General features: G+C 45.6%; 105 protein-coding genes and 5 pseudogenes (1 of these 110 running past the window's edge). 41 read left to right on the forward strand and 69 right to left on the reverse strand.

All coding sequences use genetic code 11. From position 1 onward, the window contains the following. The coding region (locus AC2204_RS11700; RefSeq protein ID WP_318925888.1) for a cold-shock protein at nt 1–131 on the reverse strand (131 nt) is incomplete at its 3' end. A gap of 473 nt (nt 132–604) precedes the next feature. On the opposite strand from AC2204_RS11700, the gene AC2204_RS11705 reads away from it, so the two are divergent. From AC2204_RS11705 to AC2204_RS11725, 5 genes are all read left to right on the forward strand, one after another. After that, nucleotides 605–1132 (forward strand): sigma-70 family RNA polymerase sigma factor, encoded by a 528-nt coding sequence (locus tag AC2204_RS11705; RefSeq protein ID WP_318925680.1) that lies wholly within the window; start codon nt 605–607, stop codon nt 1130–1132. 77 nt (nt 1133–1209) lie between these two features. Then, nucleotides 1210–2193 carry a permease gene (locus AC2204_RS11710; RefSeq protein WP_318925681.1) on the forward strand — a complete coding sequence of 328 codons (984 nt, stop codon included), beginning with the start codon at nt 1210–1212 and terminating at the stop codon, nt 2191–2193. Between the two features lie 10 nt (nt 2194–2203). Then, complete coding sequence (locus AC2204_RS11715) at nt 2204–2452, forward strand: thioredoxin family protein (protein ID WP_318925682.1); 249 nt, start codon at nt 2204–2206, stop codon at nt 2450–2452. A 253-nt stretch (nt 2453–2705) separates the two neighbouring features. Further along, a complete protein-coding gene (locus tag AC2204_RS11720; protein WP_318925684.1) occupies nt 2706–3191 on the forward strand; it encodes an acyl-CoA thioesterase in 486 nt (161 codons plus the stop codon). Nucleotides 3192–3421: 230 nt separating this feature from the next. Further along, the gene (locus AC2204_RS11725) at nt 3422–4825 is read left to right on the forward strand and encodes a methyl-accepting chemotaxis protein (RefSeq protein ID WP_318925686.1); all 1404 of its coding nucleotides are present in this window, start codon (nt 3422–3424) and stop codon (nt 4823–4825) included. Nucleotides 4826–5009: 184 nt separating this feature from the next. Here AC2204_RS11725 and AC2204_RS11730 read toward each other — a convergent pair whose 3' ends face one another. Then, entirely contained in the window at nt 5010–6257 is a 1248-nt protein-coding gene (locus AC2204_RS11730; RefSeq protein ID WP_318925687.1) for an SGNH/GDSL hydrolase family protein, read from the reverse strand. Nucleotides 6258–6572: 315 nt separating this feature from the next. On the opposite strand from AC2204_RS11730, the gene AC2204_RS11735 reads away from it, so the two are divergent. Next, the gene (locus tag AC2204_RS11735; RefSeq protein WP_318925688.1) at nt 6573–8372 is read left to right on the forward strand and encodes an RICIN domain-containing protein; all 1800 of its coding nucleotides are present in this window, start codon (nt 6573–6575) and stop codon (nt 8370–8372) included. A 164-nt stretch (nt 8373–8536) separates the two neighbouring features. Here the strand turns inward: AC2204_RS11735 and AC2204_RS11740 are convergent, their stop codons facing one another. The 4 genes from AC2204_RS11740 to AC2204_RS11755 all read right to left on the reverse strand — a co-directional run bounded on the left by AC2204_RS11740 (nt 8537) and on the right by AC2204_RS11755 (nt 12114). Next, nucleotides 8537–9412 (reverse strand): 6-carboxytetrahydropterin synthase, encoded by an 876-nt coding sequence (locus tag AC2204_RS11740; RefSeq protein ID WP_318925690.1) that lies wholly within the window; start codon nt 9410–9412, stop codon nt 8537–8539. 97 nt (nt 9413–9509) lie between these two features. Next, nucleotides 9510–9887: a SpoIIAA family protein gene (locus tag AC2204_RS11745; protein WP_318925691.1), complete on the reverse strand. Its 378-nt coding sequence runs from the start codon at nt 9885–9887 to the stop codon at nt 9510–9512. 138 nt (nt 9888–10025) lie between these two features. Beyond that, nucleotides 10026–11459 (reverse strand): sensor histidine kinase, encoded by a 1434-nt coding sequence (locus AC2204_RS11750; RefSeq protein WP_318925693.1) that lies wholly within the window; start codon nt 11457–11459, stop codon nt 10026–10028. Then, nucleotides 11437–12114: a response regulator transcription factor gene (locus tag AC2204_RS11755; RefSeq protein ID WP_318925695.1), complete on the reverse strand. Its 678-nt coding sequence runs from the start codon at nt 12112–12114 to the stop codon at nt 11437–11439. Before AC2204_RS11755 ends, AC2204_RS11750 begins: the two co-directional genes overlap by 23 nt. A 168-nt stretch (nt 12115–12282) precedes the next feature. Between AC2204_RS11755 and AC2204_RS11760 the strand changes: the two genes are divergently transcribed. Continuing rightward, nucleotides 12283–12771, forward strand: a complete 489-nt coding sequence (locus AC2204_RS11760) for a GlcG/HbpS family heme-binding protein (protein WP_318925696.1) — start codon at nt 12283–12285, stop codon at nt 12769–12771. Nucleotides 12772–12953: 182 nt separating this feature from the next. On the opposite strand, the gene AC2204_RS11765 is transcribed toward AC2204_RS11760, so the two are convergent. Further along, entirely contained in the window at nt 12954–14267 is a 1314-nt protein-coding gene (locus AC2204_RS11765; RefSeq protein WP_318925698.1) for an anaerobic C4-dicarboxylate transporter, read from the reverse strand. Nucleotides 14268–14679: 412 nt separating this feature from the next. Between AC2204_RS11765 and AC2204_RS11770 the strand changes: the two genes are divergently transcribed. The 4 genes from AC2204_RS11770 (at nt 14680) to AC2204_RS11785 (ending at nt 19713) form a co-directional block, all read left to right on the forward strand. Further along, complete coding sequence (locus AC2204_RS11770) at nt 14680–15627, forward strand: LysR family transcriptional regulator (RefSeq protein WP_318925699.1); 948 nt, start codon at nt 14680–14682, stop codon at nt 15625–15627. Between the two features lie 176 nt (nt 15628–15803). Next, nucleotides 15804–16913, forward strand: a complete 1110-nt coding sequence (locus AC2204_RS11775) for an NAD/NADP octopine/nopaline dehydrogenase family protein (RefSeq protein WP_318925700.1) — start codon at nt 15804–15806, stop codon at nt 16911–16913. 63 nt (nt 16914–16976) lie between these two features. After that, nucleotides 16977–18383 (forward strand): YfcC family protein, encoded by a 1407-nt coding sequence (locus tag AC2204_RS11780; RefSeq protein ID WP_318925701.1) that lies wholly within the window; start codon nt 16977–16979, stop codon nt 18381–18383. A 355-nt stretch (nt 18384–18738) separates the two neighbouring features. Beyond that, on the forward strand, nt 18739–19713 hold the full coding sequence (locus AC2204_RS11785) for a LysR substrate-binding domain-containing protein (RefSeq protein ID WP_318925702.1): 975 nt from the start codon (nt 18739–18741) through the stop codon (nt 19711–19713). 205 nt (nt 19714–19918) lie between these two features. Here AC2204_RS11785 and AC2204_RS11790 read toward each other — a convergent pair whose 3' ends face one another. The 10 genes from AC2204_RS11790 to AC2204_RS11835 form a co-directional block, all read right to left on the reverse strand. Next, nucleotides 19919–20584 (reverse strand): alpha/beta hydrolase, encoded by a 666-nt coding sequence (locus AC2204_RS11790; protein WP_318925703.1) that lies wholly within the window; start codon nt 20582–20584, stop codon nt 19919–19921. A 71-nt stretch (nt 20585–20655) separates the two neighbouring features. Beyond that, nucleotides 20656–21138 (reverse strand): GreA/GreB family elongation factor, encoded by a 483-nt coding sequence (locus tag AC2204_RS11795; RefSeq protein WP_318925704.1) that lies wholly within the window; start codon nt 21136–21138, stop codon nt 20656–20658. Nucleotides 21139–21267: 129 nt separating this feature from the next. Next, nucleotides 21268–22098 (reverse strand): SDR family oxidoreductase, encoded by an 831-nt coding sequence (locus AC2204_RS11800; RefSeq protein WP_318925705.1) that lies wholly within the window; start codon nt 22096–22098, stop codon nt 21268–21270. A gap of 143 nt (nt 22099–22241) precedes the next feature. Continuing rightward, complete coding sequence (locus AC2204_RS11805) at nt 22242–22532, reverse strand: hypothetical protein (protein ID WP_318925706.1); 291 nt, start codon at nt 22530–22532, stop codon at nt 22242–22244. Nucleotides 22533–22656: 124 nt separating this feature from the next. Next, nucleotides 22657–23919 carry an ABC transporter substrate-binding protein gene (locus AC2204_RS11810; protein WP_318925890.1) on the reverse strand — a complete coding sequence of 421 codons (1263 nt, stop codon included), beginning with the start codon at nt 23917–23919 and terminating at the stop codon, nt 22657–22659. 30 nt (nt 23920–23949) lie between these two features. Beyond that, entirely contained in the window at nt 23950–25395 is a 1446-nt protein-coding gene (locus AC2204_RS11815) for an ATP-binding protein (RefSeq protein ID WP_318925707.1), read from the reverse strand. Between the two features lie 21 nt (nt 25396–25416). Further along, nucleotides 25417–26142, reverse strand: a complete 726-nt coding sequence (locus tag AC2204_RS11820; RefSeq protein WP_318925708.1) for a response regulator — start codon at nt 26140–26142, stop codon at nt 25417–25419. 517 nt (nt 26143–26659) lie between these two features. Then, nucleotides 26660–27295: a DUF3157 family protein gene (locus tag AC2204_RS11825; RefSeq protein ID WP_318925710.1), complete on the reverse strand. Its 636-nt coding sequence runs from the start codon at nt 27293–27295 to the stop codon at nt 26660–26662. A gap of 101 nt (nt 27296–27396) precedes the next feature. Continuing rightward, the gene (locus AC2204_RS11830; protein ID WP_318925711.1) at nt 27397–27744 is read right to left on the reverse strand and encodes a RidA family protein; all 348 of its coding nucleotides are present in this window, start codon (nt 27742–27744) and stop codon (nt 27397–27399) included. Nucleotides 27745–27926: 182 nt separating this feature from the next. Next, nucleotides 27927–28550, reverse strand: a complete 624-nt coding sequence (locus AC2204_RS11835; RefSeq protein ID WP_318925712.1) for a DUF502 domain-containing protein — start codon at nt 28548–28550, stop codon at nt 27927–27929. Between the two features lie 398 nt (nt 28551–28948). Here AC2204_RS11835 and AC2204_RS11840 point away from each other — a divergent pair, with 398 nt between their 5' ends. After that, entirely contained in the window at nt 28949–30529 is a 1581-nt protein-coding gene (locus AC2204_RS11840; protein WP_318925713.1) for a BCCT family transporter, read from the forward strand. A 112-nt stretch (nt 30530–30641) separates the two neighbouring features. On the opposite strand, the gene AC2204_RS11845 is transcribed toward AC2204_RS11840, so the two are convergent. The 9 genes and pseudogenes from AC2204_RS11845 to AC2204_RS11885 form a co-directional block, all read right to left on the reverse strand. Then, nucleotides 30642–31112 (reverse strand): GNAT family N-acetyltransferase, encoded by a 471-nt coding sequence (locus tag AC2204_RS11845; RefSeq protein ID WP_318925714.1) that lies wholly within the window; start codon nt 31110–31112, stop codon nt 30642–30644. Between the two features lie 174 nt (nt 31113–31286). Beyond that, complete coding sequence (locus tag AC2204_RS11850) at nt 31287–31769, reverse strand: hydrogenase maturation protease (RefSeq protein WP_318925715.1); 483 nt, start codon at nt 31767–31769, stop codon at nt 31287–31289. Between the two features lie 65 nt (nt 31770–31834). Continuing rightward, the gene (locus AC2204_RS11855; RefSeq protein WP_318925716.1) at nt 31835–33130 is read right to left on the reverse strand and encodes a Ni/Fe hydrogenase subunit alpha; all 1296 of its coding nucleotides are present in this window, start codon (nt 33128–33130) and stop codon (nt 31835–31837) included. Between the two features lie 12 nt (nt 33131–33142). After that, the gene (locus tag AC2204_RS11860; RefSeq protein WP_318925717.1) at nt 33143–33937 is read right to left on the reverse strand and encodes an NADH-quinone oxidoreductase subunit B family protein; all 795 of its coding nucleotides are present in this window, start codon (nt 33935–33937) and stop codon (nt 33143–33145) included. Between the two features lies 1 nt (nt 33938). Then, a complete protein-coding gene (locus AC2204_RS11865; protein ID WP_318925719.1) occupies nt 33939–34757 on the reverse strand; it encodes an FAD/NAD(P)-binding protein in 819 nt (272 codons plus the stop codon). After that, on the reverse strand, nt 34754–35905 hold the full coding sequence (locus AC2204_RS11870) for a 4Fe-4S dicluster domain-containing protein (RefSeq protein WP_318925721.1): 1152 nt from the start codon (nt 35903–35905) through the stop codon (nt 34754–34756). The genes AC2204_RS11865 and AC2204_RS11870 overlap by 4 nt, the downstream gene beginning before the upstream one ends. A gap of 421 nt (nt 35906–36326) precedes the next feature. Then, the gene (hpf, locus tag AC2204_RS11875; RefSeq protein WP_318925722.1) at nt 36327–36683 is read right to left on the reverse strand and encodes a ribosome hibernation-promoting factor, HPF/YfiA family; all 357 of its coding nucleotides are present in this window, start codon (nt 36681–36683) and stop codon (nt 36327–36329) included. Between the two features lie 127 nt (nt 36684–36810). Then, nucleotides 36811–37260: pseudogene (locus AC2204_RS11880) on the reverse strand (DDE-type integrase/transposase/recombinase); the annotation flags it as partial. Nucleotides 37261–37268: 8 nt separating this feature from the next. Then, a complete protein-coding gene (locus tag AC2204_RS11885) occupies nt 37269–38312 on the reverse strand; it encodes a helix-turn-helix domain-containing protein (protein WP_318925724.1) in 1044 nt (347 codons plus the stop codon). Nucleotides 38313–38497: 185 nt separating this feature from the next. Between AC2204_RS11885 and AC2204_RS11890 the strand changes: the two genes are divergently transcribed. The 4 genes and pseudogenes from AC2204_RS11890 to rarD all read left to right on the forward strand — a co-directional run bounded on the left by AC2204_RS11890 (nt 38498) and on the right by rarD (nt 40912). Continuing rightward, the gene (locus tag AC2204_RS11890) at nt 38498–38827 is read left to right on the forward strand and encodes a DUF805 domain-containing protein (RefSeq protein ID WP_318925726.1); all 330 of its coding nucleotides are present in this window, start codon (nt 38498–38500) and stop codon (nt 38825–38827) included. Nucleotide 38828: 1 nt separating this feature from the next. Continuing rightward, the gene (locus AC2204_RS11895; RefSeq protein WP_318925728.1) at nt 38829–39311 is read left to right on the forward strand and encodes a hypothetical protein; all 483 of its coding nucleotides are present in this window, start codon (nt 38829–38831) and stop codon (nt 39309–39311) included. A gap of 167 nt (nt 39312–39478) precedes the next feature. Beyond that, a pseudogene (locus AC2204_RS11900) lies at nt 39479–39618 on the forward strand (transposase); the annotation flags it as partial. Nucleotides 39619–39964: 346 nt separating this feature from the next. Then, nucleotides 39965–40912, forward strand: coding sequence for an EamA family transporter RarD (rarD, locus tag AC2204_RS11905; RefSeq protein WP_318925730.1), 948 nt, complete (start codon nt 39965–39967; stop codon nt 40910–40912). 103 nt (nt 40913–41015) lie between these two features. Here rarD and AC2204_RS11910 read toward each other — a convergent pair whose 3' ends face one another. From AC2204_RS11910 to AC2204_RS11940, 7 genes are all read right to left on the reverse strand, one after another. Then, on the reverse strand, nt 41016–41516 hold the full coding sequence (locus AC2204_RS11910) for a nitrous oxide reductase accessory protein NosL (RefSeq protein ID WP_318925732.1): 501 nt from the start codon (nt 41514–41516) through the stop codon (nt 41016–41018). A 65-nt stretch (nt 41517–41581) separates the two neighbouring features. After that, nucleotides 41582–42400 (reverse strand): ABC transporter permease, encoded by an 819-nt coding sequence (locus AC2204_RS11915; protein ID WP_318925733.1) that lies wholly within the window; start codon nt 42398–42400, stop codon nt 41582–41584. After that, a complete protein-coding gene (locus AC2204_RS11920; protein WP_318925734.1) occupies nt 42397–43404 on the reverse strand; it encodes an ABC transporter ATP-binding protein in 1008 nt (335 codons plus the stop codon). Before AC2204_RS11920 ends, AC2204_RS11915 begins: the two co-directional genes overlap by 4 nt. A gap of 4 nt (nt 43405–43408) precedes the next feature. Continuing rightward, complete coding sequence (locus AC2204_RS11925; RefSeq protein WP_318925736.1) at nt 43409–44725, reverse strand: nitrous oxide reductase family maturation protein NosD; 1317 nt, start codon at nt 44723–44725, stop codon at nt 43409–43411. A 200-nt stretch (nt 44726–44925) separates the two neighbouring features. After that, on the reverse strand, nt 44926–46830 hold the full coding sequence (gene nosZ, locus AC2204_RS11930; RefSeq protein WP_318925737.1) for a TAT-dependent nitrous-oxide reductase: 1905 nt from the start codon (nt 46828–46830) through the stop codon (nt 44926–44928). A 120-nt stretch (nt 46831–46950) separates the two neighbouring features. Further along, complete coding sequence (gene nosR, locus AC2204_RS11935) at nt 46951–49083, reverse strand: transcriptional regulator NosR (protein WP_318925738.1); 2133 nt, start codon at nt 49081–49083, stop codon at nt 46951–46953. 272 nt (nt 49084–49355) lie between these two features. Further along, nucleotides 49356–49781, reverse strand: coding sequence for a potassium channel family protein (locus AC2204_RS11940; protein ID WP_318925739.1), 426 nt, complete (start codon nt 49779–49781; stop codon nt 49356–49358). A gap of 223 nt (nt 49782–50004) precedes the next feature. Between AC2204_RS11940 and AC2204_RS11945 the strand changes: the two genes are divergently transcribed. Next, on the forward strand, nt 50005–50886 hold the full coding sequence (locus AC2204_RS11945) for an AEC family transporter (RefSeq protein WP_318925740.1): 882 nt from the start codon (nt 50005–50007) through the stop codon (nt 50884–50886). Nucleotides 50887–50895: 9 nt separating this feature from the next. Here the strand turns inward: AC2204_RS11945 and AC2204_RS11950 are convergent, their stop codons facing one another. Together AC2204_RS11950 and AC2204_RS11955 are read right to left on the reverse strand one after the other, a co-directional pair. Continuing rightward, nucleotides 50896–51561, reverse strand: a complete 666-nt coding sequence (locus tag AC2204_RS11950) for an SDR family NAD(P)-dependent oxidoreductase (protein WP_318925742.1) — start codon at nt 51559–51561, stop codon at nt 50896–50898. 123 nt (nt 51562–51684) lie between these two features. Continuing rightward, the gene (locus tag AC2204_RS11955) at nt 51685–52539 is read right to left on the reverse strand and encodes a Mut7-C RNAse domain-containing protein (protein WP_318925744.1); all 855 of its coding nucleotides are present in this window, start codon (nt 52537–52539) and stop codon (nt 51685–51687) included. A 137-nt stretch (nt 52540–52676) separates the two neighbouring features. On the opposite strand from AC2204_RS11955, the gene AC2204_RS11960 reads away from it, so the two are divergent. Next, nucleotides 52677–53243 carry a hypothetical protein gene (locus tag AC2204_RS11960; protein ID WP_318925746.1) on the forward strand — a complete coding sequence of 189 codons (567 nt, stop codon included), beginning with the start codon at nt 52677–52679 and terminating at the stop codon, nt 53241–53243. A gap of 93 nt (nt 53244–53336) precedes the next feature. On the opposite strand, the gene AC2204_RS11965 is transcribed toward AC2204_RS11960, so the two are convergent. Continuing rightward, on the reverse strand, nt 53337–53627 hold the full coding sequence (locus AC2204_RS11965) for a YkgJ family cysteine cluster protein (protein WP_318925747.1): 291 nt from the start codon (nt 53625–53627) through the stop codon (nt 53337–53339). A 202-nt stretch (nt 53628–53829) separates the two neighbouring features. Here AC2204_RS11965 and AC2204_RS11970 point away from each other — a divergent pair, with 202 nt between their 5' ends. After that, a complete protein-coding gene (locus tag AC2204_RS11970; protein WP_318925749.1) occupies nt 53830–55098 on the forward strand; it encodes an O-acetylhomoserine aminocarboxypropyltransferase/cysteine synthase family protein in 1269 nt (422 codons plus the stop codon). Nucleotides 55099–55771: 673 nt separating this feature from the next. Here AC2204_RS11970 and AC2204_RS11975 read toward each other — a convergent pair. Both AC2204_RS11975 and AC2204_RS11980 read right to left on the reverse strand, forming a co-directional pair. Continuing rightward, nucleotides 55772–55960 (reverse strand): hypothetical protein, encoded by a 189-nt coding sequence (locus AC2204_RS11975; RefSeq protein WP_318925751.1) that lies wholly within the window; start codon nt 55958–55960, stop codon nt 55772–55774. 232 nt (nt 55961–56192) lie between these two features. Next, nucleotides 56193–56504: a hypothetical protein gene (locus AC2204_RS11980; RefSeq protein ID WP_318925752.1), complete on the reverse strand. Its 312-nt coding sequence runs from the start codon at nt 56502–56504 to the stop codon at nt 56193–56195. A 204-nt stretch (nt 56505–56708) separates the two neighbouring features. Here AC2204_RS11980 and AC2204_RS11985 point away from each other — a divergent pair. Beyond that, nucleotides 56709–57692, forward strand: a pseudogene (locus AC2204_RS11985) (IS30 family transposase). Here AC2204_RS11985 and AC2204_RS11990 read toward each other — a convergent pair. The 10 genes and pseudogenes from AC2204_RS11990 to AC2204_RS12035 all read right to left on the reverse strand — a co-directional run bounded on the left by AC2204_RS11990 (nt 57685) and on the right by AC2204_RS12035 (nt 71013). Next, on the reverse strand, nt 57685–58014 hold the full coding sequence (locus AC2204_RS11990) for a DUF5992 family protein (protein ID WP_318925754.1): 330 nt from the start codon (nt 58012–58014) through the stop codon (nt 57685–57687). The pseudogene AC2204_RS11985 and the gene AC2204_RS11990 sit on opposite strands and share 8 nt — an antisense overlap. 573 nt (nt 58015–58587) lie before the next feature. Continuing rightward, nucleotides 58588–58920, reverse strand: coding sequence for a hypothetical protein (locus AC2204_RS11995; protein WP_318925755.1), 333 nt, complete (start codon nt 58918–58920; stop codon nt 58588–58590). Between the two features lie 199 nt (nt 58921–59119). Next, complete coding sequence (locus tag AC2204_RS12000) at nt 59120–59362, reverse strand: S8 family serine peptidase (RefSeq protein ID WP_318925756.1); 243 nt, start codon at nt 59360–59362, stop codon at nt 59120–59122. An 89-nt stretch (nt 59363–59451) separates the two neighbouring features. Next, a pseudogene (locus AC2204_RS12005) lies at nt 59452–60321 on the reverse strand (IS5 family transposase). Nucleotides 60322–60779: 458 nt separating this feature from the next. Continuing rightward, nucleotides 60780–61574, reverse strand: a complete 795-nt coding sequence (locus AC2204_RS12010) for an ankyrin repeat domain-containing protein (RefSeq protein WP_318925758.1) — start codon at nt 61572–61574, stop codon at nt 60780–60782. 10 nt (nt 61575–61584) lie between these two features. Continuing rightward, complete coding sequence (locus tag AC2204_RS12015; RefSeq protein WP_318925760.1) at nt 61585–68829, reverse strand: Tle-like phospholipase domain-containing protein; 7245 nt, start codon at nt 68827–68829, stop codon at nt 61585–61587. A 3-nt stretch (nt 68830–68832) separates the two neighbouring features. Continuing rightward, nucleotides 68833–69201, reverse strand: a complete 369-nt coding sequence (locus tag AC2204_RS12020) for a hypothetical protein (protein WP_318925761.1) — start codon at nt 69199–69201, stop codon at nt 68833–68835. A 295-nt stretch (nt 69202–69496) separates the two neighbouring features. After that, nucleotides 69497–69826: a hypothetical protein gene (locus tag AC2204_RS12025; RefSeq protein WP_318925763.1), complete on the reverse strand. Its 330-nt coding sequence runs from the start codon at nt 69824–69826 to the stop codon at nt 69497–69499. A 213-nt stretch (nt 69827–70039) separates the two neighbouring features. After that, nucleotides 70040–70375, reverse strand: a complete 336-nt coding sequence (locus tag AC2204_RS12030) for a hypothetical protein (RefSeq protein WP_318925764.1) — start codon at nt 70373–70375, stop codon at nt 70040–70042. Between the two features lie 302 nt (nt 70376–70677). Then, a complete protein-coding gene (locus AC2204_RS12035) occupies nt 70678–71013 on the reverse strand; it encodes a hypothetical protein (protein ID WP_318925765.1) in 336 nt (111 codons plus the stop codon). A 936-nt stretch (nt 71014–71949) separates the two neighbouring features. Between AC2204_RS12035 and AC2204_RS12040 the strand changes: the two are divergent. After that, a pseudogene (locus AC2204_RS12040) lies at nt 71950–72227 on the forward strand (transposase); the annotation flags it as partial. A 52-nt stretch (nt 72228–72279) separates the two neighbouring features. On the opposite strand, the gene lpxL reads toward AC2204_RS12040, so the two are convergent. From lpxL to AC2204_RS12055, 3 genes are all read right to left on the reverse strand, one after another. Beyond that, the gene (lpxL, locus tag AC2204_RS12045) at nt 72280–73212 is read right to left on the reverse strand and encodes an LpxL/LpxP family Kdo(2)-lipid IV(A) lauroyl/palmitoleoyl acyltransferase (RefSeq protein WP_318925767.1); all 933 of its coding nucleotides are present in this window, start codon (nt 73210–73212) and stop codon (nt 72280–72282) included. A 503-nt stretch (nt 73213–73715) separates the two neighbouring features. Beyond that, complete coding sequence (locus tag AC2204_RS12050; protein ID WP_318925768.1) at nt 73716–73922, reverse strand: DUF3283 family protein; 207 nt, start codon at nt 73920–73922, stop codon at nt 73716–73718. Nucleotides 73923–74117: 195 nt separating this feature from the next. Then, on the reverse strand, nt 74118–74900 hold the full coding sequence (locus AC2204_RS12055) for a hypothetical protein (RefSeq protein ID WP_318925771.1): 783 nt from the start codon (nt 74898–74900) through the stop codon (nt 74118–74120). A gap of 662 nt (nt 74901–75562) precedes the next feature. Between AC2204_RS12055 and AC2204_RS12060 the strand changes: the two genes are divergently transcribed. The 12 genes from AC2204_RS12060 to AC2204_RS12115 all read left to right on the forward strand — a co-directional run bounded on the left by AC2204_RS12060 (nt 75563) and on the right by AC2204_RS12115 (nt 89180). Continuing rightward, complete coding sequence (locus AC2204_RS12060) at nt 75563–75733, forward strand: XapX domain-containing protein (RefSeq protein WP_318925772.1); 171 nt, start codon at nt 75563–75565, stop codon at nt 75731–75733. Between the two features lie 41 nt (nt 75734–75774). Beyond that, complete coding sequence (gene deoD / locus AC2204_RS12065; protein WP_318925774.1) at nt 75775–76485, forward strand: purine-nucleoside phosphorylase; 711 nt, start codon at nt 75775–75777, stop codon at nt 76483–76485. Nucleotides 76486–76919: 434 nt separating this feature from the next. Further along, complete coding sequence (locus AC2204_RS12070) at nt 76920–78410, forward strand: transposase (RefSeq protein ID WP_413466695.1); 1491 nt, start codon at nt 76920–76922, stop codon at nt 78408–78410. Between the two features lie 242 nt (nt 78411–78652). Next, nucleotides 78653–81532 carry an ATP-binding protein gene (locus AC2204_RS12075; protein ID WP_318925775.1) on the forward strand — a complete coding sequence of 960 codons (2880 nt, stop codon included), beginning with the start codon at nt 78653–78655 and terminating at the stop codon, nt 81530–81532. Between the two features lie 333 nt (nt 81533–81865). Beyond that, nucleotides 81866–82816: a transaldolase gene (gene tal, locus AC2204_RS12080; RefSeq protein WP_318925777.1), complete on the forward strand. Its 951-nt coding sequence runs from the start codon at nt 81866–81868 to the stop codon at nt 82814–82816. A gap of 79 nt (nt 82817–82895) precedes the next feature. Further along, a complete protein-coding gene (gene tkt / locus AC2204_RS12085; RefSeq protein ID WP_318925778.1) occupies nt 82896–84890 on the forward strand; it encodes a transketolase in 1995 nt (664 codons plus the stop codon). Between the two features lie 388 nt (nt 84891–85278). Beyond that, the gene (locus AC2204_RS12090) at nt 85279–85677 is read left to right on the forward strand and encodes a DUF2170 family protein (protein WP_318925779.1); all 399 of its coding nucleotides are present in this window, start codon (nt 85279–85281) and stop codon (nt 85675–85677) included. Continuing rightward, a complete protein-coding gene (locus AC2204_RS12095; RefSeq protein WP_318925780.1) occupies nt 85677–86363 on the forward strand; it encodes a PspA/IM30 family protein in 687 nt (228 codons plus the stop codon). The genes AC2204_RS12090 and AC2204_RS12095 overlap by 1 nt, the downstream gene beginning before the upstream one ends. Before the next feature lie 26 nt (nt 86364–86389). Next, complete coding sequence (locus AC2204_RS12100; RefSeq protein ID WP_318925782.1) at nt 86390–87412, forward strand: potassium channel family protein; 1023 nt, start codon at nt 86390–86392, stop codon at nt 87410–87412. A gap of 52 nt (nt 87413–87464) precedes the next feature. Next, entirely contained in the window at nt 87465–88100 is a 636-nt protein-coding gene (locus AC2204_RS12105; protein WP_318925784.1) for a YjfK family protein, read from the forward strand. Nucleotides 88101–88134: 34 nt separating this feature from the next. Next, nucleotides 88135–88551 (forward strand): DUF350 domain-containing protein, encoded by a 417-nt coding sequence (locus AC2204_RS12110; RefSeq protein WP_318925785.1) that lies wholly within the window; start codon nt 88135–88137, stop codon nt 88549–88551. Nucleotides 88552–88562: 11 nt separating this feature from the next. After that, nucleotides 88563–89180 (forward strand): DUF1190 family protein, encoded by a 618-nt coding sequence (locus AC2204_RS12115; RefSeq protein ID WP_318925786.1) that lies wholly within the window; start codon nt 88563–88565, stop codon nt 89178–89180. Between the two features lie 138 nt (nt 89181–89318). Here the strand turns inward: AC2204_RS12115 and AC2204_RS12120 are convergent, their stop codons facing one another. From AC2204_RS12120 to yhfZ (AC2204_RS12145), 6 genes are all read right to left on the reverse strand, one after another. Beyond that, entirely contained in the window at nt 89319–90092 is a 774-nt protein-coding gene (locus AC2204_RS12120; RefSeq protein ID WP_318925788.1) for a TIGR01458 family HAD-type hydrolase, read from the reverse strand. Between the two features lie 204 nt (nt 90093–90296). Next, nucleotides 90297–90854: an NnrU family protein gene (locus tag AC2204_RS12125; protein WP_318925789.1), complete on the reverse strand. Its 558-nt coding sequence runs from the start codon at nt 90852–90854 to the stop codon at nt 90297–90299. Nucleotides 90855–91012: 158 nt separating this feature from the next. Continuing rightward, nucleotides 91013–92314 (reverse strand): YhfT family protein, encoded by a 1302-nt coding sequence (locus AC2204_RS12130; RefSeq protein ID WP_318925790.1) that lies wholly within the window; start codon nt 92312–92314, stop codon nt 91013–91015. A 9-nt stretch (nt 92315–92323) separates the two neighbouring features. Further along, nucleotides 92324–92683 (reverse strand): DUF2620 domain-containing protein, encoded by a 360-nt coding sequence (locus AC2204_RS12135; protein ID WP_318925791.1) that lies wholly within the window; start codon nt 92681–92683, stop codon nt 92324–92326. Between the two features lie 16 nt (nt 92684–92699). After that, on the reverse strand, nt 92700–93575 hold the full coding sequence (locus AC2204_RS12140) for a phosphotriesterase family protein (protein ID WP_318925792.1): 876 nt from the start codon (nt 93573–93575) through the stop codon (nt 92700–92702). Between the two features lie 32 nt (nt 93576–93607). Beyond that, nucleotides 93608–94504 (reverse strand): GntR family transcriptional regulator YhfZ, encoded by an 897-nt coding sequence (yhfZ, locus tag AC2204_RS12145; RefSeq protein ID WP_318925793.1) that lies wholly within the window; start codon nt 94502–94504, stop codon nt 93608–93610. Between the two features lie 528 nt (nt 94505–95032). Here yhfZ (AC2204_RS12145) and AC2204_RS12150 point away from each other — a divergent pair. Genes AC2204_RS12150 through AC2204_RS12165 form a run of 4 tightly spaced genes read left to right on the forward strand, consistent with a single transcriptional unit; the run spans nt 95033 to nt 97938 of the window. Continuing rightward, a complete protein-coding gene (locus AC2204_RS12150) occupies nt 95033–95350 on the forward strand; it encodes a PTS sugar transporter subunit IIB (protein ID WP_318925794.1) in 318 nt (105 codons plus the stop codon). Nucleotides 95351–95364: 14 nt separating this feature from the next. Beyond that, on the forward strand, nt 95365–96696 hold the full coding sequence (locus AC2204_RS12155) for a PTS sugar transporter subunit IIC (protein ID WP_318925795.1): 1332 nt from the start codon (nt 95365–95367) through the stop codon (nt 96694–96696). Nucleotides 96697–96698: 2 nt separating this feature from the next. After that, nucleotides 96699–97037, forward strand: a complete 339-nt coding sequence (locus AC2204_RS12160; RefSeq protein WP_318925796.1) for a PTS lactose/cellobiose transporter subunit IIA — start codon at nt 96699–96701, stop codon at nt 97035–97037. A 10-nt stretch (nt 97038–97047) separates the two neighbouring features. Further along, nucleotides 97048–97938: a DUF7916 family protein gene (locus tag AC2204_RS12165; RefSeq protein ID WP_318925798.1), complete on the forward strand. Its 891-nt coding sequence runs from the start codon at nt 97048–97050 to the stop codon at nt 97936–97938. Nucleotides 97939–98110: 172 nt separating this feature from the next. Here AC2204_RS12165 and AC2204_RS12170 read toward each other — a convergent pair whose 3' ends face one another. The 11 genes from AC2204_RS12170 to AC2204_RS12220 form a co-directional block, all read right to left on the reverse strand. Further along, nucleotides 98111–98305, reverse strand: a complete 195-nt coding sequence (locus AC2204_RS12170; protein ID WP_318925800.1) for a YwbE family protein — start codon at nt 98303–98305, stop codon at nt 98111–98113. 337 nt (nt 98306–98642) lie between these two features. Then, nucleotides 98643–100838, reverse strand: coding sequence for a carbohydrate-binding protein (locus tag AC2204_RS12175; protein ID WP_413466696.1), 2196 nt, complete (start codon nt 100836–100838; stop codon nt 98643–98645). 167 nt (nt 100839–101005) lie between these two features. Beyond that, nucleotides 101006–102232, reverse strand: coding sequence for a phosphopentomutase (locus AC2204_RS12180; RefSeq protein ID WP_318925802.1), 1227 nt, complete (start codon nt 102230–102232; stop codon nt 101006–101008). After that, nucleotides 102225–103406 (reverse strand): YhfX family PLP-dependent enzyme, encoded by a 1182-nt coding sequence (locus AC2204_RS12185; protein ID WP_318925804.1) that lies wholly within the window; start codon nt 103404–103406, stop codon nt 102225–102227. The genes AC2204_RS12180 and AC2204_RS12185 overlap by 8 nt, the downstream gene beginning before the upstream one ends. Nucleotides 103407–103482: 76 nt before the next feature. Continuing rightward, complete coding sequence (locus tag AC2204_RS12190) at nt 103483–104784, reverse strand: YhfT family protein (RefSeq protein ID WP_318925806.1); 1302 nt, start codon at nt 104782–104784, stop codon at nt 103483–103485. Between the two features lie 9 nt (nt 104785–104793). Beyond that, entirely contained in the window at nt 104794–105153 is a 360-nt protein-coding gene (locus tag AC2204_RS12195; RefSeq protein WP_318925808.1) for a DUF2620 domain-containing protein, read from the reverse strand. A gap of 16 nt (nt 105154–105169) precedes the next feature. Further along, nucleotides 105170–106045, reverse strand: coding sequence for a phosphotriesterase family protein (locus AC2204_RS12200; protein WP_318925809.1), 876 nt, complete (start codon nt 106043–106045; stop codon nt 105170–105172). A 24-nt stretch (nt 106046–106069) separates the two neighbouring features. Further along, nucleotides 106070–106426: a hypothetical protein gene (locus AC2204_RS12205; protein ID WP_318925810.1), complete on the reverse strand. Its 357-nt coding sequence runs from the start codon at nt 106424–106426 to the stop codon at nt 106070–106072. A gap of 18 nt (nt 106427–106444) precedes the next feature. Further along, a complete protein-coding gene (yhfZ, locus tag AC2204_RS12210; RefSeq protein ID WP_318925811.1) occupies nt 106445–107341 on the reverse strand; it encodes a GntR family transcriptional regulator YhfZ in 897 nt (298 codons plus the stop codon). A 288-nt stretch (nt 107342–107629) separates the two neighbouring features. Further along, complete coding sequence (locus AC2204_RS12215; RefSeq protein ID WP_318925812.1) at nt 107630–108250, reverse strand: LysE family translocator; 621 nt, start codon at nt 108248–108250, stop codon at nt 107630–107632. 124 nt (nt 108251–108374) lie between these two features. Continuing rightward, entirely contained in the window at nt 108375–108956 is a 582-nt protein-coding gene (locus tag AC2204_RS12220) for a TetR/AcrR family transcriptional regulator (RefSeq protein WP_318925813.1), read from the reverse strand. A 129-nt stretch (nt 108957–109085) separates the two neighbouring features. Here AC2204_RS12220 and AC2204_RS12225 point away from each other — a divergent pair, with 129 nt between their 5' ends. Further along, nucleotides 109086–110129, forward strand: coding sequence for an alkene reductase (locus AC2204_RS12225; protein WP_318925815.1), 1044 nt, complete (start codon nt 109086–109088; stop codon nt 110127–110129). A 100-nt stretch (nt 110130–110229) separates the two neighbouring features. Here the strand turns inward: AC2204_RS12225 and AC2204_RS12230 are convergent, their stop codons facing one another. Beyond that, the gene (locus AC2204_RS12230) at nt 110230–110886 is read right to left on the reverse strand and encodes a cupin domain-containing protein (protein WP_318925816.1); all 657 of its coding nucleotides are present in this window, start codon (nt 110884–110886) and stop codon (nt 110230–110232) included. Nucleotides 110887–111170: 284 nt separating this feature from the next. Here AC2204_RS12230 and AC2204_RS12235 point away from each other — a divergent pair, with 284 nt between their 5' ends. The 3 genes from AC2204_RS12235 to AC2204_RS12245 form a co-directional block, all read left to right on the forward strand. Further along, complete coding sequence (locus AC2204_RS12235) at nt 111171–112334, forward strand: glutathionylspermidine synthase family protein (protein ID WP_318925817.1); 1164 nt, start codon at nt 111171–111173, stop codon at nt 112332–112334. A 486-nt stretch (nt 112335–112820) separates the two neighbouring features. After that, complete coding sequence (locus AC2204_RS12240; protein WP_318925819.1) at nt 112821–114362, forward strand: glycoside hydrolase family 25 domain-containing protein; 1542 nt, start codon at nt 112821–112823, stop codon at nt 114360–114362. 305 nt (nt 114363–114667) lie between these two features. Beyond that, nucleotides 114668–115343, forward strand: the 5' portion of a protein-coding gene (locus AC2204_RS12245) for a DUF3187 family protein (protein WP_318925821.1). The gene runs 305 nt beyond the window's last position; 676 of the gene's 981 nt are visible here — the first part of the coding sequence; its start codon is at nt 114668–114670; its stop codon lies off the right edge, out of view.

A 115343-nucleotide genomic window follows, 5' to 3' on the forward strand; every position in this document is an offset into this window, starting at 1 on the left:
AGAGTTTTGAAGCCTTCAGAAGCGATTGCACGGAAGTGTACGAATACGTCTGCGCCGCCGTTGTCTTGAGTGATGAAACCGAAACCTTTCTCTTCGTTAAACCACTTAACGATACCAGTTGTCTTAGACATGATGTCTCCAAAAATTTTTCAATAAAATAATTCGCAATAATGCGGTTATAGCCAGAACAAGAATTATTTACGTGAACGAAACTTATGAGTGGAAATCTTCATAACAACATACTCGGTAAAGCGGTGCAGCGAAGGTTTTCTAAAACATAATTTTGCATATTATAAATAGGTCTGAATTACAGCCGACACGGATAATATCATGTGTCAGTGATTTGTGTATGTTTATTTCCAGTTTTTTGAGCAAAAGTGGGCTTTACCAGCAGACTGCTGATTTCCTATACAATTATTCCCCTCTGGTATTCATTAGACCGAGTCAACGCCCTCTGTCTGATATAGCCGTGGCTTAAGAAAACATGACAGTACCTTGAAAAGGTTCTCAGCCATCACATTAATGGACTCTATGTGAAGCACTAACGTTGGCCATTATTTACAGTGAGAGCTTGTTAAAGCATTTATCTATATGGGGTTCACAAATGAAATGCCTGATGCAAGCCTGGCAGCATAATGAAAGCGATATTAAAGCCTGGCTGATATGCCAAACCCACGATGTTGAGCAAGCAGAAGATCTTATGCAAGAGACCTTCCTTAAAGCGATGAAGCATCAGGAAAGATTCTGCTCTTTAGACAATGCTCGATCCTGGTTATTTAAAATGGTCCGCAACACACTGATAGACCATATAAGAACTTACCATCCGGTTGATGAACTCACTGCTGATGTCAACATTAACGAACAAGAAGAAGCCCCAATCACCGGTCTTTTGTCGTGTTTACCTCGGGTGCTCTCAGAGCTAGATGATGAAGACAGGGATGTCATTGAGTGTTGTGATTTAAACGGAATGACTCAGGCTGATTATGCCCAGTTGAAAGACATCTCAACAGCAGGTGCAAAATCTCGTATTCAGCGCGCACGACAAAAACTCAAACAACATCTGACCTGTGCCTGCCAGGTAAAACTCACGGGGCAAAAAGTATATAGCTATGTTCCACGCCGAAAATCATGAAAAACACCTGAAGATAATTGCATCCTTTTCAGCCTTGCTTCGTGTTAGTTACCATAATACATAGCGAGAAAAGCTTCATGTTATCAATATTTACGCAGCTCGCCTCTTGGCTCAGCTACTCAGTTTTGCAGCTTGAACCGGGGTCCAGGCTGGCAGAAGGGGTTCATTTCTTCATTGAAGACACGTCTAAAATTTATGCGCTATTGTTCGGGCTGATCTATTTCATAGCCCTGGCCCGCGCCTCTCTCAACGTCGAGCGTGTTCGCGATTACCTGCAAGGTAAGAACCGTTTTCTGGGTTATATTCTTGGCGCCGTTTTTGGCTCCGTCACCCCTTTTTGTTCGTGCAGTTCCATCCCGCTGTTTATGGGGTTTGTGTCTGCTCGTATCCCATTGGGGGTAACAATGGCCTTCTTACTGACCTCTCCGCTCATCAATGAAGTTGCTATTGTTTTGTTGGGTAGCCTGCTTGGTTTCAAGTTCATGCTTGCTTACATCTCTGTTGGCCTGCTGCTTGGCGTTACCGGGGGGATCCTCATCGACGCCTTGAAAGCCGAACGCTGGCTGCAGCCCTTTCTTGCCAATCAATATTCCGCTGGAGCCGAGACAGTGTATCAAGATGCTACCGAGCACAAAACATTAACGCTGAAAGACCGCCATCAATTTGCGAAACAAGAAACCATGATGATCATTAGCCGAATATGGCAATGGGTAATTATTGGCGTTGGTATTGGTGCCTTTATACATGGCTTTATCCCGCAAGTTTGGATCAGCGAAAATTTGGGTGCGGGTCAATGGTGGTCTGTACCTGTGGCATCGCTGATCGCTATTCCTATGTACACCAATGCCACTGCGATTATTCCCATCATGGAAACGTTATTAACCAAAGGCGTGCCGCTCGGCACCACCCTGGCATTCTGCATGAGTGCTGTTGCAGCCAGCCTGCCGGAATTCATGATGCTGAAACAGGTGATGACTTACCGCCTTCTCTTTGTCATTTTCAGTTATCTCTTTTTTGCTTTCACGGTAGTGGGATGGCTGTTCAACTACGTTGTATTTTAAGGAGTCAACGATGAAACACATACTGGTCTATGGTTCAGGTTGTAAAAATTGTGCAATAACAGCGGATACTTTCACTCAGGCCGCAGCAGATCTGGGGGTGGAAATCGAACTTGAAAAAGTAACAAATCTGGAATTGATCATGAAGGCTGGCGTCATGAGTACACCTGCAGTCGCGATTGATGGTCAGTTATGTCATTCCGGTTCCGTACCTGGCTATAACAAGGTGATGCGCTTACTTGAGTCAGACACACAAAAATAAGAAAGATCTAGGTACCCTTGATGTGCGAAAGAAGAAACACATAAAAAGTACTGCTTCCAATAGCGATTGTGACAGCAAGTCGCCACGCAAGGTTCAGTTACATGAACTCATTTGATTACGGAACTAAATACAATAACAAGTTCATCAACAATGTTTAGCCCTGTGCAACTTCGCATGGGGCTAAGCTGTTGGCTAGAGAGCGGTTTTGCCGTTAAAATGATTTCTCTTTTTTAACCTCTCAAGGGATTGCTATATGGACGGTAGACAGCGCGACATCACACTCAGATTTTTAGCCGAGCCCGGTGATGTCAACTTTGGCGGCAAGGTTCATGGTGGCGCAGTAATGAAATGGATCGATTTGGCCGCCTATGCCTGCTCGGCAGGTTGGAGTGCAAAATATTGCATTACCGCCTACGCCGGAGGGATCCGTTTTGTCGCACCAATCCATGTGGGGAATCTGGTTGAAGTCAGTGCCAAGGTCATTTATACCGGCAGATCTTCAATGCACATTGCTATTGATGTGCAGGCAAGCGATCCGAAACAACTGGAAAGACGCTTAACCACACATTGCATTGTCATTATGGTTGCCGTTGATGAAGACGGGAAACCCACGCCAATTCCTGAATGGATTCCGCAAACAGCCGAAGATAAGAAATTGCGAGATTCCGCGATTAAGTTGATGAATATGCGTCAAGAAATTGGTGAAGAGATGGAGGCACACGTAGAGTATCTGAAATGATGCCATCGTTCCAAGGGCTGTCACTCTGACAGCTTTTTCTTAGCCTTATTTTGACCAGACCCACTTAAATTAGTGCAATCCCCCCCATTTAATACCGTAACTACAAACTTATTTTTCACTCCAACGTGACGCTGATCACCAACTTCAACGTATTTAATTTCAATTTACATTCATAATACGAACAACTTAATAGGCCGCGTTACTTATTACCAACAGTCAGGATACTAATAATGAAAGAAGTTGCATTCCGTTGGATCGATAAATATCTTGTCGATGTGAAAATACAGGAAAACTTTTTAATTCTCTTTTTTGCCCCGCTTTTTGCCATCATCGTTGTGAGCATGACATTAATGGATGCCTCACAGAACCAGCAAAACCGATTGCTGCAACAAGAGATGGAAACCGTTGCTACTCTGATTGCACAATCGGATCTTAACCAAGGTGACGTCAGCCGTATTCTGACAAACAGTAATATTCAGGTTGGTACCAACGGTGTTGCAACCACTCAGGTTACAAACGCTGGCTACAGCCTGACAACCAAAGAGCAACCGAACCTGCTTTCTGAGATGACGATTACCCATACCGCTATTATTGCTGCCGCCTGCCTGTTTATTATTCTTTGCTTACACTACATTATGACGTTTATGGGCGGCGCTCTGTTTAACATTTACGAAGCCGTTAAGCGTCTCGCCGATGGCGATCTGGCAGCACGTATCAACTATGCCCCTGCCCGTAATGAATTTAATCTGATCGCACAAACTGTAGATCGCGTTTCCGAACGTGAGCATCAGTTTGTCAAAGCGACTCAGGAAGCAATTGCGTTAATTCAGCAAATCAGCTCTGAGCTTCGCCAGCGCAGCAGTGAAAACGAAGGCTTAACCAATCAGCAGCAAGAACGCATTGACTCTCTGGCCAGTGCCACAGAGCAGATGGCCAGCTCTGTTCGTGAAGTTGCCAGCCATGCACAGGACACGTCAACCCAGACCAGCGAAGCCACACAAGTCACGGCGCAGGGCTTAGCACAAGTCACCCAAACCCTTACAGCCATTAATCAACTGGGCACTGAGATCAATTCAGCCGCGGAAGCCGTGGCCGAACTCGATAGCAACGCAGCTCAAATTGATGACGTGGTCACCACGATTAACGCTATTTCAGAACAAACCAACCTACTGGCACTCAATGCAGCAATCGAAGCGGCACGCGCTGGTGAACAGGGCCGTGGTTTTGCGGTTGTGGCCGATGAAGTTCGCACTCTGGCTGGCCGTACACAAAATGCCACCGTTGAAATCCAAAAAATGATTGAAGCGCTGCAAAACAACAGTCAGAGTCTGATGAAAGTGATGCACCAGACGGTGAATAATGCTGAATCCAGTGAACATATGATGAGCTCCGTCAGTCAGGATATTGGTCTTATTTCAGAAAAGAACCAGTATATTGCTGATCGCAGTATCGAAATCGCCGCAGCGGCAGAAGAACAAGGTGCGGTAGCTGATAATATTGCTTCAGACGTTGAGCAGGTACGCATGCAGTCACGTAAAGTTGCTGATATGGTGACTCAGTCTTCCAGTGAAATCCAGCGCCTCAACCAGCAAGCCGATGAACTGGAAAGCTTGATGAAAGATCTGATCGTCTAACTCTCTGCCCCGCACACCTCTTCTTGATAAAGCACTTATTGGGGCAGTATCTTGTCCCAATAAGTCTCTCTATGTTCACATTCCAGCTTCCTGCATAAATAGACATGTTAGAAAAGCACAGAGAAAAAAGGCCAAGCATGGGTGCTTAGCCTATGTTATGTCACCTTCGTAGACTCAGATTTACTTAAAACACAAATTTGTTGAAGGCGGATTCAAGAATACGATCTGCAATGTATTTGTGAGTTGCGGTAGTCGGATGAGTCACACCCCAAAATACGTGCGAATCAGAGCCATAGTACGCACATTCGTTTGTTAGGCGGTGGCTATATAGATAATCCAGGGCTGAGCTACGGTTGATGTCTAAGCAAGGCTCTGAAGCATTTTGAAAGCCGTGTTGCTGAGGATTGCTTGTCATTTGTTTGAACAATGAATACGCATCATACAGTTCCACGTTGATGCCTTTGTTTTGATAGTACTCGGCTTGTTCGCGGATGTATTGATTAAACTCTTCAATCTTCTGTCTGACCACTAACACTTCCTCTTGTGTAGAGTACTTAAACTGAGGCGCTTTGGTTGCATCAGGCAGAGTCAGCAATAAGATGTTTTTCGCCCCCGCATCAGTCAGGCGGATCATCGCGGCGCTGTAGTCGGCTTTTACCTCCGGCACTTCACGCTCATAATTCATGAAGTCGTTCAATCCGAATTCAAGCGTAAACAAGGTATTTTCTGGGTGATAGTTTTTGGCCATCTTCATATAGGTCAGATAAGAGGTTACCTGATCGTATACACCTGTCAGTGCGACATACTGGTTTGTCCCCGCAGCGCCACCCACTGCCCAGTTGTAAAGCGGGATGTTCTTATTTTTAGCCAAGTATTCCGTCCAGACGAAACCGTTAGAAAAGTGCCCTAAGAACCAAGAGTTACTGTTCGGAAAAATCCATTGAGAACCGTTAAACATGTTACCGGTATCCGACAGGCTGTCACCAAACACGACCATTTTATTGATCGCAGCTGGTTGAAATGCATTGTCGTTCGTCCAGATTGAATGGTTGTATGAGAAACGCTTATCAGACGCAAAGTAAGTTATATCTGCAGTTTCATGCGTTACATCCAACGTTTCATCACATCGCTTTTTGATCTTTTCCTGAGGCTCACTGGTATAAAACATGTTTTTGAAGGATACGGAAGAATACCAATAGCCCGGAATACTGTAATAACTGCCATCTTCATTCAATGCCCATTCCCATTCCGTCGCCGAATCATCGTGGGTGGCGGCTGGGCGGTACCAGCACCTGACATAAGTGTATGTTTCTGCAGACTGAACACTGCTGACTTGTGCTGCAGTAATTGCCTCTGGCGTTATTGGTGCGCTATCTGATGCTTGAGAAGCCAATGGAAATAGCAGAGAGAGCAGTAAAATGGATTTTTTCATTATTATCTACTTATTGTTAGTTATTGTGTATTTACTCTAAATTAGAACACTCCAACATTTTCCATTCACCTTTTTTATCCAATTTACTGAACAATTCTCACAATAAATGTACTGAATTTTAGGCTTAACGATGCTGCTAGCGCGCAAAATTGAATTCTCAGGAGACATAAAAGCGTTGATAGCATGACAATGTGCGCATTTTCACTCGCAAATGCATAGCTATCTGGGCATTTTATTGAGGGATCACTTAACATGCTCGCTCAGATATCGACCCTTTGGTTGATCTGCGGCCAGCTTCTAACAAGGGGATAGAGCATGAGAAAAATAGTAAATTCTGTTATTGGCATGAGCTTGGTGATGGCATCAAGCTCAATCTGTTATGCATCAAATGTTGACCAAACAGATCCCATCTCAGACTTGATTCAGACAACGACACCTTACTTCCAGGAAGAATGTCATTTATACGGCTCTGAAGGAATCATTTCACCCAGTTGTAATTATTATATCTTCAATTTCAGTGGTATAAGTTCCGAGGAGCGGAGATCTTTTACATCGAGTCTTTTGGGCCTAGGGGTGGATAGTGAGTATGTATTGGTTACCAAACCAAACGAGCTCAAGAAAAGAGAGATCTACCTTCTTGATACACTTGATCTTGAATATATTGCTTCAAATCTTGTAACTGATTTGAGTAAGTTAAACCGAACCCGCCGATCCGTCTCTCAAGACAACGGCAGTGTGATGGAGTTCATCATACATAGACGCTTCAATGTCGAAAGGCAGGGCAAGGGCAATGTAACGTTAAAATATAAAGTCAGGTATTACAGCAAATCACCTTTCTATGCCCGATCCGGTGATAAAGACAAATTCGTGGAAATTGTGCTCGCCGAGGGCTCAGGTGTTGATATGGGGATGTCAGACAGCTGGTCCGATATTTATCGCCGTTGGTATCATAATAGTCACACAAGCTACGTATACAATGAGTACCTTGATGAAATAGATGTCGGCATTAAGGTAAATGATAACGCTAAATTGTCATCCGGACAGATCTATCTAAATGATCTGTATCCGAGAATGCAAGATCAGGTTGAATCGAAAATAGAAAAGGAAACGAGTACCAGTATAAAAGTAGGACTGGGTTTTTCACCTAAGATTCCGATCAAGGACATTGAGTACAAGTTTACCGACAAATACAGCATTACTAATAAAAAAGAATTTGGCCTGGTCGCTAAAACAAACAAGGACGGCTACAACATCAAATACGTGAACAATAAATATGGTTCATCGGTAGATCCAGAGCATGGTTTCTGCAATTTGGGAACCGCTGATGGCTGGTGCTGGGATTATGATGAGCGCCGGGGCAATCCTTGGAATTTTGATAAATTGAGAGCAAATAATCCGCTGGCGGTTAGTGGTCTGCGGCCGGATTTTGTGGCAAAAATTGCAGCAAAAGAAGGAACGACCGGCTCATCAGAAATAGTGGTTAAGACAACGGTAAATAGCCTTGCCTTGTTTGGTCATAATAACTGGGTAATTGGTCGTCGCTATGCATCAGGTAGCCAACTATGGACAGACAACACAAGTGCTGATCCGGATTGGAAAACATACCGGGATTTTGAGAAGCTGGTTTATTCAGATCAGTTTGCGGTGACGGTTGATTGGAATAGTCCATGGTTTTTAGGTGCCGACGCTGTAACAATCAAATCCACGTTATTGAGTCAAGAATCGCCTCAATGCCTGACCGTCGTAGATGGTTCTGCGTTACAGTTTAAAAACTGTGTCGAGGGAGCCAAGTCACAATCGTTCATCTATGATCAGGAAAAAAGATATAGAAGTGTGGCTAATATTAACCAGTGCTTAGAAACATCCGAAGGCAAGTTAACATTAAGTACTAACTGCTCTGATGATTTTGCCAGAAATACTCAAATTTGGTACTGGCAAGAGCCGAACGGTTTTGCCAATGATGTTCTTTACACAGTGAATAGTGACAGGACTATCAATGCTATTGACGCATCGACTGAGATCCCTGGCATTGTTACGCTAGATGATACGGATGAAATGCCAGAAAACGTACTATATACCAGCCGCTTTACGGATTTTAGTACCATAAGACCATAAGCTCTGATCTCTGTGAAATCTACACTATCACAGTGAAAAACGTCTCTATTGAAAGAATTAACCTCCTCGGTCAAACAAAAAATGCTTCTCGTGGCACTGTTATCTAGTGAATAACAGAGATCGAGAAGCATTTATATCTGCAAGGATCTATGGTGCGAAGTTAATCAGACCGACGCCATAGCACCTTTACCTACACCTTCATACGCGACAACTTCCAGTGACTCGTCATGTAATGACTTATTTACCTCTTTTGCGATGTAATGAGCCAGAAGCTCAACCGTGGTGTCGGTATCAATGACTTCCGTTTCTGATTTGGCAATAGCCAATTCAAACTCGCCTTGCTCAGTGGTATAGCGGAAACCGAAATGGTTATCGTCTGATAAACCTGCTGCGTAGTCGCTCAGGTTCAACTCAGAGACAGCCACCTGATCTTCTGCGGTTGCCAAATAAATGTCTTGCCAACGCTGTGCCCACTGCTGTTCCAGCGCATCGCTTCGTTCGCCGTTAACAAAGAGTTCAACCGGAGAACGGTGACCGTGAGCAATTCGCTGACAGTTACCATCATGCTTTTTCAGGCCATGCGTATAGTGATAAAACGCACCATCAATTTTCTCATGGCGCAGGGTGAGCTCCAGCCCTTGCACATTGGCAGGTAGCTTACCGATTAAGACCTGGTGAAGATGTCTGGTAACCGATCCAATCGTCACTTTCTTGTCATCGATCAGGCAATAAGCCTGTTCCGGGCAATGTAAGTGAATACTTTTATCACCACGCAACAAGTCTACGGTCGCATAGCCATCCTTGCTCTGACTCATTTTCACATTCACATTTTTCGTCGGCACAATTAGGCGATGATCAACATACTGATCCACCAGTTGTTTGATTTGCTTCTTGACTCGGCTAAAATCGAGCACCATGCTCATTTCATTCAGCTCACCCGACATCACCACATCGAGAATCCAACTTTCACCCACCATGCCGCGCTCCTCGCACAGGTATGAGGCATCGATAACGGTAAGATCTCTGACAAATAGCTTCAAACTGAAGTCCTTTCTGATAATGGTTGTCGTTTAACTAAGCCGGGCATTATACCCACCTGAAGTGCGTAGTAAACCGGAGCCAGAAATATCACCCCCGTTACTCCCTCAACCAGGCTAATCCTTTCATCGGCTCTTCAAAATACTTTACCTCACCGGAAATAAACCAACTGCCGGCATGAGACATCATATCCAGCCACCTTTTATTGCCGTAGACAGCAATTTTGCTGAACTTCTTACCATGCTTAAGAGTCAGCTTTAATTCATCCCAGGCAGCCTGCAGTTCCCAGCCTTCAAATTCAGCGCCATCAAAAAATATATTCACCGTCGGCTCGCTGATCCCTTCAAGTACCTGATCCATTTCTGGTGTGATCTTTTCGTAATCAGCATGCGTTAGCTTCCCTTTCGCTTTAAGCTCCATAAGGAAATTATCATCGTCGCGTTCAACCACCATAGTTAAACCGTGTGAATCCGCCATATAGCCTCCTAAGCAATGCACTAGGCACATCAGATACTCATCATGTTCATACCAGTATCAAACAACACTTTAAAGTACAGTGTAGTAGCTGATGTCCTCCTCAGGGGGGAGGCAGCATATTCCGTACGACCCTGGCTCTTAATCCGTCGTCTCTTCAGCTCTTAGCGCTGCAGGCAGCGTTATTTGAAAACAAGTTCCCTTACCGACTTCAGAGTCTAGCTTAATGTGGCCGTTTAATGTTTTCAGCATCACTTTCACCAATGCTAAACCAAGCCCATATCCTGACTTGCTTCGGCTTTGGTCAACTCGATACAAGCGCCTGAAGATGAGTTCATGGTGTTCCTTGGCAATACCAATACCCGTGTCAGAGACTTTGATAACGACCTGACCACCTTTATCGTTGCCGCATTCCAACAAGATCTGATCGCCGGCATGGCTATATTTAAAACTGTTGTCAATCAGGTTAACCAGGATCTGAGTTAAGCGATTGGGCTCGGTGATAAGATGGCATGAATGCAACCCGGTCATTGATACTGGAATACAGGTTTCTTCTGATAGCTCTTCGTACCAAGATCCAATATTTTCAATAAAGGCTTTTAGCTCAATAGGCTGGGGCTGTAACTGATGTTTCCCGATAATCTCGTCGTTTATTTTCATCAGGGTATTGAGCATTTTACTGGCATGCTGTGCTGACTCGGCGCAGTCTGAAAGCGCCGCCTGCATCTGCTGTTTCAGCTCATCACCCTGAGCCTGACTGAGCAATGATTTTTCGGTAGATAATACAATTCTGGATAAAGGGGTTCTTAAATCATGTGCAATGGCATCTAACGTATTTCCCATGCTGGAAATAGTCGCCTTTAACCGTCCGAGTACTTGATTTACGCTTTGGTTGAGGACGCCTAGCTCCCCTTTCGTACTTTCAAGGTCATGGTCGATAAAGTTAGACATTGCATCTAGTGACCAGGTACTGGCCTGATCGATACCTTTCGCTAAGCTATGTAAAGGTGCTAACGTCGATCTAATCAATCGCCAGACAATTAATGAAATTACACTGCATAATGCAGCCAGGGCAATCGCTATCCATACCCATTGCTGATACAACAAATTCAGCCTTGGCTTCAGATTTAGCACCAGCCAGAAATGCTGCTGCTGACCAGGCAGGCTCACCGCATAATAAGCAGGTTCTGTTAATAATTCATACCAGTCGCGCTGTGACAATTGATACTGCGATAGATTAACGCCAGTCAGTGATAGCATTGCTCCACTGACCAATTTGTAGCTTCCATCATCCGTATTACTCACAACACTGATCGCATTTTCAATCAAACGGTACGGGTTATTGACCACAACATGCTGCATTTTATCATCAGATTCAAACTTCAAAATGCGCTGATATTCCGCCCCGAGCGAACGCATCAGTTTTTTTTCTTCTTTATCGAGCTGATAAGCCAGTATCATACCGATGCCAAGCAAGATTATGGCAAAACATAAACTTATCGTCGCCAGAAAACGTCTAAACAACCTGCGTTGCGCATACCTTGTCGACTGTTCAGCGTTCATTTTTAAGGACATAGCCGACCCCGCGAATCGTATGAATTAACGGATGATCGAACTCCCTATCAATCTGGGCACGCAAACGGCAAACCAGGACATCCACGACATTGGTCTGCGGATCAAATTGATAACCCCATATTGTTTCCAGAATCACTGTTTTGGAAAAGACTCTCTCAGGCTGTTGCATAAACAGTTGCATTAGCATGAATTCCCTCTGTTTTAGGGGAATTTCCTTTCCACTACGAAATAGTTTTCGGCTCAGTAGATCAAGAGTTAACTCTCTGTATTTCAACTGATTAGAATTATGACAACTAACCTGACGCCGTAACAAAATCTGACACCGAGCGGCAAGTTCAGCAAATGCGAATGGCTTAACCAAATAATCGTCCGCCCCTGATTGCAGTCCCTGCACTTTTTCTTCCACAGAATGACGAGCACTTAAGATAATAATCGGTACCTGGTGTCCCTCGCCGCGGATATTCCGCAGCACTTCCATACCATCCCAAGTCGGTAGCATTAAATCGAGTACTATCAGATCAAACGATTCCATTGTTGCTAACTGATAGCCCTGCTTGCCGTCAGCGCAACAGGTTACTTGATATTGCAGCTCTTCAAAACCTTGCTTCAAAAAACCACTGATATGGAGATCATCCTCGATCACTAAGATATGCATAAGGTTCTCTCCCACACCTCGATGTAATACCAATCTAATTATTCTATCATTTTGCCAACATTTGATTTGATTACAAAGTTGTAATGTTGAAGCAAGATTCTGGCAATTATGAGCCATTATATTAGTGGCTAACGCAAACACATAATCCTCATGATTAAGGAACTATCTATGAACATAAAATCAAAGCTATTTCTCGCAGCCGTTGTGCTCTCAAGCTCTTCTCCGCTTTTTGCTGCAGAGAAAACCGTCAACCTCACACAGTTATCTTCGGCCAGCGCCTTTGAACTCGCCCAAAACGCTGTCTCTCAATGTGCCAAAGACGGTTACAATGTCACGGCAACCGTGGTTGATCTTTCCGGACGTGTTCAGGCTCAGCTGCGCCATAATAATGCAGGACCACATACTTTAGACAGTTCACGCAAAAAAGCCTTCACAGCAGTTAGCATGAAACAACCCACGGCAAATTTAATGAAAACAATTGCTGATAAACCAATCTTAGTGCCTCTAAAAGATATGGATGACAACTTACTCTTCTTGGCTGGCGGGATCCCGTTAAAATCGAAAGATCAGGTGGTTGGCGCAATTGGTGTGGGTGGAGCACCGGGTGGTCATTTAGATGTGGCTTGCGCAGAAGCGGCGATTAAGGCTGTCATGTAATACAGCCAGTTCCCCCCGGCAGCACTTGTTTAGCCATTACATTAAGCTAGCCCGGCTTTTGCCGGGCCAGTACATCAGATAAACGTAAGATAAGTTCCTGTAAATTAAAAGCACTGAGATCGCTCAGTGCTTTTATATACTGGGTGCATTGACGGCTTACAAAGCCGCTAAAAAACCATTCTTTACAATACAATCCCGGCAAAAATGAAACCGAAGATGATACTGAATACCATGCTTAATAAGCCTGGGATCATAAAGCTGTGGTTGAAGATATATTTACCAATATTGGTGGTTCCCGTGCGGTCAAAGTCGATAGATGCGATGATCGGGCCGTAGTTAGGTATAAAGAAATAACCGTTAACCGCAACGAAAGTCGCAATAATGACTTCAGGTGGTAAACCCAGTGCAATCGCCACCGGTACCAGCACTGCTGTTGTAGCCCCTTGGCTGTTCACCATCACAGACAGACCAAACAATGCAAATGCAAAGGTCCATGGCGCGACTTCTACCAAACCGGCGACCGCTTCTTTCACCATTGCGCCATGCCCGCCAATGAACGTATCGCCCAACCATGCGATACCGAAAATCGCCACGATTGCGCGCATACCGGCATGAAACACAGAGCCTTGCGTAATCGCGTAACCATCAGGTTTGCAGATCAGAATGATCAGTGCCGCAATAGACAGCATCACAATTTCAATGGTGTGTGCCATACCCATCGCCTGGCCATCAAAGCTCGGACGCAATGACGGGAAAGCCCCCATAACAACAACCGAAATCGCACCAAACAGGAACAGAGATACAGCTTTCTTTGCTTCAGGCTTGATCTCAATTTCCGCTACCTTCACCTCTTGTTCCATTTCCTGACGGAAAGCAGGATCTTCCAGACGGCGAAGGTATTCAGGGTCTTCATTCAGCTCTTTACCCAGCTTGTTAACAATCACACATGCAGCCGTCAAGCCGAGGAAAGTGGCCGGAATAGTAACCATCAGCACATCGGCGAGGGTAATACCCTGAGGCTCAAGAAATGCGACTAGCGCCACAACTGCGGCAGCAATCGGGCTGGCCACAATCGCAAACTGAGAGGCGATAACGGCCATGCCCATCGGGCGCTCAGGGCGAATACCGCTACGACGGCTCACCTCAGCAATAACCGGCAATACAGAATAAGCAACGTGACCGGTACCTGCCATCATGGTAAACACATATGTCACAATCGGCGCAATAAAAGTAATTTGACGAGGATTTTTACGCAAAATATTTGACGCAATTTTGATCAGAAAATCAAGACCTCCGGCAGCCTGCATGGAAGCGGCAGCGGCAACGACAGCCATGATCATTAACATGACATCAATCGGCGGACTGGTTGGTTGCAGACCAAACACAAAACTCAATACCGCCAGACCAACACCACCCATCACACCCAGACCGATCCCCCCGATACGGGCACCAATCAAAATACAGATAAGTACAATAAGAAATTCAATTACAAACACATCAATCTCCTTGATGACAACGTTTAAAACAGCATGAAAACTCAAGTTGCACATGGTATTAGTTTTATATCAATAACAATCAAACATTCATCACACAAACTGCTAATAGCATTGTTAATAGAGAGGTTATTTCTGGTTTGTTGATTTTGATGTTAACAATTAAACCGTAAATTGTATGTTATTGTTTAAAAAGATGTTTAATGGATTGATGGCGGTACAACTTATCGCTGACACGATGCTGTTTATTGAACATAGCGGACATGAACAGCTTAGAAATAGCAACATTAACCAACGCCCTTATTCGTGGTAATCCCGCAACACAGCGTCACGAGAAAGCCCAGATAATGATTGGAATTGGTATAACCATCCAGTTCTGTTAGCGTTAGCTATCCAATATCAAGAACGGACTCATATGAAGCTCTCACAACTCAATGCCTTTAAAGCCGTCATTGAATGCCAAACCGTTACAGCGGCAGCCGAACGATTAAATTTAAGCCAGCCAGCCGTGAGTCGTTTATTATCAGGTCTGGAACAGAGGCTGGGGTTCGATCTGTTTCTTCGCAAAGCAAATCGCCTGGTATTAAGTGATGAAGGGCAAGCTTTTTACCTCGAAGTGGCCAAAGTGTTCGACGCCGTCACCGGATTGGATCATGCCGCAGATTCCATTCGCTCACATCGTTTTGGCAGCCTGAACATTGCGGTAATGCCCTTACTGTCAAATGCCTTTCTTCCCCGGATCCTGGCCACGTTTTTAAAAGACTCATCCCGGATGAAGGTAGGCTTTAAGACCTACCGCTCAGAAGATGTTATACGCCGGGTTCAGAGCCAGACCATCGATATCGGCTTTGCTTTTGTCGATGAATATCTTGCCGGCGTCAAAGCACAGAAAGTGGAATGTGAATGCGTCTGCTTGTTACCGGCACAGTCACCGCTGGCCAAAAGAAGCGTGATTGATATCTATGATATTGCCGGCCAGTTATTGATTCGGCATGAGAAAGACGTCACCCAGCGGCGCATTGATACCTTACTTCGGCGCTATGGACTGACCACCATTGAACACATTGAAGTCTCATTTGCCAGTACAGCTGCCGCATTGGTTCGGGAAGGGGTGGGCATTGCGATCACCGATCCGTTTACCGCCCATATGGCCAGCGAGCATAAAGATGTTGTCATGCGCCCGCTGGTATTCTCATTACCATTTGACTTCGACATATTGTATCCCGCCCTTAAGCCTGTTCACCGCCATGCCGAACAGTTCATCGAGCTGTTTCTGTTGCTCGCCGATGAGATGGATATTCAGCTGAAAATTGGTCCGATGCGTGATCTCGTTGAAGACGATATGGGCGCAAGTCACAGATAACCGGTAAGTAACCCTCGATAAAAAATAAAATAAAGACTATTAATAACAATAAATTAAAATGAAGCCTGTCGCCAACTATAACTTTTTTGCATTCTACCTTAGCCGTTCTGCATTGGGCAAAACCGCCCTCTATTCCTTAGTCTGGTTTCACCAGGAAACATAACAAAGGAAGAGCGATGAACGCTAAAGTATCCATCATAGGCTCCGGCAATGCGGGGTTAACCGCGGCGTACCATTTTTCGCTTCATGGCGCACAGGTATGCCTGTTTGGTGCCAAAAGCTTTGACCAGCCACTTAGCGATATCGAGCAACGCGGCGGCATTGCGGCTTTAGCCGAATTTAACGATGTGCCCCTGACCTATTCAGGCTTTCAGGCCATTGACAAAATAAGCCGGGATCTGGCGGAGACGGTTGCCTATTCTGATCTGCTGATTTTACCCGTCCCCTCGTTTGCCCAAGAGCCTTTATTTATCGAGATGCTGCCCCACCTGCGCGACGGGCAAGTCATCATGCTGATGCCGGGTAACTACGGCTCACTGGTACTCAATCGCATTAAAGCCGAACAAGGTTATGCTGAACTCGATATTACATTTGTCGATGCCATTTCGATTCCATGGGCAACCCGTATTGTCGGCCCGGCAGAAATTGCCATATTAGGCATGAAAGAGTTCCTGCCGGTTTCAGCCTTGCCGGCCAGTCAAACCCGCGAGGCCATTGCCCGACTCCAGGCTGTGATGCCTTTACCGCTTCGCGGCTTGGCAAACGTGATCAGTGCCGGTATGGAGAATATTAATTTTGGTGGCCATCCACTACTAACTACCCTCAACATGGGATTGCTTGAAAACTTTGACGGCCAGTTTAATTACTACAAAGACTGCTGCTCGGTTTCAACCGCCAAAGCAGCAGCGGTGATGGAGCATGAACGCCAGTCAGTCGGTAAAGCGCTGGGGCTGGAACTGCTCCCTGAGCTTGAGGCCATGAATGCGCTCTATGCAATGCAATGCGAGACCGTTTATGACGTTAACCGCACCTCAGAAACTCACGGTAAGTTAAACAGTGCCCCGAATTCCGCCAGTAACCGCTACATCACAGAAGATGCCGCGTATCTGCTGGTACCTTGCTATGAGTTGGGCAAACTCGCCGGGGTCGAAACACCATTAGTCACATCCTGCCTGCACATCGATAACGCTTACAACGATACTGATTACTTCAAGGAAGGCCGAACACTGGAAAAAATGGGACTTGCTGGTATGTCCGTTAAAGCAATCATGGACTTCGTAGCATAAAAAAGAAGGTGGAATACCACCCAAATTGTGGGGCGATTTGCCCCACTCAATGAGGATATCCTAATGACGAAAATTAAATTTCCCTCTGCCTACACAATTTTAATGATATTGACCGTTTTAATGGCAGCAATAACGTGGGTGATACCCGCGGGTCAATACCAAATGGAGAAAAACGAAACCCTGGGGCGCATGGTGCCTCAGGTGGGATCGTATCAAACCGTTGAAGCTAACCCACAAGGGATAGTCGAAGTGTTAATGGCGCCCATTCAAGGTTTCTACGATCCATCAAGCTACGCAGCTCGCGCCGTTGATGTCGCTTTATTTGTCCTGGTCATTGGTGGCTTTCTTGCAGTCGTCACTCGCACAGGTGCCATTGATGCTGGTATTGCTGGCACGATGAAACGTTTAGGCGGGCGCGAAAAATGGATGATCCCAATCCTGATGGGATTATTTGCAATGGGCGGCACAGTCTATGGCATGGCAGAAGAAACCATTCCTTTCTATGCCCTGCTAATTCCGGTAATGATTGCGGCCGGATATGACAGTATTGTAGGTGTCGCTATCATCATGGTGGGTGCGGGTATTGGCTGCTTAGGTTCGACCATTAATCCGTTTGCAACGGTTATTGCGTCTAATGCAGCTGAAATCAACTTTATGGAAGGTATCATCTTACGCGCAATTATTCTCGCGTTAGGTTGGATTGTCTGTGTTGTTTATGTCATGCGTTATGCCGATAAGGTGAAGCACGACCCGTCAGCATCGATTGTCGCGCATCAGAAAGATGACAATGAACGTCATTTCCTTCACAGCAAAGAACAGCAAGCGCCAGAGCTAACCGGCACCCGAAAAGCGGTATTAGCAATTTTCGGCCTGACCTTTGCGGTGATGATGTGGGGCGTTTCGGTGGCTGGCTGGTGGATGGCAGAACTATCAGCACTGTTCATCGGATCCAGTATCATTGTTGGTTTTGTCGGCCGGTTATCTGAGGTCGAAATCACCGATAGCTTTGTTGACGGCGCGCGAGATTTATTAGGCGTGGCATTAATCATCGCCATCGCCCGCGGCCTAGTGGTTGTAATGGATAACGGCAATATTACCCACACTATTCTCAACTATGCAGAAGGCCTATTAGGCGGGCTACATGAAATCGCCTTCATCAATGCCATCTATTGGATTGAAGCCGTGCTTTGTTTAGTGGTCCCTTCATCTTCTGGTCTGGCCGTACTTTCTATGCCAGTGCTTGCGCCATTAGCTGACTTTGCCGGTGTCGGTCGTGAGTTAGTTGTCACCGCATTCCAGTCAGCCTCTGGCTTGCCAAACCTTGTGACCCCAACGTCGGGTGTTGTCATGGGGGGGTTAGCCATTGGCCGCGTAGCCTATTCATCATGGCTCAAGTTTATCGGCCCTTTAATTGGCATTCTTAGTGTCATGGTAATGGCTCTGCTAAGTTTAGGGGTTGTATTAGGCTAAATTAGCCTTGTCTCCAGGAGGGCTCCGGCCCTCTTTTTTCTCCAATCTGTTTTCATTGCATTATCTCCCCCGTCACTTCTGAACCTCGCCCCCATCCTCGACGCTCTCCTTACAAATAAAACCACATCAGTTGGCGGTGGCTTCGCCCTGTAGTGATCCTTCAAGTGATAATAATCTTATTTCGATAGTGTTAAGTGATTGAAATTCAAGCGATTGGGAAAAATCAATTTTGGACCAAATCCAACCTGAAGCTTGTAATATGTTAGGATTAGTAGCATATTGATAACTAAGATTTAATGTTATTATTAATATAATTGATCGCAGATAATTAAAATATTCATGCAGGAGCGATACTTTGAAATTACAGCAACTACGATATTTAAAGTCAGTTAAGGATAATAATCTTAATATCTCTGCCGCCTCTAAAATGCTTTTCACTACTCAGCCTGGCATCAGCAAGCAAATCGCCTTGCTAGAAAATGAATTAGGGGTGCGTATCTTTGAACGTCGTGGTAAGAATTTGCATGGTATCACTCCTGTAGGCAAAAAAATATTTACAGAGCTTGATAAAATGCTCGCTTTAGAAGAGAAAATCAAAGCCATTTCCCGCGAGTATTTAGACCCGAGCATAGGTTCTTTGAATATTTACACAACACATACTATCGCACGCTATTTACTGCCTAAAACTGTCTCCTATTTTATCAATAAATATCCGAAAATATCTTTCCATTTGCACCCTACTCTGCCGCCACAAACCAAAGGAAAGATTAGTAAAGGATATTCCGATTTCTCTATTGTGGCGCACGATGTGAGTAATGATAATGACTTAATCATTCTCCCGGCCTATCTCTGGACGCTCTCTCTAGTGGTTCCCAAAGGACACCCTTTAGACAATGGCGAAAAGCCGACGTTAGAGCAGCTTTGCCAGTATCCTATACTCAGCTATGAAATGGGGGCTACAGGGCGGGCAACACAGGAAGAAGCCTTCTCGGCACAGGATCTGAACCCGAATTATTTTATGACGGTAATGGATGCCGATGTGATCAAGCGTTATGTCGAATTAGGTTTTGGTATTGGCATCATTTCCTCGCTGGCTGCGCAAGATGTAGAACATACGGACTTAACCTGTATTAGTCTGGATCATGTTTTTGAGCCGAGTAAAGCATGGATTTGTTTTAGCAAAGATATACTGTTGCAGAATTACATGTATGATTTTATTTCTTCTTTCTCCCCTCACTTAACCAAGCAAGTTATGGAAAAGGTACTGAGTCAAACGACTCGTTCGAAGGTTGAAGATATGTGTACCGATTTTAAACTGCCGGTCTATTAATAAGTTTGAAATAAAACGTCAGAGAAAGAAGCCATTGCGCATTAAAGGTGCAGTGGCTTTTTTCTTACTGGTTATCATTTAAATTATATTGTTGACCTAATAAAGTTTGAATATAAATACGTACTTAGCTTAAATTCACTATTAGGTCATTTCCTTGATGATGAACCGAATATCCCCATGCAACTTCTGATTTCACTTCCGGCTATCATTTAATATCAAGTATGTACTTTAGCCAGGCTGAGATATCCTGGATTTGCTCCAGACAGACGTTGTGTTCCATCGGGTAAGTACGCCAGTTAGGCTTAAACCCTTTATTCTCTAACGCTTTTAGAGCCTCCTGCCCCATTGTTGACAGAACGACAGGATCAAAACGGCCATGCATGATTTCAATCGGTAATGCGCGGTTACATTCCGCAAATTCAATGCTGTCTGCGGTCGGGAAATAGGTCGAAAGTGCCAGTAGTCCGGCTAATTTTTTCGGAAAGCTTAAGGCAGTCTGGTAAGCAACAGCGCCCCCCTGTGAAAAACCGACGATAACAATACGCTCACTGGAAATACCGCGCTCAATCTCTCGTTCAATCAGTGCCGCGACCTGACTGGCAGAATGTAGCAGCTGATCTGTATTAAGTTTTCGGCCAGCCCCCATTTCCAGAATGTCGTACCATGCCGGCATTACGATCCCCCCATTGATGGTCACCGGGGTCGATGGCGAATGAGGAAAGATAAACCGTACCGGCGCATTCTGGGGAAGCTTTAAATCAGGAAGAATGGCTTCGAAATCATGGCCATTGGATCCTAGGCCATGTAACCAGATAATCGTCGCGGTGGCTTCAACATTGGGTTCTACTTCAACACAAGAGAGGTAAGTCATGATCTGCTTTTCTAATAATCTGAGATATCCCCCACCATACACCGAAACAAAGCGAAATGGGTATAGCCCGACTAATAGATGGCCGCAATCTCGTAGCTTTTAATTTGACCGCCAACGTTTATGTCGATTTCATCATCAACAAAACGTCCTAACAGGGCCTGTCCAAGCGGTGCCGAGGGGGTAATAATGATGATTTCTTTGTCGCAGAATGTCAGCTTTAGCCCGCCGGCTGCCGGACCTAAAAACAGATATTTTTCAGAACCGGAACCGTCAATAAGGTAAACCAGGCTGCCTAGCCCAACCGCTTCTTGATCGGAGCAATTCGCCAGTTCCAGCTTTTCAAAGGCGGCTAAATCTGCCTCGCATTCGGCAACACGCTGAGCCTGTCCCTGGGCCAGGTATGCGGCTTCCAGAGCCAATGTATCATATTTATTCTCAGCGACATTCTCATCATCGGTCGCGGTATTATAGGCCCTCATGGCGGCATCCACCGCTCCCTGGTGGATAGCCTCAAGTGCTGCTAATATTTGCTTGAGCAACAAGGATTTATTCATATTTACAGATCTTCAACAAAACGGAGGGACATCATGGCGACATCCTACCCCAAAATAACGGGTTGCAGACAGCCAATTTCCCCGATAACGGCAAATATCCCCAAGCGACCTTAGTATTCGGCTTGGATATCATGCATCGAGAAATAAATCCCGCATCAAATCTTGCGCATGGGGATCAAATTTAAATTGCTCAAAATCAGAGACGCCCCGCTCTCTAAGCAAGGATTCATCAATCAGTGTCTGGCCACTCAGTTGTAAATTTTCAGTGTTGATAATCTCCAACGCGGCTTGTGCCATAATGCGTGGCGTTCTCGAACGCTTCAGTAGCTCTTTATCAAGGGCAAACTCAATCGCAGCTGTGGCAATGGTAGTTTGCGGCCACAATGTGGATGCCGAAATACCGTCGCCCCTGAGCTCTTCGGCCAACCCCAAAGTTAACAGAGTCATACCATATTTTGTCAACGTATAAGGGATATAAGGCTTTAACCAATGAGAGGAGAGATTAATTGGAGGTGACAAGGTAATAATATGGCCGTTCTGGCTCTTTTTAAGATAAGGAATTGCCGCCTTTGAGCAGACCAATGTCCCGCGAACATTGATCGAATGTAACAGATCAAAGCGCTTTACCTCCATATCTTGCAACCGGCTCAACGAAATAGCACTGGCATTATTGACCAATACATCAATACCACCAAACGTTTCGGCAGCATGTTGCATTGCAACCTGTACGGCATCTTCATCACGAATATCCAACTTTATCGCCAATGCCTTACCGCCGGCAGCTTCAACTTCTTGAGCAACACTGTGGATAGTACCCGGAAGCTTAGGGTGCGGCTGATCTGACTTTGCCGCAATAACGACATTCGCCCCATGCTCTGCACAAATCAGCGCAATTTCTCGACCAATACCGCGGCTTGAGCCGGTAATAAAAACCGTTTTTCCTGTTAGGAGTGCCATCATTATTCTGCGTCCATTCCATGACAAACCTAAAGTATAGACGCTTTTTTATCCCTGGGACTCTTACTTTTTTCAGCTTCTTACTTGCCCAAAACCGGACATTCTAGGTCACACAATGAGCCCTTTTTTAATGATTCCTAAATCAATCAGCAGTACTTATCCGGGTTGTTCATTCCGAGAGAATCACCGAACACATTAACGGGATAATCATCTTCGTCAGATGCACCTTCTTGTTTCAACTTTGGTTCAAGTGTTAGCGCCTTGAGATAATCCAGCAGTGCATCTACTTGACCACTCCTGACAATATGTTCTGGCGTCTCCATTGCCATCGCGGGGATTTGTTCGTGTTTATACCAATATTCGGCATATGCTCTGCTGCACAAGCCTTCGGTGACAATGTATGACAGGACTCTTTCTCGATTTTCTGCGCTATTCATACATATCCCTTTTTGGGGTGGCTGATAAGGTAATATTAGGTGCTGTTGGGTGTATCAGCCCCCTTTCGCTGAATGATTAAAGACAAATATTCTCGAGCCACAGGGGAATTCCATTCAGCCCATCTTACATCGCCGCTTTCACCGCACGAGACAGCCTCTGCACAGTCTTCTCAGGATCCGCTGATTCTCGGTTAAAAAAGTTACTGACAACATCGAAGATTGCTCGCTGAGCATAGCTGGTTGTCGACAGGCCCTGTGACATACTCGGCACCAGATCACCGCTTTTTGCCGTGGCTTTAAACGCCGCCATCGAGTCCAGTGCACACTGGTCGAATTTTTTCATGTTCATATCTAAGCGAACCGGAATCGACCCTTTATTAAGATTGAAGATCTCCTGAAATTCCTTGGTCATAATGGTTTTTGCGAGATCTTTCTGAGCTTGCTTATCTTCTTTTGCCCCACTTAGCTTGAAGAAGGCAAAGCTATCAATATTGAAGGTGAACTGATCTGCCGTTCCCGGCGCCGGGGCACAGATATAATCTATACCCGGTACTTTGCCTGCGTCAGCAAATTCACCTTTTGCCCAGTCGCCCATGATCTGCATTGCCGCTTCGCCATTAATGACCATAGCGGTCGCCGTGTTCCATTGGCGTCCACGGGCATTCGTATCGATATAATCATGCATTTTTTTGAACTGCGTGAAGGCTTCAACCATCTTCTTGCCCGATAGCACATCCATATCCAGATCGACAAAGGCCCTGTTGTAATCTTCAGAGCCGAGCACCGCTAATGCGACCGCTTCGAAAAGCGTCACGTCCTGCCATGGCTGTCCGCCATGAGCCAAAGGAATAAAACCCGCGGCTTTTATTTTATCGGCGGCAATAAAGAACTCACCAAGGGTTGTCGGCACTTGGGCGCCGGATTTTCTGAACACGTCCGGATTTGCCCACAACCAGTTAACACGGTGAACATTTACGGGTACCGCAACATACTCACCATTATACTTCATCACGTTCGCAACAACTTCCGGTACGACCTCACCCCATTCCTCGGCGGTAGCAACATCATTCAAATTGGTCAGAAACCCTAACCGACCCCACTCCTGAATATCATGCCCTTTGATCTGAGCTGCTGATGGCGGATTACCTGATACCGCACGTGTTTTTAACACCCTCATCGCACTTTCACCGCCACCACCAGCAACCGCAAAATCTTTCCAGCTGTTGCCTTGTTGCTCCATCATGCTTTTCAGCACCGCAACTGATCTGGCTTCGCCACCGGATGTCCACCAGTGCAGTACTTCCACTTCCCCTGCATGGGCGGTGGTTGCCGTTGCGGCGAAAGTCAGTGCGAATGTTATTGCACGCAGCGTTCGGGTTATTTTCATCATCTCGTTCTTCTGTATTTCAGCGCCGCGTCAGACATTTTCAACCAGGCGCGGAATAAAGACTTTAACTTCTAAGCCACCATGTTTTGAATTATGGATCGTAAGATCGCCGCCATGGGCATGAAGAATATTACGGGCGATCCCCATCCCTAAACCATGACCTTCATCATCCGTTGCTACACGGAAATAGGGTTCAAATACCGCTTCCATTGATTCTTCCGGGATCCCTCTCCCCTGATCCTTAATGATTAATACTAGTGCATCATGCTCATCTGCCACGATAAGCTCGACCTTCTCACCGTATTTCACGCCATTATCAATCAGGTTGGTCAGACAGCGCTTGAGTGCTAAAGGTTTACCCATTAACGGTGCAATCGGCGTGTCAGGAATAGTCACCTTCTTCTGGCCGTTATTATGGCTCTCGGCGATACTGTGCAGCATTTCAGAGAGATCAACCTGCACTAAATTCTCATGCAGATCGGTATCGCGAACCGTTTGCAGCGCCCCTTTGACCATCATCTCCAACTCATCCAGATCCCGGTTGAATTTCTCGATTTTCGCTTCATCGTCTATCAGCTCTGCGCGTAACCTGAGGCGAGTAATGGGGGTTTTCAAATCATGGGAAATAGCCGAGAACAAGTGCTCTCTGTCATCTATATAGCGGCGTAATCGCATCTGCATTCGGTTAAAAGCCTGCGTTGCCGTCACTAACTCGCTGGCCCCCTCTTCTTTCAACGGAGGCTGGTAGATATCCAGGCTTAGCGCATTTGCGGCATTGGCTAATCGCTTGAGAGGCTTGGTCTGGCGGCGAACCATAAAGTAAGTAAAGACCAGCAGCAAAGCGGTAATAAACGCGAGAAAAATCACCTGTTGCCTGGTAATAATCTCGTCATCCAGCATGACATATGGCGCGGGAAGCAGGGCGGCAATATACAACCATTCGTTGGTTGCCAGTTCCAGCTGAACAACCAGAATCGGTGGGTTCAGCGGCTCCAAACTCAGCGTATGATCCGCCCAGGAAGGCGGTAAATCACTGAGCAGAATGTCATTCTTTAACACGTGCAGGGTTTCAGGGCGAGAGAATTCGACCTTGATGACATTAAGCCGGGGTAACTTTTCATTCAGTACGTTTTGAATGGCATCCACCGCCGTATTTTTCAGTTTCGATGCCGGAATAGGGTCAATCAGGATCTCTTCTTCATTGAAAGAAACAAAAAAACGGGTTCCCCCCATATTACGCAGCTGATCGAGAACAATATGCCGGTATTGCAAGGGTAACGACTGGAAAAAATTCACCGTGGAAGCGAACATGGTCGCCATACTGGCAGAAGTCGATTCGAGCCCTTCCAGATCCCGCTGCTTCGATTGGCCGTACCAAATTAAGGTCGCGATCATCTGTGCCAGAAACACCGCAAGTAGCGTCAGCCACAAGGTGCGCGCCACCAGCGATTTAGGCCATAATTTTTTCAAGTTCATTCAATCATTACCCAAACCAGGCTAGTTTTCGTAGGTCACATCTGCGGTAAAAATATAACCATTACCACGCATCGTTTTGATCAGCCTCGGCTGTTTTCCTTTATCACCCAAACGCTGGCGTAAACGGCTCAGCTGTACATCAATCCCACGTTCCAGAGGCAAAGCTTCACGGCCACGAGTCACACAGGAAATAGTATCTCGGTCCAAGATTTCATTAGGACGGGTTAGAAATAGCATTAACAACGAAAAGTCACTACCAGACAGCTCGTAATCTTCATTTTTTTCCAAATCATACAAACGGTGAGACAGGGTTTCTAACCGCCAGTGAGAAAAACGAATCACTTTCGGCACGGCAGCAGGCTGTTGAATTTCTGTCGGACGCACCCTGCGCATCAGCGCTTTAATTCGCGCCATTAGTTGTCTCGGGCTAAATGGCTTGGCGATATAATCATCAGCGCCCAGCTCTAATCCAATGATCTGATCCATCTCATCTGAGACGGCTGTGAGCATAATGATCGGGACATCAGAGGTTTTACGGATATGCTGGCACAGGGTAAAACCATCATCACCGGGCATCATCACATCCAGCAGGATAAGATCAGGATACCCCATCAACAGCCGACGCTTCATTTCCTCGCCTTCAGCGGCTGTGGTAACGTCAAAACCCGCTTTTGTCAAATATTCATCTAAGAGTTCACGAATCTCCTGATCATCATCAACTACGAGGACCTTTTTGTTCGCAATCATCCGGTCTTCCTTTAATACTGGCCATTAAAAACCAGCCTATTTATACTATCAGCACAGTGTTAATCAATGTTTCATTAAATTCACTGTCATCTGGTTGAAAGTTTGAAGCCTGCAGGGTTTTGTGGACATTTTCATGCACCGCAAGACACGTATTATTCACCGCTGCTCATAACCAACAGGCCAATAATATTAATCACAGTACAATTATCGCGGCAATTCAGACTATTATCCCTATTGGGATCACAACGGTAAAGGGTTACCTTCTGCAAACGGGTCTAATGGCTTAGTTAGTATTGATATCTTTGACTATAGTCAGTTCTGCCTATGCCTTTTGCGACGAGAAGCCGGAACGGAGTGCTGGATTACGATCATTGACCTCGGTGAGATGATTAAATTTAGAACGGTGAAAACAGCAAGAATACAACCTCAAAGGAAGATCTGATTCTCGCCTGAAGTGGTTCGGTATAAAAAAGCAGGCATATAGTGGCATGCCTGCTGTCTATTCAATAAGACCTTGTTACCAGTGTTCGACCTCAATGATTTCAGCACGGATAAAATACGCTGAAGCTTCAGGGACAGAGAGTTTCACTGGCTTGCCTTCCTGCTGGGTTTTCGGGCGAAAATAAGTCTCCGGCACGCGCTTGATAGATGACCAGATCGGCACATCTTCACTGGCCAGCTCCCTACCGTTTTCACTCATCAGCTTAACCTTCAGGACTACCGAAACCACCGCTCCGGTCCCCTGATTCGTTAGCATGGTTGGAATGATCAGCCTGCCGTTTTCATACCGTGCTGATTGCAATAACACATCAATACCGCTTGTACTGAGCTGCTGGATGTTTTTGCTCGCACCCAGTTCAACCCGAACTCCTTTTTGCGCGGTTGCCACCGGTATCGCCACCGAGCTGGCGGCAGCTACTGGAATAGCCATAACCGCAGGCTTGGCACTATCGGTACTGACCTTAACATCAGCCTGGGTCTTCGCGACAGCTGTGGGGCTCTCAATAACCGGCGCTGCGTATTGCCAGGTAAAATCATCATGCAGCACAACTTGCCGGCCATCTTGCAGAGTGACGATTTGAGCGGCAGCCCAAGCGTTGCCCGTCGTTGCCAATGCCACCAATACCCCACATAACCGGGCCATTGTTTTCATCTTTCATCCTTATGACTATCTGCCTCCACCCCACTTCAAAAGACTCGTTTCAACGAGCTGGGCTGGCAGGCAACTAAGGTCCCCAGTTAAGTTGCAGCCGTTTATTTTTCTGCTGCAATAACCGAGATCTCAACCAGTAATACGTCGCGCGCCATACTTGCTTCAACGCAAGCACGAGCAGGCGCATGACCTTCCGGCACCCAGTTGTCCCAAACTTCATTCATTTCAGCAAAATCTTTCATATCTTTGATGTAGATTGTTGCTGACAGCATATGCTCTTTATCACTGCCTGCCTGCTCAAGAAGATCTTCAACTTTTTCCAGCATGGTTGCTGTCTGCTCTTTGATCCCCTGAGTTGCGTCTTTACATACCTGGCCACACAAATAAATAGTGCCGTTATGCTTAACAACACGGCTCATGCGTTGCTTGGTTTCCAGACGTTCAATCATTATTATCAGCCTTCTTTATAATTAATAAACCATGCTCTCACCACCATAAATCGGTATCAAAGGGCATAAAACACATAGTGTAACGGTATTATTAAATAGCTAACACAATAAAAAATAGTTACTTTAGACAAAATTTATCCCGCCCCATCGCTTTTTCAGGCACCACGGGGAAAAGAGCGCAGTTAGTCATTTTTATGCTCAGGGGAACTGGTCTTAGAACTGGTTCCGGCCATCCCGGCGGTTAGGCTAAACCGCATCGCTTCTTCAATTTTCATATCAAGAGGACGTACTGCGCTGCGGGGGATTAGCACTGCGTAGCCACCTATCATATAGCTTAAGGGCAGATAGACTAAGACACTGTCCTCATCGCGAAAAGACTTCGGCATTCGCTCTGGGAGCGGCTGGGTAACAAAACCGATTACCTGCATCCCGGTTTCCCCCAAAGTCACGGCAACAACCTGTTCAAATTCCTTGCGGGTAGTAGGTGAGAAATAGTCAAAAAAGTCGCGAATAGCTGGATATAAGGTTCTGGCTACCGGCATATGGTAAAAAACCTGTTCGCTTTTGGCGAACATGCGCTGCACCAGGTAGGCATTCATCATCAATCCCGCGATAAAAAAGACCAGCAGCCCGGCAGCCAGCCCCATGCCAGGCCAATACCATTCGCCAGGGAGGAGTGCTTGAATTAGCCCTCCTAATAGCGACTCTACCGATACCGCAAACCAGTAAAGGAGGTAGAGAGTGAGTACGACAGGCAATATGGTCACAAGCCCGGTAATAATATTTTTGCTGATAAAACCAAACATTGTGACGTTCTCCATGCAAGGGGGCTGATATAAAGCATAGGCTCCCTTCGACGGGTCGACACTTTCAATGTGCTGGTAGCACTCAAATTCAGGTAATTATTGCTAAAGACTCAAATCTGAACCGTTGCCGGTATTTCATGCCTCACTCCCACCACCAAAAAAACACTTAGAACACATAATATAAAGTCACAAAAAACCACCTCCAACCCAGCAAGACACCCTGCACAACCTGTCACAACTTGAGTTTTAATGACATATTTGTTAACATTTCGCCCGCTTTATATTTAGTGGTCTAATTATCTTCATGTGTAGAGATTATTAGGCTTTTACTTTTTCATAATGAAAGGATCAAAAACGAAACGTTCTGGCATCTTTTGTGGCACGTTTCAGCATCATTTATGGATAGCATATTAAAGAAATACAGTATCGAAACAACTGACTATCAGGTCGGTCAAGACAACATTCAAAAGTGGGGTTTTGATATTCATAACTCCGTATTCGGAATCAGTGCAGGTCTTATTTTCTTATTCCTTTCAACCCTGCTAATCGTCGACCCCAATACCGCAAAAGAAGCACTAAACAACCTTAAGAACGGCATCATTGAAAATTTTGACGTCTTCTTCATGTGGTCAACCAACTTTTTCGTGCTCTTCACCTTGGTATTGATGCTTTCACCATTTGGCAAGATCCGTATTGGCGGCAAAGATTGCGCGCCAGAGCACTCTACTCCTTCATGGCTGGCGATGCTTTTTGCTGCAGGTATGGGGATCGGCCTTCTATTTTGGGGCGTGGCTGAACCTACGGCTTACTTTACTGACTGGTGGGGCACGCCTTTTAACGTGGAGCCGTACTCGGCAGAAGCGAAGTCACTCGCCATGGGGGCGACTATCTTCCACTGGGGTATCCACGGCTGGTCTATCTATGCGATTGTCGCACTCGCGCTGGCCTTTTTTGCTTTTAACAAGGGGCTGCCGCTGTCGATGCGCTCTGTGTTCTACCCGATCTTTGGCGACAGAGCCTGGGGCTGGCTTGGTCATGTCGTCGATATTATGGCGGTACTGGCAACTCTGTTTGGTTTGGCAACGTCTCTTGGGTTGGGGGCACAGCAGGCCACCAGCGGAATCAACCACGTATTTGGTACCGATGGCGGCATTGGTATGCAGCTTGTCGTCATTGCGTTCGTGACTTTTATTGCCATTTTATCTGTTGTTCGTGGTATCGATGGCGGTGTTAAGGTACTGAGTAACATCAATATGTTGTTTGCATTAGCGCTGCTGGTGTTTGTTACTTACGTCAGCTTTGATATTGTGGTGAATTCGATTCCAGAAACATTCATGGCTTACGTAGAAAATATCATTGGCCTGAGTAACCCGCATGGCCGTGAAGATACGACATGGATGCACGGCTGGACGGTCTTCTACTGGGCATGGTGGATTTCATGGTCACCATTTGTAGGTATGTTTATTGCCCGCATATCTAAAGGCCGTACCGTGCGCGAATTCCTGTTTGCAGTGACTTTTATTCCGACGCTAATGACCATCATTTGGATGTCGGTTTTCGGCGGTATCGCTCTCGATCAGGTGGCCAATAAGATCGGCGAACTGGGGGCTAATGGTTTGAATGATATTTCACTGACTTTGTTCCACGTATACGACGCCTTACCATTTGGTTCTGCAATTTCTGTCCTTTCTATTGTATTGATACTGATCTTCTTCATCACCTCATCTGATTCAGGCTCACTGGTGATCGACAGTATCACTGCTGGTGGTAAGGTGGATGCGCCGATTCCACAACGAATTTTCTGGGCAACGGTAGAAGGTGCCATCGCAGCTGTCATGCTTTGGATTGGTGGTAAAGAGGCACTTCAGGCATTACAGTCTGGCGTAGTGGCGACAGCTCTGCCCTTTACCTTTGTCCTGCTACTGATGTGCGTCAGTCTGGTTAAGGGCTTAAATACCGAACGTATTTTATACCGATAATGATCAACCGATCCCCCTTCGCTATGTTGATCGTTTGAGCTGGCTCGAATGGGATCATAAAGCGTTCTAATCAGTCTCAACCATTGGGTTGAGGCTGATTTTTTATTCCGCATCAGATTGATTTTGACAATATCCGTGACTGGGTTTGAAAGCCAATGGAGCCGTAGAACTCTTGCGCTTGGTCATTAAATTCCATCACTTCCAGCCGGACTTCATCAACACCTTCGCTGATTGACCACAGTTCGACGGCTTCCATCAATTTTTTACCTATACCCTGACCTTGAAAACCCTCTGACACGACGACCGTTTTTACCCGGCACACTTTCTTTTTTTGTATGAAGCTGACTGTCGTGTTTTCAGTGATCAATGCAAGAATAAAACCGACAACCTTATTGTCAATTTCAGCCACAATGAACACGGCACCTTCGGCATTAAAGTTGTCGCGCCAGTATGACCTGTCTCTGTGGACGCTTTTGGGGGCAGCAAATACCTGTGGTGCGCCATGGTAATGCTGTGTATTGATCTGCTGTGATAGCAGGCAGATTTCGTCTAAATCCTTTTCTGTGGCTAATCGTAAATTCATGATTTTGTTTTCTAATACTTCTGTAGAATATGCTAAAGCCGGCGCCAGCATTCACTGGGCCTGGAAGAGACATTTGTCTCATTGGTATATTCTATTGATTTTATAAACACTTATTTGCATAGCAGATCAAAAAATTAAAATTTTCGAAGCATTGAATGCAATATTGGTCATTGGCTATTGCCCACAGAGCTCGATTATCCGGCGGGTAACTTCCGGTACCGCTGTGGCGACCTTGCCGCTGATAGCTTGATTAAACGCTGTTACATCAGCCACTTCTATCGCAAAAACTGTCATTTTAGGCGGCGTTTCCATCACCGTATTCAATAACTGCCAGATTTGCGGCAACGCCATCATGTGACTGCTGATATGCATTTCTCTGTCGGTGCCAGTCATTGACTGTAAATCGTCCCCGTCAAAGCAGTAAAGCTTGCCCGGATGTCCAAATGACTGGCTCTCAAGCGCATCAACCACAATGGTATGGGTGCAATTGAAAAACAGGGGCAACGCCCGCTGTCCAGAGTTAGCAGCGTAAAATAGCTGAATTCGGGGCTCGTCTGCTGGTCTGGCGGCCAGCTCTGTCTGTAACTGTTCAAATACGGCATAACCCACACCATCGTCACTACAAAGCTGGTTACCAAAGCAAATGATATTGATCATCTTATACCGCGCATGTAATACCCCTCAATCCTGTGGCCGGTGAGCATAACTGAATTTGCTTTGCCTCAGACTCTGTTGACTTTGAGTTGCAGGAAATGAGTCGAGCAGGAAATACAGGGGTCATAGTTGCGGATCACCTGCTCACAGAACAGCTTCAGCTCTTCATCACTGTGTTCAAGTCCGTATACCTGTACCGAGTGTTTCAGATCCTGCTCAATCCGGGCCTGGTTCTGACTTGTTGGCGGTATGATGGTGCAGTTTATTATCCTGCCTTTTTCATCGAGCTTATAACGATGGTAAATCAGGCCCCTGGGCGCTTCGGTTGCATGGCAGCAATCCCCGGCCCTTGGCGTGACGGTCACGCTCGGCTCATCGGGCAAACAGAGACTCTCTAAGAGGCGGCAGATTTCGTTGATGGCGTAGTGAAGTTCCAGTGCCCGGATCACAATACTGTCAAACATATTCAGGCTCGCCCCGTCCAGACCCACCTGTACCGCCAACTGCCGGGTTTCATCGTCTAACTGAGCAAAATTGTTATTAAACCGTGCCAGCGGCCCCACCAGATAATCCTGTCCATGCAACATCGAATAAAGTGCCGTCGAATGAGGCTCCTGATGCTCTTTGAAAAAATCCTGATAATCTTCGACATCAATGAGCAGATCCGAAGCGCTGGCAATCCTGCCCCCATTAATGGGGTAACAACTCTCTGACTTTAAGCTCACATAATCGAAACCGTATGAATAATCGGGACGCTTCAGCGAAGCGCAAAAAATAACCAGATCATGCGCCAGCCGACGGGTATCTTCCGCCTTGGCTTTAAGTGCATTGAGTTCATCATGAGCAAGCAAGCGTTCAAAGCCGCCCACTTTCAACCCGATAGGATGAACACTGCGGCCACCGAGCAGCGCCATAACACCGTTGCCGAGAGCCTGGATCCTGACTCCGCGCTTAAAGACATCGGGATGATGCTTTGCCATCTCAAGCGCATTGTCAAAACCGAGGAAATCCGGCAAGGCGAGAAAGTGAATATGCAGGGCATGGCTTTGAATCCACTCCCCCAGATTCATCACCCGCCTTAGCTGGGCGATAGGTTCAGGGATCTCTACCTGAAATAATTTCTCAAAGGCCAAAATAGACGTCAACTGATAGGCCATGGGGCAGATCCCGCAAATACGAGCGCTCAATTCTGGGGCGTCGATATAATTTTTTCCGATCAGGAATTGTTCAAATAAACGCGGCGGCTCAAAGATCTTCAAATGCAACTGGTCTATCTGATCATCACCGGCATCAAATTCCAGTGACGCTTCCCCCTCGATGCGGGTAATAAAAGGCACCTTGATTCTGATTTTCCGCCGGGTCATATCCGCTCCTTATTATTTTTTGCTGTCCGGTGCCCAGTGCTCGATCTCTTTACGATATTCAGGGGAATGGCAATGAATTTGCGCAAAACGGTTTACCACCTCCCAATCAACCAGCCCAATCCCCTTCAGCCGGTTGGCAAGGCTGCGGCAATTGGGCTGCTCTGAAGGTCCATAACAGCTGTAGCACGCTTTGCCGTAAGCAGGACATAGCGCCCCGCATCCGTTACGTGTGGTGGGACCGAGACAGGGCGCCTGCTTGGTAACCAGCACACAGATGATCTGTTGTCGCTTGCACTGCATGCAGAGCTTTTCTTTCTCCGCTTTGGCTTGTGTGCCGAGCAGCAGCTGAACTAAAAAACGATTAACCTGCGCCGCTGAAACCGGACAGCCCCACAATTCGTAATCGACTTTGACTGCGCTGGCGACAGGTTCAGAATTATCCAGAGTTTCAATAAAATCAGGCCGGGCATAGACCTGCAATTTCATTGAAGGCGTTTTACCGTATAATTGCGAAAAGTTGCGCAGGGCCTGCACCCCGCCAGAAGTCGCACAGGCGCCGATCGTGACCACAAGCTTGCTGTGGGTTCGGATCGCTTTTACCCGCTCCAGATCATGGGGCGTCGATATGCTGCCTTCGACAAAAGCGATGTCGACCGGACACTCCGGGTTATAAATCCCCCCTTCAACGAAATGAAGGATCTCGGCCCGCTCGAGCAAACTTAACAGCCCCTCACCCTGATTAAGAAAGGCCAGCTGGCAGCCGGAGCAGGAAGTCAGTTTATGAATGGCAACCGTCAACTTTGACATATCAAAATCCGTTCAGTCCAAACCAGGGCTTGATGGCCGGGAAATGAAATACCGGCCCGTCCTTACAGACAAAATACGGACCAATCTGACAGTGGCCACAAAATCCCTGACCACATTGAAAGTTACGTTCCATGCTCAAATAGTAAGCATCATCGGCGACGCCGAGTTCGGCAAGTTGTTTGATTGCCGCCTTCATCATAATTTCAGGGCCACACATCATGACGACGCAGTTGTCGATATCAAAATCCGCATTGTTAAGCAGTTCGGTAACCATACCCAGCTGCCAGTGCTGTTGGCGTTTTTTTTCCTCGCTGGCAGCCAGTAGCACCTGGCAATTATGATGATCCCGCCAGGTGTCATATTGTTGTTTCCACAACAAATCCTGGCGATGTTTAACCCCTTGCAGGATCACGATCTTACGATAATTCTGACGATGTGTGATCGCATGGTTTATCGCCGCAACGGCAGGAGCACACCCTAGTCCGGCGGTAATAAACACCAGATCTTTGGCGATGGCTTCCGTCAGCGGCCAGCCATTGCCGAAGGGGCCCCGAAGGCCAATTTGCTGCCCGACCTTAATCGCCGTGAGTGCTTGTGTCACTCGCCCGACGGCACGAACGGTATGCAGCAGCACACCTTCCTTCCACCCCATAATTGAAATGGCCACCTCGCCGACGCCAAACAGATACAGCATATTGAACTGGCCATAATGGCACTCAAACGGGGCATCCGTCTCAATCTTCAGTGACAACGTCACAATTCCGGGGATTTCTTCTGTTAAGCTTATCAGGGTGGCCGGGATGGGCATCGCTTTGGTCATCGGTGTCCTCCGTTATGCGTCTTTTCTCCGGTCCCGTTGACTTCATTAACCAATAACTGCGCTTCTTCGACCAAATCAATGGCAACCGGGCACCAGGTAACACAGCGGCCGCAGCCGACACACCCCGAACGCCCGTATTGCTGTTGCCAGGTCACCAGTTTGTGGATCAGCCACTGCTTATAGCGTGAAGCAATTGTCGGGCGAATCGTTTTACCAAAAATATGACTATGCTCCTCGCTGAAACAGGAATCCCATAGCCTGACTTGCGAAGCACCCGCCAGACTGATGTCGCTTTCTGACTCTTGCTTACTGCAAAAACACGTAGGACAAACCAAGGTACAGTTACCACAAGCCAAACAGCGTTCTGCCACCGCCTGCCAACGACCGCTATCCAGAGCCTTAACCAAACCGGCCAGCTGGGATTTTCGCGGCATCTTTTTTTTCTGGGCCTCCGCCGCTGATTTCACTTGCTGTTTCGCTTTGCTCTGCTGAGCCGGGGTGGCGGATGTCAGCGGAAGTTGCGCCATCACTTGCTGGCCTTTTTCACTGCCGCCATCAAGCAAAAAACCTTCATCTAGCTCATCGAGCACAATGTCATAATAAAAGCTGGCCTCGGGACCGTCTCCGGTCGAAACACAAAAGCACTGATTGCCGCTCCGGCTGCAATTGACTGCCACGATCAGCATCTGTTTTCGTTGCGCCTGGTAGAATTCGTCCTGATAAGGACCTTGCAAAAAGTGTTTGTCCTGGAGGGCCAGTGCTGCCAAATCACAGGCCCTTAGACCAATAAAAGCGAGCTTTTCGACTTTACCGGTAGCTGGGTTAAAAACCAGATTGTGATCATCGACATCACATGTCCATAGTGTCTCGCGAGGCTTGAAAAGAAATGGCTTTAACGCCTGAGGGCCGGTATTCCAGTCAAAATAACGCAGTGAAGAACTTGCTGTCAGCTGATAGCTGCCGGGAGATTGCTCATCAATCAGGCCTGCGACAAGTTGACGGGGAGCAGTGACGTAATCAAAGACGATTGCACCATCTTTGACCACCGGCCCGATAACCTTGTAATCAAGCGCATACAACACATCAAACAGGGCGTGAAAATCATCCCTGCCTAATATTTTTTTATGCGGTTTCGAGATATTTTTCAATCACTAATCCACGGCGTTATTTCTTATCAGTATAGAACATGGGGAGTTGGCCGGACGGCTAAATTGGATTAGGTTGTACTTTACCGACACATTTTGCGGGAATAACTTTCGCAAAGAATTTGACTCATTCTGACTACGCTCGCTTATCTTGTGCAAGAGCATGGCTCATAAACCCTGCATGCCCAGACCAATAAATGCGTCAACGACAGAGGATTATACGGATTTATGTTCAGTCGCCCTGAAGCATTGGGAGATAAGCTTGTTTGTGTCATTGCTTAAGTTGATATTTATCGAATGTAATTTAATTATGGAAAACATCGGAGGGGCAAAGGCACGACCAGGGCTTTTGCTTACTGCGAATTCAAATTAAAAAAGCCAGCAGAAAATTGCCAGCTTCATGAATCTGGTCAGTGGTATGTGCTTAAACTAATTTCATCTCTTGGACGATATCTGAAGCAATCTCTGGTTTCGGGCTGGTTGGCTTTGCGTGAAGATCTGATTTCAGTTGTCCTTTGCGGTTACGTAGGCCTGCCTCCAGTTTTTTCAATGCTGCTGAAATGGCAGGGTACATTACCTCGTTAGTCGATTTTGCTGAAACCCGTACGCCTTCATAGTTGGTAAAAATTTCCACTTCATGCTGTCCGTGCTCTTTTGTGATGATGATGTCACTGCTGATCAGTTGCGGAAAGTGAGCGGATACTTTCTCAAATTTACTTTCAATTTCATTTCGTGAGGCGCCATTAATTGATATGTGATGTGTTTGAATGTTAACTTTCATATAACTCTGCTTCTCCAATCACTGTGTCATTTAAACGTAGCAAACGCAGGGTAAATTTGCACATGTGTTATCGGGAGTGTTGCAAATAATCAAGATAAGGCAGATCTAGCCAGTCATTGGCTTAAAATTACGAGTAAACCACCTCAAAATTGAATAAACAACTCATAAAGACGGATCTCTCCCGCACAAGGGGTTTCACGTTCATCATGACATAACCAAAAATCAAATTGTCCCTTGTTTAACATCCGCAATGATTCAAATCCCTGGATAGTTGACCAGGCGCGTTTTCGTATTTTGAAACCGCCGGTGGCTACAACGAGCTTCTTGATGGGGCGAGATCGGATTCGATACCATTATTGAGATACTTCACTTGCCGCTGCTCGACACCCGCTTGCAGTCGTCCCTCCTTCTTCAAACGGGTAATCGCATTGGCGCATAAGGAATGCTTGTCGGTATTTAACGTTTGAGGCTGATTATCTACGTCGTAATATCTCAGGCAACGCCTAAGAAACTGATAAGCGGCTTCATTACGCTTGTGAGATAAATAGAAATCCAGCGTCTCGCCTTGCTTATTGATGGTGAAGATCACCTAGAGTGCTCAGATCTACTTTTTCGATATTCACTTGGCGTCATTCCCGTAATTCTTGAAAACTCGCGGTTAAAGTTGGACTTGGTCTGAAAGCCGGAGTTCATGAAGATCTGGGTAATGGTGTCTTGTGACGTAATCAAAGAGTATTTGGCGTGCTCAATGCGATACTCATTGATAAGCTTAGAAATGTTCTGTTCATGGACTTGATTGACTGCGATTGAAATCTGTTTCGCCGGTATACCTAACTTACGTGTCAGTTTGGAAAGAGTCAGCTCTGGGTCGAGGTAAAGTGAGTCTTGGCGAATTCTAGCATCTAACATAGAAGTGATTTCTTGAGCGCGCTCCTTCGTCATGATTGAGGGACTGGTTGACTCCTCACGATTGCTGCTCATTTTGTGTGGTTGTGGCTCCTCGGAAACAGGAGTATTGATACCTGCCACGACTACAGCTATCGATAACACGGGTAAAAGAATTAAATGTGCCGCAGTGAGGATATAGAGTGACAGTTCACCTTGGTTGAACGTGAAATCCAAAGACATGAATGTATCCACAAACGCTGAAAAGATCAGCATCCATCCGGCAATACTCTCTGCTTTCTTAACCCCTTCCCAATTCCCTAGCGAGACATTAATCAGCGCAGTTTCTTTGGACGAAAAGCGGATAAGTGCAATTCCGTAGCCGACGTAAACTAAGGTAAGGACTTCATCTAGTGGGGCTGCCAGCCAAGGTTGGGTGACAGAGCTACCAGCGATAAATAGTGGCGCAATAAAATGTTTAATTGGCAAGAAGCCTTGACCGCGACTTGCATGTGCAAACGTATACCACGCAGCGATAGGTATGGTGGAAGCCAGAATAGGTTGTGCGATGCTGAAAGCTTCGAGCTCAAATGTCCAGCGTAAACCGACCATTGCCGTAGTCGCAGCACATAGCCCTAAAAACAGGCTAGCGACTTTAGCTTGCTGTGCGAATCGGACATAAAGTGTTATCGCCAGTAAGCCGAGCAACATAGAGACGACGAACGGAACGGGAATCGCAAGCATAGCAGGTCCTAGATTAAGAAAATGGTACTTTATTGAGTCGCATTAAGGATAACTCGATGAAATATAATTAAAACTTAAATATAGATAAATACCCGTTTAGGGACGACCTAAAACCCGTTTGGGGACGTTTACTCCCTTTATTCGTAGCAAAATGTCATCACTAATCAATTACGGAGGTGACATTTATGCAGTTCTATTTTCTTGCTTGGAAACGAAGCTTAGACTTTTCGGGCCGCTCGTCCCGCGAAGAATTTTGGATCTTTATATTGGTGCATACATTGGTGACTATCGGATGTATTGCGGCAGATATCGCTATGGACATGACGACTTGGTTTGACACAATTTATGGCGTTATAAGTTTCATTCCGATGCTTTCCGCTATTGTTCGTCGACTGCACGATATCGACAAGTCTGGCTATTGGGGACTGGTCTTTTTTATTCCGGTAGTAGGACCGTTTTGGTTGATGTATTTGTTGGTGCAATCGACCAATACTCACAGAGGTGGGAGGCTTTAGCATGAAAAAGGTCATACTTCTGAATATGTTTTTGTCTACTTTTATCTCAGTGTTCAGTTATGCCTCAACTGTATCGCCTTCTGGGGCATTTGGGATTCTAACTGTAGATAATATGACGCAAGGACAGCTCTTTTGGCTTAAAGGTCGAGTCGGAGAAGCGAGCTATACCTTTACTCGTCAAGACGAGAAAACATGTATTGTTAAGGTGCCTGTTGCCGTGGGCAGCATTTCTGAGCCAGATTTAAGCATCAGTGAAACGAAAGGTCTAACTATCATCGTTATGAGCCAGCGGCTCAATGATGCGCTTATGCAAGGGGAACGGATAAATAGTAAAGACTGGAATTTCACAACACAAGAAGATGACGATAACATCGACGGAGTGATTGCTAGTGGAATGAGCCTTAAAGAGGACTTCGTCCTAAACTCCAAAAGAAGATGGATTTCTTGGTTTATGGGGAGCAAACAAAGCCAAGCTTGCCTCTAAGGGGCTAATGTAATAAACCATCCTACCCATAACGACCCGTCAGGCTATGACTATTGTGACAATTAATAAGTAATTAATTAATGACAAGCGGGAGGTAGGGTGATGATCATTAACTTACTGGGTATTAATATTACTAATATATATTTCAACTGCATGGTGTTGATTATAATGGTCGACACATGTCCGCATGGCTAGGTTTGGTACCCAGACAGCATTCTAGCGGAGACAAGCAAACGTTGTTGGGTATCAGCAAGCGAGGTGAATCTATCTTCGAACATTACTCATTCACGGTGTCAGATCTGCCCTATCTAAGTGTAAAAACTTAGATAACGAATATATGACTGCAACTTAGATCTAGAGCAACATCATTAAAAATTAACGTGCAAATAGGAATGGTTCATATATGTTGCAAATAATCTGATGAGGTAGATCTAGTCAGTCATTAACTTAAAATCACTTCCAAAGTGACGCCTATCGTCGGTATTGCTATAGTTGCGGTGATTATTATTGCCTTTGTGCCACAAATTTCACTTTGGCTACCAAGCCTTTTCTACTAGTTTAAGCTTGGCACTGAAGGCGCTGGCAGTTGGCTGATTCAGCGCTTTTTTTATGGTGTTAATTCAAAATTGCCCACGTAGCGGCAGGGAATATTAATGAGTCAATTTTTGGCGATGTTTAATCAATACAATTATCTAAAGTCTGACCGGGCGAAAGGGGTCATGGCGTCAATCTTATGCTCGTTGATGTTTGCTTTAATTCCTGCTTACGTTCAATTACAACCTCATATGCCACAAAGCTTAATCGCCGGTGGAGAAAGCCACTGGCTTGCGGTTCAACGAGTAATTTGGAGCACGTTACTGTTTGTTGTTTTATTGCTGGCGACAAAGCGAATGCATCTACTCAGGAAAGCATTGAGCGACTGGAAAATGTGGCCCAAATACTGCCTGTCTGCCTTACTCGTTGCCCCTCAGTATTGGCTTTTCGTTTGGGCTCCAGCCAATGGCGAAACGCTCAATCTCGCGCTGGGTTATTTCACAATGCCCATTGTCTTAGTGTTAATCGGGCGTTTTTTCTATCGAGAAAGCTTGTCGCATTTACAGAAAGTTGCATGTTATTTTGCATCAGCTGGAACCCTTTACGCCTATGTATTAACCTCTGGTATCTCTTGGGTGGTATTGGTTGTGGCTCTCGGCTATCCGCTCTACTTTATGCATCGAAAAAACATTCCATTGGCAACAGATGTTGGCTTGGCAGTCGACCATATCATCTTGATGCCGTTTGCCTTTATCGCCATGTTCTATCTCTATCCAGCGGAGTATTTCTTACAGCTATCGGTGAGTACTTACATCTATTACATCGTTTTAGCCGTCGTCGCCATTACCCCAATGCAGCTCTATCTTTATGCCTACTCTAAGTTGACGGTTTCCCTGTTTGGCTTACTGGGCTACGTTGAACCCACGTTTATCTTTATTGTTGGTTTACTGATTGGCGATTCCATTGCCACCAATGAAATGCCGACCTACTTGTTTATTATTCTAGCCTTAATTTTGTTGGTACTTGATGGATATAAACGATACCGGACTTCAATTCCCCGAGCCTAGCCCAGCTCTGCGGCTGTTGATGCGACATTTTCTGTCAATAACTCGGGCTTCTGACATATTTATTGGTCACTTGCAGCGGGCTGTGATGTTTAATGGGTCTTCTTCACAGTACATCAATCGTTATTTCGCCAAAGCTATATAGCTTACCTCCGAACTCGTTAATAAAGACTTCGGCATCGGCTTGGTTGCCAAAACTCGCCAGGGTTTTACCCATCGACCCCTTTTGCTCTGAGCCGATCACATACCAGGCCTCTCGGGCATCAATGAAATACTCGTCTTCCGGACGTTGCCAGGGCGTTTTGCTCATATCATGAACATAGATTTCCTTGATCTGACGGATATTTTCCGGTTGCAGGACAAAACTGAATAAATCCCGGGTAGAGCAAAACTTACTGACCGAATTCGATGATTTGTTATAGGTCTCGCCTTTGGGGCCCGGATAGTTGCTGATGATCATGCCGCACAAGTGACATTCATCGGCCTGCTCTATGGCGACGGCCTGACGTACCATGGCTTTTTCTGACGATTCCTGCTCGCTGCAGGCAACACCTAATACCAGCAACAGGGCAACACTGAGGGTTCTTAGTGGGTGTAAACGACGCATATATCATTCCCTTACTAAAAAGTTACAAACTGAGTGAATATTTTTATTATTAAAGCTTGTTGTTTCTACAGTTTCTTATTTTTGAATACGAAAGAGGCTACCGCTAACGGTGCCACAATCCAGCTTCCCATCATCAGCAACAAGGTCGCTGGTGAGCGGCTTTCGTCGATGGCCACAGCCAGCACGCCACTAACATCACCGGTATCTAACGCCGCCAGATTAATCAAACGGAACAAATCGGCCGGATTGAACATCATCAGCTGTACCAGATGCTGCTGCGTCAATCCTTCTTCCACCCCGACCAGAATGGCCAGCAACGCCAAATCAAAAACCAGAACAAAGAAGAACCAGATCATCAATGCAATACCTGCCGCTTTGGACTTCTCTGACACTGACAAGCTGATCACGTAGGCAATCGCGATAAAACAGAGCCCCAGCAGGGTAGCGGTGAGGATAAACAGGCTGAATGCCGGTATGACATTAACGAAATCGGACTGTATCGCCAGCAAGAAAGCGGCACTGCCAAAGCCGAGGCAGGTGGCAAGGGTAATGATCGCGCCTTGTCCTAAAAATTTACCAAATAACAGCTGATTATGACTCAGCGGATAGGTTAGCAGCAGCAGCAAAGTGCCGGATTCCTGCTCTCCGACAAAGCTGTCATAACTTAATAGCAGCGCAATCAACGGGATAAGAAATACCGCGAGACTGGACAGGCTGGCAATCGTCGACGATAAAGATGCCACCCCCAGTTGCCCTGAAGCAACAGAGCCGTAATAGCTCAGCCCCAAAGACAGCACCGCAAAAATAAGGGTAATGGAAATCAGCCAGCGGTTTCTGAGCCCATCCTGAAACTCTTTTATCGCAACAGCAAAAACTGGGTTCATAATCTTAATGCCTCCGATTTATCGAATGCTTCTGGTTTATTTAGCACTTCTGATTTAGTTAATGTTTCTGGTGCATTCGAGAACGGGGCACTCTCATCATTGAGGTAATACTGGTAGAGCTGATCCAGGTTAGCAGATTCAATATGAAGATCACTGATATGGTCGTAACTGAGCAGTTTACGCACCACAGCCAGTTTATCGGTTTCCGGCACCAGTAACTGGTTGTCATTAACCCGCAATGCACTGAGGGCCGGATCACTTCGCAGTTCGCCATTGAGGCCCCTGGTATGAATCGCCACAGGCAAACGGGCCTGTTCGCGTAATTGGGCCAGGGTCCCTATTGCCCGCGACGTTCCCCCCGACAAAATCATCGCCCTGTCGATATGCTGCTCCACGCCCGGCAGAATATGGGAGCACAGTATAATACTGGCACCGTTACTCTTAAGGCGATCAACCGTCTGGTAAAATTCTTTGGTCGCAATGGGATCAAGGCCCACGGTAGGTTCATCAAGCAGCAATAATTTGGGGTCACCCAAAAAAGCCTGGGCTAGACCCAGTCGTTGCCGCATACCTTTTGAATAGGTCTTCACTTTGCGGTGCATGGCTGCCGTCAGTCCGACTTGTTCCAGTAATCCAATTACCTGGCTTTTGTTCACCGATTTTAATCGGGAGAAATAAGTCAGTACTTCCAACCCGGTAAGGTGATCGTAAAAACTGACATTCTCCGGCAAATAGCCGATTTTTCGGCGGCTGTGCCAGGCTTGCTTTGACTGTGGATCAACGCCAAAGATCGTTACATTCCCGTAACTGGCTTCGATAACCCCGAGGATTAATTTCATCATCGTCGTTTTACCGGCTCCATTATGGCCAAACAAGCCAAGCACTTCACCGGCAGCCAGCTGCAAAGTGATATTATTCAGCGCTTCAACCTGCTGATAGTGTTTGCTGGTATTGTGCAACGAAACAACTGGAGAGGTCGCTGTTTCTGAGAAGATCATCGTCATGCTGTTACCCCGCAGCCTGGTTTATCAGTAGCCGCTTTTCAGATAATTTATTTTCCGGCTCTGACGGCAGTGTCATGAGTGGAAAGCTGTCTTTTACCCCTGCAGGTTTAAGTACCGGAAATTGTTTTTGTATCCAACGCAACGTCAGGATTGCCGGACTATCGAGTAATACTTTGGCCTCCGGATATTGCCATACTAATTTATCTATTCCGTCATTGGGCTCAAATGGGGTATCGCCTCTGCCATCGTTGTTCAGATCCCAGCCAAGATAATTACTCCAAAAATTCCCGATGCCGTCATGGCTCCACTCCTGCTCCCGGTTAGAGACATATTTCACCTGCACCGGGTTATTAATAAAACTATTACCGAATACTTTAATATTTTCTGAACCGGCCGTGAGATGAATACCAATTTCAGCAGTATCAATACTGTTATAACTGATGGTGTTGTACCCCGAGTTATAGACAAACAACCCCTTACCGTCTCGCCCCATGACTTTGTTTTCTGGCTTGGTCCAGACATTTTTAATCCGGTTATGGCTGATATCGGAATAGGTAATAAAGTTCATCAAAAAACCGTAGTCTTCACTGTCTCGGCTTTCATTACCGGATACCGTCAGTTTTCGCGAACTCATCAGTGCATATCCCGCCCGCGTGTTATAAGCCAGATTGTTAAGCACCTGATTACTGTGGGAATACATATAATGGATACCATATCGCAGATCGTGCATGGTATTGTTTTTCAAAATATTGTTCTGGCTGGCGATAATATACAAGCCATCTCGGGTCTTGCTGATCGTATTACCGGTAACTTCAACGTCCTCGACTTTTGACAACTGAATACCATTGCCTCTGTCGGCCGAACGCAACGTGGGATTGCCTTCGACCTGATTACCCTCCACTTTGATATGCTTCCCGCCTTGTAACCAGAGACCAAACCCGTCACCCTGCAGTTTATTATTACGAATGGTCAGATTATTAGCTTGCCGGTCGGAGTAGATTCCGGCGTTTTGCGCGGTTAAATCACTGCCCCAATTAATGATGGTCAGATCCTCAATCAGGATATCTGAGCTTGTCAGCTGCAGGGCATGCCCCTTCCCTCCCGCATTGATTATGGCCTCTCCATTGTCCGTCAAGGTGATGGCATTGCGCAGGACAAAGTTGCCCTTATATTCACCGGTCGCGAGCAATACAACATCGCCATCCGATGTCGCATCCAGTACCATTTGCAAGTTGTCGGCAGCCGTCACCCGGTAGGTTTTGGCAAAGACTACAGGCTGCAGACAAAACATAATGAGTAATGTAATTAATGGTTTAATCATCGATTGTTTTTAACTTCCCTGCTACGACTTAAAAAATGAAGGCACAAAGATGATGATACAAAGGGCCAACCATGATGATTTTTTCGTTATGACAAATAGGCGACACAATGGCCAGACAAAATAGGGAAAGGGACAAAGTGCCAGACTGGCTGGCACTTTGTCGGTCAGGTTACCGACTCAGGCTATATCGAAGCAGAACATCAAGCCTCAACCAGCATACGACCCCGCATTTCCATGTGTAACGCATGACAGAACCAGTTACAGTAGTACCACTGAACCCCTGGCTTATTGGCAATAAAGGTAATGGATGATGTCTGCTGAGGACCAATTTCCATCTGCACGCCATGGTTGGTCATACAGAAACCGTGGGTAACATCTTCGACCATATCCAAGTTGGTAACGACCATGGTGACTTCATCGCCTAACTTCACTTTAAACTCAGTCATGCCGAAATTAGGTGCAACCGAGGTCATGTAAACACGCACCTTGTTGCCCTCACGGATCACTTTATTTTGGGTCATTACGTCGACACCGTCTTCTTTCGCCATTGCCAGTGTTTCGGCAAACATCGGATCATCACGTGTCCAGAGTTTCTGCGGCTTCACTTTGCTGCGGTGAACAATGATACAGTCATGGGGTTCTGCATAGGTTGGCCCATCATGGACCAGCTTCATTTCATCACCGGAAATATCAATCAGCTGATCATTTTCAGGGCGTAGCGGCCCGACTGGCAAGAAACGGTCTTTAGAGAACTTACAGAGAGAGACCAGCCATTTACCATCGGCATCACGGGTTTCCCCCTGAGAGGTATGGTTATGACCGGGTTGGTAATGCACATCCAGCTTCTGGCGGATGTAGTTGACCTTTTCGCCATTGTAGGCCTTGATGGCATCTTCTACGTTCCACTTCGCAATCTGGCTATCAAGGAACAACGTCGTATAGGCATTGCCTTTGTTATCAAAGGCGGTATGCAAAGGACCTAAACCCAGCTCAGGCTCTGCAACGATAGTGTCACGTGGCTTTATTTTATCGCTGAACAGATCGTCAAGCTTGTCGATTGCGATAACCGAAACGGTTGGCGATAGCTTACCATTAGCCACAAAATACTTACCGTCTGACGATGTATTCATCCCGTGAGGGGATTTTGGAACAGGGATATAACGAGTGAGTTCAGAACCTTTACGGCCATCAAGAACAGGAACATCATTACCATTGTACGTTTTGAATTCACCCGCTTTCAGCGCCGCTTCACAACGCGCAAGACTGAAAACAACGACGTGGTCTCGTTCAGCCGTGATCATTTCGCCCAGCGTCATCCCCATTTCAGAGTTATAGCAGGTTGAAGCGAAATATTTACCGTCGTAGTCGGCATCGGTATTATCCAGGTTGCCATCAACCATGACCTGAAATGCCACTTCCATCTTCTCGGCATCAATCACGTTAAACAACGAACGGTAGGTGCTGACATCTTCCAATGACGACTTGCCGTCATTGTTCATCGGAATTTCAAATTCCCCGTTACAGATCACATATTTGGTCTCAGGTACTTTTTGTACCCGTAATCCGTGGATAGCCTGGACATTCGGAATGGTGATCATTTTGTCGGTTTTCATGACATTACAACGAATACGAGCAACCCGGCTGTTGGCTTTGTCATTAATAAAAACATATTTACCGTTGTATCGGCCGTCCGTCATACTCATATGAGGGTGGTGTGAGTCTCCCACCAAAATATCTGCACTGTCACCTTTGACCCGCTTACTTTCGTTGGTCAGGCCCCATCCTGTTGCACTATCGGTATTAAACACAGGAATACGCATTAATTCACGCATCGATGGCAACCCCATGATGCGCACTTCGCCGGAATGACCACCACTCCAGAAACCATAATATTCATCTAAATCGCCCGGATGGACAAACGGGCTGTTACCCGCTTCTGCTGCCCGGGCTTGCGCCATTGAGGCAAACATTGCGGCTGACATCGGGGCGACTGCCGCGCCAATACCGATAGCGGCGGTTTTACCGAAAAATTTACGCCTTTCTACATTGGGTAATCCGTCTTCGTTATGTTGTTCTAACTGATCATTGTTCTTATTATCACTCATGGTTGGCTCTCCATACCGTTATTATTTACGCGACCACGATATTTATACTAGTAGGGTTATTTACAGAGACTGCTTTATATTTCCGCTTATTTTCCTTGTTATTCAGTAGTTACTCGGTACTTATTCAGTAATGACCACTGGAATTTCCAGCTCAGTATTCTTACGTTTCTTTCGCGCCAGTTTCTTCAGTGGCGGACATTTTTCTTCGTTGTAATAGGTAACTTGGCAGTCCAGACAGTAATGGCATTCACGCATGTTGATCACACCATCGGGCTGGATTGCCTGGATCTCACACTCTTTCGCACATGTCTTACAGGGTGAGCCGCAGTCAGGGCGACGTTTTAACCAACTAAATAAACGTGCGTTGCTGGTGACCGACAGTGCCGCGCCTAATGGACACAAGTAGCGACAGAAGGTTTTCCGGTTAAACAGATTCAGTACGATCAGGAAGACGGCCCAGGCAATAAACGGCCATTCACGATCAAACTTCAACAGGAAGGTGGTTTTAAACGGTTCGATTTCGGCAAACTGCTCAGCCATTGCTAACGAATCGAGAGAGATCCCGAACAAACCTAATAAGATGAGGTATTTGATTGCCCACAAACGTTCATGCACGGCATACGGCAATTCATATTGAGGCATTTTGAAATATCGGGCAACTTGATTGACCAGCTCTTGCAAGGCACCAAACGGGCACAGCCAGCCACAATAAACTGCACGTCCCCAGAGGATCATCGTAACCGCTGCTGCACACCACAAGATAAAAATAATCGGATCGAGCAAGAAAAGATCCCAGGAAAAGTCACTCATCAGGGCCTGTAAAAAGGTGAAGACATTCACCACCGATAACTGCCCGCCCCATGACCAGCCGATAAACACCACTGTCACTGCCAGGAAGCCATGACGCAAGTTGTGCATAAAGGTGGGGTGACGAACCAGTACATCCTGGAAAAACAGAATTAACAGCAAGACACCCAGTAAAACCAAGAGTATAACCACCTCAAGCTGGCGCTCTTTCCATACCTGCTGGGTCAAGGACAACTCCGGCTCGGGCACAATCGCCGGCGGCGTATCGACATATTTTTCCAACATATCGTAGCTGCCTTTGAAGCTGGTGAACAGACTATCGACCGGGCCAGTCTGGCGTCGCACCAACAGTTCTAACTGCCAGCTCGCTCCCGGATCGAATTCATGGTGCGCCTGAATCCGGAACACCGACATTTCTTTGAACTTCGGAGCCCCTTCAATATACAGATCCGTAATACGGTTGTGGTCGAGATCACGAAATGAAATTGCATTCTCATCTTGATGGATCTGGATACGATCGAAGATCCCGCCCCGCACATACCCCGATCCCTTAAACGAGTAGCCATTACCCAAAACAGCCACCAGGTGCTCACCCGGCTTCAGTGATTTCACTAGCCATTCATAGTCGGCATCGCCGAACAGATTTCGCCCGATAGTAGGTACATCCGCAAGCGCAAAATAGATTTCAGCAAACATATTCTGCTTTTCTTCAGCAGGCGCATTATCAATATACTCAGCCTCTGTGCCGACAAAGGCTTTATCGATTTTTTCATTGGTTAGGTAGAGTTTGCGTATCGAACCGTCACCCGTTAACTGGCGCCAGTCAGCTTTTGTAAATTCGTCTTGATGGATGGTCGATGGCGGCTGGATAACGGCTTGCGGCTTGTTAATAATTCCCAGTGACTGAGCCACTTTTTTTGCCGCTTTGGTTATTGCGACATTCATCACCATGACTGTCACGGTGGCACCTGACAGACCATCAACAGCAACATACCCCTGACTCTTGTTACCGCCAACTTTGATTCGGTCTTTCACCGATAGTCCGTTGTACTGATCAGCAAACGCCCACAGCTTCGGCTCCGGGATACCCGCCAGGATAATCGGTTCATGGTGCTCCAGTACTTTGGCGGTGAGGTAGTTTCCTTGTGGATCAATGGCGACCAGCATATTGACCGGTTCGCCCGAATAGGCGGGAATTTTAGCGATATCATTAGTTTCAAAGGCATAACCTATGATGTCCTGATCTTTATAAATGCTCCAGACGGGGAGCTCCCCCTGCTTATCGGCAATTTTTGTTGCGTCAGGAAATGTTTCTTTGATAAGAGGAATAGGATCCTTTGGCGGACTGACAAACAGCGCACTTGCCTGTGAGATCCCCCCGACAGACAGCGAAACAAACAAGCACACACGAAAAATCATCGCTCTGAAAATGCTGAATTTTTCCACCAATGAACTCCCAAGTAAGGCTTTTACCTAAGTTACCACACCTAATAGTACATATTAAATACATCTTTAGGCGTACTTATGATTGAGATCAATTAGTTTACATATTATTACATTTACTTAATTGAACCGTGATATATGTAACGGTAATGTTATTTGCCTTTGCTTTCATCAGCAGCCATTCTTTGTCTCACTTTTTCAGCCAACTAAAAAACTTTATCGAGATGGTGACACCCCAAACACTTGTACCGTTTCGCCCCCGTCACGTGTGTTATTTATTTCAAGTTCCAGTAACGTCGCATTTCAAGATAGAGAAAAGAAGCCGTCCAGGTGATCAATACCAAACCCGTTAATGATTCAACGCCGGTTAAATACCTCAGATCTCCGGATGGTTCTATATCACCAAAACCTAAGGTCGTGAATGTCGTGAATGAAAAATAGACACAATCCAATAAACTGCCATTGAAATTACCTTCTAAACTTCCCCACTCTTCAGAATGATGCATATAATAATACGCCCATGCAAAGACCCATACCTCAACCGTATGAGCGATCAAAGCACCGAAGACCCCAAAGACAATTCTGAACCGATGCAAAATCTTCATTTTTGGTATAAGTGTCGTAAGATGATACAAAAATTCGTAATGGATCATCACGGCAATCGCAACGACTGCACTATTAACTAAAGATACCGTTATCACATCAAACCTGCTTATGGTTAGATTCTGTCTCTTCCATTATATGCACTGAGTATTAGATAGGTTCAAAACGCTATCAAAAAGGGGCGGGGGCCGCATCCACTCATGGACCACCCTATATATTGATATTGATATTGATATTACTTTTTGTACGATAAACCGTTATGGTAAAACCTAAACCAGATATCCAATAGTCCTGAACCAATAACCGAGCAAGGAAGCTAAGGTGTTTGAGAAAGTCGTCAGTATTCTGTTCCCTGTTTTTGCGATTGTGCTCGTCGGCTATGTGATAAGCAAACGGCTGAAACCCGATTTTAAGCCGATCAACCGCATCAACATGGATGTGTTTGTGCCTGCACTTATCTTCTCGTCGTTAGTGACCATGAAGCTTGACACCTCACAGGTTTCCTTGCTGACCGCCGCTGTTTGTGCGGTGGTTTTGCCCGGGCTGTTGATGATCGCCCTATGTAAAGTCAATAAGATCACCTTTAAAGCCTGGGCGCCGCCGCAGATGTTTCGTAACAGTGGCAATCTCGCTATTCCACTGTTCAGCTATACCTTTGGTGAAACCGCCATGGCCTCAGCCGTGTTGCTGTTTGTGGTCTCGACTATCTTACATATCACCGTCGGCATGGCACTGTTAAGCAACAAAGAATCGCTGTCGATTAAGCAGCTCTTTAAAAACCCGTTGTTGCTGGCAACGCTGGCCGCTCTCTCATTTAACTTACTGGACATTCCGGTCTGGAAACCACTTTACGAGGCCACCCATTTGTTAGGCCAGGCTTCGATCCCGGTAATGTTACTGTCGTTAGGCTCGCAGATGATCAACCTGCGCCTGACAGGCTTACGCACCGGGTTAATGGCCACCTTGTTCAGCCTCGGCACAGGAGCTTTCAGTTTCGCCATGATTTATGTTTTCATTCCGTTGCCTCATCAACAGCTGCAAATGATGGTGCTGTTCACCATGCTACCGCCGGCAGTAATGAACTATCTGTTTTCTGAGCGATTTAATGTCGAGCCGACCAATGTGGCATCAATGGTGTTATTCGGTAATTTTTTCGCCATTATCACCCTGCCGGTTTTATTATGGGGGGCACTGGCAATTTGAATTTAACGGCTAAGAGCGATTGATTGTAATATCAGAAACATAACCGTGCTCGGCGCTGACCAGCGCATGTTTCAGCATTGCAGCCGCTTCCTCTGCGGTCATAAAACCGGAGGTATCAAGATCTTTGCCACTGGTTTGCCAGAAATCAGTCGCCATTCCACCGGGATACACCGCGATCAGCTTCATCGGGCTGCCTTTCAGCTCCAGACGAACAGATTCGATCAACCCCCGCACGGCCCATTTGGCAGCACAGTACGTTGACTCCCCGGCTTTGGCGACCTGCGCCGCCGTTGACATCACCACAACGACATTGACCTTGTCATGACGGTAGCGCTTCACCAACTCACGCAAAAATAAGATCGCCGATGTCACGTTGTTGTGGATCAGTTCGCCAATCAACTCAGGCTGCTGAGCTTCAATAGGACCAAAATAACCGCTGCCAGCGCAGTGGATCACGGTATCCGGTGCGTGCTCCAGCGAATCGAACAAAGCTGAAATAGCCTGCGGATCACACAGGTCAGCCGGTTTTATCTGAACTGCGCCAGAAATCGTTTTCGCCACCTGTGATAGACGTTGCTCACTGCGTCCGGTAAGTAACAGTGCTTGTCCCTCGTTACCATACAAATTTGCCAGCGCGGCACCCAAGCCACTACTGGCACCAGTAATTACAATCATACGTTCCCCTTCATGAAAAAGAATAAGTGCGGAAGTCCGCCTTCAATAGATGGTATTTTATCCCCGTTTGGTATTGTATTTAAATTGCATCTTAATATTCAAAAGCCCTTTCAATATGCAGAGTTAATTGACTTTTAATTGATCAATCCATTTGCATATGCGGTCATAATGGGACCCTCGCCAATAAATTTTTTCACACCCCTCGCACTCCATAAAGCCATCAGAAAATAGCAGGATATCATCAGGTATACGACCTTTGAGCCGCCAGCTTTCAACCGGGTGCAGTTGCTCATTGCAATTTGAGCAGCGGGTAAATGGTCTGAAACGGTTCTCCAGCTGTAAGCGGGTAATCACTTCCCTTAACTGTCTTTTAGGATCATCACTGCGGACCCAGTATCCGTGAGTGACCGCCCTGTATTTAAAAATACCCTTGTCACGGGTCAAAATAATGCGCTTCTCATCCAGAGACCGTTTAACAATTTCGCTGTCGCTGAAATCTTTACGGTACAAGGTATCAAATCCGAGTAACCGCAGCTTTATTGCTAATTTTCCCAAATTAACATCCACGACAAATTTTGTTTCCCGTGGTGGCGGTGAACGAAGGTGAACAAGAGGAATGATACTTACAGATTCAAATTCCGGATAAACAGAGACATACTCTCCGCCCTGCATCTGATACTCGAAACCCACCGACTCGCCATTGACCAATATCACATCGATTTCTGTGTGAGGCACCCCAATCGCTTCAATCGTGTCTTTAACTGATGGATTTCCTGAGAACGCATATGAAAACGTTCTTTTGCGCTGTTTTTGGAGTAAGAAATCATTGAGCTCTTGATAAAAACGAAAGCATGCACTGCGCATGATGGGAGCGTGTTGTTGAGCCTGTGGATCGATTATTTGCATTAGTATTTCTGTGCTGTGATAGACATCTTGAGAGTTATCAGTATTATCTCTCATCAAAATAGCCAACATCATCAGATTTAGCCAGTTCGCTTAAAAGTCGCTATTTAGCATAACAGTAGTGCAAATAATGAAAGTGGCTGACAGATTAGAATACAATTAAGAGACTACGCTTACTTACGTAGGCTCACTTTTGAAGAAGAGACTCGTCCGTGATAAGAGAAAACACATTTGCGCCATCCAATGTATGGACAAAGCCTTTCGTTTCAGAAGTCGCAGAAATTTTAAATTTGTTGCGTGAGTACGGTTACGACTCAGCGACCTTGGTAAAAATTACCGCAATACCAGAGCGTAAGTTCCGCGATTGGAGTGCAAGGTATAAAAAAGAGCCGTTTGAAATCTCGACGATCCCGTATGCTTGCTGGTGCTTCTTAGCGGCTTTAGTCGGCAGACCGAATATTCAGAATCAGGGTCGACCGTTACCGGCTGATATCCGTAAAATTCTGGGCACATTCAATGCCAGTGCTTTTCGCCCTGCCAATAAATTTGTGACGCCTTCCGCCGATCAACTGCGAGAAATTGTCGGTGACAATGCATTTACGGGATTAACAATCAGTGACTTATCAGCATCATTTGATTGGAACAGCACCCATTTCAACGATAATTTAGAAAAAAGTAACATTCCCTTTTTAAATTGGTGTCTTATTTTGATGCTGCTTGGTTTGGATGTTCAGAAAATGATCCTGACTGATCTCGACGGTGAACTAACGATAAATTAAGCGTTTACAGCTCTTTTGGAGAAAGGCGCGATGTGAAAAGCCAGGTTGATGATTTTTAACATTACTTAAATCATCAACCTCGTTGATTCTACTCTACAAGTTATCGTTTCGTTCGGCGATACACTCATATTCTCCCATCTCAAACTCTCGGCAAATCAGCGGTCGATTTTCGTAAATCGAACACATCAATGTATCGCGGTCTACGGCTGCGCACCAGCCATCATCAAGGCGAGCCATGACTCTTCCGCCCCACGCGTCTGTCTCAATATAGCGCTCAGGCACGCCGGTCTCAGTAATGAGCATAACTTCTAACCGGCAACAGCACGCCTTGCAGTTGGCACAGGTTATCTCAGCTTCAGGCAGGGTGGTAATTTCGATTGTCATAAATTACTACTGTAACGTCATTTTGTCGCTAGCATAGCGTAATCAGACCGTTTGTGCGCGATCTCATGATGAAGACGACGTTGACCGACCGCGGCCCCTTACGCCCCTCACCTGAGATCTGACCGGCAAAGCCATTGGCGCGAAGCTGGTTGTTCATGGTACAAAGAGACACTTGTTAGTCTACTTAATCAAGGAAGAAGAGATGAAAGACGAAACGTTATCAATCCATCACGGCTATCAAACCGATCCCACCACCAAATCGGTCGCCACCCCAATTTACCAGACCGTCGCGTATGAGTTTGATAGCGCGCAGCACGGCGCCGATTTATTTAACCTGGAAGTGCCGGGCAATATCTACACCCGTATCATGAACCCGACCAACGATGTACTCGAACAGCGCATGGCGGCACTGGAAGGCGGCATTGCCGGATTGGTAGTGAGTGCAGGCAGCGCGGCAATTAACTATGCCATACTGACGCTGGCTGAAGCCGGCGACAACATTGTTTCGACCCCGCAACTGTATGGCGGTACGTATACGCTGTTTGCCCATATGCTGCCAAAACAGGGCATTGAGGTTCGCTTTGCCAAAGACGATAAACCTGAAAGTCTGGCCGAGCTGATTGATGAAAACACCAAGGCAGTTTATTGCGAAACAATCGGGAACCCGGCGGGTAATATTGTTGATATCGAAACGATAGCCAATCTCGCCCATGCGCAGGGCGTACCTGTGGTGGTTGATAATACCGTGGCAACACCGGTGCTATGCAAGCCCATCGAGTTCGGCGCTGATATTGTGGTGCACTCGCTGACTAAATACGTCGGTGGCCATGGCACCACGCTGGGTGGTGTTGTGATCGATTCCGGTAAATTCCCCTGGGCGCAACATAAAGATCGCTTTCCGGTGTTTAACCAGCCAGAGCCGTCTTATCATGGCGTGGTTTATACCGAAGCCTTCGGTGATGCGGCGTTCATTGGTCGTTGCCGTACCGTACCATTGCGTAATACCGGCGCGGCGTTGTCGCCGATGAATGCGTTCTTATTGCTGCAAGGATTAGAAACTCTGTCTTTACGGATGGAAAGACACACAGAAAACGCGCTTAAAGTCGCAGAATACCTGCAACAGCACGACAAGGTAAGCTGGGTAAACTATGCCGGCCTGAAAGATTCAGTCCATTATGAACTCGCACAGAAATACATGGGCGGCAAGCCTTCTGCGATCCTTTCTTTTGGCCTGAAAGAGGGGTATGACGCGGGGGTTCGCTTCTATGATGCACTGCAACTGTTTAAACGCCTGGTGAACATTGGTGATGCGAAGTCACTGGCTTGCCATCCGGCCTCGACGACTCACCGTCAGATGAATTCGCAAGAGCAGCAAGAAGCCGGTGTCAGCCCTGAAATGATCCGCCTGTCTGTCGGTATCGAGCATATCGACGATATTCTGGCTGATCTTGAGCAAGCGTTAAACGCTTAATTGAACTTGGCTTAATCGGGTTTAGCTAAAATCGATTTGGAGGAGGTCTCTTGGCCTTCTTCCTATCACACCACCGAACAAGCGTTGGCGCATACAGAAAAATATAAGTGATGCTAGACTTCACCACATACTCCGAACAACCAACGATCAAGATACTTACCGAGTCCGATATATTGACTTTAAATCAATTCAAGCCTGATGTGACTTGGATATTATTAATTCGACATTGGCCACCATTATCATTGGTATAAACAGTAACTGTTTTTCCGGACAGTGATAACGCTAATGCACTCGAATATACTCGGTTTCTTTCTTCTGGTGAGCCCTGAAAGTATAACCACCCATATTGACCTCCATCACAGTTGTCGGGAGAAATATTCCCTGTCAACCTAATCGCAGGATCAGTCGCCGATGCAAGAAGCGATGTCATTTTTCCTGTCACCCAGCTTGGACCTGCAAAAGATCCCCCTGAGAACAACAGACAACAAATAATTAAACTTACTCTTTTAATATCCAACTTGCATATCTCCAATTAATAAATTTAAAACCTATAATAAGGAACATACTTAATAAAACATCATGAATCATTAAAACAAACAATCACCTCCCTAACCTAAAGTTAATAATACGTTAGAACCAAATTACTTCCGGCAATTATTAAATTATTGTCAGATTAAAAGTTTATCCATTCTATTCTTCTACCTGCAGCTGTAATAACACCATAATTTACAACCACTCTTAGCTTTCTACCCGCGGTATAAGCTGTTAATGCCATCGATAAAACCCCTTGGTATGCTTCATCATTATTTCCAAGATACGCAAACGTAAAACCTTCACATTGTGGTTTCTTTCCTTCCCCCATAATTATTAGCAGCTTATTGCCATGAAAACTTCCGTCACTACGGTCACCTTGTACATATAAATTCTTGACTGAGAGTGACCGCAATCATTCGTTCCAGCAAAAGAAGTTGAAGCAAATAAAGTGAGTAATAAAGTCACAAATATTTTATTTTTAATTTTTACCCATAATTAAATAACACCATGCGAATACGATGCTTATTATCACGACAGCCTAAATTATCACCATAAATACGTTACTGAATATGAATCCCGCTGGCAAGACATGTACCACTAGAACGAATCGTATAATCAATCCGTATAACTTTGAAGCCTGCTGTTTTGGCAGTTAATACTTGTGAAAATTGAGCTTTACCGCTTTCTGTCGAAAGATCCATATACATAATCCCCCACTTACACTGTGAAATCCCCTCATTAGTATAAAAACCAGCTGATGTTGTTCCTTCTGAAAAAACTCTTTTAACCGTTTTAGGCGTAGTAATTTGCTCAGCCGCTAAAGGTGCAGAAAACAAAAATACAATAGGAAGCATAACTTTCATATTTAACATTTATAACTCTCTAGATATTGTTGGTGAAAAAACTTAGATTCAATCACTTCATTGCTTGAATTGACAAAAAGTTGAATGAAGCTGAAAAATTGACTAATAAATCAATTGATCTTGGATTCAAATAGTAAGTGCCACACCCACAGAAAGAAAAACAGTGAGTTGTGACTATCATTACTTTTTACTCCCACCAAGAAGTGAAAAACTATGAACTATCAACAACTCACTGAGAATGAAAGGTATATGCTCTCTGCGCTCAGAAAGCAAGGCTTGAACACACCTGAAATAGCAATTACACTGGCCGTGACAAAAGCACCATCTATCGCGAAGTACAAAAAAATCCAGGGCAAACCGGCAAAGTACCTATTACCACAGCCTGCTCTCGCCCACTCCAGGGCTGTGACCCGACGAAGTCGTTCAAGGCTCAACAAGCAATTTAGCGCCTTAAGCTTTGTCCTCGTTGACGCACTACTTCCACTTGAATGGAACCCGGAGCAAACTTTTGAATATATAAATTAAAAACAAATACCTACGATTTATCATGAAACCATTTATCAGTATACCTGGACCGATAAACTTCAGGGCGGACACCTGTGGAAGAAACTTAGGCAATCATCGAAAATACGCCGAAAATGCTATAAGTCAAAAGACAGCCGAGGACGCCTTACCGCTAAACGTAATATCTCAGCGCGCCCTGAACAAGCCAATTTGAGACTAGAAGTTGGGCACTGGGAAATTGATACTGTCCACTGTCTCGTCACGCTCGTTGAACGCCTGTCAGGCTATACTCTTATTGGTCAACTTGATGACAGAACAACTCAACCTCTCAATAGACGGGTGATTAAGTTAATAAAGAAAGCTGAACTGCCTTTCAAAACAATTTCGGCTGACAATGGCACTGAATTTTATCAGTACCAACATATTGAAAGAGCAACTAACTGATTGTTTTACTTTGCTAATCCATACCATTCGTGGGAACGAGATATTAATAAAAACACCAGTGGATGAATACGCCAACACCTAATAAAAGGCACCTCAATGGCTTCCTTAATACAGGCTAAATGTAATGCCATTGCCAAGAAATTAAATACTCCTCCAAGAAAGCGATTAGGCTTTAAAACACCAGAGGAATTATTTTTATTATTATCGCTAAATGTTGCACTTCAAACTGATATCAAGATTTCTATTTAGACACACCAATAAAGGTTACACCATCACACGAGTCACTTAAGTAATTATGTAGTCTAACTTTTTTTCCTGATGCTAGCGCCGTTGCAGCCATACTGAACGCAAATTTATATCCTTCAGGGTTATTTCCAAAATTCGCTTCCTTGAAGCGAACCCATTTACCAGCACACGGTCCGCTAGAGCTTGTACTCATAAACACAGCAAAAAGCCTTTCATTACCAATGAGGTTAACGAGTTCATCAATTTCTCCTCTAGCAACTTCTCCTGCATAACTAGTAGAGGAAAGTAATAATCCAATTACTAAAAACATAACTCTAAGCTTCATTTATTTCTCCAAATTTATATCGTCTACAATAAAGTGTGCCACGTTGAACCAACCATACAAAAATAAGGTTCAGTTCTTGCCTTTTGTCACTATTTGACTCACTTGGGAATAGTGAAGAGAAAAATAGTCACCTATTTCTTTTAGTGTGTAACCACCGCTTTCAAAGGCCGCTACTATTGCGTCATTTCTGTTAGCTGTTATTTGCTTATATTCTTCTAATGGTAAAGGTTTTGGTCACCTTCTCTAGAAAAAATGGCCTAAGTGAAACTTAGACCATCATTAGCAAAAGACAAGACCTGACCCCGTTGACTTGGTTCGAGACGAAGCTAGGCCAGAATCAATGACTCTGCCCCTCTTGATTAATGGTTCCTGAAGGGCACCGCCTGCTTGAAATACCTGTAAAGAGGCAGAAACAGCAATATTTACAGGCTATAACATCAAACCAGCTGAATATGAGGTAGTCGCAGGATTAATAATGAAAGACAGTGTTGACGCCTTTTAAATGCGCCTGTCCTTGTTATTTAATTGGCGGATATTAACAAGTCAAGAATTATAAGCTTCAAATTTCCATCGTTAATTCAACACACTGAAGTAATCGAATGTTGGATAAATATTCTGGTGTAAATAGCATTTATCACTAATTGCTAATGACACCTTCTTTCCTGCAAAATAAGCTGCTGTAATTAGAGATAATGAAGCCTTACCATTTGCATCATTTGCATCATTAAATCGAACAGAGTTATTTTGGCATTCTACAGGCCCGACGGCTGGCCCCTTAATTGTAACATAGCATGTATTATCAACTTTATGACACCCTATGGTTTCTATTTCTCTTACACCTGATGGTGTACTGGCCGTGGCAAATGCTGATGTGATTAATAGCACAATAGAGATATATTTTTTCATTATTTTTTCTTCTTAAAATTTCATCAATAAATTAGTAAAAGTTAGCTGGGAAGGTACATCCTATCATCGCATTTTAAAATCGATATTATATATTTAAGGCAGCAGTGACTTCAACCACCCTAGATATATCATTACTTATATACCTTCTGGTTACACTATATTTCACCTCCTATACGTCATAATCATTAAAGGAACATAATTAATTAAATAATATATTATTAATCACTGGTATTAACCATGGGAACTCATAGGGTTCTGGTTTTATAAAACCAGTATATAGCAGCCGATTAGGTGACCCACTCCCTACTTCAGTTAGTCTGTTTTTAGTAGAAGAATCAATCAAAACCTGTTTAATAGCACATGCTGACGTATTAGGGTATTTTTCCAAATATAGAGCTGCAGCACGTACTACATGATGCGCTGCCATCGAAGTTCCTTGCAAGTAATGGTATTACTCCGCGATTCTGTGTGGAATATGGTTTTGTTGCCTAAATCAAAAAATCAGATAGCTCTCTGCAATTAATTAAAACGTTAGCAGGCTGCCTGTGTAACCGACATACCCAGCATCGTTAACTTATTCATTGCTCGAATTGCAGCATACACTGATCCACTTATGCATTATAATCTTGTAATGTTAGTGAGGAATTAATCAACGTTTTTAAACGGAACATCGCCGTTTCTGACAATGACCGTCTATGATATCCAATCACTTTTTCCCAATGCTCGTTACTACCGTGAATATCCTGATTGGCGACACCACGATTACGAGGATATCCATGCTCCCAGTTAAATGCGATGCTTTTTTCTTAGCTATCGCTTCATAACATCGACGATGTATCGTAGCACCATCACCTGATATTGCTCTGATTTTTCGTTGAGTCTGTTGTTGTAATTGAGGAAGTACTTATCCATCAGTGACATTTGATAGCGACAATTCAGCAGCAATAATTTGCTGTGAATCCGCATCAACGGCGAGGTGCAGTTTACGCCAAACACGGCGCTTTTCCTTCCATGCTTTTTCATTTTCCATTCACCTTCACCTTCACCTTCACCTTCACCTTCACCTTCACCAAAAACTTTCAGGCCAGTGGAATCAATAGCAAGATAACGAATTTCACCACGAATAGGCATTTTGATACTGATGTTGACGATCTTCGCTCGTTTACTAATGAATGTATGACCAGGAGAGCGGAGTGTCAGCTTAAAGATACTCTTAAGCATCAGTGCAGTTGTAATCGCAGTATCTGAGTACTGATACCTTCGCCCACGTCGCTCTCTATGTTGAGTACAAAGCCAAGAAGCTATTGCTTCTTCATCAATCCAAAAAGTAATCGAACCACGATTAATAAGCGCTTGGTTGTACTGCTTCCAATTAGAGGTTAGGTATTTAACTTTGGCCATTATGCTTACTCATTCGGTTATGAGTAAGATCTGATCCGTCAGTTTGTAAATGGTTCAAAATGATTTAGGCAACAAAGCCATGTAGCGACCAACTTCAATCAAAAAGTGATAGTGATTGGTCATTAAACAGTAGCTATGCACTACCCAAATAAATAGGCTGGCGCGCATTACCGCGGGAAGTCACATGATACAACGCCCCCGCATACTCAATACGTAATGCTCTGCTCATGAACTTCCCTCCAGAAAAAATGGCCTAAGTGAAACTCAGTCCATCATTGGCAAAAGACAAGACCTGACCCCATTTACTCTGTTCACAGAGAGAATCGCTGGGTACTGGGCTCTCAACTAAGTTACTGAACAGAGCCATCCCTTAACCTGAGTTCAACCAAGATAAAGACATTAAGCTGTTAAATCAATAGGTCAGAATCAATGACTCTGCCCCCTTTGATTACCTTTAATTAATTCACCCTACCCATATCAATCTTTATCCACTCTATAGATTTATTTAACCATAAATTTGGTTTTGCAAGGTTTGATGCCTCATTAACCATAACTTCTAAAATAGTTTCATTAATCACTTCATGTTTTATATTATAATCCGAGCCTAATTGTAATAACTGATAAACCATCTCCCAATTTGTACTATAAAATGCACTAAAAATAGGTGTTGAGCCTTTAAACCCTGCCGGTCCAGTTCGATTTATAAAGTTCAAATTGGCTTTAAAATCGCTCAATATCTTTACTGCCTCATAGTTATTAACGTATATTGCATCAAAAATTGGAGTTTCACCTGTGTCTGGTGACACTAAATTTGGATTCCCACCATTTTTTAGTAATGTTTCAAGAAACCAACTATCCGAGAGCTCAGCAGAACGGTGAATAACAGAACCTCCACTTGAGAATACAACATTAGGATCTGCACCTTTACTTAGAAGGTGTGCAAATCCTTTTTTATTATTTAATGCCCAAAATAAAACTGTCGCATCAGCTGTCCCTTTTTGGTTAACGTTAACTCCTGATGAAATTATTCCATCAATTTCGTCAGTATTTCCACGAGCAGCGGCTTCAGCAAGAACTCTTAACTTCTTATCTGAAAACATCTTATCTACATTCAGAAAATACACATTGTTATTTCTGTTCTTTTGATTAAATTGAGTCTCAGCTTTATCAAGATCATTTGCAGTTGTAAAACTTGATGCAGAAGCTACATAAAAAATAAATACCGTTAAAAACACACAATTAACAAATCGCAAGCTATATCCCTCAACATGAAATTGATACGCTACCACAAACACCACTCATAACATGAATTCCAGCAGAGCCAAGAGAAACCGTTTCTCCCCTTGTACTAGCAGGAGTTATTGCATTAAGTCCCTGTATAACATCAAAAGTACTATTATAATTCGTAACACTCCAGCCTAACCTTTCATAACCAGCTATCGTATTTTCGTGCACTCCCGCAGCATTAAATACTCGAGCACCAGCTCCTGTCACCATAGCAGATGCAGTAGCTAAGCCGCCACCGAGTGAATGGCCTGTGAAAGTAATATTACCACTGGCCATCCTATATTGCTGTTTTGCTATAGAAATAGCTTGCCTGTATTGTGCTGTAGAGAGTCCAAATGCTTGCAATCCATCTGTAGCTAAATCTCCCATGTCTTGAACCTGCGTCCCTGCAAAAGCTACTATAGTATGACCCATAGCGTTCATAAACACCCCATATTGAAGCCCTGATCTTAAAGCGGTTACTGAACCTGTATAACCATCGACACCAGTATAGTTTACATCATAAACACCAGCAGAAAGCTTCATATATGTCGACGTGATATGCTTGATTTGTTGAAAGCCGACATAAGATAAACCAACTGTATAGCGACTCATACTACGCCAATTCGAATAATCTAATTCATCCTCAGATAATTGATATCCTGTAAGCCACCCAAACAAATTATTTGCTAAGATTGTAAAATCTTTTACAAAACTGCCTTCAATTAATGTACGTCCATCATTTCGACTACGCCCATTTCGAGCTCGATTATCACCTCTCCTTGTGTCTTTCTCACCTCCCAAATCAACACTCGTTCTTCCTAAACCATCTCCAGCCCCTGCTCCTTCTACATGTACAAACCCTGTCGGATCTGTAAACTTCAGCGGGTTGTTTGTCACATAACTATACCGATTAAAGCTATTGGTCATATACGGCGACTGAATAATCGGATCGGCGCTAAGGAACCTTCCTAGATCTTGATCATAAACCCGGCCGTTCATGTGAATAAGGCCGACTTCTTTCAGGTGCTCATGCCCAGTGTAACCACGGTTGGTCAGGGTAAACTGCTGCAAGCTGCTCGCATTATTTTTGTCACGCCACAGAAGCTTACGCTGCTTGCCCCACGGGTCGAAGCTGCGGCGCTCTACGATCAGGCCGTAGCCGTCGGTGATTAAATCGACCGATTCCAGCGCATCATAATGCAGGTAGCGGATCTGACGGTCTTTGATTTTTTTGGCACTGTCGTGCTGCTCGATATTGAGCGCTATCAGCTTGCCGTCGGCATAAATAAACTGCTTATGCTCAATTTCGCCGCTGTTGATATCTTTTACCTGCTCATAGAGCTTGTCGAAGTACAGGGTCTCCTTGCCAGAGCTGTCTTTGCGGTAATAACGGCTATGGTTGGCGTCATAGGCAAACTCTACCGTATGGCCGTTTCGGGTGATCTTGGTCGGTTTATTAAAGCTGCTCCATTCCAGCGAGCGTTCAACCACCTTCTTCGTTGTCCCCGTTTCTCCTTTCAGCAGGTTACCGACTTTATCATAGGTAAAGGTAATACCGTTGGCTTTGGAAACCATATGCGGGCCGGGGCCGGTGTATTCGTAGCTACCGATATCGGTTTTGCTTTTCAGGTTACCCAGCGCGTCGTAGTCATAATCGAACCGGCGATTAAAGTCCGGGTTGTTCTGGCCATGACGGTTAGCCCGATCGAGCATTGGAACGGATGCTGCTAGTCTATCCAGCGCATCGTATTCAAAGCTTTCACTGATCCCTAATTCCAGATCATCACGCCGTGTGACGTTGTTGTGCGCATCGTAGTTATATCGCAAGTAACGGATGTTCTGGCCGGCCTTCATGTTCAGGTGGTTACGCTGGCTGACCACAGAGCTGGCGAGATGAGTCGCGATGGCATTAGGCCGTCCCGTTTGCTGATTATGGATATAGCTGTTAACCAGCCCGTTGCCAAGCGTTTCAGCCAGGGTATGATCATAGGCATCGGTACTTTGACGCTGCCAGTAGTAGACATAACGCTGATCGCCAGCAGCCTTACCCAATTCTGTTTGCGTCAGTACGGTTTGCAGGTGATCGACCTGGCTTACCTGCTGACCATTGGCGCAGCTATTACGCTGTGTCAGGTTATCTCCCGCCAACCGGTTGGCATCATCACAGTAAAGCCCGGCAAGATCACCCACCTGCTCGGCCAGCGAGGTGAGCTGATCAGCCAGCTGGTAGTAATACTGATAGCGGGTTGCTGCAATCTGTGCTGCCAGCGTCAGGTCTTCTGAGGTATAGATAAGCGCCTGTTGGGTGGTGCTGTCTACCGATGCGGTATATACATCATCCCTGTTGATTAAGTCCAGGGTACCGTTTCGGTCATAATCTCTCAGCAGCCATTCTTCGCCCTTGGTAAAACCACGGCTGTTAAATTCCTGAGCACTGACTTTGTGCACGGTAGAATCAAACACCATGCGGCCGGGAGCCGCTCCTGTGTGATGGCTTGAAATCTTGAAGTATTGTTTTAAGTCAATATCTAAAGGTATGGTCACATCATCATGCAACAGCACCCAGGTTGCCGCCTGCAGATAACACTCACCATTCGCCGCGCAGTATTTTTTGTAACGGTTGGCATCTTTCAGTAACTGAATCGACTGACTATCGAGATTATGCAGGTCGAGTTCTCGGCTTGCGTAATCTCCGGCCTTTTGCTCAAAGAAAGATTCCTTAACCGCATACTCTTCAGCCTTGTTCAAATAAGACTGGGCCTGTGCCAGCGCGTCATCGATCAGTTTTTGGATATCATCCCTAAAGCTCGGGCTGTTCAGTACATTATCTGCAAAGTCTTTCGGACTGCGTACGGCAGCATGATAACCGTATGGGTTATAGAGATGTTCAAGCTTCAGGCCGTTCGGGCGAACTTCGCTGGCAACCCTTTCCAGCCCGTCGTAGGTGTATCGTGTCGCCAGTCTTTGCCCTTTGGCTGTAATAACAATCTCATCAACCTGGCCCTTACTATTGTAACGGAAGTCACGCTTGTTGCCGTTGCCAGCAAAATAAGACAGCAAACCCTCGACCTTGGTGTCATAAACCCAGGTTGAGGTCTGGTTACTCTGCTTCTCTGCAATCTTACGGCCCAAGTTGTCGTAGTTAATACGGGTAGTAACACCGTTGGCATCTGTCTTTTCCGTCAGCTCGCCAAAGACGTTGTAGTCGTAGCTCCATCCCCCCATATTTGGGTCGTCAAGGTAGGTTCTGTAACCGAGGTTGTCATAGCGAATACGAATGATATTTCCGGCAGAATCTTTGGTTTCCTTCAGCTTGCCGTCTGGGTAGTTAATGTAGGTTTGCGACGCTCCCATTGGCTCTGTCGTTGCCGTAATGTGACCCAGTACGTTGTAGGTGATGGTTTTCTTTTCGCCTTTGGCATCAAACAATGTTGTGGTCAGGCCGTTGTAACGGGTAACAAACGTTGCAGCCTTACCCGTTGCGGCAGGCTCGGTTTTTGATATTTCACGATCCCGTTCATCGTAGGAAAAAGTTACGGTTGGCACCGGGTTTACCCGGGTGTCAGGGCGTTTGAAGCTCGGACGCGTGACGGCAACTTTACGGCCATCACTGTCCCACTGGCTATCGCGGTATACCCAACGGCCGTCAAAAGCCTGATGCATCGCGCGGATTTCCCGCCCGGCATAATCGTAGTGATTAACGGTTTGGTAAACACCTCCGGCACCGTTAGCCGTTTTTGTGATCACACAGCTAACTGTTTTACTTGTACTTTCAGGGCAGGCGCTGCCTAGTCGGTAAACATAAGCCGTATTGTCTTTGCTACCCGGAGGGTTCTCATTAAGCACGCGGCCAAAACCGTCATAGTTCAATAAGGTGGTTCGTCCCTTAACCGGACTGACGATTTCTTTCACCAGGCCGAAACGCGCATCGTAACTGTTGTAACGGGTCTGATGTCCTTTTGCGTTGGTGGTATATAAAGGGAACAAGTCTGCGGCGTCGTACTGAGTGGTAGTAGTACGGGCAGCGACCCCAGTACCGGATACCTGCTCTGTGAGAAGATTACCGTAACGGTCATAGGTATATGATGTGGAAATCTGCTTACTGGTGTTGCCGTAGGTAGTGTCACCCTGCTCATATTGCTCGGGCTTAACAACCTGCGAATCAATCAAACCGTTCGACGTGTAGCCGAAAGTAGTGACAGTGACACGATTAAACCCTTTACTGTTGTCCTTAATTTTCTGGGTTGTTTTGAAAGGTGCACTCACCTTCCAGTAGTTATCGCCAGATTCAGTGATTAACTGAGTAACCGTTTTGCTGACACTGGTCAAATCAAGTTTACCGTCACCATTGTGGTCCATCACCACATAGTTACCACACGAAGTGCTATTGGCTGATTTAAACACCGCTTCAGTAACCGGAACAAAATCGGCTTTGGTTATGACCGACACACCGTTGGAATTGGTGGTGCTGTGAATAACGAGTTTGTAATATTCGTTATAGCGTTTGGTGATCAACGGAATGCTGATATCACCGTGGATCAGCACAAACTGATCCGTTGGCTTGATGTATTTAGTCCCATTGGATGAACACATCAACTGGAAGCTATCGTACTTGTTCAGCACCGAGGCACTGACTGAACCGGTAACATCAATAACGGTGCTGGTTTTGTTAGTACCTGTACTTAAATATTCACTGACAGAGTTTGTAGTAAAATCACCGGCACCCGCTATTCCACTGGTTATCTTTTCTTCCTTGGTTAATACATTACCAAAGGCATCATAGGTTAGCGATGTGACAGTTTTCTTTTCAATACGATTCTTATCATCGTATAAAATCTCTGTTTTACCATCCAGGAACAGCGAGTAATATTTCGCCCCTACGCCGCTGAATTGTTTTTTGCTGTATCGATAGTTTTTCTTTACATACAGCTTTTTATTTCGGTAAGTGAGTCGCTCGCTGACTTTTCCTGCCAGCAACGGATCGACTTGCTCAAATGTCGTTACGGTCTTCTCGGTATTTGTGCCGGAACGGGTACGGTCAATTCTTTCAAAGCCAAGAAAACCCTCTCCCTTCCAGTGTGATTTTGCACCATAATATTCAAACTCGGTTTTCACTTCCGAGTAGCCTTGCGGCTTGGCAACATACTTAGATACAACGTATTTGGTCGGCGTTGAGTTGGCGATGGGGTAATCGTAGTATTTCTTCTGCTGGTGTACATCGCTAGTTAGTGGCGCGTAGGTAATATCATAGCTTAAGCCATGCTCATAGATTGTTTTGATTTTATCCTGCGCAAAAGCCTTGGACCGTTTAATGTCGCCCTCAGACAGATTATCAGGCCAGCCATCTGAGTTTACATCTATAATTTCCACACTTGTCGTTTTATTACCAAGTAAAGAGTAGACGCTATCAATACTACTGTTAAATACTCCGCCCTTGTTGATATAGACTTTGTTGTAATAGACGATATCATTAAATCCGTCGCTATTAGTATCAACGATTTCAACGCCAAAAGGTTTAAAAGAATAATGATAACGAGTGCACGTAGACGAACCACTATTACCAGCACCGCATGTGGTTGATTGAGTTGTTATCTTTTCATTATAATCAACATTAAAATCTGAAATATTTGCTACGAATGAATGGCCGTTAAAATAATAGACCTTAAGTTTACCTTGTTTATTAGCAGGTCTAGAAAAACCCGAATATGATTTATTATTACTACCAGTCAATAAGTCTTGATAACCGTCATTGTTAAAATCTGCAACCTTTAATAGTTGGTATTCTCCCTTATAAACATTTTGAACCACCCTTCCACTTTTATAATAATCAAGTCTGCCATTAGCAATTTTCAGATATTCATTTGTTTGACCATCACCATTAATATCAATGTAACTGCAATTGTCACATAGTGGCTCAAGGGTATATTTACCATCACCGTTTTTATCGGTTGGATATTTGTCTTTTTTCGCCCAACCATATCCATTCACATTTGCGGTATAAAACTCAGAATAACGACCATTACCATTCGGGTACGCTAAAAACGATGCTGATGCGGAGCCCGAACAAAAGGCCCGAAATATAGGCTTATCATTAGCATGCCAGTCTGCAATAGCGAAATCGTGGCAGTCTGCACCCTTTGCGTTGCTATAGACATGATTCCAGCCACTTGCTTTAGTTTTGTAATCACTATTTTGTACAACTGATTTTTTATCTTTTCTCAGCGTGAATATTTCCAGATTGCCGTCACGTTCGAGATCGTAGAATTTGGCATTTTTAATACTCTGATCGAAAATCTTTTTATTAGCTGAAAAACTTGGGCTTGCTTGTGACTGCCAAGCAAATTTTACCGGTTTACTGCATACGCCATTGGCACATTGTTGTATATGTTTTAGCAAGGTTCGGCTGGTACCAGTTGAATAGTAGTATGCTAGCTTGTAACTAGCAACCTCATCACCCTTTGCTGTGTTGCTGACGATAGACTTAATACGGTGATTTTTATTGATCTTACTACCAGCAAGGTAGCTAAACTGAGTGTCATTTCTATTTTCATAGTTAAATTTAACGGTACCACCAGAATACGTTATTAGATCAATTCTGTGGGATCCATTATTTGAGTCTTCTATATAACCAAAGTTAATCGTATTTTTTCTGGTTATGTCGAATATCTTATTAAGCGACCACTTATAAACATCTTTTTTTCCCGGCAGCGCCGCACGTGAATCACCGCTTACTCCATATTCATACACCTGGCCATCTTTTGACCAGGCTTTAAAGTATTGAGGGCCGCTGCCTTGCCTGCCAAATGAAACAATCTTGCGGTAGTCATTGGTACGAGTACGATATTCCGTCGCATTTTCACCAGGTTTGCCTGTAATCGCAATAAGACGTTTGCCATCGATGCAATATTGATCATTGCTATCAAGGTTTACTCCGCCCCAATTACCATCAATTGCTAAATTTTTTCCGCAACGATAAATGGATGACAAACCGTGCAGCTGCCACCCTACTCCGAGGATCCCATTAGGATTATCACTTGAATAAGCCAGTTGCAGCGATGGTGCATGGCCAGCTCGCCCCGGAGCTACCTGGATCGGCAGCTGGTAATCAACCTGACCACCATTTACATCAAATTGGCCTTTCAGATAAGTAGTAGATGCACTGACTGAAACGGGTAGAAAGACTGCTAAGGATAAAATTGATAATATACATCTTAAGTATTTTTTCTTTATTACTTCCACTGTTTAACTCCCCACCTTTCCATCTCGTTTAATCGTCTCGATACGCTCTCTGAGTTGATCAATCTTTACTTTCACTCCGGCTTTTGCTGAAGTTTCTTCATCTGGCTTCAGAAGGTCGTCTGGAAAAAATTCTTCGCCTTCATGAACAGGCGGTTGATAAGATTTCACCAATACCTGTTGTAACTGTTTAACTGGCGCTGGGTACTCATAGTTATCACTGATTTTTTCTTGCGGAACTTGCGCTTGTTCAGTGGTTTCTGTTATTTCTTTACTCGCTTTTTTATTTGTTGAATCTTTGTGCCAAAGCAAGTAATTCGATAATGTGATAATTAATACTGCTATGGCAGCATAAATAATGTATTTATATTTCATTAGCCAATTCCGTTTATTTTTTATTTTCAGTTCATTTCTACTTGGTATATAAGAAAGATAAGTGCAACAATTAAATGAAGACGTAATTACACCCAAGTTTATGTCACTAATTTATGGGTTGTTATTGCAACGCTGAACGATGTGCTGAGTTAAATCTGGTAAGTTTAAATGTGGAAGCAGAAATATACGCACCTGATTCTACAGTTTGACGTCAAAAAAGATAATGACAGTAAGTCGTCAAATCAATAGGACAGAATCAATGATTCTGCCCCCTTTTATTGCCTTTGATTAGTTGTTATTTATTACTGCTGATATGCTTAATTCTTGAAATCCCTTGAACACACCCATCTAAATGAAGGTTAAGCGGTTGCGATGAGATATGAGCAGATAGAATAAGTGAATATATTTCCTTGAAATAAGGATGTTTATCATCGAGTATATAGTAATCGGCACGACCACACCCACCCAAATCAGACATGCCCTCTTGTTTAACTAAGACACCTATATGGCCTTCATACCATAGGATGGTTTTAATTTTACCGCTACTTCCCCCTGACGCAGCCATTGCTACGTTAAAGAATGATGTAATAACACATAAGAAACAAACTATTAAAACACTTTTCATTTTACTACCTATTATAATTTAAGAAGTCAGTAACACCAGCGACAGGCTAATTAATTATTAATTTGTGCGAGAAGGTTCATTATCAAACTGAACATTGGCGAAAAGGCACTTTTAATTTCTAATTTTATGAGATATAAATTAATCCGAACCTAAAAGACATTCTTTAGACAAACCTAAATCAAATAATGATTCTTCGTTTTCTTACCCAATAAATTAGTCGATTGAACCAATGTAAACAGGAGCTGGAGAACTTCCATATGTATTTAACGTTGAGCACGAACCAGTGCCATCATAGTAGAAAATCGCTTTTTTATTATTATTCTGAACATTTTGAAGCATACTTGTCCACATCGCACATGTAACTGTATCTACTCCCTTCCAACCATCATTCAAATTACATATATTTGTGTAATCATTTCTTCCATTATGAAGAATGTTGATTGAACCATCCTTATAAACGAGCACTCGATTCACATCTACTGTACAGTTGAATGCCGCATATGAATGAGTCGACATTAATAAACTCAAAACAACAAATAATTTTCTCATAAATCCTCCAAAGTTAACTAGTATATTTACAGTGCATAGAGTGGAGCATTACTCACCCTCTTAACAGATAAATGCATCAGAGCTATTGTCATCATTTCAGGCCAATAAATTCAATATCTCCTACTATGAACAGATCATAATCCACATCATTCTGTACGATTTTCTGACGTTTTTCCTGCCCTATATCGACCTGGTCAGCGGCACTAATCGCCAACACCCACGAGGAAAATGTGCGAATTTTTTACGACACTTTGAAAAATACGCGCGTCGTTTTTTGAATCGGTTGATTGACATTGTTATATTTAGAGCCAGATATGTGTGATTAATGGACGGGCTCCAATGCAAGACAAGGCCAATTTTACTGGTTTGTCTGCCATTCGAGCAGAAAGAGCAACAGACAGGATCCCACGTCCTTTCTCAGTTGTTAGATCTACAGTGTTGTAAGGCGATTTACATTCCGCAGGTATAAATCTGTCTGGCACTCCCTCATCAATTATTATAAGTGCCTTGCCACTAGTTTCGATACCTTCAACCACGATGCCTGAAATTTTTTTGGCCGTTGGCATCCAGTGACCAGGTTGTGCTGTCACGTGAAAAGAACAGAATGCAAACAATATAAAATAGTACTTTTTTAACACATTCACTCTCTAGATATAAATATACGAGTCATAAGTGACACGAATTTGCACCGCAATTCAATTATAAAAAACCGTCAGAAAAAGCTAAGTACCGAACAGTTGACAACTTTGTATTGCCATCAGTAGCTATAAAACATGCTGTAATTACCAAAATACAATGCTACCGCCGAACAGAATAAGTATCTGCCGTATTATCCGGCCATAATACGACATTGGTTGTACATGATTTTAAGATTTTTTATTTTTGTTATTAATTTTGGAAACACCTGACTTTTTTTTGAAATATTAACTGAAATTTCAACTTGTTTCGTTTTTCGCTTATTATAATAAACGACTTTATCATGACACCTATATATTACTATAAATCATTAATGACACAGATAGATCTCACATATCGAATTTTACTCAATTGCACTTGCCCTACAGAAATTCAGCATTGTCATATCATTTTTTTGATATGACCCGCAAAATTGAATTGATAACTCTAAGTTAATTCATTGATATTTATTCCGGTGAAGAACAACACCACCAAGGACGGACAGAAAGATTATGCCGAAAAAATCGCCGTTATCTGCTTCAGCGGTGGTTTTTACCACACTGCGCGCTGTTTAATACATCGGTTGTGGTGCTTATATTCATTTCAATGTGATCTGCAGGAGGCGTTGATTTTTCTCTCCAGCGATCAGCGACAAAACCAAATGGATAACATATTGCTATCAACCACACCATTCGTTAAAAAAACAGCACGCCTATTGATTTATTGTGCGTTCCGTTTCATTTCCTTTGTTCATTAAGCAACTGAAATGACAAATAAATTACATCCCGTCAAAAGCAGTATATTGATTTAATGTGATTTTGGCTTTGTTACCTAAATCATTTTGAACGATTTACAAACTGACGGATCAGATCTTACTCATAACCGAATGAGTAAGTATAATGGCCAAAGTTAAATACAGAACCTCTAATTGGAAGCAGTACAATCAAACGCTTGTTAATCGTGGTTCGATTACTTTTTGGATTGATGAAGAAGCAATAGCCTCTTGGCTTTGTACTCAACATAGAGAGCGACGTGAGCGAAGGTATCAGTACTCAGATACTGCGATACAACTGCACTGATGCTTAAGAGTATCTTTAAGCTGACACTCCGCTCATCTGAAGGCTTTCTTAACTCTATATTTTTACTGATGAAGTTACCCCTTCGCTCTCCTGGTTTTCGCCCCGCTTAAAGCGAGAAATAATCCTATTTATATACAAATAATTTATCGCTCAATCATATAAAGAAGGCTCACCTTCCGGACGGGTTTTAAAGCGCCGATGTAACCACATATATTGTTCAGGAGCCTGCATAATCGACCGTTCAACCGCTTTATTAATATAAGCCGCGGCGGCATCAGAGTCATTGTGCGGAAAAGCATCTAACGGCGGAAAGATCTTCAATGTATATTGACCCGAATCGGTATTACGCACCATCGAAAATGGCACGGCAGCACAACCTGAGGCATCGACGAGCAGACTGGTTCCTGTTGTTGTACAGGCTTTTTCTACGGCAAATAAAGGGGCAAATGTCGAATTGCGACGACGACCATAATCATGATCCGGCGCATACCAGACCAGTTCACCGGTGCGCAGTGCCCGCAGCATACCTCTAACGTCTTTACGATCAATCATTGCAGAGTTGGAGCGTATACGTCCTTTATACTGGAAGTAGTCAAAACATGGGTTATTGTTAGGTCGATAGACGCCAACACCCGGTGTTTTCATCCCGAAGGCACGGGCACCCAACTCAAGGTTCATTGAGTGAATTGCAATTAGCAGCACCCCTTTACCTTCGTCTTGCAGCTTTTTAATGTGTTGGATACCTTCAATGTCGACATGACGTTCAACACGGAGATCCGGCCAGAACCACGCCATTCCGGTCTCGAACAACGCCAGACCGGTATTATCAATATTCTTTTTAATCAGTACCTCACGATCTTGCTCTGACATCTCAGGAAAACACAACGCCAGATTACGCCTGATCGTGTTTCGTCTTTTCTTCATGAACCGAATCGCTAGCCGGCCAATGCCTTGCCCCATACGAAACTGAATAAAATATGGCAGCCAACTAATAAGATACATTACCGCAACCAGCACCAAGGTTGGCCAGTAGCGCGGGTGTAAAAACGATTTAGTAAACGCCGGGGGGGTAAATTTACTCATAGTATGAAAAATTAATTCCTTACTCGTTATTATTAAAAAATGAGTGGCTTAAACCAACATTCAAATCTTCGTCATTATACGAACTGAGTGATTTTATATTCTACAGCTGAATCAAAGCTGAAGCTATATATGGTAGGGGAGTATAAGTGCAGAGAAAAATTGAGAGATAATGCCCGGTTAACACAAGCCGTTAATCCGGGCTCTATACCCCAGTTAGGGTAAAGACGCTATATCCAGACGTCACCGTCATCGTAAGATCATATTCCAGCCTGGTTTCGACCGTGATCTGAGTGCCGACGCCAGTAAGTTGCCGGACGCCTTTTTCCGTATCCCAGAGGCCCCTGAATCAACATACTGATAGCCGCGCAGAGCCGACTCATCGCAACCAGCAATGATCATTTCGTGTGCGGTTGCTGATCAATGACTGCCCCCAGCGCCCAAGATAATATCTTCCGGGCCATTTTTCATTGATTGACATTAATAACAAATATCTGGCGCGGGTATTACTTGACACCCATTTTAGTTTTATATTTGCTGACCGCCTGATTGAAAAAATCACGATCATCATCGTCTGCAATATTATTACTCTGTTCAATAAACGCCTCATACCCCGCCTTGGCGTTTTTAACTTTCCATACGGTATAAGCGGCTTGCTTATCAAGTTCTATGCGGTTTTTTTCAGCTTGAGATAACAGTGTCAGGTTATACATAACCTACCTCGACAACGAGAACAATGGCGTAAATCTTATAAGATTTTACGACTAAGACCAACGAGAATATCCCCAAAGTTACCTCAAGAGGCAGAATTCAGAGTGATACCAGCCAGCTCACTTCAGGGGAAAGGTACGAAGGAATGACGGCGCCTTTCGAGTACCTTTGAGTAACTAAATCAGCCGCTACAATTGCTAAAATCCTAACTGAATTTTAAAAATAATAAAGAACGCGACTACAATCCCCATAATCAGCATTACACTTACTACCGGGCTCAAGGTTGATACACTGGGATGTTTCACCGCATCCAACAGTTTAGGTTCGTTATCGTCATCCTCATCGGTCAACTTCGCTAAATCTTTAACATGCCCCATCACTGTATCAATCGCTTCTTCCGCAGAATCGATGACCTGAGCCTCAAACCAACGCTCAGAATCAACCAATTGCCCCGCGTCCACATTCTGTGTAAGACCAAAATGGCCGGATCGGCTATCAATGACAGTCACCACCAACTGCTGCTCTTTTCCACATAACACCCAGCATGGAAGGTAATCTCCGTTTAACTTAACTTTGCTCGGATACGGATAAGCATTGTCACTCACCGCATACTGAAGATCAGCGTTGCTGATCGTGAGCGAATGTACCACCTGCAGGCAACTTTCCAGCCAGTAGGCGAAATTTTTGCGGTATGCCGTCTGACGCAGCGGTGCCATTCGCGCCGCACCACGGATAATGTAGTCAACCAGTACGCCATTAACCGGCTGCTTGTCGGGCCACTTCTCAACTTGATCGGCCGAAATTTTAAACCGATGAAATACCGTGGCATCCTCGGCGACAAAATTGACATCCAAACAACCTTTCAAGTTTTGTTCCGGCAATACATCCCGGTATTCGATCCGCCAAGAGGGGGACAGCTTGCGCAGAACTTCCGAATAGACCTGCTCAACCACCGCCAGGTAGTGTTCATAGTTAGTCATGATGTACTCACCCTGTCGCCCAGAATTTTGATCCAATTCCGACTGTGATTAATATTTAGACTGTTTTTTACTTATACGCCCATTCTGTGACTTTTTTCGTGCGCAACCTTTGATTATTCCAGCTAACCGGATACAAGCTTCTGCCGTTTACTGACGGAAACCTCTCTTTTTTCAGATACGGAAAACTCAACGTTCTATCCCGTTTATGTGTATTGCAAAAATGAAATCCATTACAAGATCACGCTTTTGTGAACATCATTTCATACTGTTTACATCGCACAAACATCAACATAAAACCCTATACTTTCAACAACTAAAGTAAGTCGACCATTGTTTGGATTACTTTTCAATCAAAGCCCGATAACTCCCGGGCAAACGATTCCCATCACATTTTCAACATATTTGGTAATCAACACGTTTTTTTTTCTTATTTAGAAACTAAAATGTGATCATGATCGCTAGATGAAGGCCGCCAATTCCATAAACTTCTTCACATCGAACGGCAATAACACAAAGGCACCTTATCTATTTTTGTCTGAAGCGCGAGTGACTTGTGAAGAGTAATTGATTTACAACACACTGTACTTCCAAAAAAGACAGAAAGAGCAAGCCGAAATCAAGCCGTCACACATTGAATATGCAAGACAATCGAGGGTAAACACATGAACGAAATTCTGCTGGCTATTTTTGCAGGCTTAATTGTTGGCTTATTTTTTAGTGCGATTAAGCTGCCACTGCCTGCGCCACCAGTATTACCCGGCATAATGGGCATCGTGGGTGTTTACCTTGGCGGTATGGCATACCAAACAATTGTTGAGCGTTTTTTCTCTTAAATACTTAAACCCTTTTAATAACAAATTCCTAGGAGTGAGCCATGGCTACCCCACATATCAATGCTGAACTTGGTGATTTTGCTGAAACAGTCCTAATGCCAGGTGACCCGTTACGCGCAAAGTTTATTGCTGAAAACTTCCTGGAAGATGTAAAGCAAGTGTGTGACGTACGCAGCATGCTTGGTTTCACCGGTACTTACAAAGGTAAGCGTGTTTCTGTTATGGGCCACGGTATGGGCATCCCTTCATGCTCTATCTATGTACATGAGCTGATCAAAGATTTCGGTGTTAAAAATGTTATCCGTGTTGGTAGCTGTGGCACCGTAAGTGATGACGTGAAACTGATGGATGTCATCATCGGTATGGGTGCATCTACCGATTCTAAAGTTAATCGTATCCGTTTCAACGATCATGATTTCGCAGCGATTGCTGATTTCCACCTGCTGGAAACTGCAGTGGGCCAGGCGCGTGCGCAAAAAGTGCCGGTTCGTGTCGGTAACGTGTTCTCTGCAGATCTATTCTACAGTCCTGAAACTGACTTGTTCGAAAAAATGGAAAAGCTTGGCATTCTGGGTATCGATATGGAAGCTGCTGGTATCTACGGTGTGGCTGCTGAGCTTGGTGCCAAGGCACTGACTATCCTGACCGTATCGGACCACATCACCCGAGGTGAGAAGCTAAGTTCAGAAGACCGGCAGAAGTCTTTCAACGAGATGATGAACGTCGCACTGGAAACCGCGATCAGCATCTAATTCCGTTGAAGTAAAAAAGTATTTAGCGGTCAGGGTTTTCCCCGATTCTCTGGCCGCTACCTCTGTCTCAGACAGAGTTAAGACCTATGCCATTATTCTAGTTGATATCATAGTTATTATGTCATCAGTTCTAATGGTATAGCTCTTAACGGCAACGTTTTTAACGTTACGTAATGAGTAATGTAGAAAAAGGGAATATTAGTGTCCACAGGGAGGCTGTTCTTGAACATAATCGCAGCTCAACATTTTGTAATATGTGGCGTCTTGCATAATTTGAATTGAGAAAAACATTGTCATATATTGATGCTTTTTTCAGGCGATCTATGTGAAATATCAGCTGACTTGTGGGCGGCTAATGCTGTACTGAATAAGAGGGTTACCTTTTATTCAGTCCCCTTCTCCTGGCTTATGCACAAGGATTAGGTAAGGCAACCATGATGAAAAAACTTCACCCAGTATCCTCTGCAACCCTGTTGCCACCCGCTTACGGGCATTTGCAGTTTAATCACTGTAAAACTGTCAGCTGCCGCAATTTTGGTTCAATGGATGAACACGACTACGTTGTGCAACACTCTAATCCGAACAGACCAACAATGATCTGCCGTGAATGTGGAGCGTTTCCCCCGGTTATCAATAACCACGATGTCGTAGCTGAAGTTTCTCGCCTTAAACTCGCACAAAGCAGTGGCCTTCCTGCTTGTACTAATCCTGACTGCAGAAATCTCGGCCTGCCGGTACTGACCCACCGCCATCTTTATCATGCTTTTGGCTACAGCGGCGATCGCCAGCGATACCGTTGCAAATGCTGCCAGGCCACTTTTGTCGACCGCTGGTCAGGCTTTAATGGCAAGCATATGGTGCAGCAAAAACTATTAGCCATGTTATTTACTGGCTACTCGGTACGTGACATTTGCCGTCGCCTGGGAATGAACCCGAAAACCTTTTACGATCAGCTATCGCACATTGCCAGCCGCTGCCGCCGTCAGTTGTCGATGTTTGATGCCCGCTTATTTAAACATGCGCAGGCGTTATCGCTCGCGTCAGATTTAAAGCCATTGCAGCCTAACAGTGACAACGGTGTTTTATGGATTGCCACCGGTGAAGCCACATCAGGTTATATCGTTGGCCAGCATGTTAATTACCACTCCGCCGATGTCGATAACCCCAGCAAAGATCACGACCCTTTCCAGAACAATACCCGTTTTATGGCTGCACCCAACGCGCAATTGGTTGAGGTACCGTTGCCAGCGCCACAAGGTATTCTGGCTCGCGTTGATGCAACTTACCGTAAGGTACTGGCCCGTCCTAATATGGAAGATCCGCTCAGTCACCTGCCGCGTATTAACTATCCGGCCAAGGGGTGCTTAGTGCGCCCACAGTACACGGTTTACGCACACTATCTGCATTTGTCACAAATGCTTGAATATAACGAGTCTCTGTCACTGTTTATGCCTCAGGAAACGTTATTGCGTTCGGCATGTATCTCTGTTTTCCTTAACCGTATTAAAGATAAAAGTATTCATCCGCTTTATGTCATCGAAGATAAAGGCTGGCAACATGGTCAGGCTGCGGGGCGTATTGATATTGTTTTGATGAGCTGGTGGCGTGATCGTTGGGCCTTCACCCGCCATGATGATATCGGCAAAGGTATCTGTCATATAGGCGGTGAGAAAGACAATGAAAAGAAGTGGCTGGAAATCGCGTCTCATCGGGCTATCAGTGAATACCAAACCCGCTTCCACGACCAGTTTTCACAACTAGTTGATGAACCCCGTCGTAAATTGCGCCCCGCAGGGCTATTACCTCTGCTGGATATTTACCGTGCATGGCATAACTTGTGCCGCCAGGATCGGTCGGGCCTGACACCAGCACAGCAAGTCGGGTTAACCGCTGCACCGCTTACCTTAGAGCAGCTATTGAGCTAATCAGGAACATGTTCTGTCAGCAATACCCACCCCACCTTATAATGAGGGCACAAGCGAATCGGGTGCTTGCCCTCATCATGACCTTCATCAAGCAACGTATTTCAGTCCACCAAAACTTTGTCGCTGAGATCAACTTTCTTTACTATTGCAAAGTCTCGGATTGATATTATTGTTATATTTGTTTTTAAGATGTAAAAGAAATAGCGGGCTTTTCGCGACCAACAAGGATGTTAGGGATGGTAATGCGATTATTCCCAAATAAAATCAAACCCATTTTACTGGCCAGTATGCTTTCAGTAGGGATTATTCCTGCGTTTCTCTATAGCTGGATAAGCAGCGATAAATGGTCGACGGTGGCACTTGAACAAATATCCCTGGGTATCTACCACCGTACAGAAATTGCAGCGCAAAACATTGATGATATTTTTGCCAAACGCCTGCTGAGCCTGAAAACACTGGCTAACTCCCCCGTTTTTGAATTAGACCCATCGACCACCCTTGGCGCATCAGCTAATGACAAAAGTTTTATCAGCCATTATCTGGCCGAGCTGAGCGCCGTTGATCAAGCCTTTAATACGATTCACCTGGTTGAAAAACAGGGCAGTCAATTTAAGATCACTGAATCATCCCGTACCGATCAACCAACTCATCTGACAAACGAACTCAAAAAATTTGGCTTAAATGACTTCGCCGACATTATAGGCAAGATAGACTCAACGCCGGATAAGACGTATATCGCAGTGCCAAAAAATGCCACCTCAGTCCCCTGCCTGCTGTTTATCACCGAAATCAGCAACAACTATTCATCTCATTCCCGCCCCACTAAAACACGCTTCTTATTAGTCGAATACCGTCTGAGTGAGATTAATGAACGACTGAACTACTTAGCCGAGCATATTAGTAATGCCGACTATATCTTCCTGATAAATCAGCAAGGTAACGCCATATTATCAGGCAAGTACCAAGGGCGGGACCTGCAGGCTTTCAATGATTTCAAACAGAACTATGATCAAGGGAAATTTCAGACCCACAGTGAACAGGGAGGAGTGACTCACTACACTAACCGCTATAGTGATGAACTCATTACCACCATTTCCAAATTGGACACCCTTGATAATAACCACCAACCCCTGTGGTCGTTAGTCACCATAACGCCGCAGCATACTGCAACGAAAGTAATCGATGACCTGCATCGCTACTTTTTACTGGCGCTATTTTTTACCGCCTGTATGGTGATTGTATTATCGATTACTCTAACCAAGCGTATCACGGTGCCATTAGCTAAACTGTCGCGCTTTGCGGCCCAGTTTAAACTGGGGAGCTATTTCCGTAATGAAACATTTACCGGCCCTCATGAGTTTCAGGTACTTCATGCAGCCTTGAATCAGGGGGCGGATAAAATATCTTCCGATACCCAGCGTCTGAACCAGGCACTGCACAAGGCCGAAGATGCAGACAGAGCCAAGTCCGCCTTTCTGGCTAACTTATCCCATGAAATCCGTACTCCGATGAATGGCATGCTGGGGCTTTCCCAGCTATTGCTGAAAACCGATCTGACAACAGAGCAAAAACATCATTTGTACATATTGCTTGATTCGGGCAAACACATGATGTCGCTGCTGAATGATATTCTGGATTTCTCTAAAATCGAACAAGGCCAGCTAAAGCTTGATAAAACGCACTTTTGTTTTACTGATTTGCTCGGCACAATCGAAAGCGCTTACTACACGCTTGCCAAAGAGAAAGGGATCGGCTTCTACATTGATTGTGACTTTGAACCATCAAGCTGGTTCTATGCTGACAAAGCCCGCATCCGCCAGATATTATTCAATCTCATCAGCAACGCGATTAAATTTACCTTAAAAGGGGAAGTACGTGTCACCCTGAAGCAACAGGCTGGCTCTCAACCCAATGAAAAAGTGCTCACCATCATTATTCAGGATACCGGTATTGGCATCGCACAAGACCGTATTCCAATGATCTTTGAGCCGTTTGTTCAGGCTGAGGTATCAACCTGCCGACGCTTTGGCGGTACAGGTTTAGGCTTAAGTATTGTTAAGCAACTCTCTGATCTAATGGGCGGCGATATTCAGCTTGAGAGCCAGCCCGGAAAAGGTTCAACCTTTACCGTGACCTTAACGGTCAATCCTGGTCACTATGAACAAGAAGAGCAATCTGAAATCGAGTTTGATCAACGTACCTTTATTGATCTCAAAGTGCTCATTGTTGAAGATAATCACCTCAATGTCTTGATCATCGATTCCTTCCTGAGGCAGCACGGTTTTCAAACTCAAGTAGTCGAAAACGGCGAAGAGGCCTTAAGAATACTCGATGCTGAATATTTCGATATCATTCTGATGGACAACCACATGCCGGTCATGGATGGAATTGAAGCTACCAAGCGTATCCGGGCATTGATATCACCGATAAACCAGATCCCGATTTTTGCCTGTACGGCCGATGTATTTGAAGAAGCGCAGAAGAGCATGATAGATGCCGGGGCTGACTGCGTGATCGCAAAGCCTCTGGACGAGCGTAAACTACTTGATGCGCTGCAACGATTTAAAGGCAAAATTACGACCATGGCTGCCCTGCGCAGATCTACGCCTGAATCACTCCCCGAAGTGAATAGCGACATTGCAACATCAGGCTGGGAAAGTCTGACGCCAGAAAGCTTGTCATCTATCAGTATGGCTATCGACGGCCTCAACGATAGCAAGATTGAACAGATTGAAACATCATCACCGGCAAGCGATGTTCAGCTGCACCCCGATCAGTTTCAACAAGTTAACCTCAATGAACTGCTGGAAATGATGGACCACGATCAAGGTCTTGTATTGCAGTTTCTGAGCATGTTTTTCGAAGAGCACTGCAACGATGTCGCAAAGTTTAAGCAAGCACTGAACAAGCAAGACTTTGATGCCGCAACATTGATCAGCCACACCCTAAAAGGGGTATCTGCTAGCATTTGTGCTGTTCAGCTAAGTAAAGCCGCTCAGATAGTCGAAAAACGCGTCAAAGCCAACGAAGTACCGACCGACATCGAAATGACGGCATTAACTTCAGCTTTAGCACTGCTAATCCAGGAAATCCAGCAGCACATTACCGTTACCAGCCAGTAAAGCACAGAGCAAATGATCAACCAAAAGATCATCTGCTCACTTGTGATATATCATATAAAAACAGACCATCGACAAATACAGTAATAGTTTGAGCTTAAAATATATCAAACATCAAAAAATGAGATCTAAACACGATTTAGCATCGCTAACAATTGACAATTTACAGTAAAAAGACAATTATCATCACATCAATTGCTCCCGGCCAACCCATCCGCTCACTCTATGTGTTTATGGTTTGCGCTATTTAAGTTAAGAGCACGTAAATATACTTTTTCTAGCTTCAATTTAAGCTAGCATTGAAACAATGTCCTATCACGTTAAGGGTCGAAAGATATGAGCACAAAACTGGAACAACTGCGCGCGCTAACTACTGTTGTTGCTGACACTGGCGACATCGAAGCAATCAGCAAATATCAGCCTGAAGATGCAACGACCAACCCGTCGTTGATCCTGAAAGCAGCCCAGATTGCTGAATACGCTCCTCTTATCGACGCATCAATTGCTTATGCCAAAGCACAGAGCAATGACAAAGCACAGCAAGTTCAAGATACTTGCGACATGCTTGCCGTTAACATCGGTAAAGAAATTCTGAAAGTCGTACCGGGTCGTATCTCTACAGAAGTTGACGCGCGTCTTTCTTACGACACTGAAGGCAGCATCAAAAAAGCTCGCCAGCTAATTAAAATGTATAACGATGCTGGCATCACTAATGATCGCATTCTGATCAAACTGGCCTCTACCTGGGAAGGCATTCGTGCTGCTGAAGTCCTAGAAAAAGAAGGCATCAACTGTAACCTTACCCTGCTGTTCTCTTTCGCCCAGGCGCGTGCATGTGCAGAAGCTGGCGTATTCCTGATTTCTCCTTTCGTTGGTCGTATCATGGACTGGTACAAAGCGAAAGAAGGCCGTGACTTCGAAGCATCTGAAGATCCAGGCGTAGTATCCGTTACAGGCATCTACAAATACTATAAAGAACATGGCTACAATACAGTCGTAATGGGCGCAAGCTTCCGTAACACTGGCGAAATTCTAGAGCTGGCGGGTTGTGACCGTCTGACTATCAGCCCAGACCTCCTGCAAGCACTAAACGATGCTGAAGGCGAAGTGGTACAGAAACTATCTGCTGACGTTGAGATCAAAGAACGTCCAGCCGCTATGACTCACGCTGAGTTCCTATGGGAACACAACCAAGATCCGATGGCGGTTGAGAAACTGGCTGACGGTATCCGCAACTTCGCGGTTGACCAAGGCAAGCTTGAAGCAATGATTGCTGAGCGCCTGTAAGACTTAATATAATTTCAGAAAGCGGCCTTTAGCCGCTTTCTTACTTTTTTGAATCGATTTAATTTTTGGTGACATAAGTATGGAACGTAAAGTCCTCGCAAACGCAATCCGTGCCCTGAGCATGGACGGTGTACAACAAGCAAATTCTGGCCACCCTGGCGCGCCTATGGGTATGGCTGATATTGCTGAAGTACTGTGGCGCAGCCACATGAACCACAACCCGCAAAACCCAGAGTGGGCAGACCGCGACCGTTTTATCCTATCAAACGGCCATGGTTCAATGCTGATCTACTCTTTGCTTCACCTGACAGGTTACGAGCTGTCTATCGATGATCTGAAAAACTTCCGTCAGCTGCACTCGAAAACACCGGGTCACCCGGAATACGGTTATGCGCCGGGTATCGAAACCACGACAGGCCCGCTAGGCCAAGGTATTACTAACGCGGTAGGTATGGCGATGGCTGAAAAAGCCCTTGCTGCACAGTTCAACCGCGACGGCCACGACATCGTTGATCACTTCACCTACTCGTTCCTAGGTGACGGCTGTATGATGGAAGGGATCTCTCACGAAGCATGTTCACTGGCGGGTACGCTAGGTCTTGGTAAGCTGGTTGCTTTCTGGGATGACAACGGTATCTCTATCGACGGTGAGGTTGAAGGTTGGTTCTCTGACGATACACCTAAGCGTTTCGAAGCATACGGCTGGCACGTAATCCCAGCCGTTGACGGTCACGATGCTGACGCAATCAACGCAGCTATCGAAGCCGCTAAAGCAGAAACAGGTAGACCAACACTTATCTGCTGCAAAACTATCATTGGTTTTGGTTCGCCAAACAAAGCAGGCTCTCACGACTGTCACGGCGCACCACTAGGTGCAGAAGAAATCGCCGCTGCTCGTGAATTCCTTGGCTGGAATCACGGTCCTTTCGAAATCCCGGCAGACGTAGCCGCTGAGTGGAACGCGAAAGAAGCTGGCGCAGCAAAAGAAGCTGCATGGGATGAGAAGTTTGCCGCATACGCAGCTGCACACCCTGAACTGGCAGCAGAATTCAAGCGCCGTACCGCTGGCGACCTTCCTGCACAGTGGGAAGAAAAAGCCAATGCTATCATTGCCGATCTTCAGGCAAACCCGGCAAACATCGCATCACGTAAAGCATCTCAAAACGCACTAGAAGCGTTTGGTGCAATGCTTCCTGAATTCATGGGCGGCTCGGCTGACCTTGCGCCGTCTAACCTGACCATGTGGTCTGGCTCTAAGTCACTAACGGCTGAAGACTTCTCGGGTAACTACATCCACTACGGTGTACGTGAATTCGGTATGACAGCGATCATGAACGGTATTGCCTTGCACGGTGGCTTCGTACCATACGGCGCAACATTCCTGATGTTTATGGAATACGCACGCAACGCAATGCGCATGGCGGCACTGATGAAAGTGCAGAACATCCAGGTTTACACCCACGACTCAATCGGTCTGGGTGAAGATGGTCCGACGCACCAGCCTGTAGAGCAAGTTTCTTCTCTACGTCTGACACCAAACATGAGCACATGGCGTCCATGTGACCAGGTTGAATCGGCAGTTGCTTGGAAATACGCTATCGAGCGCAAAGACGGCCCGACATCACTGATCTTCTCGCGTCAGAACCTTGCACAGCAAGCGCGTACTGAAGCACAAGTTGCTGATATCGCGAAGGGTGGCTACATTCTTAAAGATTGTGAAGGCAAGCCAGAGCTTATCTTTATCGCAACCGGCTCTGAAGTTGAGCTAGCTACAGAAGCATATGCACAGCTAACGGCGGAAGGCCGCAAGGTTCGCGTGGTTTCTATGCCAGCTACAGACCTGTTCGATAAGCAAGATGCCGCTTACCGTGAAGCGGTACTGCCAGCTGACGTAACAGCACGTGTTGCCGTTGAAGCGGGTATTGCTGACTTCTGGTACAAGTACGTTGGTTTCGGCGGCCGTATCATCGGTATGACAACATTCGGTGAGTCTGCTCCTGCAGGCGAGCTATTTAAGATGTTCGGCTTCACGGTTGAAAACGTGGTTAACACTGCAAAAGAATTGCTGAACTAAGCAACTGTTTCACAAAATAATAAGAGAAGAGCACTCTGGCTCTTCTCTTAGCCATTATTGCCAGACTGGGTCATACACAGTTTGGCTTTTTTGATCCTGCAGCTCTCCCCCCCTCCCCTCAACGCCATAACCAGAAGAAATCAACCATCATTAATAGAATCGTTACAAAAACAATGACAAGCGTGCGTTTCGTCACTTTAATAATGTATAAGCAATCTCATAATATTTACTGTATAACTCCAGTAACTCTGAAAAATCAGAGTCGCTCAGTTGACGTCTGGGTGAAAATTGGCTGATATGCCTCTGGAAGCAAATGAATTTTGTCGTATTCCTGCTGTCATATGGAAGTAAATCAAATACTCACTTAATGAGAAAGAAGGTAATATAAATGACATGGAAATTATCAGATCTTCTCCCTGTTCTGACCGAACATGAAGGTTGGCAAGTAGAAGCAAGTGAACAGGCCCTCGTTATCCGCAACGAAGATAATATTGAGGCGTTTCTGGCAGTGTCTGGTGAGCAGATCCTAGTTGAAGTACTGCTTTTCCCTCAGCAACAAGTTAAAGACATTACTGAGCTCAACAACGACATATTACGTACTCATAAGATGTTCCCGCTCTCAACAATTGGTATCAATGAGATTCAGGGACACAGTTACTATGTTGCTTTTGGTTCATTGTCTTCTCAATCCAAAGCTGAAAGTGTCGTCATTGAAGTGGCAACATTATTCCGTAACGTTGAAGCCTTTATCGAACTATACCAAGACCACCTCGCGGAGATTGTATAATGAGCGTCTGGAAAAAATTATTTACCGCCATTAAAGGTGGGGCCAATGAAGCGGCCGAAAACATTGCTGATGGTCAGGCGCTGCGTATTCTTGATCAGGAAATCCGTGATGCCAAACAAGAACTTCGCCGCTCTGATGAAGCATTAGTCAGCATTGTCGCTAAGCGTAAAATGTCACAGCAGAAAGTGGATGCCTTCACCAACGGCATTAATGAGTATGAAGGCCATGCACGTGGCGCCATGGACAATGGTCAGCAAGATCTTGCTCTGGAATGTGCCCAGAAAGTTGCGAACCTGCGCACCGAACAACAGGCTGAGCAAATATACTTAGATCAGTTTGTAAAATCAGAACAAAGTATGCGTACCAATATTGCGCAAGCGAAAGACAAACTACGCCAGCTGGAGCAACAGGTTGACGTTGTTAAGGCTAATGAAGCGGTACAGAGAGCGCAATCAGCGGTATCGGCTACCAACGTCGGCGCCAATGCAAAAATGCACACCGCCGTTGAGTCGCTAGAGCGCATAAAACAGCGTCAGACCGAGAAATCAGCGCAACTTGAAGCTGCAGCTGAAATGGCTGAAGAGCAATCTGGTAGTAGCCTGGATAAGAAACTTGCCGAAGCAGGTATCACCTCGGGTGGAAAATCCTCTGCAGAAGACGAATTAGCCCGTATCTTAGGCAAATAGCAGAATTCGAAAAAATGGAGGTATACATGTCGTTATGGTTGCTAATTCGTCGGTGGGCTCTGCTTCAATTTCGCCAGCTGAATGGACGCAACCTGTTGCTATCGCTGCTTGGATATATAGCGATAAGCTGGGTATTACTGACCATTGCGAGTGAGCATGTACTCACTCGCACTTTTACCGATTTCATTTATTATCTGTTCGTCACAGCATCAACTGTCGGCTACGGAGACATGTCACCGACGACGACAGCAGGTAAGTGGGTCGCCGCCTTATTTGTGATACCGGGCGGATTGGGGCTTTTCGCCATTTGCGTCGGCCGTATCGCTTCCGTATTCATTAACTACTGGAAAAGCGGTCTATTGGGAAAACGGAGTCTTAAAGTGAACAACCATATCCTGGTGTTAGGCTGGAATGAACAGCGCACCCTGCATCTGATCAAGATGTTACAACACGAAGAGAAAGATCAACGCCCTATCGTGCTGTGTGTTCGTCCTGAAATTGAAAACCCCCTGCCGGGAGAAGTCGAATTTGTCCGGGTCACCAGTTTTACCGATAACGATGGCATGGCAAGAGCCAGCGTCGCCAGTGCCAGCTGCATCATTATCGACAACACGGAAGACGATATAACGCTGTCAGCCGCTTTGTATTGCGCCAACAAAAATCCAGATGCACATCTGCTCGCCTATTTCAATGACGATACGCTAAGTCAGCTGTTAAAACAGCATTGCCCGAATGCAGAATGTATTCCATCCGTCGCCGTCGAAATGCTGGCTAAAGCCGCAATCGATCCCGGTTCCAGTGGGCTACACCATGAACTGCTCAGTACCCATCGGGGGATGACTCAATATTCTGTTACCTACCCAGAGCACTGCTCTGCCACCAGCATCGATGCATTGTTCTCCCGTTTCAAGCAACAATATGAAGCTACGCTGATTGCAATTGATACCGGCGCAGGGATCGAACTCAATCCGATACTTAACAGTGAAGTTCCCCCCGGTGCTAAGCTTTTTTATATTGCGGACGAGCGCATTAAGACGTTTACGTGGTAGACATACGCAGTTCTAATCCTTAATTCTCATCGATATCTGATCAGGAATCACAATGTTTGATTGGCTTAAGAAGAAAACAACACCTGAAAAACCCATTCAACAGGCGCCTGAAATACTGGGTTTGAGGCTTGGTGGGGCATTTGAATTAGATGATCTTAAACTACGTCTGATCGAACCCGACCTTGTTATTGAAGGGGCTTCGCGCACTCAGCTCATTAAGGCCGTTGGCGAAGTTCAGCTTGATGAGCAAACTCGCCTGCTCCGCTATTACACCGATGACGATGGTTTTATTCAGGTACTGACTCATGGCCAGACTGAAGCCGATGTCAGCGAAGTAAAACTTTATTATTTCTACGACACGAAGCCAATTGATACCGAATCTGAGTGGAAGCACTTACTTCACAATCAGATTGTGCAGCCCACCTGGGAGCTGGAAGGCCATACTTTTGAAAAAGTCTGGGATAACAGCCGTCCGGTCGCGATGACAGAAAAAACCTGGTTGGAAAATGGTTCTATTAGCGAAACCGATCAATTCGTCATGATTTACGAACGAGAGATCGGGAACGATATCTTCGAATGCCTGCTCGTCGCCGGCGAAGAAAAAATCATTCATAACCGTCCCGAACGCAGTCTGGCTACCAGTACTGGCATCAACCTTGCACCGACAGATTTTAAGCTGATTGGCTAGTTTGTAATACTTTATTAATTAATTAGGAACTCACATGGATGTTTTAGCGAACTCTCTAGCAGGCCTTGGTGCCTTTTTGCTGTATTTCTCACTGTCTCTGGTTTTCTTATTGCTGTTTAAATTCGTCTACGTGCGCTTTACCCCCCACGACGAATGGAAACTGGTGAAAGACGAGAAAAATATCTCCGCAGCCATCGCCCTGTCTGGATCCATCATTGGCTACTCTCTGGCTGTTGCTAGCGCCGCCAGTAACTCAGTCAACTTAATCGACTTTGCCGTTTGGGGTGTCGTGGCACTTATTGCTCAACTTATCGCTTTCATCATCATTCGCTTTGGTTTTATGCCAAAGATTGTAGAGCGCATTGAAGCCGGGGAAGTCCCCGCGGGTATCGTGATGGCAGCCACTTCTGTTTCAGTTGGCCTGCTAAATGCCGCTTGTATGACCTACTAGGAGCCACCGCGATGAAACGAAGTAAGCAGGTTGTACTGGCAAGCATGCGTAAAAATTGGCGTACGTTCTCTGTTACGCCGATCACCGTTGCGTTTGCAGGTGCTGTTCTCTCAGGATGCAGTGACAATAGTAGTGAAGCTTCTATTTATCAGGGCTTAGATGACTGTATTGATGATAACCCAAATTACAGCAGTGAATGTCAAGCCGCCTACCAGAATGCATTACAAGAAGCAGAGCGCACGGCACCGAAATACTCGACGCAGAATGATTGTATCGCCGAATTCGGGGCTAATGCCTGTGTAGAATCGCGCAACAATAACTGGTTTATGCCGGCGATGGCTGGCTTTATGTTTGGTCGGATGCTGGACAATAACCGGGGTTACTATTCCCAGCCTATGTTCCGCTCTAATTATCCGGGTAGTATTTTCTATGACCGCTGGACGACAGCTGACGGTTACGATTACGGTAAAAGCAGCTATAAGAAAACCAAGGTTCGGGTATCTAAAGATCAAATGAAGCCCAAGCCAACGGTAAACCGTACTATTTCTCGGGGGGGATTTGGGTCAACCGTGTCGGCAAAATCGAGCTGGAGCAAATCGTCCAGCGGCAGTAAAAGCTGGGGGGGATAATTTTCAGCGTTACAACTCACGAGATATAAAGCCAGCATTGAAGCTGGCTTTATGCTTTCAAGATTACCGCAATTGTATTGCACCCTAGTGCTTACTCACCCATATTTGAAAAGGCCTTTCATTCCTCTCAGCTCACTTCTACTGACTTATATCGTCTGAGTTGTTAAGGGCTATATCGACTGCCTCCATTACAGAGTCAACACATAGAAATTGTCTGGCAAGCAAGTTTTCATCGCCCTGCTGGTACTTGCCTGTTTTCACCAGGCAAGCTTGTAGCCCGGCATTCAGAGCGCCTTCAACGTCACCGAAAATATCATCACCCACCATCAATATTTCGTCAGCAGCAGCCGTTGTCGTCGCCACTATCTGGTTAAAAAATTCAGCGGACGGCTTACCGACAATAAGTGCTTCGGTGGTGGCAGCGTATTCAATGGCGTGGATAAAAGGGCCGGCATCCAGATGCAGCTGACCACCGAGCTTGAAATACCGGTTACGGCCAATGCCGATCAGCGTTGCGCCGTTTTGGCAGAGCTGAAACGCATGATCCAGTGTCTCATAGCAAAAACCATCTTCAGCATCGCCAATAACCACCGCATTCGGACGGCTTTGCTCAAGATCGGCAAATTCAGACCGGATATTTTTGTGGATCAGACAGTAGGGACGCCAGTTGCGTTGCTGTAGCAGTGCCTTGACGGCGGCGGGAGCGGTGTAGATCTGTCGCAGATCGATGTCAAATCCCAGGGCAATGAGATCGTCATAGATCTGGATGCAGGTCTTACGGGAGGTGTTGGTGACAAAACGGACCTCAAGATCACTGGCTTGGGCGCGCTTTATTGCTTCTACGGCACCGGGTACTGCTTGGGTGCCAACATACAATACCCCGCTGAGATCAAAAAACAGTGCTTTGTACATCCTGATTCCCCCATCGTTTTTGTTGAGTATAGAGTGTGGGGAGATGGAATGGCGCTCGGCAGCCACAAGTTCGTAATCTTCTCAGTCTCCTTTTGGGAGTCTCTCGTTTCAACACTAGGGAAAGAACTGTGTCGTTATTACAGCATAACAGCGAACAACACAATCGACAGGCCGCTATCTTGCGGCCTCTTGAGTATTTGACGATCAGCCGATAACAGCAACACCAAACAGGGTCTGATGACCACGAAGCACCAGGCCAAAGAGGATCAACCCGACCACCACTGCGATGACGTCAAACCACGCCTTTGGTTTGCCCTTTGGCACCAGACTACTTCTCGGCTTAGCCAGAAAGATATCAATCAGGGCATAGATAAAGAAACCGCTAAATAGCAGGGTGGAAGCCAGATCACCATTGGCCAGAAAATGAACGAAGGCCCAAATGCAGGTGGCGATTAACATCGGGTGTTTTAGCTTAGCGCGTATATGGGTATCTAAATAGGCAGCAGTTAATAAAATAAAAACAACAGGCATCAGAGCGTGGGCAAGCGGCCGGGAAAAAGACAGCGGCACCCACAGCTGATCTTTGGGAGCCAGAGCAAAGCCATGAAAGATCAGCAGTAAAGCAATCACCGAAATAGCGGAAAATAACGCCAAGTAGGGCATTCTTCCCAACCGGTCAATCAGTAGCTGCCTAGGACCTGTCATCGTGGGCAAAAGATGGATGGCGATAAACAGAAGCAGTCCCAGTAATAAAAATGCCATTATTCTTTCCTTATAAATTATATTGTTAAATATTCATCCACCGTTCTCCCAACTGAACTAAGGGGAGTCGTATGGTGCTTCTGAGTGGGAATACACAGCTTCCTGTCCATATAATATTGTTTGTAGATCAATGAATGTATTAATGCTAATTATTCTTGTTAAATCGCAAACAATCCCAGTACATACAGTATATTCAGGATGAAACCTGTCAGGATGGCCGCAGCGACCGGAGCTGCGATTTTGAGTACAGGCCGGCCCATCGCCTCATTGAAATAATAAAGGATAGCGAAGATGGTGAATCCGGTTGTGGAGCCCATTTTCATTACTGCCAGTACGCCGCCAATCAATAATGCAAACTCCATTAAAGTATTCATTGAGTTACGGATGTTGTCTGAGGAATTGCGGATGGACGGAAACTGCTCGAGGAAGCCGCTGATCTTCCGCAACAGCAGGACTTCAACACAAATAATAACGCCACCCAATGCCGCTGCAACGGGGACACTCGGAGCAAGGTAGCCGGCAACAAACACAAAAGACATTCCGACCACACCGTAAATCCCTGTCGTAAGCGCCGTGGTCGCGATCAGCGGGAGAAATGCGAGACCACGCATAAACTCCGACAGTGCTACCCGCTCCATCGCGGCGTCATAAGCAATAGGATCTGTCTGTTTGTACACTTCGCCCAGTGAGTAAATGGATACTTCCGAGCCGGCAAAAATACCGGCGTTCGCCACTGCAGCAATCAGAGCACCGGCAACGGCAAGGAGAGGCAGGTTTTTGACGATTGCCCTTTTACGCTCGTCAAACAGGCTGTGCATACCTGACATATCGGGCGGTGAAATACCCTTTTTCCTATCAGTCAGATCTTTGCGGATAGCACTCGCCACTAACATGACCATACCAATCAAGATCTGGATCGGTTCAGGGTATATCGCGGTGAATTTGATGACCAGTAGGCGGGAAATGATAACAACAGCGGCTGCCGCCACCCCGGCTCGCCAGCCAAACTGATAGAAAATCGCGAGCAACGGGAACAGAGCAAACGCCGACATCACCGGCGTACCCAGCTCGGCCAAGGCACCCAAGACATCAATCGGCAACCCGGCCAATACGCTATTGACTACCGTGAGCGATGTGACCACCAAGATCCCCCACAAGCCACCAGCCACTCCGGCAAGTACCCGGTTACCGATCATCACGCCCAGAACATCTGTCGGTAAAAAGAGTAACCAAGGGTTAAGTAAGCCGGTCGAAAGGGTGAATGTAATTCCCACCGACACAACAAAACCAATAGACAAGCCAAATGCGGTAGAGCCCGCATCACGCCTTGTCATATTACCATCCGCAACTTGAGGTAGCATGGGGCGGATCCCGTCGTGGAATACTGCTGCACTCATGTTGGCGATAACGGCAGTCATGGCACAGAGCAGTGCGACTAAACCTATGTGCATAACATCCATGTTATGTCCTTACTTCTTGGAGAGGATAGAAATGAGCATGGGAATCGCGTGTTCAATATGCTCAATGGAAAGTCCGAAAGCCACCTTGCCCTCATCGACAAAGCGCTCGATTTCGTCTTGTTTAGCCTGAATAGATGGCTTGGCTATGGTGCAGCTCTGCGGGTAACCAATGATAGCGATTGCCATCGACAATGCTGCACCTGCTCCTGTGTTACAGCAACCGATGTAATAATCCAGCAGGCCCGATTTCACCTGCATGGCTGCATCCATGTCGTTCAGGATATGACAATTAAAAACACCGGGTGCGACAGCATCAATTTGCTCTTTTATCTGTTCACGCTGCAGACCCGCAATACCGATTCGTTTCATATCCTAACCTCTTGATTTAGCCAAATAGCTTACTTGGATTGTGTTTTAGCATGGTGTCTATCCCTTGCTGACTAATGCCACGCTCGCGTAGCGTGGGAACAAATTCATCCATCAGATAGCAAAAGCCAAGGCCGCCATTTTCTTTCAAGTGAGAACGACGAGTGATGTCCATGGAAAGCATGACCCGCTCTAAATAACCGCGCTCAGACAACACTTCCAGCATGTCTAACCGTTTGGTATCTGGGTAATAGCTGTTTTTTCCGATCGTGTCGAACTGCACGTAACAGCCCTGATCGATGAGCCAGACAATGTCATCAAGGTTGTCTTTCAGATCGCAGTGACCAATCGTCACGTTATTCATGTTGACGCCATATTGCTTTAGCCACATTACCTGCTGGCGGCCCATTGAACTCATCGACTGGTGAGTGGAAATTGGGCAGCCGGTTTTCAGGTGGGCATAGGCGGCGGCTTCAAAGACTTTTTTCTCTATATCGGTAAACGTGTTCTCACTGCTGCCGATTTCACCGATCAAGCTGGCTTTCATGCCGCTTCCGGCAATACCGTTTTCGATTTCATCCACCATCTCGCGGCCGATCTCCCGTGCCGACTTGGTGTATAGCTCGGGAGGGAAAAAGCCTTCAATGTAATAGCCGGTAGAGAGCAAGATATTCATTCCGGTATCATTTGCTAAATCTTCAATAAAACGAGGGTTACGCCCCATAAAGCGATTAGTCACTTCAACGATATTAAATACACCGCGTGACTTGAGTTGCAACAGCTCTTTTTTGATCAGATCGTACTGATCCAGCCTGCAGTCGCTATCGCCTTTTTGCGGTGATAAATCAATATGCAAATGTTCGTGAACATAGGTGTAACCGCTGTCGTCAATCATGTTGATCTCTCTTTACACCACTGTATATTTCGCTAATAGCTCGGCGTTATCTCGCCTGCCACGACTTTTTTCTGGTGAGTGATCAGCGCATCCCTGTCAATTAGGTTTCTCAAGAGTGTTTTAATGTACACAGCCTCATTTCGGACCAGTAGTACCGCCTCAGAGGCCATTTCACACTCGGGGAGATGGCTAAGTGACTTTTCTTCCAGACCGAACTTATCCATGTCTATGGCTTCCGTCAGCCAAATTACTGCATCTATATCCCTACTGGCCAAATGGGCCAAACTATCACCGTAATTAATTTCAATAATTTCAATATCTTGGTCTGGGAAAGCCTGCTTGGTCAGGATCTGCTGATCTGGAGAATCCGGATCAACACCAATACGACGGATGGCACCATATTCACCCTTACGGTAAATCATCCGGTGATCATTCGAATAGGAGTTCTTTCCCAAATTAACGGCAACCGTCAAACCGTCGCTGTAATTCTGCGCTGCAAGCTTCGACATAATCGCGATATCATGCACGCCGGAACTTAACAATTTTGCTCTGACCCCGGCACCTCGCATGTGAGCGAAGTACAACGGTAAACGGCCCATCTGGACTTTTAATCCACTGGCCAGTCCCTCGTAATGCTTGGTGTAAGGCAGCGGCATGGCACATACAACGTTACCCAGCCCTGCCAGACGAACTATCTCTTCGCTGTCTAAGCGAGAAATATAAGTACCATTACGACCTTGTCTCGAAAGCGCTATCACACCATCAGCTTCAATTTTTTTCAGCGCTTTTTGAACTAAGCCAACCGACAGCCCGAACTCTTCTGCTAACGAATCAATAGTACGTAAACGAGCACCTTCTTTTAGAGACATCAGATATCGGGCGATATTAATGACTGCGGTACCTTCTTTTTTTATATATATTTTAGGCATGCCTAAACCTTCATCTTTCTGAAAGTTTTAATAATACGCCTATCGCAGATTGAATCCATTAGCGCCGAACACAAATGAGACACCTATCAATAAGATAGCATCATGTAGCTTGCGAATAAAAAAGTAGTCATACCAGCTTACTTATCAATTTACCACGAAGAAGTGATAACCATTTCATTTAATGAGACCGATACTTTAATGGCGGATGTAACTGATAATCCACATATTAAAGTTACCGTGTACTGAAAAATATCTCTCCTTCATTTAAGGCAGCTTAGCTTGTGACTGCGCTAATACCAAAAGCATTGAAAAAAGGCCGCCAAAGAAAAGTGACGAACTTCATATCTCTTCATCTCTGCTTGCACCAGGCGCATTGATAATTCTAATTGCGTCGCAAATAAATGTCTTTTTTGTCATCAAAAAAATGAATATTTAAAAGATGTGAGTTTGCACAATATATTTCATCCAAATGAATACTATTATCGGGATCTAAATTTTCGGGGTGAAATAAGTTTAAAGGGTAAAAATATGAAGATTTTTCTATGCTGTGCTGCTGGGATGTCAACCAGCATGCTTGTAAAAAAAATGCGTGAATCTGCTGATAAACAGAACATTGATTGCTCTATTAATGCTTATTCAGTGTCTGAATTTGAAGCATCACTGGCAGAAAACGATGTTTGTTTGGTAGCACCGCAAGTTAAGTTCCAATTTGAAGAATTCAAGAAACGCGCTGAAGAAAACGGTAAAGCTTGTGGCCTTATCGACATGATGACCTACGGCATGATGAAAGGTGATGTAGTTCTTGACCAAGCAGTTAATCTTTATAAATCTATGAATAACAAGTGATTAGGAGTTAATTCATGTCTGTACTAAATGGAATTATGGGCTTCGTTGAAAATGTCGTCGCACCTGTTGCGGCGAAAGTTTCAACCCAGCGGCATATTAATGCAATAAAAGATGGTTTCGTGGCAACAATGCCGTTTTTGATTGTGGGTTCTTTGCTTTTGGTATTAGCTTTCCCGCCGCCGGGAGATAACTTTTTCCTCAATGGCTGGCACTCCCTTATGGAGATGATTGGTCGAGATAATATACTGACACCGTTCCAAGTCAGTATGGGTATATTTGCTCTATATGCCGCATTTGGTATCGGCTTTAGTTTGGCAGAATCGTATGGGCTGCGCGCGCAAAACTCTGGTTTACTCTCATTATTCACCTTCCTTTTGGCGGCAGCTCCCCTGCAATCCGTTGAGGGTGTGGGTGGCGTGATACCAGCGGCTTACCTAGGTGGTACTGGTGCATTCACCGCAATCATGGCTGGTTTGTTTGTGCCCGAGCTACAGCGCTTCTTGCGTGATAAAAAGATCAGTCTTAAGCTTCCTGAAGCGGTGCCTGAAAAAATCGCCGCATCATTTGACCTGCTAATTCCAATCGTCATTCTCTCAGTGTTGATCCCAAGTCTTAATGCAGTGCTTGGTAGTTACGACCTGACGATTCCATCTGCGGTTATGGAGTTATTCAAACCATTAGTCTCAGCATCAGACTCGTTCTTGGCATGTCTACTTGCCGTTGTTATGATTCAGCTACTTTGGTTCGCCGGTATTCACGGTTCAGCCGTTGTGGTTAGTGGTATCTTGGGTCCAATCTTACTGGTCAACCTTGGTATGAACCAAGATGCGCTTGCCGCTGGTCTTGAGATACCGAAGATTTTCGTTAACCCGTTACTTGATTTCTTTGTCTTTGTTGGTGGTGCCGGTGGTACTTGGGGCCTCGTTGTACTAATGATGCGCTCAAAGGCGACACACCTGAACGTAATCGGAAAGATGTCAATCATTCCTGGCAGCTTCAATATCAACGAGCCGGTTATTTTTGGTACGCCTATTGTAATGAACCCGAACTATTTCATCCCTTGGATGCTTTCGCCAATGATTAATACCTGTATTGTGTGGCTGGCCTTTAAGACTGAGATTGTATCTAAAATTGTTGCACTTCCACCATGGACTATGCCTGCGCCTATCGGTGCGGTTATCGCGACAAACTCCGGTACAGCGGCGATTTTGGTTGGGGTTTGTGTACTTGTGAGCATGGTTGTTTTCTATCCGTTCTTCAAAGTGCATGAAAAGCAATTGCTTCTCGAAGAGAAGGCAAATGCTGAAGAAGAACAACAACCAACAGCTGAACCAGTAAAGGCTTAATCATGACTTTCGAAATTAATACTCAAGAAGATATTACTGAAGAGTTTCTGATGACATTACTTTGCAAAGCAGGTGAAGCACGTTCAGCTGTGATGCAAGCGATGGGAGAGGCCCGAGGCGGTAACTTTGAGCGTTCTGAGGCGATGCTGGTCGCAGCGGAAGAAGCGCTTACCGAAGTACATAAGACGCAAACAGGCTTAATTGGTTTCGATGAAGGTGAAGGTAAGGTCACAATGACTCTTATCCTTACTCACATTCAAGACCACATTATGACTGCAATGCTATGCCGCGATATGGCGAATGAGATCATTGCTATTCACCGTCGGCTAGAAAACGTATAAGGCAACTGAAATGAAAAAGCGTATTTTTGATTTAACGAGTCATGATGTAAACAGCATGACTCGCACCGAAATTGTTGAGTGTATCAAGCTCTCTGAAGGTCGCACCATGATGGTTGAGAACGTTGTATCTGTGGCTCCCCCCCTAGATCTCGTCTCAGGTGCTGAAATTGCGGCCGCATTCGGTGCTGATATGATCACCCTTAACTGCCTGGATATCTTTCACCCTCGAGCAGAAGTGTCCGGGGCCGGTAGCCATGGCGTTAAGGACCATTTCACTATTGAAGAATTACGTGATTTAACCGGCCGCCTAATCGGGTGTAACCTAGAGCCGGTACCGGCCGGGTTTACCGATATTGCGGTCGGCCGTTCAGTGACTCGTGAAACGGTAGAGCAAGCTGTTGAGTTAGGCATGAACTACATTATGTTAACGGGTAACCCGGGAATGAATGTGTCACAAGAAACCATTCTAGATGCAATTCGCTTATGTCGCGAAGTGTCGCAGAACATCGTCATCATCGCAGGCAAAATGCACGGTGGTGGAGTTGGTAACGACTATAACTTAGACATTGTTAGCGATTTTGCTGAGGCTGGTGCTGACATCATGATGTTCCCTGCGCCTTATACAACACCTAGTGTTTCACCTGAAATAGCCCATCAGATGATGGATGCTGTTCACAATGCTGGAATGCTTGGTCTATTAGCAATTGGTACATCTCAAGAAGGTGCATCAGAAAGCTATATAGAACAAGTCGCGATGGCATCGAAAGGAGCGGGAGCTGACATTATTCATATCGGTGATGGTGGATATGGTGGTATCGCTGTGCCAGAAAATATCATCCGTATGGGCATGACAATTCGCGGCCGGCGCCATCAATTCAAACGCATGGCCAACCGGCGATAACGCTGGATAAATAACTCAAACTAACTATTAAGGAGGTCTGTTTAACAGGCCTCCTTTTTTATGTACTCGTTGCTCATCAAATGGTGGGCGGCTTCTGTAGAGGCTATAAATATCCGCCATCAATGACAGAAAAGTTAATCATCGTTAGGCGACCCGTTTTCATGACTCATGCTTAATCTAAAATTTCTTTTACCCGACCGACGTCACCGCTTTCTAACCTAACCTTAATACCATGGGGATGTGTTGATGACTTGGTTAGAATATCTTTCACGACTCCCTTGGTGAGACTTCCTGTACGTTGATCTTTTTTCAATACAATTTGAACCTCTAATCCTGCTTGTATATCTGAGCGGTTGGTACCATTCATAAGTTTGTCTCTGCTTAATCGAGTTATTTAATATCTGCTAGTTGTAATATCTCTCACTTGCAATACTTTAGCTAGCTTTATACCAAACCACTTCAAAATCCTGAGTTAAAAAAGAACCTCTCCTCTATTCATCGCTACCTCGAGCTTAACTTCGGTGCAATACTGAATCACTCGATATTTAACGGGTTCGCAAATACTACCAGTAGGCAGATGGAGTTCGAGTTGAGAACAACTTATAAATATTAATATGATGCTGAAACAAAAAAATCCTCAACCTTTCGGCTGAGGACTTCTATTCAGAGGCAGCATCTCTGCTGCCATTTTTGTCAATTATAGATTAGCTGCAAGCTTTAACAAGCGCCCATGGACCACCCGCATCAGGCTGGTTATTATCCGTCCACCATTTAGCCTGATAGATATTACCCTGATAGCTCACCTGATCGCCGCCATTATAGACAGTACCTTTAACCCATGGTGCAGGGCATGTTGACAACTGCCCAGCTTCAAAGCTGACCACCAGTACAGATGACGCACTGACTGCCGTGAAGGTATAGCTGTTAGCGACTGGCTGTGTAACACCGTCTACCACAATAGATTTCACTTTAAATCCACTGTCGGCAATGAAGTTGACAGTAAAATCTGTTCCGCCTTTGGCTTGTAGCAGACCGTTTGCATCTGGTGTCGGAGAAATAATACCACCAGCACCGTTGACCGTGGCACTGATTTCAAACATCACAGAGATATCAGTGGTAACTTCAGTGAAATCACCGCTAAAACCTGCAAAGTTTGATGCACTCAGGGTTTTAACATCAGTATTTTTCAGTACGATTCTTTTCTTATCACCCTTTGCATACGGTTCGGTCAACGTGAGCACCGTGTCAGCCCCTTCTTGGGTCAATTTGACTGCAGAAAATGGTACTGGCTGATTGCTTGGTACTGTCAAAACAGTCTTGGCCGTGTCGAAAGTATTTACGACCAATTCCATGTTCCAACCCCAGTTAATGTGGTTGAGTGGAACAATGTAGCCGAGACGATCATAGCCACCCGTGACGTTAGTAAACATCTCTGCATTAATGTCGGCAAGAGTCAGGCCAACTAATTCGTAAGACGCATATATGCCGCCATCTTCTGCTTGTGGGCCAATGATGATTGATGTTGCTGTCTCGTAGGCCTTGAGGTGTTTGAATCCGATACCGGCACTGCCTTCGATTTTATCAACGGCCGGGTCAAAGTCCTGCACCACTTGCTTTCCGGTATTCCATGCCAGAACATAAGTATCCGACTTAGCGATAACGGCTGCTGGATTTGCAGTAACTGCCGCGGCTGATAAACCTTTTAGCACCACACTCTGCCCGGAAAATTGCAGCTCGGTATCACCTGCCATGTCTGAAATTGTCAGTGATGCCAGCGGATCAGCAGCCTGCCATCCTCGAAGTACAATCAGATCATCACCGACAGTAAAGTCAGCAACCGTTGTGACAGAGCCTGTTTCTTCATTCAGTAGAATCTGGTCTTTGCCGCCGCCGGTGATCACAGTGTCACTGCCCCACCCTGCGGTCAACACTTCATTATATGTGGAACCATGCGTTGTGCTGTTTCCAGGGACATCGAACAAGGTGTCGTAGCCGCCGAACTTGTGCACGTATTTGGTAATGCAGGTACCCAGTTCATCACAGGTAATTTGGTCTTTGGTTAACAAAGCGGCAGTTCCCCACGCCCCACGAAGGTGGGAGGCTGCCAGAAGCCCTGACATAGTCGCTTGCACTTGGATTGGCTGGCCGTTTTCGTCTTTATCAGGCCAACTTTTTGCCAGCGCCTGCGCCCATGTCATGTTGGCATCAGCAAGCAGCTTGCTCATCACTTTGTAGTTAAAATGCATCGCATCACGTATTACCAGCTCCTGCTTAGCCTGCGAACGCAAGTCATCAAGCGAATTCACACCGTTTTTACCAACAAAGGTTCCTTCCCATAAGTTGGTATCCGTGACATAGACTTGATTGCCACCAGATCCCTCGATTTCAGCTAGCGCTTCTGTTTTACAGCCGATCCAGGTCGAATCAGGAACGAACATGTAGAAGCTGTCATAGTTTTTGCCTTCGATGGTAACTTCTTTCGGACTATAGTAACCCGCATCGATCAGCACGGCCTCACCGAGTTGATACCCGATAAATCCCCATGCATTCATTGAGTTGTATTGCATAGAACGGAACATGGCGCTGTCGTTGGGAGTCAGCGGGTTATAAATGGTGTCAATCCCCAGCTTAGTGAAAAAGCCGTTGATGGTTGTTGGCTCCGAGATCATCGTTCCGGTAGAACAATCTCGCACCAGGCGACCAGGCTTAGTTACTTTGGAGTAGGTGTAGACTGGGTTATCTAAATTATCCAGGTAGAAGCCAGCGAGCGCCGGATTAATACCAGACTCAAAGTCACGCAGCGAATCAAGAAAAGCTTGCATCCCGCCCTCTGCGGCAAACGCGGGGGAAGACAACCCTAAAATGACGGCAGCTGATACTGCTTTAATATGTGTTTTCAATGTTCTATCCTTGTCATTGGTGTTGCATTAAATTAGGGCCTAGAGACCCAGGTGTTATTCCCAATAAAAATCATTAGGAACTAAATTTTTAGCTTGGCAAAGACGTTGCAGCCGATAGCATTTATGTGGCTAATAAACGTTCTCTGACATTTTCCTGTTATAGACTTCTATTTAATAAGAGATAAGAACGAGCTACCGCTCACGGGCAACTCCGCACCAAAAAATGCCGTGACACTGGCTCCCACATCGGCAAGTGTGGTTCTTGTCCCCAGTTCAACGCCGTGAGTCTGGTTGTGGTATACCAGTAAGGGCACCTGTTCCCGGGTATGCCGGGTATGACCGATGAATGGGTCATTGCCGTGATCAGCCATTACCACTAATACATCATCGCTTCCCATAAGCCCGATGACCCGCTCTAATCCCTTGTCTGATTTCTCAAGTATTTTCCAGTACTGACGCGGGTCCTGCAGATGTCCGGATAAATCTGTCTCTTGGATATTGGCGCAGAAAAAGCCTGTTGTACGTTGCTGTAAATCCTGATGCAGTAGCTCAAACACCTTCTCAGTGTCGACCACAGAAAGGTAAGAGGTTCCGGCTTCATTCTGGACAATATCGGCAACCTTGCCGTACAAGTAAGTGTGGATACCCACTTCGCTCAGTTTTTGCGGAACCTGTGTCGCGGCATCTACGCCATAGCCCAAATGGACCACCTGAAATCCGTTGTCATAAGTACCGGAATCTGGCGCGTTAACGCCGATGTATGTAACTTCCCCGTTGGGATCAGCCTTGGTTTCGATGGCATCAACGATTTGCTGCATTGAATTCACAAAACCACCGAAGGCAATATTGCGGCCGACACCATTGGCCGAGCGCACCACCTGACCAATCTGCCTGACCTGATCGAAACTGATCTGAGAGAAGTTTGCTGTCAGGTTGTACACCTGGCCTAAATCGGCTTCGAGGTTATCACCCACCACGACGCAATCATTTATTATCAGCGCCTGCAAACCATTTTTTACCAACCGCTTAACCTGATAGTTTTTCGCCAATAATGCCTGTTCGATAGCATCAATCGACTGCTGAAACGGCATGACAACAGGCGGTTTGGGAAGGGTGCCCATGATTTCCTGGTGCCCCATAAAAGTGTCTCCACCTTCATGAGCAAGCCAGGCATGGCCCCAGTTCGCATCAGGATTTGCCTTCATGACCGATTTAGTCGCGCCCACAACATTGACCAGCCCCAGTTTTTCAAGCGTCGGTAACATTTTAAGCGGAAAGTGATTGAGCAATTTCTCGGCCGTATTTGCACCGGTATCCTGAGGACGCACCTCGGTAACATCCGGCATTTCGCCGACACCGAAACCATCTAAAACCACCACGATAAATCTAGCCACACGACACCTCATTACCTAAAGAGTTATAAATACCCACTAATCGCGGGGTACCCTGCGAGATTCCGGAAATCAATGCAACATCACTGCGGGTAACGAAAATCTGAGTACGAAACGCCATGACTACCGGTGAGCCAATAGCAAATTTCCCTTCTAGCTTCAGGTGATAATCGATACTTGAATCGTCGTCATTGCTAACGGCCACCATCACCTCCTGCTCGGGTTGGTCTTCTTGAGATTGCCAAACCAATGCCGAAGTAAGATTTCCCCGGCGGTAATAACCACCACCGTAGCAGTAACTATTCTCTTCGTAGTGATGTGAAACCTCACTAAGATAGAGCATCGCAATCTTTTCAGGCTGGCTGCCATCATGATTGGCAGGTGTCGTACCGGTCAGTGCATGCCCGGGTTCACCGTGCGTCCCCCCGAACTCCGCCAGCATGGGAAGCGTCTCACAGCTTGTCGACGATGGGCCGTTTAATTGTTCAACGTCATATCCCAATGATTCAGCCTTATTCGCCGCTAACCTCAAAGTGATCAGATTTACCGTGGGCTGAGTGGTGTTAGTTTCAGTGTTGTATAAGAAGCAAGGGAAATGCGTTAAACCAACGAGCTTGAGGTTTGGTAAAGCGGTTATCGCTGCCAGAACCTGTTCCAGCAGTTCGAAAGGAAAACCTGATTCTTGATTTACATATAAGTGATCATCCAACCGGTAAAACTTAAGCAAAATTCCTTGTGTTCTGTTTGCATTGACTGCCGCTGCAGATATTTCCCGCGCCTTTTCCAGCGAGTAGACGGTGATCACCTCAGGCCTGATATCTGCAACCATTTCAGGAACCATATTGCTTGGCGGCTGCACGAGATGTCCGGTATGGGCCACCTTGATTCCGGCGAGGGCAAGTTGTCGAGCTTCCTTAAAATCTACGCAGACGATACCTTGATACTGGCACTCTTCCACCAAGATCCTGGCAAGCTCTGGGTTGCGCCCGATCTGCTTGGTCATGGCATAAAGCTTAATACCCAACTCGTCCGCTCTGGCCTTGATGAGGTTAGCATTAGCCGTGAACTGATCAACGTCAATGACATAGGTATCAGGTAGTAGCAAGCCTTGATTTAAATAGTCGGTAGCCGTATCTATAAGTGCCTGGTTCTGCTTTTTTAAGGCATTCAGAAACATAAAGAAAACCTTCTTAAGAGGATAAGAGTCCGCCCGTTGTTGCTTAGGGGGGAGGTGAGCGAACTCTTATTTTGGATTAAATTGCAAAGATCCCCAGTACATACAGTACGTTGAGAATGAAACCTGTCAGGATAGCCGCAACTGCAGGCGCTGCTATTTTGAGTATTGGTCGGCCCATAACTTCGTTGAGGTAGTAGAGGATGGCGAAGATGGTGAATCCGGTTGTAGAACCCATTTTCATCACAGCCAGTACGCCACCGATCAACAATGCAAACTCCATTAAGGTATTCATTGAATTACGGATGTTATCTGAAGAGTTACGGATAGAAGGGAATTGCTCCAGGAAGCCACCGATCCCCCGCAACAGGAAGACTTCAACACAAATAATAACGCCACCCAATGCCGCTGCAACGGGAACACTTGGAGCAAGGTAGCCAGCAACGAAGACAAAGGTCATTCCGACGACACCGTAAACCCCTGTCGTAAGCGCCGTGGTCGCAATCAGCGGGACAAAGCCAAGACCGCGCATAAACTCAGACAGTGCTACCTGCTTCATCGCCGCATCTTGAGCAACCGGATCAGTCAGCTTGTATGCTTCGGCCAGTGAGTAGATCGACACTTCCGAGCCTGCAAAAATACCTGCGTTCGCCACTGCGGCAATCAGGGCACCGGTAACGGCAAGGAAAGGCAGGTTTTTGACGATGCGCTTGGTACGCTCATCAAACAGGCTGTGCATACCTGACATATCGGGGGGTGATATCCCGTTTTTCCTGTCAGCCAGATCTTTGCGGATTGCGGTAGCGACCAACATGACCATACCAATGAAAATCTGGATGGATTCAGGATATATCGCCGTATATTTCATGACCAACAAGCGGGAAATAATAATGACGACTGCTGCCACAGCCCCGGCGCGCCAGCCAAATTGATAAAAAATGGCAAGCAACGGGAACAGAGCAAACGCCGACATTACCGGTGTACCCAGCTCGGCCAGTGCACCTAAGGCATCGACCGGCAATCCGGTTAATACGGTATTGACTGCCGTAAGCGATGTGACCACCAATATCCCCCACAAACCACCGGCCAGTCCGGCCAGTACCCGGCTGCCGATCATCACGCCCAGAATATCTGTCGGTAAAAAGAGTAACCAAGGGTTGAGTAAACCGGTCGAAAGGGTGAATGAAATTCCCACCGAGGCAACAAAGCCGATAGACAAGCCGAATGCAACAGAACCCGCATCTCGCCTTGTCATGTTACCCTCAACAAGCTGAGGAAGAATGGGGCGGATACCATCGTGGAATACTGCTGCGCTCATGTTGGCAATTATTGCTGTCATGGCACAGAGCGATGCAACTAACGCTAAATGTGCAACATCCATGTTATGTCCTTACTTCTTAGATAGGATAGAAATGAGCATGGGAATGGCGTGTTCGACATGCTCAATGGAAAGTCCGAAAGCCACCTTACCCTCATCGACAAAGCGCTCGATCTCGTCTGACTTGGCCTGAATGGATGGCTTAGCTATGGTGCAGCTCTGCGGATAACCAATGATGGCGATAGCCATTGATAGTGCCGCGCCTGCCCCCGTGTTACAGCAACCGATGTAATAATCCAGCTGGCCGGATTTCACTTGCATCGCTGCATCCATGTCGTTCAGGATGTGACAGTTAAAAACACCGGGGGCGGCGGCGTCAATTTGCTCTTTTATCTGCTCACGCTGCAGACCCGCAATACCGATTCGTTTCATACGCTAACCTCTTTATTTAGCCAAATAGCTGACTGGGATTGTGTTTTAGCATGGTGTCTATTTCTTGCTGGCTAATGCCCCGCTCGCGTAACATCGGGATGAATGCATCCACCAGATAGCAAAATCCAAGACCGCCATTTTCTTTAAGGTGGGACCGCCGGGTTATGTCCATGGAAAGCATGACCCGCTCTAAATAACCGCGTTCAGACAGCACTTGCAACATGTCTAACCGTCTGGTGTCTGGGTAATAGTCATTTTTTCCGATCGTGTCGAACTGCACGTAACAGCCCTGATCGATGAGCCAGACAATGTCATCAAGGTTGTCTTTCAGATCGCAGTGACCAATCGTCACGTTATTCATGTTGACGCCATATTGCTTTAGCCACATAACCTGCTGGCGGCCCATTGAACTCATCGACTGGTGAGTGGAGATTGGGCGCCCGGTCTCCAGATGGGCATAGGCGGCGGCTTCAAAGACTTTTTTCTCTATATCGGTAAACGTGTTTTCACTGCTGCCGATTTCACCGATCAAGCTGGCTTTCATGCCGCTTCCGGCAATACCGTTTTCGATTTCACCCACCATCTCGCTGCTGATCTCCCGCGCCGACCGAGAGTGCAATTCGGGTGGGAAAAAACCATCAATGTAGTAGCCGGTAGAGAGCAGAATATTCATTCCGGTATCAACCGCTAAATCTTCAATAAAATGATGATTTCTGCCCATAAAACGATTAGTCACTTCTACGATATTAAATACACCGCGTAACTTGAGTTGCAACAGCTCTTCTTTGATCAGATCGTACTGATCTAGCCTGCAATCGATGTCACCTTTTTGCGGTGATAAATCAATATGCAGATGTTCGTGAACATAGGTGTAACCGCTGTCGTCAATCATATTGGCCTCTTTTCCCGTTACGGTTTATTTCGCACAGTAGAGCGAGAACAGGTTGCAAAGAAAGAATGAGTTTTCCGTATCCGGGGCCAGCTCTATCCCAAAGCCGTCAAGGATTGCGCTGTTCGTCGCCTCGATCAGCGGGAAGTCATCATCACCGGTAATTTCTGCAAGAAGCTCCTCGTCCAGCCCGTGTTCGATTGGTTCGCCGGAAAGAATACGATCCGTCGCCCGAGCGAGGTGGGTCATGGCTAGCTGTAATTGCTCTGCTGATGTGTCCAGCTGCCATTCAGAAACCAGCAACTCGACGGCTTTTACCGTTCCGTCATGAGCAACTTGGGATATCACCCCAGCCTCCTTAAGTAACGCTAACCTTTGCTGCATTCTTCCTCCGCATCTTTGCTAATAGCTCGGCGTTATCTCGCCTGCCACGACTTTTTTCTGGTGAGTGTTCAGAGCATCCTTGTCGATCAGATTTCTCAAGAGCGCTTTAATATGCAGTGCCTCATTCCGAACCAGTAGTACCGCTTCAGAGGCCATTTCACAGTGGGAGATATGGTTTAGTGACTTTTCAGCAAGTCCGAATTTATCCATATCGATGGCTTCCGTCAGCCAAATCACCGCATCTATTTCCCCACAGGCTAAATGGGCCAGACTGTCACCGTAATTGATTTCGACAATTTCAATGTCTTGATCCTGCAAAGCCTGCCTGGTCAGGATCTGCTGGTCAGGTGAATCCGGATCGACACCGACACGCCGGATGGCATCATATTCACCCTTACGGTAAATCACCCTGTGATCATGTGAATAGGAATTTTCTCCCAAATCAACGGCAATGGTTAAACCGTCGCAGTAATTCTGTGCAGCAAGCTTCGACATAATGGCAATGTCATGCACGCCGGAGCTTAACAATTTCGCTCTGACCCCGGCACCTCGCATGTGGGCGAAATACAACGGCAAACCGCCTATCTGAGTCTTTAATCCGCTGGCTAATCCCTCGGTATGCTTGGTATAAGGTAACGGCATAGCACATACGACATTACCAAGCCCCGCCAGGCGAACAATTTTTTCACTGTCCAAATGAGAGATATAAGTACCATTTCGGCCTTGTCTCGAAAGCGCTATCACGCCTTCCGCTTCAATTTTTTTCAGGGCTTTTTGGACTAAGCCAACCGACAGTTCAAATTCTTCAGCCAACGAGTCAATAGTACGTAAACGAGCACCTTCTTTTTGAGACATCAGATATCGGGCAATATTAATGACTGCGGCCCCTTCTTTTTTGATGTACTTCTCGGTCACACTTAAATCTTCATTTTTTTGAATGTTTAAATAATACGCCTATCGTTAACTAAGTAAATTAGTGTTGGGCATAAATGAGATATAGGTCAAAAAAGAAATTTCACGAAGCTTACTAACATCAGGTTAGCTTGTTAGAAGGTCCAGTTTACGGCACAAACGTATCCATTCTTTTGCCTTGCTAGCCACTTCGCATACAGGACTCGCTGTCATTTAAGGATGCTCAGCCTGTTCTCATTGCCTTGAACACCTTCACTACCTTACCCATAATCAAGTTCCATTGTTGTTTTGTTAACCGAATACCAACCATACGCTCACACCCATCATGAGGCTTCCCGCAATCCTATTCATCAGCATGACATTGCCTCTTTGTTGGAGCAGGCCGCGCAGGGTGCGACCGCCAGTGGCGTAAAGCAGCATACAGATCAATTCAAAACACAAGATCACACTAATCAGAATGGTGGCCTGCGGACGCAGCGGCAGACTCGCATCGATAAACGGAGGCAGCAGTGAAATCATAAACGCCCACGCTTTCGGATTGGCAATAGCGGTAACAAATCCCTGAGTGATCAACGCAATCGGCGTAACGTTGACCTGATTATCCAAGTCGGCCGGAATAGCCATTTTTCCGCGTGAACGCCACATCTGAATCCCCAGGAAAAGCAAGTAGGCTCCGCCTAGGTATTTCAACGCCAGAAAGATGTTAGGACGGGCCAGCAAAATCGTTGCGACGCCGATCAATGCTGATATGGAAACTAAGGCAACACCAACTAGCTCACCCGCCATCATCCACAAGCTCCGACGAACGCCAATAGTCATACCCAAGGTCATCGCCAGGGTCATACAAAGTCCCGGCGTGGCTGACACCGCAAAGAAGGTCGGTATAAATATGATTAAAACAGAAGGATCCATAGCACTCTCAATGTTAAATAGACAAATAATTTATATTCCCTGAAAGCCATGACCAGAGCAATAATTAGCTGCCGGCTATCAATAGACTAAGCCATTGTGACTGGGATATTCCAACGACCGACGATCAAGCACAGACATCTTGATACAGCTGATCGGCCAATTGTTGTAACACTTCGCCTTGCGGATGGGTATAAGCAAATGTTCTCAGGCCATATATTCCCATCACAAAATAGCGTGCTAAATCAGCGCTTTCTCTCTGCGTCGTCAGTTCACCAGTTGATTTTGCTTGCTCAAACTTATCGGTTAAGGCTTGCTGCCAATTCGCTAAGCTTTCAGAGATCATGTCTTGAACTTCCGCATCTTGCTCGCCCACTTCATTGAGTGCTTTCGTGAGAAGACAAGCTTGGGCAGCGTCGCAGCTCTGGCACTTTTTAACGATACTATTCAGGTAGTTTTTCAGCTCGACTAATACCGGTTGTGAGCCTGAAAAAAAACCTTGAAATTCAGTATTCCTATCTTGTCTATATTGTTCTAAAGCTGCCAGTAACAGGCCACGTTTATTGTCAAAAGCACAATAGATTGAGCCCGGATGTAATCCCGTCGCCTTAGTCAAATCCTGCATACTGGTTTTGCCGTAACCTTTATGCATAAAAGCGATCATGGCAGATCGCAGTACTTTTTCTCGATCAAACTCTGCATTTCTCATCGCTTTTTCCACACTTTTAGCCTTATCTGATTTGATTGTACTTAAAATTGAATGTGTGTTCAAAATAACACTTGAATGATCGCTCAAGAAAAGGCATCTTGAATGAACATTCAAGAAAGAGAGGTCGCTATGACTGATAACCTATTCCAACCTTATGCTTTAAATAGCACTATTAGCCTAAATAATCGGATCTTAATGGCGCCACTAACCCGGTGCATGGCCGACGGCGAGCTAGTACCAACACAAGCTATGGCTGAATATTATGGTCGTCGAGCCGAAGCAGGTTTAATTATTTCAGAAGCGGTGATTATTCGCCCCGATGGTCAAGGTTATCCAAACATCCCCGGTCTATTTACGGCAGCTCAAATCAATGGCTGGCGCAAAGTAACGGATACCGTGCATCACAACGGCGGTAAGATTTTTGCCCAGTTGTGGCATACCGGCCGTGTTGCCCACCCTCACTTTTTTGGTGACGGTGAAGTCATGGCACCTTCCGCTGTCGCTGTTGAAGGCAGTGTACCGAGAATGCGCGAATTGACATATCAAGTGCCTAAAGCTGTCACCCATGATGATATTGCGCAACTTGTGCAGGATTATGCTCAGGCTGCCAGCAATGCTATCGATGCGGGATTTGATGGTGTCGAGATCCATGGCGCAAATGGCTATCTTATCGATCAGTTCTTGCACCATGACAGCAACCGACGCACCGATAAATACGGCGGCAACGCTGAAAATATGTCTCGATTTTCCTTAGCTGTGGTTGATGCTGTTGCTGAGCGTATCGGAAATGAAAGAACGGCACTTCGGTTAAGTCCTGGCGCCTATTTTAATATGGCTGGCGATAACCGTGACCGTGACGTATTTGATTATCTGTTGGCAGAGCTTGAACGCCGAGACTTAGCATTCCTGCATATCGGTATTTTTGACGACAGCATGGAGTTTGATTATCTCGGTGGCCGAGCATCAAGTTACGTGCGGGCTAATTACCGTAAAACGTTAGTGGGCGTCGGAAGCTATACGGCTGAAGCCGCTAGCACCGCAATTGCCGATGATAAGTTTGATTTGATTGCGATAGGTCGCCCTTTCATCGCAAACCCGGATTATGTCGCCAGAGTACGTGAAGGTATTGAATTGGTGAACTATTCAGATGAAATGCTGACCAGTTTGATCTAGCAGAACCAAAGGGTAAAAAGATGGTCGTCTGATCACGACGGTTTCATAGTATTACCACAACCTGGCTAGATTATTTTATGTCTTAAAAACAGCCGTTGAACTAACCCGGTATGGGTAAATGCCCGGTCTTAACCAGAATAACCGTTTCTTGGGTTACGAAAGGATCATGTTCACTCATATGCGGGCTTCGTATCCAGGTATTCGCGGGATAGCGGCCATGTTCATCTTGAAATTCGCCCGATAAAACCAAGATTTCTTCGCCTCCAAAGTGTCGGTGTGGTTGAAACGTCTCGTTGGCCGGCCACTTAACCAGCGCGACATGTTCGTGCTCAAATTCGTGGAGCGGCATGACTTGCAGTCCACCGATCCCAGGCAACCAGGGCATTGTGGAGGTATCAATGCGTACCTGTTTATTGTCACCGACTCTAAATTGATTGAGTTTTACAAAGATGATGCAGCCTAGTTTGCTAAAAGGCGTATGATGGCTTCCTGGCGGATTACGGATATAGGTGCCTTTTTTATAATCGCCCGTTTCATCAGAAAATACGCCATCCAAGACAAAGATTTCTTCACCCTTTGGATGCTTGTGGACGCTAAAACTGGCTCCTTTACCATATTGCACAATGCTCGTTACATGACCGGCCTCCTCATCGGTACGAGCAAGTGGTTTACGAAGCACCCCCGCAGAAGGGCTGGAAACCCAGTCTATCTGATTCGTATCAATAACAACGCGTTTGCTGAAATCTAAATTAAGCATAATTAAAGCCTGTTTGATTAAAATTCACCGTACCATTACAACCCGACATGCAACAGAGCTTCGCAAACAGGCCGTATCGGAAAGTATCTACCCTGTTATAGCGTAAGATATAATCAATTGAAATTACTCATCAGGCCATTAAAACGGCAGCCACTCAGTTTCGCATTACTTATTTGAAATAATACAATATTATCATCCTCACACAATGCTCAATCTTTTACCCTAACAGGCGTAAAAAATGTCATATTTCCTCTTTGATAGCAGCACGATAAGGACAGAAAACCATGCTCAGAATTGATTGTAAGGAACGCAAACATTGGCGTGAGGTTGCGGCAGAATTTGGATTCGGCTTTCATTCCATGTACGACGATCCTTACTGGGATGAAACGGCCTATTATCAATTCACTTTAGAGCAAATCGAGCGGGATCTCGAAGATCCGACCGAAGAAATCCACCAGATGTGTCTGGATGTGGTCGATACGGTTGTACGCGATGAATACTGGCTACAGAAATTTCAGATCCCGGAAATGATGTGGCAAAACGTACTTGATTCCTGGCAGCGCAAAGAACCATCACTCTATTCCCGGTTAGATTTTGCCTACGACGGCACAGGCCACGCCAAACTGTATGAAAACAATGCTGATACACCGACGTCTTTGTATGAAACTGGCTTCTGGCAATGGCTGTGGCTAGAAGATCAGGTTAAAAGCGGCACGCTCAGACGTGATGCCGATCAATTTAACCTGTTGCAAGAACTGCTGATCAACCGCTTTAAGGAACTGTCAAACGTACAACCGGGACAGACATTGCACTTTTCCTGTTGCAAAGACACCGAAGAAGACCGTGGTACCGTGCAATATCTGGAAGATTGCGCCAAAGAGGCCGGGCTCTCGACCGCCTTTGTCCATGTTGAAGATATCGGCCTGAATGGTAAAAATGAGTTTACCGACATCAAAGATCGTCCGATCCGCTGGATGTTCAAGCTCTACCCGTGGGAGTTTATGTTCCGTGAGGAGTACGCAAACAACCTGACAGACGCCAAAGTGAACTGGCTTGAACCAATGTGGAAATCAATCCTGAGCAACAAAGCCCTGTTACCATTGCTGTGGCAAAAGTTCGAAGGCCACCCCAACCTTCTACCTACCTACTTCCCCGATGATCGGAAGCTCAGCAACCTGAAGGACTATGTCATCAAGCCGATTTTTGCCCGTGAAGGAGCCAATATAGAGATCGTTCAAAACGGGCGGCAGACACTGAGAACCGAGGGACCTTATGGCGACGAAGGGGTCATTTATCAGGCCTATCACCCACTGCCTAAATTCGGCGATTACTACACCCTGATCGGCAGTTGGCTGGTCGATGATAAACCGGGCGGCATTTCCATTCGTGAAGATATATCCAAAGTGACACAGGACATGTCACGCTATCTGCCGCATATTATTTTATAAGCTCTCTACAGGCCACGCTGCCACTCCTGACGCAACGATATCGCATCAGGGTGGCTGATCGCCAGATTCACCAGCTGCAATAACGTCTCTTTATCTCGACCGAGGATCCCTTTCAACACGAGGTAATTCGACGCATGATCGGAGCGGAAAAGAGATTGTTGTCAGCTACGACTACGAGTTTGAAAGCCTGGGTATTTTCTACAACACAACAGGTGAAACGATCACTGAAATCGACTTTTACGGTCAGACCCCATACGGGAAGCTACCACGGGTAGAAACAGTTAAGGCTGCCGCGTACTGGATCATCTGGGCTAACTTCTTCCCAGAAACGGATATCAACCGCGTTTAATCATTTTTCTTTCACCCTCAAAGCAGTGGCCGATTCCGGCCACTGCTTTTTTTATCAAAAATCTTCTTTCACCTACAAACCCATTCGCACCAATTCACGCTTAAACTTATACAGAGATCCATTTATAGGTTAATTTTATGCGCATATTGGCTCTGTTTGTCACCAGCATTCTGCTGTTTTCCTGCTCTAGCCTTCCGGAACCTGTTCCGGAATCGATTCCAGAACAAGCCCAGTACTATCCGGCACCGTTGCAGGAGTGCGTCGTTAAATTGACTGATTTCAAGCGAACGGTACAACAGCAAGGCGTGCAAGATGCACAGCTTCTATGGCTTCCCCAATACCCACATCTGGCTTTTGACCGCTTTAGCCTATCTATGCTCCCCGAATTGAACTCATCACAGGATAAAAAGCAGTGGCTTCGCTATGTCGCCGGACAGGCCGCCATTCAACGCCAAGTGGAATACCAGAATTTAACAAATAAGAAAGCGATAGCATTTGCATACCAGGAAAACTGTGCCCGGCTGCTTGTAGATGCATCTCTCTACAATATGAACTTCTGGTTCGGACTGCAGCAATCGCCACCGGTTATTCCTTCTGACTACCAAACCTGGCAACGGGTTGTCGGCCTGTACCCCATTAGCAAGCTATTTGCAGGCCCCTCTATCCAGTCTGAGAAGATGCGGATACTCGGTGGGTTCCACCAGCCATTGCACGACTATAGCATCGCGTATGCTGTGGCTGACAAACCGAAACTGACTCAGCAAGAAATACAAATCTGGTTCAAACAGGCAAGGGAGAAATCCAACCTGGACTGGCCTTTACTGACAGATAATCAAATGGCCAGTTTATCGGATTTTCATACACCGGAATTTCTCATTGAGTCGGCCTCGCTAGACGATAAGCCGGGGCAGGTAGAGTACCAAAAAAGTGGCCAGCCACGTGTAGATACAAACAAACCGATTCTCTATGTTGGTCAGAGTTTCACCCGGTTTCATGGCAATATTTTACTTCAATTAAATTACAGCCTCTGGTTTGCAAACCGAACAGCCAAATCAGCTTGGGATCCCTATGCCGGACGATTCGATGGCATTTTATTCCGGCTCACTTTAGACCATCAGGGGCAGCCTTACATTCTCGACAGTATTCATCACTGCGGCTGCTACCATATGGTTTTTGCCCTGGATCCGCAGTTGAAGTTTGCGGCCAGAAAAACTGACATTGAAGCGCCCATCACACTACAGGTGAGTCCGAAAAGAAATGCAAATACCCTGAACATCACGTTATCCCATGGGGACCATATGATTAAAGGGGTGCGCTGGATTCAGAACAACTCTCGGGTTCGCCACTTAGCTCCGCTCAATTATCAGCGGTTGCGTAGCTTACCGACTCAGACCGAACAGAACAGAAACCTGTTTGACGAACAAGGTATGTTGATGGCCAGTAAACGGTTAGAACGTCTTTATTTGTGGCCATTTGGTGTGAAGTCACCTGGCACGACACGTCAAATCGGTCACCATGCCGTTGCTTTTATTGGCGAAAGGCATTTTGATGACGCTTCTATGTTAGTGGCTCTGTTCCTGAACCCTTATAACAATCTTAGTCATCCCATAAAAAACAGCCATGAGCCGGAAAATAGCAATCACCGGCTCTCGATATCTCCGATTATCAGCTTCCAGTAACAATACTCAGTGAGTCTTTAAATTCATCCACAGCACGAAATCTAAGTCGTGCATCTTCGCATTTATTTCTATACTGACAATATACTTTTTTGTAAGGCCTTGTTGTATATATCCGGCTAGCACCCGGTTGCTATATCAATCTCATTCAGACTTCAGAAAGCTTGCATGCGCTATAAACTCCATCTCAAATGCATACCCAAAATTTATACGGCAGCGCATAAAACAACCATATCGGTGGCCTCATCATATACAAACAAAAGATGAGTACATCGCTATCTAATCAAACGGGATGAAGTGACATCGGGATGACAACCAGCACAGTAAATACAGTAGTCACAGCCAGTTTACTCGCCGCTTTGGTAACAACTGCTGCAGATGCGGATACCAGCTTTGACGATTATGGTCCGCTGAAAACCTATGCTCAGTCCCCCCTGCAGTCAAATAGCCTAACCCCTCTTTTACGGTCCGGGTTCAGTAACAGACCGGGGGCCGTCGAGCTATATGCAACTGGCACTATGGCCAGTATTTGGGCTGAGACTGAAGATTACACTGCCGACTATTATCAGAATGCCCTGACAGTCGGCGGCCAATGGCAGGTGGACGAAAGGTGGACGATCGATCTCGATTACACCTGGCATTTTGCCGCAAATAACCATCTGGATAACTTAACCACGATATTCCATGACACGTTTGGTCTCAGCCAAAACGGCAGAGAGAATGTTGACGATCATTCGTTTGACATTTCAGATCCGGAACATGGCATTGAAATTCATGATTTCAGAGGAGAAACCCTCAGTAACGCCATCACGTTATATAGCGGCTATCAGCTAATTGAGACTGATCGTCACGGTCTGTCGGTGGGGGGCGCACTGTATTATAACTACGTATCCAGCGGACCATTTAAAAACAACAGCTTTGAGCAATCACTGCAAGCTAACTATGGTTACCGCACCGGCAGGCATCGCATTTATACAACATTGG

Source organism: Photobacterium sp., assembly GCF_057456235.1.

Excerpts from the sequence above, each read along its gene's own strand:
- AC2204_RS11705 (WP_318925680.1), top strand. The coding sequence starts at position 605 with ATGAAATGCCTGATGCAAGCCTGGCAGCATAATGAAAGCGATATTAAA.
- AC2204_RS11710 (WP_318925681.1), top strand. The coding sequence starts at position 1,210 with ATGTTATCAATATTTACGCAGCTCGCCTCTTGGCTCAGCTACTCAGTT.
- AC2204_RS11715 (WP_318925682.1), top strand. The coding sequence starts at position 2,204 with ATGAAACACATACTGGTCTATGGTTCAGGTTGTAAAAATTGTGCAATA.
- AC2204_RS11720 (WP_318925684.1), top strand. The coding sequence starts at position 2,706 with ATGGACGGTAGACAGCGCGACATCACACTCAGATTTTTAGCCGAGCCC.
- AC2204_RS11725 (WP_318925686.1), top strand. The coding sequence starts at position 3,422 with ATGAAAGAAGTTGCATTCCGTTGGATCGATAAATATCTTGTCGATGTG.
- AC2204_RS11730 (WP_318925687.1), bottom strand. The coding sequence starts at position 6,257 with ATGAAAAAATCCATTTTACTGCTCTCTCTGCTATTTCCATTGGCTTCT.
- AC2204_RS11735 (WP_318925688.1), top strand. The coding sequence starts at position 6,573 with ATGAGAAAAATAGTAAATTCTGTTATTGGCATGAGCTTGGTGATGGCA.
- AC2204_RS11745 (WP_318925691.1), bottom strand. The coding sequence starts at position 9,887 with ATGGCGGATTCACACGGTTTAACTATGGTGGTTGAACGCGACGATGAT.
- AC2204_RS11750 (WP_318925693.1), bottom strand. The coding sequence starts at position 11,459 with ATGTCCTTAAAAATGAACGCTGAACAGTCGACAAGGTATGCGCAACGC.
- AC2204_RS11755 (WP_318925695.1), bottom strand. The coding sequence starts at position 12,114 with ATGCATATCTTAGTGATCGAGGATGATCTCCATATCAGTGGTTTTTTG.
- AC2204_RS11760 (WP_318925696.1), top strand. The coding sequence starts at position 12,283 with ATGAACATAAAATCAAAGCTATTTCTCGCAGCCGTTGTGCTCTCAAGC.
- AC2204_RS11770 (WP_318925699.1), top strand. The coding sequence starts at position 14,680 with ATGAAGCTCTCACAACTCAATGCCTTTAAAGCCGTCATTGAATGCCAA.
- AC2204_RS11775 (WP_318925700.1), top strand. The coding sequence starts at position 15,804 with ATGAACGCTAAAGTATCCATCATAGGCTCCGGCAATGCGGGGTTAACC.
- AC2204_RS11780 (WP_318925701.1), top strand. The coding sequence starts at position 16,977 with ATGACGAAAATTAAATTTCCCTCTGCCTACACAATTTTAATGATATTG.
- AC2204_RS11790 (WP_318925703.1), bottom strand. The coding sequence starts at position 20,584 with ATGACTTACCTCTCTTGTGTTGAAGTAGAACCCAATGTTGAAGCCACC.
- AC2204_RS11795 (WP_318925704.1), bottom strand. The coding sequence starts at position 21,138 with ATGAATAAATCCTTGTTGCTCAAGCAAATATTAGCAGCACTTGAGGCT.
- AC2204_RS11800 (WP_318925705.1), bottom strand. The coding sequence starts at position 22,098 with ATGATGGCACTCCTAACAGGAAAAACGGTTTTTATTACCGGCTCAAGC.
- AC2204_RS11805 (WP_318925706.1), bottom strand. The coding sequence starts at position 22,532 with ATGAATAGCGCAGAAAATCGAGAAAGAGTCCTGTCATACATTGTCACC.
- AC2204_RS11810 (WP_318925890.1), bottom strand. The coding sequence starts at position 23,919 with ATGAAAATAACCCGAACGCTGCGTGCAATAACATTCGCACTGACTTTC.
- AC2204_RS11815 (WP_318925707.1), bottom strand. The coding sequence starts at position 25,395 with ATGAACTTGAAAAAATTATGGCCTAAATCGCTGGTGGCGCGCACCTTG.
- AC2204_RS11820 (WP_318925708.1), bottom strand. The coding sequence starts at position 26,142 with ATGATTGCGAACAAAAAGGTCCTCGTAGTTGATGATGATCAGGAGATT.
- AC2204_RS11825 (WP_318925710.1), bottom strand. The coding sequence starts at position 27,295 with ATGAAAACAATGGCCCGGTTATGTGGGGTATTGGTGGCATTGGCAACG.
- AC2204_RS11830 (WP_318925711.1), bottom strand. The coding sequence starts at position 27,744 with ATGATTGAACGTCTGGAAACCAAGCAACGCATGAGCCGTGTTGTTAAG.
- AC2204_RS11835 (WP_318925712.1), bottom strand. The coding sequence starts at position 28,550 with ATGTTTGGTTTTATCAGCAAAAATATTATTACCGGGCTTGTGACCATA.
- AC2204_RS11840 (WP_318925713.1), top strand. The coding sequence starts at position 28,949 with ATGGATAGCATATTAAAGAAATACAGTATCGAAACAACTGACTATCAG.
- AC2204_RS11845 (WP_318925714.1), bottom strand. The coding sequence starts at position 31,112 with ATGAATTTACGATTAGCCACAGAAAAGGATTTAGACGAAATCTGCCTG.
- AC2204_RS11850 (WP_318925715.1), bottom strand. The coding sequence starts at position 31,769 with ATGATCAATATCATTTGCTTTGGTAACCAGCTTTGTAGTGACGATGGT.
- AC2204_RS11855 (WP_318925716.1), bottom strand. The coding sequence starts at position 33,130 with ATGACCCGGCGGAAAATCAGAATCAAGGTGCCTTTTATTACCCGCATC.
- AC2204_RS11860 (WP_318925717.1), bottom strand. The coding sequence starts at position 33,937 with ATGTCAAAGTTGACGGTTGCCATTCATAAACTGACTTCCTGCTCCGGC.
- AC2204_RS11865 (WP_318925719.1), bottom strand. The coding sequence starts at position 34,757 with ATGACCAAAGCGATGCCCATCCCGGCCACCCTGATAAGCTTAACAGAA.
- hpf (WP_318925722.1), bottom strand. The coding sequence starts at position 36,683 with ATGAAAGTTAACATTCAAACACATCACATATCAATTAATGGCGCCTCA.
- AC2204_RS11885 (WP_318925724.1), bottom strand. The coding sequence starts at position 38,312 with ATGCTTGCGATTCCCGTTCCGTTCGTCGTCTCTATGTTGCTCGGCTTA.
- AC2204_RS11890 (WP_318925726.1), top strand. The coding sequence starts at position 38,498 with ATGCAGTTCTATTTTCTTGCTTGGAAACGAAGCTTAGACTTTTCGGGC.
- AC2204_RS11895 (WP_318925728.1), top strand. The coding sequence starts at position 38,829 with ATGAAAAAGGTCATACTTCTGAATATGTTTTTGTCTACTTTTATCTCA.
- rarD (WP_318925730.1), top strand. The coding sequence starts at position 39,965 with ATGAGTCAATTTTTGGCGATGTTTAATCAATACAATTATCTAAAGTCT.
- AC2204_RS11910 (WP_318925732.1), bottom strand. The coding sequence starts at position 41,516 with ATGCGTCGTTTACACCCACTAAGAACCCTCAGTGTTGCCCTGTTGCTG.
- AC2204_RS11915 (WP_318925733.1), bottom strand. The coding sequence starts at position 42,400 with ATGAACCCAGTTTTTGCTGTTGCGATAAAAGAGTTTCAGGATGGGCTC.
- AC2204_RS11920 (WP_318925734.1), bottom strand. The coding sequence starts at position 43,404 with ATGACGATGATCTTCTCAGAAACAGCGACCTCTCCAGTTGTTTCGTTG.
- AC2204_RS11925 (WP_318925736.1), bottom strand. The coding sequence starts at position 44,725 with ATGATTAAACCATTAATTACATTACTCATTATGTTTTGTCTGCAGCCT.
- nosZ (WP_318925737.1), bottom strand. The coding sequence starts at position 46,830 with ATGAGTGATAATAAGAACAATGATCAGTTAGAACAACATAACGAAGAC.
- AC2204_RS11950 (WP_318925742.1), bottom strand. The coding sequence starts at position 51,561 with ATGATTGTAATTACTGGTGCCAGTAGTGGCTTGGGTGCCGCGCTGGCA.
- AC2204_RS11955 (WP_318925744.1), bottom strand. The coding sequence starts at position 52,539 with ATGATGTTGGCTATTTTGATGAGAGATAATACTGATAACTCTCAAGAT.
- AC2204_RS11965 (WP_318925747.1), bottom strand. The coding sequence starts at position 53,627 with ATGACAATCGAAATTACCACCCTGCCTGAAGCTGAGATAACCTGTGCC.
- AC2204_RS11970 (WP_318925749.1), top strand. The coding sequence starts at position 53,830 with ATGAAAGACGAAACGTTATCAATCCATCACGGCTATCAAACCGATCCC.
- AC2204_RS11975 (WP_318925751.1), bottom strand. The coding sequence starts at position 55,960 with ATGGGGGAAGGAAAGAAACCACAATGTGAAGGTTTTACGTTTGCGTAT.
- AC2204_RS11980 (WP_318925752.1), bottom strand. The coding sequence starts at position 56,504 with ATGTTAAATATGAAAGTTATGCTTCCTATTGTATTTTTGTTTTCTGCA.
- AC2204_RS11990 (WP_318925754.1), bottom strand. The coding sequence starts at position 58,014 with ATGAAGCTTAGAGTTATGTTTTTAGTAATTGGATTATTACTTTCCTCT.
- AC2204_RS11995 (WP_318925755.1), bottom strand. The coding sequence starts at position 58,920 with ATGAAAAAATATATCTCTATTGTGCTATTAATCACATCAGCATTTGCC.
- AC2204_RS12020 (WP_318925761.1), bottom strand. The coding sequence starts at position 69,201 with ATGAAATATAAATACATTATTTATGCTGCCATAGCAGTATTAATTATC.
- AC2204_RS12025 (WP_318925763.1), bottom strand. The coding sequence starts at position 69,826 with ATGAAAAGTGTTTTAATAGTTTGTTTCTTATGTGTTATTACATCATTC.
- AC2204_RS12030 (WP_318925764.1), bottom strand. The coding sequence starts at position 70,375 with ATGAGAAAATTATTTGTTGTTTTGAGTTTATTAATGTCGACTCATTCA.
- lpxL (WP_318925767.1), bottom strand. The coding sequence starts at position 73,212 with ATGAGTAAATTTACCCCCCCGGCGTTTACTAAATCGTTTTTACACCCG.
- AC2204_RS12050 (WP_318925768.1), bottom strand. The coding sequence starts at position 73,922 with ATGTATAACCTGACACTGTTATCTCAAGCTGAAAAAAACCGCATAGAA.
- AC2204_RS12055 (WP_318925771.1), bottom strand. The coding sequence starts at position 74,900 with ATGACTAACTATGAACACTACCTGGCGGTGGTTGAGCAGGTCTATTCG.
- AC2204_RS12060 (WP_318925772.1), top strand. The coding sequence starts at position 75,563 with ATGAACGAAATTCTGCTGGCTATTTTTGCAGGCTTAATTGTTGGCTTA.
- deoD (WP_318925774.1), top strand. The coding sequence starts at position 75,775 with ATGGCTACCCCACATATCAATGCTGAACTTGGTGATTTTGCTGAAACA.
- AC2204_RS12070 (WP_413466695.1), top strand. The coding sequence starts at position 76,920 with ATGATGAAAAAACTTCACCCAGTATCCTCTGCAACCCTGTTGCCACCC.
- AC2204_RS12075 (WP_318925775.1), top strand. The coding sequence starts at position 78,653 with ATGCGATTATTCCCAAATAAAATCAAACCCATTTTACTGGCCAGTATG.
- tal (WP_318925777.1), top strand. The coding sequence starts at position 81,866 with ATGAGCACAAAACTGGAACAACTGCGCGCGCTAACTACTGTTGTTGCT.
- tkt (WP_318925778.1), top strand. The coding sequence starts at position 82,896 with ATGGAACGTAAAGTCCTCGCAAACGCAATCCGTGCCCTGAGCATGGAC.
- AC2204_RS12090 (WP_318925779.1), top strand. The coding sequence starts at position 85,279 with ATGACATGGAAATTATCAGATCTTCTCCCTGTTCTGACCGAACATGAA.
- AC2204_RS12095 (WP_318925780.1), top strand. The coding sequence starts at position 85,677 with ATGAGCGTCTGGAAAAAATTATTTACCGCCATTAAAGGTGGGGCCAAT.
- AC2204_RS12100 (WP_318925782.1), top strand. The coding sequence starts at position 86,390 with ATGTCGTTATGGTTGCTAATTCGTCGGTGGGCTCTGCTTCAATTTCGC.
- AC2204_RS12105 (WP_318925784.1), top strand. The coding sequence starts at position 87,465 with ATGTTTGATTGGCTTAAGAAGAAAACAACACCTGAAAAACCCATTCAA.
- AC2204_RS12110 (WP_318925785.1), top strand. The coding sequence starts at position 88,135 with ATGGATGTTTTAGCGAACTCTCTAGCAGGCCTTGGTGCCTTTTTGCTG.
- AC2204_RS12115 (WP_318925786.1), top strand. The coding sequence starts at position 88,563 with ATGAAACGAAGTAAGCAGGTTGTACTGGCAAGCATGCGTAAAAATTGG.
- AC2204_RS12120 (WP_318925788.1), bottom strand. The coding sequence starts at position 90,092 with ATGTACAAAGCACTGTTTTTTGATCTCAGCGGGGTATTGTATGTTGGC.
- AC2204_RS12125 (WP_318925789.1), bottom strand. The coding sequence starts at position 90,854 with ATGGCATTTTTATTACTGGGACTGCTTCTGTTTATCGCCATCCATCTT.
- AC2204_RS12130 (WP_318925790.1), bottom strand. The coding sequence starts at position 92,314 with ATGGATGTTATGCACATAGGTTTAGTCGCACTGCTCTGTGCCATGACT.
- AC2204_RS12135 (WP_318925791.1), bottom strand. The coding sequence starts at position 92,683 with ATGAAACGAATCGGTATTGCGGGTCTGCAGCGTGAACAGATAAAAGAG.
- AC2204_RS12140 (WP_318925792.1), bottom strand. The coding sequence starts at position 93,575 with ATGATTGACGACAGCGGTTACACCTATGTTCACGAACATTTGCATATT.
- yhfZ (WP_318925793.1), bottom strand. The coding sequence starts at position 94,504 with ATGCCTAAAATATATATAAAAAAAGAAGGTACCGCAGTCATTAATATC.
- AC2204_RS12150 (WP_318925794.1), top strand. The coding sequence starts at position 95,033 with ATGAAGATTTTTCTATGCTGTGCTGCTGGGATGTCAACCAGCATGCTT.
- AC2204_RS12155 (WP_318925795.1), top strand. The coding sequence starts at position 95,365 with ATGTCTGTACTAAATGGAATTATGGGCTTCGTTGAAAATGTCGTCGCA.
- AC2204_RS12160 (WP_318925796.1), top strand. The coding sequence starts at position 96,699 with ATGACTTTCGAAATTAATACTCAAGAAGATATTACTGAAGAGTTTCTG.
- AC2204_RS12165 (WP_318925798.1), top strand. The coding sequence starts at position 97,048 with ATGAAAAAGCGTATTTTTGATTTAACGAGTCATGATGTAAACAGCATG.
- AC2204_RS12170 (WP_318925800.1), bottom strand. The coding sequence starts at position 98,305 with ATGAATGGTACCAACCGCTCAGATATACAAGCAGGATTAGAGGTTCAA.
- AC2204_RS12185 (WP_318925804.1), bottom strand. The coding sequence starts at position 103,406 with ATGTTTCTGAATGCCTTAAAAAAGCAGAACCAGGCACTTATAGATACG.
- AC2204_RS12190 (WP_318925806.1), bottom strand. The coding sequence starts at position 104,784 with ATGGATGTTGCACATTTAGCGTTAGTTGCATCGCTCTGTGCCATGACA.
- AC2204_RS12195 (WP_318925808.1), bottom strand. The coding sequence starts at position 105,153 with ATGAAACGAATCGGTATTGCGGGTCTGCAGCGTGAGCAGATAAAAGAG.
- AC2204_RS12200 (WP_318925809.1), bottom strand. The coding sequence starts at position 106,045 with ATGATTGACGACAGCGGTTACACCTATGTTCACGAACATCTGCATATT.
- AC2204_RS12205 (WP_318925810.1), bottom strand. The coding sequence starts at position 106,426 with ATGCAGCAAAGGTTAGCGTTACTTAAGGAGGCTGGGGTGATATCCCAA.
- AC2204_RS12215 (WP_318925812.1), bottom strand. The coding sequence starts at position 108,250 with ATGGATCCTTCTGTTTTAATCATATTTATACCGACCTTCTTTGCGGTG.
- AC2204_RS12220 (WP_318925813.1), bottom strand. The coding sequence starts at position 108,956 with ATGAGAAATGCAGAGTTTGATCGAGAAAAAGTACTGCGATCTGCCATG.
- AC2204_RS12225 (WP_318925815.1), top strand. The coding sequence starts at position 109,086 with ATGACTGATAACCTATTCCAACCTTATGCTTTAAATAGCACTATTAGC.
- AC2204_RS12230 (WP_318925816.1), bottom strand. The coding sequence starts at position 110,886 with ATGCTTAATTTAGATTTCAGCAAACGCGTTGTTATTGATACGAATCAG.
- AC2204_RS12235 (WP_318925817.1), top strand. The coding sequence starts at position 111,171 with ATGCTCAGAATTGATTGTAAGGAACGCAAACATTGGCGTGAGGTTGCG.
- AC2204_RS12240 (WP_318925819.1), top strand. The coding sequence starts at position 112,821 with ATGCGCATATTGGCTCTGTTTGTCACCAGCATTCTGCTGTTTTCCTGC.